Annotated in this window: 139 protein-coding genes and 4 tRNA genes (1 of these 143 cut by a window edge); 101 read left to right on the plus strand and 42 right to left on the minus strand. The window is 44.4% G+C overall.

Going from position 1 to position 109,451, the window contains the following annotated elements:
• Together fliS and fliD are read right to left on the minus strand one after the other, a co-directional pair.
• On the minus strand, nucleotides 1-325 hold the 5' portion of the coding sequence (fliS, locus tag WDV74_RS06875; RefSeq protein WP_338885265.1) for a flagellar export chaperone FliS. Its footprint begins 86 nt before the window's first position; the window shows 325 of its 411 coding nt (coding positions 1-325); the start codon lies at nucleotides 323-325; its stop codon lies beyond the left edge, outside the window.
• Nucleotides 326-337: 12 nt separating this feature from the next.
• Complete coding sequence (gene fliD / locus WDV74_RS06880) at nucleotides 338-1,792, minus strand: flagellar filament capping protein FliD (protein ID WP_338885266.1); 1,455 nt, start codon at nucleotides 1,790-1,792, stop codon at nucleotides 338-340.
• A gap of 277 nt (nucleotides 1,793-2,069) precedes the next feature.
• Between fliD and WDV74_RS06885 the strand changes: the two genes are divergently transcribed.
• From WDV74_RS06885 to fliZ, 3 genes are all read left to right on the plus strand, one after another.
• Nucleotides 2,070-3,173 carry a FliC/FljB family flagellin gene (locus WDV74_RS06885; protein WP_338885267.1) on the plus strand — a complete coding sequence of 368 codons (1,104 nt, stop codon included), beginning with the start codon at nucleotides 2,070-2,072 and terminating at the stop codon, nucleotides 3,171-3,173.
• Nucleotides 3,174-3,440: 267 nt separating this feature from the next.
• Nucleotides 3,441-4,163 carry an RNA polymerase sigma factor FliA gene (locus WDV74_RS06890; RefSeq protein ID WP_338885268.1) on the plus strand — a complete coding sequence of 241 codons (723 nt, stop codon included), beginning with the start codon at nucleotides 3,441-3,443 and terminating at the stop codon, nucleotides 4,161-4,163.
• Between the two features lie 53 nt (nucleotides 4,164-4,216).
• The gene (gene fliZ, locus WDV74_RS06895; RefSeq protein WP_338885269.1) at nucleotides 4,217-4,729 is read left to right on the plus strand and encodes a flagella biosynthesis regulatory protein FliZ; all 513 of its coding nucleotides are present in this window, start codon (nucleotides 4,217-4,219) and stop codon (nucleotides 4,727-4,729) included.
• 115 nt (nucleotides 4,730-4,844) lie between these two features.
• On the opposite strand, the gene putA is transcribed toward fliZ, so the two are convergent.
• Nucleotides 4,845-8,825 (minus strand): trifunctional transcriptional regulator/proline dehydrogenase/L-glutamate gamma-semialdehyde dehydrogenase, encoded by a 3,981-nt coding sequence (gene putA, locus WDV74_RS06900; protein ID WP_338885270.1) that lies wholly within the window; start codon nucleotides 8,823-8,825, stop codon nucleotides 4,845-4,847.
• 516 nt (nucleotides 8,826-9,341) lie between these two features.
• On the opposite strand from putA, the gene putP reads away from it, so the two are divergent.
• Nucleotides 9,342-10,826 carry a sodium/proline symporter PutP gene (putP, locus tag WDV74_RS06905; protein ID WP_338885271.1) on the plus strand — a complete coding sequence of 495 codons (1,485 nt, stop codon included), beginning with the start codon at nucleotides 9,342-9,344 and terminating at the stop codon, nucleotides 10,824-10,826.
• Nucleotides 10,827-10,963: 137 nt separating this feature from the next.
• Here the strand turns inward: putP and hcnC are convergent, their stop codons facing one another.
• Genes hcnC through WDV74_RS06920 form a run of 3 tightly spaced genes read right to left on the minus strand, consistent with a single transcriptional unit; the run spans nucleotide 10,964 to nucleotide 13,939 of the window.
• Nucleotides 10,964-12,190, minus strand: coding sequence for a cyanide-forming glycine dehydrogenase subunit HcnC (gene hcnC / locus WDV74_RS06910; RefSeq protein ID WP_338885272.1), 1,227 nt, complete (start codon nucleotides 12,188-12,190; stop codon nucleotides 10,964-10,966).
• On the minus strand, nucleotides 12,183-13,607 hold the full coding sequence (locus WDV74_RS06915) for an FAD/NAD(P)-binding oxidoreductase (protein ID WP_338885273.1): 1,425 nt from the start codon (nucleotides 13,605-13,607) through the stop codon (nucleotides 12,183-12,185). Before WDV74_RS06915 ends, hcnC begins: the two co-directional genes overlap by 8 nt.
• Nucleotides 13,604-13,939, minus strand: coding sequence for a (2Fe-2S)-binding protein (locus WDV74_RS06920; RefSeq protein WP_338885274.1), 336 nt, complete (start codon nucleotides 13,937-13,939; stop codon nucleotides 13,604-13,606). Before WDV74_RS06920 ends, WDV74_RS06915 begins: the two co-directional genes overlap by 4 nt.
• 1,373 nt (nucleotides 13,940-15,312) lie before the next feature.
• On the opposite strand from WDV74_RS06920, the gene WDV74_RS06925 reads away from it, so the two are divergent.
• Nucleotides 15,313-15,531 (plus strand): helix-turn-helix domain-containing protein, encoded by a 219-nt coding sequence (locus WDV74_RS06925; RefSeq protein ID WP_338885275.1) that lies wholly within the window; start codon nucleotides 15,313-15,315, stop codon nucleotides 15,529-15,531.
• Between the two features lie 108 nt (nucleotides 15,532-15,639).
• Here the strand turns inward: WDV74_RS06925 and WDV74_RS06930 are convergent.
• A tRNA-Lys gene (locus WDV74_RS06930) sits at nucleotides 15,640-15,715 on the minus strand.
• 232 nt (nucleotides 15,716-15,947) lie between these two features.
• On the opposite strand from WDV74_RS06930, the gene cycA reads away from it, so the two are divergent.
• Nucleotides 15,948-17,354 (plus strand): D-serine/D-alanine/glycine transporter, encoded by a 1,407-nt coding sequence (gene cycA, locus WDV74_RS06935; RefSeq protein WP_338885276.1) that lies wholly within the window; start codon nucleotides 15,948-15,950, stop codon nucleotides 17,352-17,354.
• Between the two features lie 56 nt (nucleotides 17,355-17,410).
• On the opposite strand, the gene WDV74_RS06940 is transcribed toward cycA, so the two are convergent.
• Nucleotides 17,411-17,797 carry a DUF4440 domain-containing protein gene (locus WDV74_RS06940; protein ID WP_338885277.1) on the minus strand — a complete coding sequence of 129 codons (387 nt, stop codon included), beginning with the start codon at nucleotides 17,795-17,797 and terminating at the stop codon, nucleotides 17,411-17,413.
• A 465-nt stretch (nucleotides 17,798-18,262) separates the two neighbouring features.
• The gene (locus WDV74_RS06945; RefSeq protein ID WP_338885278.1) at nucleotides 18,263-19,159 is read right to left on the minus strand and encodes a LysR family transcriptional regulator; all 897 of its coding nucleotides are present in this window, start codon (nucleotides 19,157-19,159) and stop codon (nucleotides 18,263-18,265) included.
• 125 nt (nucleotides 19,160-19,284) lie between these two features.
• On the opposite strand from WDV74_RS06945, the gene WDV74_RS06950 reads away from it, so the two are divergent.
• The 9 genes from WDV74_RS06950 (at nucleotide 19,285) to WDV74_RS06990 (ending at nucleotide 25,058) form a co-directional block, all read left to right on the plus strand.
• Entirely contained in the window at nucleotides 19,285-20,211 is a 927-nt protein-coding gene (locus tag WDV74_RS06950; protein WP_338885279.1) for a DMT family transporter, read from the plus strand.
• A gap of 43 nt (nucleotides 20,212-20,254) precedes the next feature.
• Nucleotides 20,255-20,617: a hypothetical protein gene (locus tag WDV74_RS06955; RefSeq protein ID WP_338885280.1), complete on the plus strand. Its 363-nt coding sequence runs from the start codon at nucleotides 20,255-20,257 to the stop codon at nucleotides 20,615-20,617.
• A gap of 180 nt (nucleotides 20,618-20,797) precedes the next feature.
• The gene (locus WDV74_RS06960; RefSeq protein WP_338885281.1) at nucleotides 20,798-21,199 is read left to right on the plus strand and encodes a GFA family protein; all 402 of its coding nucleotides are present in this window, start codon (nucleotides 20,798-20,800) and stop codon (nucleotides 21,197-21,199) included.
• Between the two features lie 349 nt (nucleotides 21,200-21,548).
• The gene (gene uvrY / locus WDV74_RS06965; protein WP_338885282.1) at nucleotides 21,549-22,208 is read left to right on the plus strand and encodes a UvrY/SirA/GacA family response regulator transcription factor; all 660 of its coding nucleotides are present in this window, start codon (nucleotides 21,549-21,551) and stop codon (nucleotides 22,206-22,208) included.
• Nucleotides 22,209-22,231: 23 nt separating this feature from the next.
• Nucleotides 22,232-24,064, plus strand: coding sequence for an excinuclease ABC subunit UvrC (gene uvrC / locus WDV74_RS06970; RefSeq protein WP_338885283.1), 1,833 nt, complete (start codon nucleotides 22,232-22,234; stop codon nucleotides 24,062-24,064).
• 55 nt (nucleotides 24,065-24,119) lie between these two features.
• A complete protein-coding gene (pgsA, locus tag WDV74_RS06975; protein ID WP_338885284.1) occupies nucleotides 24,120-24,668 on the plus strand; it encodes a CDP-diacylglycerol--glycerol-3-phosphate 3-phosphatidyltransferase in 549 nt (182 codons plus the stop codon).
• A gap of 142 nt (nucleotides 24,669-24,810) precedes the next feature.
• Nucleotides 24,811-24,886 (plus strand) — tRNA-Gly (locus WDV74_RS06980).
• Nucleotides 24,887-24,891: 5 nt separating this feature from the next.
• Nucleotides 24,892-24,965, plus strand: a tRNA-Cys gene (locus tag WDV74_RS06985).
• A 6-nt stretch (nucleotides 24,966-24,971) separates the two neighbouring features.
• Nucleotides 24,972-25,058: transfer RNA gene (locus tag WDV74_RS06990), tRNA-Leu, on the plus strand.
• 114 nt (nucleotides 25,059-25,172) lie between these two features.
• On the opposite strand, the gene WDV74_RS06995 is transcribed toward WDV74_RS06990, so the two are convergent.
• The 12 genes from WDV74_RS06995 to WDV74_RS07050 all read right to left on the minus strand — a co-directional run bounded on the left by WDV74_RS06995 (nucleotide 25,173) and on the right by WDV74_RS07050 (nucleotide 32,114).
• Nucleotides 25,173-26,195 carry a tyrosine-type recombinase/integrase gene (locus WDV74_RS06995; protein ID WP_273571048.1) on the minus strand — a complete coding sequence of 341 codons (1,023 nt, stop codon included), beginning with the start codon at nucleotides 26,193-26,195 and terminating at the stop codon, nucleotides 25,173-25,175.
• A gap of 2 nt (nucleotides 26,196-26,197) precedes the next feature.
• Nucleotides 26,198-26,416 carry a DUF4224 domain-containing protein gene (locus WDV74_RS07000; RefSeq protein WP_273571047.1) on the minus strand — a complete coding sequence of 73 codons (219 nt, stop codon included), beginning with the start codon at nucleotides 26,414-26,416 and terminating at the stop codon, nucleotides 26,198-26,200.
• A complete protein-coding gene (locus tag WDV74_RS07005; protein ID WP_273571046.1) occupies nucleotides 26,385-26,576 on the minus strand; it encodes a hypothetical protein in 192 nt (63 codons plus the stop codon). The genes WDV74_RS07000 and WDV74_RS07005 overlap by 32 nt, the downstream gene beginning before the upstream one ends.
• 66 nt (nucleotides 26,577-26,642) lie before the next feature.
• Nucleotides 26,643-26,834 carry a hypothetical protein gene (locus WDV74_RS07010; protein WP_273571045.1) on the minus strand — a complete coding sequence of 64 codons (192 nt, stop codon included), beginning with the start codon at nucleotides 26,832-26,834 and terminating at the stop codon, nucleotides 26,643-26,645.
• Nucleotides 26,827-27,417, minus strand: a complete 591-nt coding sequence (locus tag WDV74_RS07015; RefSeq protein WP_338885285.1) for an HNH endonuclease signature motif containing protein — start codon at nucleotides 27,415-27,417, stop codon at nucleotides 26,827-26,829. Before WDV74_RS07015 ends, WDV74_RS07010 begins: the two co-directional genes overlap by 8 nt.
• Nucleotides 27,417-27,644, minus strand: coding sequence for a hypothetical protein (locus WDV74_RS07020; RefSeq protein ID WP_338885286.1), 228 nt, complete (start codon nucleotides 27,642-27,644; stop codon nucleotides 27,417-27,419). The genes WDV74_RS07015 and WDV74_RS07020 overlap by 1 nt, the downstream gene beginning before the upstream one ends.
• A gap of 13 nt (nucleotides 27,645-27,657) precedes the next feature.
• Nucleotides 27,658-27,837 (minus strand): hypothetical protein, encoded by a 180-nt coding sequence (locus tag WDV74_RS07025; protein ID WP_338885287.1) that lies wholly within the window; start codon nucleotides 27,835-27,837, stop codon nucleotides 27,658-27,660.
• A 43-nt stretch (nucleotides 27,838-27,880) separates the two neighbouring features.
• Nucleotides 27,881-28,375 carry a siphovirus Gp157 family protein gene (locus WDV74_RS07030; RefSeq protein ID WP_273571041.1) on the minus strand — a complete coding sequence of 165 codons (495 nt, stop codon included), beginning with the start codon at nucleotides 28,373-28,375 and terminating at the stop codon, nucleotides 27,881-27,883.
• A complete protein-coding gene (locus WDV74_RS07035) occupies nucleotides 28,372-30,201 on the minus strand; it encodes a hypothetical protein (protein WP_338885288.1) in 1,830 nt (609 codons plus the stop codon). The genes WDV74_RS07030 and WDV74_RS07035 overlap by 4 nt, the downstream gene beginning before the upstream one ends.
• A gap of 15 nt (nucleotides 30,202-30,216) precedes the next feature.
• Nucleotides 30,217-30,465 (minus strand): hypothetical protein, encoded by a 249-nt coding sequence (locus tag WDV74_RS07040; protein ID WP_273571039.1) that lies wholly within the window; start codon nucleotides 30,463-30,465, stop codon nucleotides 30,217-30,219.
• Between the two features lie 13 nt (nucleotides 30,466-30,478).
• A complete protein-coding gene (locus WDV74_RS07045) occupies nucleotides 30,479-30,811 on the minus strand; it encodes a hypothetical protein (RefSeq protein ID WP_273571038.1) in 333 nt (110 codons plus the stop codon).
• Nucleotides 30,812-31,709: 898 nt separating this feature from the next.
• Nucleotides 31,710-32,114, minus strand: coding sequence for a helix-turn-helix domain-containing protein (locus WDV74_RS07050; RefSeq protein ID WP_273571037.1), 405 nt, complete (start codon nucleotides 32,112-32,114; stop codon nucleotides 31,710-31,712).
• Between the two features lie 111 nt (nucleotides 32,115-32,225).
• Here WDV74_RS07050 and WDV74_RS07055 point away from each other — a divergent pair, with 111 nt between their 5' ends.
• The 53 genes from WDV74_RS07055 (at nucleotide 32,226) to WDV74_RS07315 (ending at nucleotide 66,741) form a co-directional block, all read left to right on the plus strand.
• Nucleotides 32,226-32,474 carry a helix-turn-helix transcriptional regulator gene (locus WDV74_RS07055; protein ID WP_273571036.1) on the plus strand — a complete coding sequence of 83 codons (249 nt, stop codon included), beginning with the start codon at nucleotides 32,226-32,228 and terminating at the stop codon, nucleotides 32,472-32,474.
• Between the two features lie 37 nt (nucleotides 32,475-32,511).
• Complete coding sequence (locus WDV74_RS07060; RefSeq protein ID WP_338885289.1) at nucleotides 32,512-32,967, plus strand: toxin YdaT family protein; 456 nt, start codon at nucleotides 32,512-32,514, stop codon at nucleotides 32,965-32,967.
• A 19-nt stretch (nucleotides 32,968-32,986) separates the two neighbouring features.
• A complete protein-coding gene (locus tag WDV74_RS07065; protein WP_338885290.1) occupies nucleotides 32,987-33,196 on the plus strand; it encodes a hypothetical protein in 210 nt (69 codons plus the stop codon).
• 10 nt (nucleotides 33,197-33,206) lie between these two features.
• Nucleotides 33,207-33,491 carry a hypothetical protein gene (locus WDV74_RS07070; protein ID WP_074018647.1) on the plus strand — a complete coding sequence of 95 codons (285 nt, stop codon included), beginning with the start codon at nucleotides 33,207-33,209 and terminating at the stop codon, nucleotides 33,489-33,491.
• Complete coding sequence (locus tag WDV74_RS07075; RefSeq protein ID WP_338885291.1) at nucleotides 33,491-34,648, plus strand: conserved phage C-terminal domain-containing protein; 1,158 nt, start codon at nucleotides 33,491-33,493, stop codon at nucleotides 34,646-34,648. The genes WDV74_RS07070 and WDV74_RS07075 overlap by 1 nt, the downstream gene beginning before the upstream one ends.
• Nucleotides 34,649-34,699: 51 nt before the next feature.
• Nucleotides 34,700-35,131, plus strand: a complete 432-nt coding sequence (locus WDV74_RS07080; protein ID WP_273571032.1) for a hypothetical protein — start codon at nucleotides 34,700-34,702, stop codon at nucleotides 35,129-35,131.
• A 65-nt stretch (nucleotides 35,132-35,196) separates the two neighbouring features.
• A complete protein-coding gene (locus tag WDV74_RS07085) occupies nucleotides 35,197-35,958 on the plus strand; it encodes a phage antirepressor KilAC domain-containing protein (RefSeq protein ID WP_338885292.1) in 762 nt (253 codons plus the stop codon).
• 14 nt (nucleotides 35,959-35,972) lie between these two features.
• Nucleotides 35,973-36,152 (plus strand): hypothetical protein, encoded by a 180-nt coding sequence (locus WDV74_RS07090; protein WP_273571030.1) that lies wholly within the window; start codon nucleotides 35,973-35,975, stop codon nucleotides 36,150-36,152.
• Nucleotides 36,153-36,154: 2 nt separating this feature from the next.
• A complete protein-coding gene (locus WDV74_RS07095; RefSeq protein ID WP_338885293.1) occupies nucleotides 36,155-36,277 on the plus strand; it encodes a hypothetical protein in 123 nt (40 codons plus the stop codon).
• Nucleotides 36,264-36,404 carry a hypothetical protein gene (locus tag WDV74_RS07100; RefSeq protein ID WP_338885294.1) on the plus strand — a complete coding sequence of 47 codons (141 nt, stop codon included), beginning with the start codon at nucleotides 36,264-36,266 and terminating at the stop codon, nucleotides 36,402-36,404. Before WDV74_RS07095 ends, WDV74_RS07100 begins: the two co-directional genes overlap by 14 nt.
• On the plus strand, nucleotides 36,397-36,735 hold the full coding sequence (locus WDV74_RS07105; RefSeq protein WP_273571028.1) for a hypothetical protein: 339 nt from the start codon (nucleotides 36,397-36,399) through the stop codon (nucleotides 36,733-36,735). Before WDV74_RS07100 ends, WDV74_RS07105 begins: the two co-directional genes overlap by 8 nt.
• A 105-nt stretch (nucleotides 36,736-36,840) precedes the next feature.
• Complete coding sequence (locus WDV74_RS07110; protein WP_273571027.1) at nucleotides 36,841-37,305, plus strand: helix-turn-helix domain-containing protein; 465 nt, start codon at nucleotides 36,841-36,843, stop codon at nucleotides 37,303-37,305.
• A 3-nt stretch (nucleotides 37,306-37,308) separates the two neighbouring features.
• Complete coding sequence (locus WDV74_RS07115) at nucleotides 37,309-37,884, plus strand: PIN domain-containing protein (protein ID WP_273571026.1); 576 nt, start codon at nucleotides 37,309-37,311, stop codon at nucleotides 37,882-37,884.
• A gap of 50 nt (nucleotides 37,885-37,934) precedes the next feature.
• Nucleotides 37,935-38,222: a HigA family addiction module antitoxin gene (locus tag WDV74_RS07120; RefSeq protein WP_338885295.1), complete on the plus strand. Its 288-nt coding sequence runs from the start codon at nucleotides 37,935-37,937 to the stop codon at nucleotides 38,220-38,222.
• An 88-nt stretch (nucleotides 38,223-38,310) separates the two neighbouring features.
• On the plus strand, nucleotides 38,311-38,904 hold the full coding sequence (locus WDV74_RS07125) for a DUF1367 family protein (RefSeq protein WP_338885296.1): 594 nt from the start codon (nucleotides 38,311-38,313) through the stop codon (nucleotides 38,902-38,904).
• A gap of 16 nt (nucleotides 38,905-38,920) precedes the next feature.
• Nucleotides 38,921-39,220: a Ref family recombination enhancement nuclease gene (locus WDV74_RS07130; protein ID WP_338885297.1), complete on the plus strand. Its 300-nt coding sequence runs from the start codon at nucleotides 38,921-38,923 to the stop codon at nucleotides 39,218-39,220.
• A gap of 34 nt (nucleotides 39,221-39,254) precedes the next feature.
• Nucleotides 39,255-39,806: a DUF1133 family protein gene (locus tag WDV74_RS07135; protein WP_338885298.1), complete on the plus strand. Its 552-nt coding sequence runs from the start codon at nucleotides 39,255-39,257 to the stop codon at nucleotides 39,804-39,806.
• Nucleotides 39,807-40,007: 201 nt separating this feature from the next.
• Nucleotides 40,008-40,208 (plus strand): hypothetical protein, encoded by a 201-nt coding sequence (locus tag WDV74_RS07140; RefSeq protein ID WP_338885299.1) that lies wholly within the window; start codon nucleotides 40,008-40,010, stop codon nucleotides 40,206-40,208.
• Between the two features lie 105 nt (nucleotides 40,209-40,313).
• The gene (locus WDV74_RS07145) at nucleotides 40,314-41,354 is read left to right on the plus strand and encodes a site-specific DNA-methyltransferase (protein WP_338885300.1); all 1,041 of its coding nucleotides are present in this window, start codon (nucleotides 40,314-40,316) and stop codon (nucleotides 41,352-41,354) included.
• A 139-nt stretch (nucleotides 41,355-41,493) separates the two neighbouring features.
• Complete coding sequence (locus tag WDV74_RS07150; RefSeq protein ID WP_273559885.1) at nucleotides 41,494-42,261, plus strand: MW1434 family type I TA system toxin; 768 nt, start codon at nucleotides 41,494-41,496, stop codon at nucleotides 42,259-42,261.
• 259 nt (nucleotides 42,262-42,520) lie between these two features.
• The gene (locus WDV74_RS07155; protein WP_338885557.1) at nucleotides 42,521-42,835 is read left to right on the plus strand and encodes a phage holin, lambda family; all 315 of its coding nucleotides are present in this window, start codon (nucleotides 42,521-42,523) and stop codon (nucleotides 42,833-42,835) included.
• Nucleotides 42,835-43,230 (plus strand): structural protein, encoded by a 396-nt coding sequence (locus WDV74_RS07160; RefSeq protein WP_338885558.1) that lies wholly within the window; start codon nucleotides 42,835-42,837, stop codon nucleotides 43,228-43,230. Before WDV74_RS07155 ends, WDV74_RS07160 begins: the two co-directional genes overlap by 1 nt.
• Nucleotides 43,227-43,619, plus strand: a complete 393-nt coding sequence (locus WDV74_RS07165) for a hypothetical protein (RefSeq protein ID WP_338885301.1) — start codon at nucleotides 43,227-43,229, stop codon at nucleotides 43,617-43,619. Before WDV74_RS07160 ends, WDV74_RS07165 begins: the two co-directional genes overlap by 4 nt.
• Nucleotides 43,620-43,647: 28 nt before the next feature.
• Entirely contained in the window at nucleotides 43,648-43,770 is a 123-nt protein-coding gene (locus WDV74_RS07170) for a hypothetical protein (protein WP_338885302.1), read from the plus strand.
• Nucleotides 43,771-44,654: 884 nt separating this feature from the next.
• Nucleotides 44,655-44,810: a hypothetical protein gene (locus WDV74_RS07175; protein ID WP_338885303.1), complete on the plus strand. Its 156-nt coding sequence runs from the start codon at nucleotides 44,655-44,657 to the stop codon at nucleotides 44,808-44,810.
• Nucleotides 44,788-45,198 (plus strand): KilA-N domain-containing protein, encoded by a 411-nt coding sequence (locus WDV74_RS07180; protein WP_338885304.1) that lies wholly within the window; start codon nucleotides 44,788-44,790, stop codon nucleotides 45,196-45,198. Before WDV74_RS07175 ends, WDV74_RS07180 begins: the two co-directional genes overlap by 23 nt.
• A gap of 309 nt (nucleotides 45,199-45,507) precedes the next feature.
• The gene (locus WDV74_RS07185) at nucleotides 45,508-45,687 is read left to right on the plus strand and encodes a hypothetical protein (protein ID WP_273559872.1); all 180 of its coding nucleotides are present in this window, start codon (nucleotides 45,508-45,510) and stop codon (nucleotides 45,685-45,687) included.
• A 12-nt stretch (nucleotides 45,688-45,699) separates the two neighbouring features.
• Nucleotides 45,700-46,182, plus strand: a complete 483-nt coding sequence (locus tag WDV74_RS07190; RefSeq protein ID WP_338885305.1) for a DNA-packaging protein — start codon at nucleotides 45,700-45,702, stop codon at nucleotides 46,180-46,182.
• A complete protein-coding gene (locus tag WDV74_RS07195; protein ID WP_338885306.1) occupies nucleotides 46,163-47,389 on the plus strand; it encodes a PBSX family phage terminase large subunit in 1,227 nt (408 codons plus the stop codon). Before WDV74_RS07190 ends, WDV74_RS07195 begins: the two co-directional genes overlap by 20 nt.
• Nucleotides 47,390-47,393: 4 nt before the next feature.
• On the plus strand, nucleotides 47,394-48,881 hold the full coding sequence (locus tag WDV74_RS07200; protein ID WP_338885307.1) for a DUF1073 domain-containing protein: 1,488 nt from the start codon (nucleotides 47,394-47,396) through the stop codon (nucleotides 48,879-48,881).
• Nucleotides 48,882-48,918: 37 nt separating this feature from the next.
• Nucleotides 48,919-49,632, plus strand: a complete 714-nt coding sequence (locus WDV74_RS07205; protein WP_338885308.1) for a phage minor head protein — start codon at nucleotides 48,919-48,921, stop codon at nucleotides 49,630-49,632.
• Between the two features lies 1 nt (nucleotide 49,633).
• Nucleotides 49,634-50,911, plus strand: a complete 1,278-nt coding sequence (locus WDV74_RS07210) for a DUF2213 domain-containing protein (RefSeq protein ID WP_338885309.1) — start codon at nucleotides 49,634-49,636, stop codon at nucleotides 50,909-50,911.
• Nucleotides 50,912-50,913: 2 nt separating this feature from the next.
• Nucleotides 50,914-51,408 carry a hypothetical protein gene (locus WDV74_RS07215; protein ID WP_338885310.1) on the plus strand — a complete coding sequence of 165 codons (495 nt, stop codon included), beginning with the start codon at nucleotides 50,914-50,916 and terminating at the stop codon, nucleotides 51,406-51,408.
• Between the two features lie 2 nt (nucleotides 51,409-51,410).
• A complete protein-coding gene (locus WDV74_RS07220; RefSeq protein ID WP_338885311.1) occupies nucleotides 51,411-52,478 on the plus strand; it encodes a major capsid family protein in 1,068 nt (355 codons plus the stop codon).
• 54 nt (nucleotides 52,479-52,532) lie between these two features.
• Nucleotides 52,533-52,883, plus strand: coding sequence for a hypothetical protein (locus tag WDV74_RS07225; RefSeq protein WP_338885312.1), 351 nt, complete (start codon nucleotides 52,533-52,535; stop codon nucleotides 52,881-52,883).
• A 2-nt stretch (nucleotides 52,884-52,885) separates the two neighbouring features.
• Nucleotides 52,886-53,323 carry a DUF4054 domain-containing protein gene (locus tag WDV74_RS07230; protein ID WP_338885313.1) on the plus strand — a complete coding sequence of 146 codons (438 nt, stop codon included), beginning with the start codon at nucleotides 52,886-52,888 and terminating at the stop codon, nucleotides 53,321-53,323.
• Nucleotides 53,314-53,775 (plus strand): hypothetical protein, encoded by a 462-nt coding sequence (locus tag WDV74_RS07235; protein WP_338885314.1) that lies wholly within the window; start codon nucleotides 53,314-53,316, stop codon nucleotides 53,773-53,775. The genes WDV74_RS07230 and WDV74_RS07235 overlap by 10 nt, the downstream gene beginning before the upstream one ends.
• A 2-nt stretch (nucleotides 53,776-53,777) precedes the next feature.
• Nucleotides 53,778-54,146 carry a hypothetical protein gene (locus tag WDV74_RS07240; RefSeq protein ID WP_338885315.1) on the plus strand — a complete coding sequence of 123 codons (369 nt, stop codon included), beginning with the start codon at nucleotides 53,778-53,780 and terminating at the stop codon, nucleotides 54,144-54,146.
• Nucleotides 54,136-54,648 carry a hypothetical protein gene (locus WDV74_RS07245; RefSeq protein ID WP_338885316.1) on the plus strand — a complete coding sequence of 171 codons (513 nt, stop codon included), beginning with the start codon at nucleotides 54,136-54,138 and terminating at the stop codon, nucleotides 54,646-54,648. The genes WDV74_RS07240 and WDV74_RS07245 overlap by 11 nt, the downstream gene beginning before the upstream one ends.
• 9 nt (nucleotides 54,649-54,657) lie before the next feature.
• Complete coding sequence (locus WDV74_RS07250) at nucleotides 54,658-56,145, plus strand: DUF3383 domain-containing protein (protein WP_338885317.1); 1,488 nt, start codon at nucleotides 54,658-54,660, stop codon at nucleotides 56,143-56,145.
• A 10-nt stretch (nucleotides 56,146-56,155) separates the two neighbouring features.
• The gene (locus tag WDV74_RS07255) at nucleotides 56,156-56,608 is read left to right on the plus strand and encodes a hypothetical protein (protein WP_047961534.1); all 453 of its coding nucleotides are present in this window, start codon (nucleotides 56,156-56,158) and stop codon (nucleotides 56,606-56,608) included.
• 55 nt (nucleotides 56,609-56,663) lie between these two features.
• On the plus strand, nucleotides 56,664-57,122 hold the full coding sequence (locus WDV74_RS07260; protein WP_338885318.1) for a hypothetical protein: 459 nt from the start codon (nucleotides 56,664-56,666) through the stop codon (nucleotides 57,120-57,122).
• 94 nt (nucleotides 57,123-57,216) lie between these two features.
• A complete protein-coding gene (locus WDV74_RS07265; protein WP_338885319.1) occupies nucleotides 57,217-59,433 on the plus strand; it encodes a hypothetical protein in 2,217 nt (738 codons plus the stop codon).
• Complete coding sequence (locus WDV74_RS07270) at nucleotides 59,430-59,966, plus strand: phage baseplate protein (RefSeq protein WP_338885320.1); 537 nt, start codon at nucleotides 59,430-59,432, stop codon at nucleotides 59,964-59,966. The genes WDV74_RS07265 and WDV74_RS07270 overlap by 4 nt, the downstream gene beginning before the upstream one ends.
• The gene (locus tag WDV74_RS07275) at nucleotides 59,966-60,283 is read left to right on the plus strand and encodes a hypothetical protein (protein ID WP_338885321.1); all 318 of its coding nucleotides are present in this window, start codon (nucleotides 59,966-59,968) and stop codon (nucleotides 60,281-60,283) included. Before WDV74_RS07270 ends, WDV74_RS07275 begins: the two co-directional genes overlap by 1 nt.
• On the plus strand, nucleotides 60,249-61,064 hold the full coding sequence (locus WDV74_RS07280) for a hypothetical protein (protein WP_338885322.1): 816 nt from the start codon (nucleotides 60,249-60,251) through the stop codon (nucleotides 61,062-61,064). Before WDV74_RS07275 ends, WDV74_RS07280 begins: the two co-directional genes overlap by 35 nt.
• A gap of 2 nt (nucleotides 61,065-61,066) precedes the next feature.
• The gene (locus tag WDV74_RS07285) at nucleotides 61,067-61,762 is read left to right on the plus strand and encodes a Gp138 family membrane-puncturing spike protein (protein WP_338885323.1); all 696 of its coding nucleotides are present in this window, start codon (nucleotides 61,067-61,069) and stop codon (nucleotides 61,760-61,762) included.
• On the plus strand, nucleotides 61,759-62,103 hold the full coding sequence (locus WDV74_RS07290) for a hypothetical protein (protein WP_338885324.1): 345 nt from the start codon (nucleotides 61,759-61,761) through the stop codon (nucleotides 62,101-62,103). The genes WDV74_RS07285 and WDV74_RS07290 overlap by 4 nt, the downstream gene beginning before the upstream one ends.
• On the plus strand, nucleotides 62,096-63,283 hold the full coding sequence (locus tag WDV74_RS07295) for a baseplate J/gp47 family protein (protein ID WP_338885325.1): 1,188 nt from the start codon (nucleotides 62,096-62,098) through the stop codon (nucleotides 63,281-63,283). Before WDV74_RS07290 ends, WDV74_RS07295 begins: the two co-directional genes overlap by 8 nt.
• Nucleotides 63,280-63,933, plus strand: coding sequence for a DUF2612 domain-containing protein (locus WDV74_RS07300; RefSeq protein ID WP_338885326.1), 654 nt, complete (start codon nucleotides 63,280-63,282; stop codon nucleotides 63,931-63,933). Before WDV74_RS07295 ends, WDV74_RS07300 begins: the two co-directional genes overlap by 4 nt.
• 1 nt (nucleotide 63,934) lies before the next feature.
• Entirely contained in the window at nucleotides 63,935-65,140 is a 1,206-nt protein-coding gene (locus WDV74_RS07305; protein WP_338885327.1) for a hypothetical protein, read from the plus strand.
• Between the two features lie 316 nt (nucleotides 65,141-65,456).
• Nucleotides 65,457-65,633 carry a hypothetical protein gene (locus WDV74_RS07310; protein ID WP_338885328.1) on the plus strand — a complete coding sequence of 59 codons (177 nt, stop codon included), beginning with the start codon at nucleotides 65,457-65,459 and terminating at the stop codon, nucleotides 65,631-65,633.
• 4 nt (nucleotides 65,634-65,637) lie between these two features.
• Nucleotides 65,638-66,741 (plus strand): hypothetical protein, encoded by a 1,104-nt coding sequence (locus tag WDV74_RS07315; protein WP_338885329.1) that lies wholly within the window; start codon nucleotides 65,638-65,640, stop codon nucleotides 66,739-66,741.
• Between the two features lie 183 nt (nucleotides 66,742-66,924).
• Here WDV74_RS07315 and WDV74_RS07320 read toward each other — a convergent pair whose 3' ends face one another.
• Entirely contained in the window at nucleotides 66,925-67,911 is a 987-nt protein-coding gene (locus WDV74_RS07320) for a glycosyltransferase family 2 protein (RefSeq protein WP_338885330.1), read from the minus strand.
• Between the two features lie 532 nt (nucleotides 67,912-68,443).
• Here WDV74_RS07320 and WDV74_RS07325 point away from each other — a divergent pair.
• Nucleotides 68,444-69,706: an integrase arm-type DNA-binding domain-containing protein gene (locus tag WDV74_RS07325; RefSeq protein ID WP_338885331.1), complete on the plus strand. Its 1,263-nt coding sequence runs from the start codon at nucleotides 68,444-68,446 to the stop codon at nucleotides 69,704-69,706.
• 606 nt (nucleotides 69,707-70,312) lie between these two features.
• The gene (locus tag WDV74_RS07330) at nucleotides 70,313-70,519 is read left to right on the plus strand and encodes an AlpA family transcriptional regulator (RefSeq protein ID WP_047685675.1); all 207 of its coding nucleotides are present in this window, start codon (nucleotides 70,313-70,315) and stop codon (nucleotides 70,517-70,519) included.
• Nucleotides 70,520-70,662: 143 nt separating this feature from the next.
• Here WDV74_RS07330 and WDV74_RS07335 read toward each other — a convergent pair whose 3' ends face one another.
• A complete protein-coding gene (locus WDV74_RS07335) occupies nucleotides 70,663-70,836 on the minus strand; it encodes a hypothetical protein (RefSeq protein ID WP_197056425.1) in 174 nt (57 codons plus the stop codon).
• Between the two features lie 133 nt (nucleotides 70,837-70,969).
• On the opposite strand from WDV74_RS07335, the gene WDV74_RS07340 reads away from it, so the two are divergent.
• From WDV74_RS07340 to WDV74_RS07410, 15 genes are all read left to right on the plus strand, one after another.
• Nucleotides 70,970-73,408 (plus strand): DUF5906 domain-containing protein, encoded by a 2,439-nt coding sequence (locus WDV74_RS07340; RefSeq protein WP_338885332.1) that lies wholly within the window; start codon nucleotides 70,970-70,972, stop codon nucleotides 73,406-73,408.
• A 663-nt stretch (nucleotides 73,409-74,071) separates the two neighbouring features.
• Complete coding sequence (locus tag WDV74_RS07345) at nucleotides 74,072-75,859, plus strand: non-ribosomal peptide synthetase (protein WP_338885333.1); 1,788 nt, start codon at nucleotides 74,072-74,074, stop codon at nucleotides 75,857-75,859.
• Nucleotides 75,856-77,133 (plus strand): hypothetical protein, encoded by a 1,278-nt coding sequence (locus tag WDV74_RS07350; protein ID WP_338885334.1) that lies wholly within the window; start codon nucleotides 75,856-75,858, stop codon nucleotides 77,131-77,133. Before WDV74_RS07345 ends, WDV74_RS07350 begins: the two co-directional genes overlap by 4 nt.
• Complete coding sequence (locus tag WDV74_RS07355) at nucleotides 77,133-77,741, plus strand: thioesterase domain-containing protein (RefSeq protein WP_338805080.1); 609 nt, start codon at nucleotides 77,133-77,135, stop codon at nucleotides 77,739-77,741. The genes WDV74_RS07350 and WDV74_RS07355 overlap by 1 nt, the downstream gene beginning before the upstream one ends.
• Nucleotides 77,738-78,379, plus strand: a complete 642-nt coding sequence (locus tag WDV74_RS07360; protein ID WP_338805081.1) for a phytanoyl-CoA dioxygenase family protein — start codon at nucleotides 77,738-77,740, stop codon at nucleotides 78,377-78,379. The genes WDV74_RS07355 and WDV74_RS07360 overlap by 4 nt, the downstream gene beginning before the upstream one ends.
• Nucleotides 78,380-78,386: 7 nt before the next feature.
• Nucleotides 78,387-78,611 (plus strand): hypothetical protein, encoded by a 225-nt coding sequence (locus WDV74_RS07365; RefSeq protein ID WP_189760454.1) that lies wholly within the window; start codon nucleotides 78,387-78,389, stop codon nucleotides 78,609-78,611.
• On the plus strand, nucleotides 78,608-79,984 hold the full coding sequence (locus WDV74_RS07370) for a hypothetical protein (RefSeq protein ID WP_338885336.1): 1,377 nt from the start codon (nucleotides 78,608-78,610) through the stop codon (nucleotides 79,982-79,984). Before WDV74_RS07365 ends, WDV74_RS07370 begins: the two co-directional genes overlap by 4 nt.
• Nucleotides 79,981-80,727, plus strand: a complete 747-nt coding sequence (locus tag WDV74_RS07375) for a class I SAM-dependent methyltransferase (protein ID WP_338885338.1) — start codon at nucleotides 79,981-79,983, stop codon at nucleotides 80,725-80,727. The genes WDV74_RS07370 and WDV74_RS07375 overlap by 4 nt, the downstream gene beginning before the upstream one ends.
• Nucleotides 80,728-80,735: 8 nt before the next feature.
• Complete coding sequence (locus WDV74_RS07380) at nucleotides 80,736-82,214, plus strand: AMP-binding protein (protein WP_338885339.1); 1,479 nt, start codon at nucleotides 80,736-80,738, stop codon at nucleotides 82,212-82,214.
• Complete coding sequence (locus WDV74_RS07385; RefSeq protein WP_338885341.1) at nucleotides 82,214-83,809, plus strand: asparagine synthetase B; 1,596 nt, start codon at nucleotides 82,214-82,216, stop codon at nucleotides 83,807-83,809. Before WDV74_RS07380 ends, WDV74_RS07385 begins: the two co-directional genes overlap by 1 nt.
• Complete coding sequence (locus WDV74_RS07390; protein ID WP_273559846.1) at nucleotides 83,806-84,759, plus strand: TauD/TfdA family dioxygenase; 954 nt, start codon at nucleotides 83,806-83,808, stop codon at nucleotides 84,757-84,759. Before WDV74_RS07385 ends, WDV74_RS07390 begins: the two co-directional genes overlap by 4 nt.
• On the plus strand, nucleotides 84,728-86,005 hold the full coding sequence (locus tag WDV74_RS07395; RefSeq protein ID WP_338885343.1) for an MFS transporter: 1,278 nt from the start codon (nucleotides 84,728-84,730) through the stop codon (nucleotides 86,003-86,005). Before WDV74_RS07390 ends, WDV74_RS07395 begins: the two co-directional genes overlap by 32 nt.
• Nucleotides 86,002-86,628, plus strand: coding sequence for an alpha/beta hydrolase (locus WDV74_RS07400; RefSeq protein WP_338885344.1), 627 nt, complete (start codon nucleotides 86,002-86,004; stop codon nucleotides 86,626-86,628). The genes WDV74_RS07395 and WDV74_RS07400 overlap by 4 nt, the downstream gene beginning before the upstream one ends.
• A 963-nt stretch (nucleotides 86,629-87,591) precedes the next feature.
• Nucleotides 87,592-88,467 (plus strand): integrase domain-containing protein, encoded by an 876-nt coding sequence (locus tag WDV74_RS07405; protein ID WP_338885345.1) that lies wholly within the window; start codon nucleotides 87,592-87,594, stop codon nucleotides 88,465-88,467.
• A 251-nt stretch (nucleotides 88,468-88,718) separates the two neighbouring features.
• Nucleotides 88,719-88,979 (plus strand): helix-turn-helix transcriptional regulator, encoded by a 261-nt coding sequence (locus tag WDV74_RS07410; RefSeq protein ID WP_047683826.1) that lies wholly within the window; start codon nucleotides 88,719-88,721, stop codon nucleotides 88,977-88,979.
• Nucleotides 88,980-89,085: 106 nt separating this feature from the next.
• On the opposite strand, the gene WDV74_RS07415 is transcribed toward WDV74_RS07410, so the two are convergent.
• The 17 genes from WDV74_RS07415 to WDV74_RS07495 all read right to left on the minus strand — a co-directional run bounded on the left by WDV74_RS07415 (nucleotide 89,086) and on the right by WDV74_RS07495 (nucleotide 100,945).
• Complete coding sequence (locus WDV74_RS07415) at nucleotides 89,086-90,153, minus strand: SAVED domain-containing protein (RefSeq protein WP_338885346.1); 1,068 nt, start codon at nucleotides 90,151-90,153, stop codon at nucleotides 89,086-89,088.
• A 10-nt stretch (nucleotides 90,154-90,163) separates the two neighbouring features.
• Nucleotides 90,164-90,631: a Mov34/MPN/PAD-1 family protein gene (locus WDV74_RS07420; protein WP_338885347.1), complete on the minus strand. Its 468-nt coding sequence runs from the start codon at nucleotides 90,629-90,631 to the stop codon at nucleotides 90,164-90,166.
• Nucleotides 90,624-92,360 (minus strand): ThiF family adenylyltransferase, encoded by a 1,737-nt coding sequence (locus WDV74_RS07425; RefSeq protein ID WP_047683834.1) that lies wholly within the window; start codon nucleotides 92,358-92,360, stop codon nucleotides 90,624-90,626. The genes WDV74_RS07420 and WDV74_RS07425 overlap by 8 nt, the downstream gene beginning before the upstream one ends.
• The gene (locus WDV74_RS07430; RefSeq protein WP_047683837.1) at nucleotides 92,357-93,400 is read right to left on the minus strand and encodes a nucleotidyltransferase; all 1,044 of its coding nucleotides are present in this window, start codon (nucleotides 93,398-93,400) and stop codon (nucleotides 92,357-92,359) included. The genes WDV74_RS07425 and WDV74_RS07430 overlap by 4 nt, the downstream gene beginning before the upstream one ends.
• A 556-nt stretch (nucleotides 93,401-93,956) precedes the next feature.
• Complete coding sequence (locus WDV74_RS07435; protein ID WP_273571048.1) at nucleotides 93,957-94,979, minus strand: tyrosine-type recombinase/integrase; 1,023 nt, start codon at nucleotides 94,977-94,979, stop codon at nucleotides 93,957-93,959.
• 2 nt (nucleotides 94,980-94,981) lie between these two features.
• Entirely contained in the window at nucleotides 94,982-95,200 is a 219-nt protein-coding gene (locus WDV74_RS07440) for a DUF4224 domain-containing protein (protein WP_273571047.1), read from the minus strand.
• Entirely contained in the window at nucleotides 95,169-95,360 is a 192-nt protein-coding gene (locus WDV74_RS07445) for a hypothetical protein (RefSeq protein ID WP_338885350.1), read from the minus strand. Before WDV74_RS07445 ends, WDV74_RS07440 begins: the two co-directional genes overlap by 32 nt.
• A 66-nt stretch (nucleotides 95,361-95,426) precedes the next feature.
• A complete protein-coding gene (locus tag WDV74_RS07450; RefSeq protein ID WP_338885351.1) occupies nucleotides 95,427-95,618 on the minus strand; it encodes a hypothetical protein in 192 nt (63 codons plus the stop codon).
• Entirely contained in the window at nucleotides 95,611-96,201 is a 591-nt protein-coding gene (locus WDV74_RS07455) for an HNH endonuclease signature motif containing protein (RefSeq protein WP_338885352.1), read from the minus strand. The genes WDV74_RS07450 and WDV74_RS07455 overlap by 8 nt, the downstream gene beginning before the upstream one ends.
• Nucleotides 96,201-96,428, minus strand: a complete 228-nt coding sequence (locus WDV74_RS07460; protein ID WP_338885286.1) for a hypothetical protein — start codon at nucleotides 96,426-96,428, stop codon at nucleotides 96,201-96,203. The genes WDV74_RS07455 and WDV74_RS07460 overlap by 1 nt, the downstream gene beginning before the upstream one ends.
• A 13-nt stretch (nucleotides 96,429-96,441) precedes the next feature.
• The gene (locus WDV74_RS07465; RefSeq protein WP_338885287.1) at nucleotides 96,442-96,621 is read right to left on the minus strand and encodes a hypothetical protein; all 180 of its coding nucleotides are present in this window, start codon (nucleotides 96,619-96,621) and stop codon (nucleotides 96,442-96,444) included.
• A gap of 43 nt (nucleotides 96,622-96,664) precedes the next feature.
• Entirely contained in the window at nucleotides 96,665-97,159 is a 495-nt protein-coding gene (locus WDV74_RS07470; protein ID WP_338885353.1) for a siphovirus Gp157 family protein, read from the minus strand.
• Nucleotides 97,156-98,985, minus strand: coding sequence for a hypothetical protein (locus tag WDV74_RS07475; RefSeq protein ID WP_338885354.1), 1,830 nt, complete (start codon nucleotides 98,983-98,985; stop codon nucleotides 97,156-97,158). Before WDV74_RS07475 ends, WDV74_RS07470 begins: the two co-directional genes overlap by 4 nt.
• Nucleotides 98,986-99,000: 15 nt before the next feature.
• The gene (locus tag WDV74_RS07480; protein WP_338885355.1) at nucleotides 99,001-99,249 is read right to left on the minus strand and encodes a hypothetical protein; all 249 of its coding nucleotides are present in this window, start codon (nucleotides 99,247-99,249) and stop codon (nucleotides 99,001-99,003) included.
• A gap of 13 nt (nucleotides 99,250-99,262) precedes the next feature.
• Nucleotides 99,263-99,595, minus strand: a complete 333-nt coding sequence (locus WDV74_RS07485) for a hypothetical protein (RefSeq protein WP_338885356.1) — start codon at nucleotides 99,593-99,595, stop codon at nucleotides 99,263-99,265.
• A 137-nt stretch (nucleotides 99,596-99,732) separates the two neighbouring features.
• Nucleotides 99,733-99,909: a hypothetical protein gene (locus tag WDV74_RS07490; protein WP_338885357.1), complete on the minus strand. Its 177-nt coding sequence runs from the start codon at nucleotides 99,907-99,909 to the stop codon at nucleotides 99,733-99,735.
• Nucleotides 99,910-100,540: 631 nt separating this feature from the next.
• Nucleotides 100,541-100,945: a helix-turn-helix domain-containing protein gene (locus WDV74_RS07495; RefSeq protein ID WP_338885358.1), complete on the minus strand. Its 405-nt coding sequence runs from the start codon at nucleotides 100,943-100,945 to the stop codon at nucleotides 100,541-100,543.
• 107 nt (nucleotides 100,946-101,052) lie between these two features.
• Between WDV74_RS07495 and WDV74_RS07500 the strand changes: the two genes are divergently transcribed.
• From WDV74_RS07500 to WDV74_RS07575, 16 genes are all read left to right on the plus strand, one after another.
• A complete protein-coding gene (locus WDV74_RS07500; protein WP_338885359.1) occupies nucleotides 101,053-101,274 on the plus strand; it encodes a YdaS family helix-turn-helix protein in 222 nt (73 codons plus the stop codon).
• Between the two features lie 61 nt (nucleotides 101,275-101,335).
• The gene (locus tag WDV74_RS07505; RefSeq protein ID WP_273571035.1) at nucleotides 101,336-101,797 is read left to right on the plus strand and encodes a toxin YdaT family protein; all 462 of its coding nucleotides are present in this window, start codon (nucleotides 101,336-101,338) and stop codon (nucleotides 101,795-101,797) included.
• Nucleotides 101,798-101,812: 15 nt separating this feature from the next.
• On the plus strand, nucleotides 101,813-101,980 hold the full coding sequence (locus tag WDV74_RS07510) for a hypothetical protein (RefSeq protein ID WP_338885360.1): 168 nt from the start codon (nucleotides 101,813-101,815) through the stop codon (nucleotides 101,978-101,980).
• 9 nt (nucleotides 101,981-101,989) lie between these two features.
• Nucleotides 101,990-103,060, plus strand: coding sequence for a conserved phage C-terminal domain-containing protein (locus WDV74_RS07515; RefSeq protein ID WP_338885361.1), 1,071 nt, complete (start codon nucleotides 101,990-101,992; stop codon nucleotides 103,058-103,060).
• Nucleotides 103,061-103,111: 51 nt separating this feature from the next.
• The gene (locus tag WDV74_RS07520; protein ID WP_273571032.1) at nucleotides 103,112-103,543 is read left to right on the plus strand and encodes a hypothetical protein; all 432 of its coding nucleotides are present in this window, start codon (nucleotides 103,112-103,114) and stop codon (nucleotides 103,541-103,543) included.
• Between the two features lie 65 nt (nucleotides 103,544-103,608).
• Nucleotides 103,609-104,370 carry a phage antirepressor KilAC domain-containing protein gene (locus WDV74_RS07525; protein WP_338885362.1) on the plus strand — a complete coding sequence of 254 codons (762 nt, stop codon included), beginning with the start codon at nucleotides 103,609-103,611 and terminating at the stop codon, nucleotides 104,368-104,370.
• A 14-nt stretch (nucleotides 104,371-104,384) separates the two neighbouring features.
• Nucleotides 104,385-104,564 carry a hypothetical protein gene (locus WDV74_RS07530; RefSeq protein ID WP_273571030.1) on the plus strand — a complete coding sequence of 60 codons (180 nt, stop codon included), beginning with the start codon at nucleotides 104,385-104,387 and terminating at the stop codon, nucleotides 104,562-104,564.
• 2 nt (nucleotides 104,565-104,566) lie between these two features.
• The gene (locus WDV74_RS07535) at nucleotides 104,567-104,689 is read left to right on the plus strand and encodes a hypothetical protein (protein WP_338885293.1); all 123 of its coding nucleotides are present in this window, start codon (nucleotides 104,567-104,569) and stop codon (nucleotides 104,687-104,689) included.
• A complete protein-coding gene (locus WDV74_RS07540; RefSeq protein WP_338885294.1) occupies nucleotides 104,676-104,816 on the plus strand; it encodes a hypothetical protein in 141 nt (46 codons plus the stop codon). Before WDV74_RS07535 ends, WDV74_RS07540 begins: the two co-directional genes overlap by 14 nt.
• Complete coding sequence (locus tag WDV74_RS07545) at nucleotides 104,809-105,144, plus strand: hypothetical protein (protein WP_338885363.1); 336 nt, start codon at nucleotides 104,809-104,811, stop codon at nucleotides 105,142-105,144. The genes WDV74_RS07540 and WDV74_RS07545 overlap by 8 nt, the downstream gene beginning before the upstream one ends.
• A gap of 74 nt (nucleotides 105,145-105,218) precedes the next feature.
• Nucleotides 105,219-105,497 carry a type II toxin-antitoxin system RelE/ParE family toxin gene (locus WDV74_RS07550; protein WP_338885364.1) on the plus strand — a complete coding sequence of 93 codons (279 nt, stop codon included), beginning with the start codon at nucleotides 105,219-105,221 and terminating at the stop codon, nucleotides 105,495-105,497.
• Nucleotides 105,497-105,784 (plus strand): HigA family addiction module antitoxin, encoded by a 288-nt coding sequence (locus tag WDV74_RS07555; protein WP_338885295.1) that lies wholly within the window; start codon nucleotides 105,497-105,499, stop codon nucleotides 105,782-105,784. The genes WDV74_RS07550 and WDV74_RS07555 overlap by 1 nt, the downstream gene beginning before the upstream one ends.
• Before the next feature lie 88 nt (nucleotides 105,785-105,872).
• Entirely contained in the window at nucleotides 105,873-106,466 is a 594-nt protein-coding gene (locus tag WDV74_RS07560) for a DUF1367 family protein (protein WP_338885366.1), read from the plus strand.
• A 16-nt stretch (nucleotides 106,467-106,482) separates the two neighbouring features.
• Nucleotides 106,483-106,782, plus strand: a complete 300-nt coding sequence (locus WDV74_RS07565) for a Ref family recombination enhancement nuclease (protein ID WP_338885367.1) — start codon at nucleotides 106,483-106,485, stop codon at nucleotides 106,780-106,782.
• 34 nt (nucleotides 106,783-106,816) lie between these two features.
• Nucleotides 106,817-107,353, plus strand: a complete 537-nt coding sequence (locus WDV74_RS07570; protein WP_338885368.1) for a DUF1133 family protein — start codon at nucleotides 106,817-106,819, stop codon at nucleotides 107,351-107,353.
• Nucleotides 107,354-107,447: 94 nt separating this feature from the next.
• Nucleotides 107,448-108,347: an IS982 family transposase gene (locus WDV74_RS07575; RefSeq protein ID WP_338882223.1), complete on the plus strand. Its 900-nt coding sequence runs from the start codon at nucleotides 107,448-107,450 to the stop codon at nucleotides 108,345-108,347.
• A 195-nt stretch (nucleotides 108,348-108,542) separates the two neighbouring features.
• Here the strand turns inward: WDV74_RS07575 and WDV74_RS07580 are convergent, their stop codons facing one another.
• Together WDV74_RS07580 and WDV74_RS07585 are read right to left on the minus strand one after the other, a co-directional pair.
• On the minus strand, nucleotides 108,543-108,890 hold the full coding sequence (locus WDV74_RS07580) for a type II toxin-antitoxin system RelE/ParE family toxin (protein WP_273559887.1): 348 nt from the start codon (nucleotides 108,888-108,890) through the stop codon (nucleotides 108,543-108,545).
• A gap of 25 nt (nucleotides 108,891-108,915) precedes the next feature.
• Nucleotides 108,916-109,143, minus strand: coding sequence for a type II toxin-antitoxin system Phd/YefM family antitoxin (locus WDV74_RS07585; protein WP_273559886.1), 228 nt, complete (start codon nucleotides 109,141-109,143; stop codon nucleotides 108,916-108,918).
• Nucleotides 109,144-109,451 lie beyond the last annotated feature (308 nt).

Here is a 109,451-nt window from a genome sequence, read left to right on the forward strand (position 1 = left end):
TAATAGCCTTTTCATCATTGCGTAAATTAGCATGGAGTAAACGGCGACCCATATAATCATATAAAGCAAAAAGATTCTGGGCAATCTCGCCGCCTTTCTCGAAATCTAATCCCTCTTTGAGACCACTATCAATGATGTTAATCGCTTTTGAAATAGCTAAACCTTTTTCTGGAATATTCCCTTGTTGCATCAGAATGATTGCACGACGCAGGGCGCTTAGCGCCCCGTTGAACAATATCTGAATCAACTGATAGGGAGAGGCATTCATAATTTCGCTCTCAAGATCTACTTGAGCGTATAATTGGCTTGCCGAACGTTGATACATTAGTGTCCTTGATTATCTTAAAAGTTGGGCCAGGGATAACTCTGCTTGCTTCAGTGAACTGACAAGTTTATCTAGTGCGGTAAGTTGTTTTTTATAACGTTGCATTGTGGCATCAATGTTTCTGTTAGTCTGTTCTGCTTGTTTTTCCAGTTTTTTCAGACTTTTGTTGATACCTTCGGTAACTGTTGCGATGGTGCCTTCATGGCTATCCAGGGTTTTTTTCAAAAAATTATAACTCTCGGTGGCAAAACCGGTTTTTTTTCCATCACCCATAAAGAAAGCCTTAACATCGGCGGGTTTCTCTTTCAGTTTTTTTTCCAATTTTTCGTTGCTGATTTCCAGTGTACCATCCAATTTTTGTTTGATGCCCAATTTATTTAGGGTAGCAATATCGGCAACGGCTTGTGGTGCAACTAACTGGTGTTTTAGCTGGCTTTGAATACTTTTTAATGTATTATCACCAAGCAAAGGACCATTGTCTTTTGCAGCTGCTTCACCTTGTTCAACCTGTTTGAATTTGGTCAATGAACTAAACGTGTTTTGTAGCTCATTATAGGCATCAACCCACTTTTTAATCGCCTCTTTCATTGGCTCAATATCACGAGAAACTACCAGTGTTTCTGGCACCGGTCTTTTTTCAGTTTTGCCGTTGATTTCGACTTCTTCTTTTTCTGAAACCTTTTTCAGATTCAGGGTAATGCCTTCTGGTGCATCTTTTATTTCATTAGTCTGGCGCTCAATATTAATGCCATTGATTGTTAATTTTGCATTAGCAGGTTCCACTACTTGTTTCATTTTACCAGTGTCATTGCCTTCGTCGTCAGACGGGTAATTCAGCCACTTAAGCTCAGCATCACCTTCAACCTTAATCGTCATGACTGATTTTGTGCCGGTTTTTTTCGAAGTCAGAATCAAATAGTTTTTATCATCTTCTGCTTTGATAATGCTGGCATTAACATTGCCTTCTTGTTTATTAATCGCGTCACGAATTTCAACCAGAGAGGTTTCATTATCTTTCAGGGAAATGCACATTGGCTTTTCTTTTTCTTCACCGGCTTTTTTTTCACCTGGTTGAGTAATAGTAATGGTACGAGTACCTTTACCTTGTTTCCCTAATGCAGCTTTTACATCAGGAAATGCCTTAGATTGTAAAGACTGAGCCTTAGCAAGCTGTTGCACTTCAATAACATAGTTACCTGGGCTAGCTTTGGAATCTGTACTCGGAGTAAATGTTTTATGATCTTCACTAGTTTTAGTGGTATTGAGTTTATCGAATTTTTTGAGTTCTTCGGATGCACTCTTTAATTTTTCCAAACTCCCTTTTAACGTACCGAAACCGGTGAGTTTCGCTTTATAGCTGGTTTGTTGCTGGGTTATTGGTTGTAAACGTTTTCTTTCTTGTACTTCAATTTGGTTTAAGTAATCACTTGTCCCAGAGGCGGCTCCTACCGAGGAAATGCTAGCCATATTGACTCCTTTTTTAATAAAAAGCATCGCTGGACATGTTATCGGATTAATTTGTGAAAAGTTTACTGACAAAATGATTTTTTTGATGGACGGAATAGTTGGTGAGAACAGGCGTTGTTTGGGTTATCGGGGAAAAGTGAGAAAAAAATAAAAAAGTTTTTTCAAGAAATATTAAAGGTTCTTTTGTCGGAGCCGATAAAACTGTTGGCGGTGATGCACACCGTGAGCAAAAGGCTCAAACTTATTATATCGATTTGATTTTAAAAGGAACTCTACTATGGCATCAGTCATTAATACTAACTACTCCTCTCTGCTGGCGCAAAATAACCTGACAAAATCTAAAAGTGTTCTGGGTACGGCTATTGAGCGTTTGTCCTCTGGTTTACGTATTAACAGTGCGAAGGATGACGCTGCTGGTCAAGCGATCGCCAACCGTTTCAATGCTAACATTAAAGGCCTGAATCAGGCTTCCCGTAACGCTAACGACGGTATCTCCATTGCCCAGACTACCGAAGGTGCGTTGAACGAAATCAACAATAACCTGCAACGTATCCGTGAACTGGCTGTTCAATCAAAAAATGGCAGTAACTCTGAAAACGACCTGAAATCTATCCAGGAAGAAGTTACACAACGTTTAGACGAAATTGACCGTATCTCTAAACAAACTCAGTTCAACGGTGTAGAAGTATTGAGTAAAAATGCTAAAATAATCACTATTCAGGTTGGGGCGAAAGATGATGAGACTATCGATATTGGTTTGAAGCAGATTGATCGAGAAAAGTTGGGCTTGAAGGATTTCGATATAGCAACCAAAAAAGCACCTATTACAGAGGGTGCAGACCTGACCGGAAAAAAATTCGATGCTACTGGTGCTGTTAGTACCGCTAGTGGTGCTAAGGATTTTGATCTTACAAATTTGGGGCTAGCAGCAGGTGCGACGTTGTCTCAAGCTAAGGATGCGGATGGAAAAGATATAGCAGGTACATATGTGGTAACAGGTAAGAAGGACGGTCAGGAGAAGTCCTTCACGGTAACAGCAGCAAAAGTTGATGCCTCAGGTACTAGCGTTAAATTTACAGACGCTAAAGAAATAACGGCTACTATTGATCCTAAGTCACTGGACAAACTGGATAACGCACTTAAAGAAGTTGATAATCTGCGCAGTTCCCTAGGTGCAGTACAAAACCGCCTAGATTCTACAATTAACAATCTAGGCAACACCGTTAACAACCTGAGTGCAGCGAAAAGCCGCATCGAAGACGCTGATTACGCAACGGAAGTTTCCAATATGAGTCGTGGTAACATCCTGCAACAAGCGGGTACTTCTGTTCTGGCACAAGCGAACCAAATCCCACAAAGCGTTCTGTCTCTGCTGCGTTAATTTTTATTTTCCAGTTGGGCAATGAGTTAGCACAACCGGTGTAAATAACGCATATAAAATAAGGATCGGCGAGCCGATCCTTATTTTTTTATTGATTGTTTTTATAGATATCGTCAAGGACAGCCTGAAACTCGCTATCATTTAGGCGGACAGCGAAAATTTCGCATAGGTGAAAAAGAAGTGCTTTTACTTCATTGTTCAAACGATTGTACCGATTAGGGGACTGGATAATGGTATCCAGTCTCTTATCCAAAGGTGTCTGTTGTTGTGAGCGATTTGTATACCGCCGAAGGCGTGATGGACAAAAATAGCCTCTGGAAGCGCTATGTACCCCTAGTTCGCCATGAAGCATTGAGGCTACAGGTCAGGTTGCCAGCCAGCGTAGAACTCGATGACTTGCTTCAGGCCGGTGGCATAGGCTTACTGAATGCGGTGGAGCGGTTTGATTCTATGCAAGGAACGGCCTTTACCACCTATGCGGTACAGCGCATCAGAGGTGCAATGTTGGATGAGTTGAGGAGCCGTGATTGGGCTCCGCGTAGTGTGCGGCGTAACGCACGTGAAGTCACGCAGACCATCCGTAAACTTGAGCAAGAGTTAGGCCGTCCAGCCAGTGAGCAGGAAGTTGCTAAAGAATTAAAGATTAATCTGATAGAATATCGGCAAATACTGTTAGATACCAATAACAGTCAACTGTTTTCTTATGACGAATGGCACGAAATTCACGGTGAAAGCTGTGAGCCAGTAGTTGAGGAGGAGCATGAGACCAATCCTCTTCAACAATTATTGGAAGGTGATCTTCGCCGGCGGGTGATCGATGTCATTGAATCGTTGCCTGAACGAGAAAAGATTGTTCTTACTCTGTACTATCAGGAAGAGTTGAATCTTAAAGAGATTGGCGCAGTGCTTAATGTGGGCGAATCCCGCGTAAGCCAGCTTCACAGCCAGGCAATAAAAAGGCTAAGGGCGCGTTTGAATCCAGAAAAGTAACTTTTTGCTTGTTTGTTTTTTTTGTTAAGACTATACACAGGGCTTTATCTCTTATGTCTATTACAACACAAAAGAAACGGCCTCTTAGCCGTTATATCAAAGACTATAAACATAGCCAGACTCATTGTCTGCACTGTCATAAAACCCTTGACCGTATCTCGCTTGTTTTTAACGGTCAGGTCATCAATAAAGAAGCTATTTCTGAGATGACTGAATTGGTGGATGACAAAACCTGGAGTGAGTTGCAAGGTAAATTCGTGGCATTGTGCCGCTTTTGTAGTGAAATTTACTGCAATAGCCAGACTGATTATTTCGACATTATGTCATTTAAACAGTATTTGTTTGAGCAAACAGAGATGAGCCATAGTACCGTGCGTGAGTATGTGGTTCGTTTAAGGCGTTTGGATGAATTACTGACTTCAAGTAATTATCCGGCAAGTGATTTTACCCCAGAAAAGATCCAGGAAAAACTCAGCGAGGAATTATCTCAATCTGCTTTTAGCAATTACAACATTGCACTGCGCAAATACGAGCAATATCTGAGTTGGCAACAGAACGGTCATTGATTAATTATACCGATAGATAATGTTGTCAAATTGAACCGATTTCAGAGGGGAGTGCGGTTTTTACGTACTCCCCTCTATAAATTTAAACGAAAAAAGTTACATGAGCTGAATAATATTAACCAATTGTCATCAGGCTCGCATTACCGCCTGCTGCGGCCGTATTCACACTTAATGAACGTTCATGAAGTAAGCGTTCTAGCAGTAAATTGGTTTCACCACGGGCAAAACCCTGTACAGAGATAATCGGTCCTTTACGCTGGGCAATCACTTCACACACATGGCGTAATTGGTCACAATCGCCATGATAAATAACCGATCCCATCGCTGTTTCTTCATCCTGCCAATCGTTGGCCCAATAAATATGCTGACGAACCTCACTTGGTAACTGGCGATGTAATTCTTGATGCAGTTCATCTTTTTCCCAAATGGCCTGGCAGCCGACAGAAAGTACCGCGGCTAATTGCACCAACACGTCTTGTTCGTTGTCTGCAAGGCAAAGAACATGGCCACGCGGTAGCAGGGCATAAGTATTGCGCTCTCCAGTTGGTCCTGGTAATAAGCGTGTTGTCCCACCCTGTGCCAGTAAACTGTATTCCTGAATCACCTGATTCAATGTTTCATTGTTCTGCTTGGTTGCCCAATCTGCCAGTTTATAGAGAGGTGAGTACAGGTCAACACGGGTCCTGGCATCGAGCTCATATTCTGTATCCTGCCGTTCCAGGGTTTGGCTGGCGGCACTGAGAGGACGTTGTGACAGCAAACGATACAGATACAACGGTCCACCGGCTTTTGGTCCTGTACCTGACAAACCTTCACCCCCAAATGGCTGTACGCCGACGACTGCACCGACTATGTTGCGGTTGACATAAATGTTGCCGACTTGTGCTTTGCTTGTAACTTGGGCGATAGTCTCATCAATACGAGTATGGACTCCCAATGTTAAGCCATAACCCGTAGCGTTGATTTGATCGAGCAGTTTATCTAACTCATTATGTTTAAAACGAACCACATGCAGGACTGGCCCGAAAATTTCTTTCTTCAATTCATCGAAACTTTCCAATTCAATCAGTGTTGGTTTAACAAAAGTGCCTTGTGACCACTCCTGGCTATCGGTGGCATTTTCATATGCTGCCTGATAAATTGTTCGGCCTTTAGTACGCATGGTTTGGATATGACGTTCGATTCCCGCTTTGGCTTCTGCATCAATGACGGGGCCAATATCTGTGTATAAATGCTCAGTATTCCCCATCCGGCATTCCGCCATCGCGCCTTTTAACATAGAAATAGTTCTTTCTGCGACATCTTCCTGAACGCACAGGATACGCAGGGCAGAGCAACGTTGACCGGCACTGTCAAAAGCAGAAGCGATGACATCAGTAACAACTTGTTCGGTTAGCGCGGAGGAATCTATGATCATGGCATTTAGGCCACCGGTTTCTGCAATCAACGGTGTTGGGCGACCTTGTGCATCAAGGCGGCCAGCAATATTGCGTTGTAACAAGCTGGCAACTGCGGTTGAACCGGTAAACATCACACCGCGTACACGTTCATCACCAACCAGTAACGCTCCCACGGTTTCCCCTTGTCCGGGCAGTAATTGCAGTACATCGCGCGGAATACCCGCTTGGTGTAACATTTTTACTGCGACGGCGGCAATAAGCGGTGTCTGTTCTGCGGGTTTTGCCAGAACACTATTACCTGCTGCCAATGCAGCGGCAATTTGACCTGTGAAAATTGCCAGTGGGAAGTTCCACGGACTGATACACACAACAGGCCCCAGTGGGCGGTGGGTATCATTGGCGAAGTCTTGGCGAACTTGGCTTGCGTAATAGTGGAGAAAATCCACCGCTTCGCGCACTTCAGCAATCGCATTGTTGAATGTTTTACCCGATTCACGAACCAGAATACCAAGCAAGGATTGCAGGTTATTTTCCATCAACTCTGCTGCGCGCACTAAAATTGCGGCTCGCTCTGAGGGTGGGGTAGCAAACCAAATTGCGCCGGCATCGGTAGCTATCTCCAGCGCATGGCTGACTTCCTGTTCAGTGGCTTCACGAACATAACCCACGATATCAGAATTTTTGGCTGGATTGTTCACAGGCTTAGTTGCAGGCAATTCTCCTGTAGGTTGATAATCACCACCTAACAAGGGTTCGCTGTTCCACGTTTCCATTGAAGAACTGAGCAAGGCGCTGGAAAGAGAAGCTAAGCGATGTTCATTGGAGAGATCTAACCCCGATGAGTTGACCCGGTTTTTGCCGTATAAATCACGTGGCAGAGGGATCTTGGGATGCGGCAGGCCGATTAGCCCTTCGGTCTGGGCCAATTCTTGTACGATTTTTACCGGGTCAGCGACTAATTCATCAATCGGCAGTGAGGTATCTGCAATGCGATTGACAAATGAAGTATTGGCACCATTTTCCAGCAAACGGCGCACCAAATAAGCCAGTAATGTTTCGTGTGTCCCTACAGGTGCATAAATACGACATGGGCGATTAAGTTTGCCTTCTGAAATTTTACCAACGACTTGTTCATAAAGGGGTTCACCCATACCATGCAGGCATTGGAACTCATATTGTCCCGGATAATAGTTTTGCCCAGCCAGATGATAAATGGCAGACAACGTATGGGCATTGTGGGTAGCAAATTGCGGGTAGATCAAATTAGGGACAGCGAGCAGTTTGCGGGCACAGGCAAGGTAAGAAATATCAGTATAAACTTTGCGGGTATACACCGGGTAGTCTTCTAAGCCATCGATTTGGGCACGCTTAACTTCACTATCCCAGTAAGCACCTTTCACCAGACGGATCATCAACCTGTGACGGCTACGTTGTGCCAAATCAATAATGCTGTCGATGACAAAAGGACAGCGTTTCTGGTAAGCCTGAATGACAAAACCAATACCGTTCCAGCCTGCCAGTTTTGGCTCGAAACACAGTTTTTCCAACAAATCGAGGGAAATTTCCAGACGATCGGCTTCTTCTGCATCAATATTGATACCGATATCATATTGACGAGCCTGTAGGGTCAGGGAAAGCAGGCGAGGATAAAGTTCGTCAATAACACGTTCGTACTGGGCACGGCTATAACGTGGATGCAGGGCGGAAAGTTTGATAGAAATTCCTGGCCCTTCATAAATACCACGACCATTTGACGCCTTACCAATAGCATGGATAGCTTGTTGATAGGAAATCATATAGGCTTGTGCATCTTCTTCGGTTAATGCGGCTTCGCCGAGCATATCATAAGAATAGCGGAAGCCTTTTTCCTCCATTTTGCGGGCATTGGCAAGGGCTTGAGCGATGGTTTCTCCCGTTACAAATTGCTCACCCATCAGGCGCATTGCCATATCCACACCCTTGCGTACTAATGGCTCACCACTTTTACTAATAATACGGTTTAAGGATTTGGATAATTTGGCTTCATTATGGGTAGATACCAGCTTGCCAGTGAACAATAAACCCCACGTTGCCGCGTTGACAAACATGGAAGGACTTTGGCCTAAATGGGAATGCCAGTTGCCGTTACTGATTTTATCGCGGATCAGGGCATCACGGGTAGCTTTGTCAGGGATACGCAGCAAGGCTTCGGCGAGGCACATCAACGCCACACCTTCTTGTGAAGAAAGTGAAAACTCTTGTAATAACCCCTGAACTAAACCTGAGCGGCCAATGCCTTGTTTTTGTTGGCGTAGTTTTTCGGCAATGGAATAAGCCAGTTTATGAGTCGCCTTGGCTTGTTCTTCAGATAGCTGTGCACGTTGCAGCAGCATAGGAACCGCCTGGGTTTCGGGGAGACGATAGGCCGCAGTAATTGCAGAACGTTTCACCGATTGGGGTAAAATGTGTTCGGCAAAATCCAGAAATGGTTGATAAGGCACCTCAATCTGTGATTCTACTTCGGAAATCATTTCTTCTTTGTTATCCTGACCCGCTGATATTTCTGGGATCTTATCCTCATTTTCCAGACGTTCAAGATAGTTAAAAATGGCTTGCTTAATGAGCCAATGTGGTGTGCGTTCAATTCGTTGTGCTGCGGTTTTAATTCGATTACGCGTTGCTTCATCGAGCTTTACACCCATAGTGGTACTACCCATTTTCACTCCTTAATAGGTAAGACTAGAAAAAATTACATAACAATATCTTTCATGTTGCAACTTTGTGCAACTTTGTTACAAGCGTTCATTCTGAATTTGTGAAATTAATCTTGTTTTCATTATCTCTTCAGAGAAACTTATTATTGATTTTTGATTATGCTATTGATATTAATTAATTTTATTTTCATTTTGTAAATTTTAGGTATAACCCATTATTTAATTTCAGGTGCAACTTCTGGAGTGGTAAATGTGATTTAGCAAGCGTTTTTTATAAAAATACAGTTAATTTGTTGTTAAAAATGTTTTAGCTAAATTAGGATAGAATGTAATTTTAGAATAATTACAAGCATAAATAGTACATATGGAAACTAATGTCATCTTTAAGTACAACGGGGACATCCTGGTAAAAAAGGCAAGGTATCACTTGAGAGTACTTCCAGCACAGATGGCATGATTTACGCAAATAGCACATTTGCAGAGACATAATTTATAAAAACACTATGGAGAAGAACCTGCATGACAGTAAATTCACCAATGCTTATTACCTTCATTATCTACATCGCAGGGATGTTGTTGATAGGTTTTGCTGCTTATCGTTCCACCAAAAATTTTGATGATTACATATTGGGTGGACGGAGATTAGGCAGTGTGGTAACAGCATTATCTGCTGGCGCTTCTGATATGAGTGGCTGGTTATTGATGGGGTTACCAGGGGCTGTTTTTTTCTCTGGTATTTCAGAAAGTTGGATCGCATTAGGGTTGCTGTTGGGGGCATACCTGAATTGGCGATGGATTGCAGGTAGATTACGCGTACATACTGAAGTGAGTAATAACGCATTGACGCTACCGGATTATTTTACTAATCGCTTTGAAGATAAAAGCAAAATTCTGCGTATTATCTCTGCACTGGTTATCTTGATTTTCTTTACTATCTACTGTGCGTCGGGTGTTGTGGCTGGTGGTCTGTTGTTTGAAAACACGTTTGGTATCAGCTATGAAAAAGCGATTTGGCTGGGTGCATTGGCGACAATTGCTTATACCTTCCTCGGCGGTTTTCTTGCAGTAAGCTGGACGGATACAGTTCAGGCAACTTTAATGATTTTTGCTTTGATTTTGGTCCCTGTGCTGGTCTTGTTCAAAGTGGGAGGAGTTGACTCAGCCATCAATATTATTGAGGCAAAAAATCCAGCCTATTTAGATATGTTTAAGAATATGAATATTATTGCCATTGTTTCTTTGTTAGGATGGGGATTGGGCTATTTTGGTCAACCACACATTCTGGCTCGTTTCATGGCGGCAGACTCCCACCAGACTATTCATAAAGCCCGCCGCATCAGTATGACGTGGATGTTATTGTGCCTTGCAGGCACTGTGGCTGTTGGCTTTTTTGGTATCTCATATTTTGAAATATATCAAGAGCAGGCAGGGCCTGTATTGCAAAACCGTGAGCGTATCTTTATAGAATTAGGTGTGCTTTTGTTTAATCCGTGGATCACGGGAGTATTATTGTCTGCGGTATTGGCTGCGGTTATGAGTACATTGAGTTGTCAGTTGTTGGTTTGTTCCAGCGCATTGACAGAAGATTTCTATAAAGCATTTATACGTACTAAAGCCAGCCAGAGAGAATTGGTATGGGTTGGTCGTATGATGGTTTTGCTGGTGGCAATCATTGCCATCATGCTCGCAACTAACCCGAACAATAAGGTACTGGCTTTAGTCAGTAATGCTTGGGCTGGGTTTGGTGCGGCGTTTGGCCCAGTGGTTTTGATTTCGGTATTGTGGAAACGTATGACTCGTAATGGGGCGCTGGCAGGTATGCTTGTGGGGGCAATTACTGTACTGGTTTGGATGGAGTACCGTTGGTTTTCCCTGTATGAAATTATTCCCGGCTTTATCTTCGCGACGATAGCCATTATTGTGGTGAGCCTGCTAGGAAAAGCGCCGAGTCAAACAGTGCAACAGCGTTTTATTGATGCAGAAGCACACTATAAGACAAAATAATCCAATAAAATTATAAGCCCCTGAATACTCAGGGGCTTATTAGTTTATGCCCATCAATCACGAATGCCCGAATTTGTTGTGGCTGCAAATAGCAGCCACGTTCACATAGTAGTGTTATCGTTCTTTGGATATCTTTATTAACAATCAGTAAAGCGTTCAGCCAGAAAAGGGGTTATATCCAACGGAAGGGCTTCTTGTCGCACTAGTTTATCCAACAAAACTCCCGTGATCGCCGAGGTCAAAATTCCCGTTCGAAAATGGCCGCAGGCATTCAAATAACCGTCAATACCTGGCATCTTGCCCAGTATTGGCAGCTCATCAGGTGAGCCGGGACGTAATCCCGCCCAACAACGTTTGATATTAGCATTGGCCAGTTCGGGTATACAGCGAATTGCACCTTTGACCAAGCCTTTTACTTCTGGCAGTGTGGTTGCCACATCAAACCCTTTATCTTCTGTTGTGCTACCAATTAGGATTTCACCATTATCTTTTTGGGCAATGTAGCAATCACTGGTCGTTATGCATCCACGCAACAGCTTGGGCATTTTTTCTGTCAGTACAATCTGTCCTTTGACAGGGTGCACCGGAATACGTTGTCCCGTGGCCCATTCACTTAATTCTGCAGCCCACGACCCTGTTGCGTTGATCAATGTATCACAAGAAAATGTCCCTGCTTCCTGCGTTTTTACCCCGGTGATCCGAGATCCCTGCCGTAATACTCCGTTGATCGTTGTATTCGCATAGATATCTACGCCATTCTGGCGTGCGCTCTCGGCATAGGCATCGGTGAGGCGAAATGGATTAATCTGGTGATCGCACAAGAACTCCAGTGCTCCTTTAGCATGGTGATTGATATAAGGTTCACTATCACGCAATTGCTCCTGATCCAACCAGCGAATCTGACTGGAAAGATGTGGGATCTGTGCTGCGATATGTTCTGCATATTGGCGGTCTTCATCATCATAGATCACATATTTCAAACCGGTAGGTTCAAATTTGCAATCCATACCATGATTTTCCCACAATTCTTGTTGCAATTGGGGGTACAATGCATTGGATTCTAAAGCCAGGTTAAAAAAACTTTCGGGGAGAATATGCGGCATTGTGGCACTAACGGCTACTGCGTTGCCCGTCACTGTGCGTTTATTCAATGCTGATTGCATACGAAAGAAAATTACCCCGCATCCCAATCCTACCGATTCACCAATTGCCCATAACCCACCGGCAGAAGCGCGAGAAGCATTACCTGGTCGCTTAATGTCTATTATGGCAATACTCAGATCCCGTCGCTTAGAAAGCTGATAAGCACAAGAAGCCCCAATCACGCCGCCGCCTGCGATTATTACATCATAATGTTTACTCATGATTTGCCTTCTCTGGTGAGTTGATGACGATAAGATCGCTATTCAGCGCTGAAAAAGGCAACGGGTCTATCGGGAACCGTGGCCGAATCCATTTCACATCGTGCTTACCTGTATATTCCCGTAAACGATCACTGCAATAACCGACACACATTTTTCCTTGACAATCACCCATTCCCACACGAGTGCGGATTTTTAGACTGAGCATGTCCTGTATGCCCTGATCCAACGCTCTGTCGATGTCTTTCCGGGTAACGTTCTCACAGCGGCAAATTACCGTATCCGCCTGTTGCAATCCCAATTGCCCCATACCTGGCCGAATAAAGGCATCGATTCCCACACGAAAACGTAAAATAGCATTCAACTTGCGTTGATAGATCATTCGCTGATGTTCAGCCTGTGCTTCAGTAAGATCACCACGTTGGCGTAAGATGGAAAGCGCAGCAATTTTGCCACTGAGCATTGCGGCTTCGCTACCACGTAATCCAGAGATATCTCCTGCCAAGTGGATATGGGGTTGGCTGCTTTGTTGCCAATCATTGTGGCACGGTTGTAAATACCCGTCTTTGTGGTATTGATGTTGCAGATCCATCAGTTGGGTTAATTGAGTTCGAGGGATAAAACCATAACCTACCGCCAGAGTTTCAGCTGATATTTGTTGTTTTTGCAGGTAATCGATTTGCCAATTCTCGTCATACGGTGCAAGAGTGACCTGTTGAAGTTCTGACTGCCCTTCAGCAGAGACGATCCCCCAACCAAAATGCAATGGAATATGATGCCGTTTCAGATAGGCGATCATACTTAAACCATCAAGTAATAATTGGGGTTGGTTAAGTAACGACAGTGTACTTCTGGCAATGCGGTTGAAGGCACTAGCCTCGTACACACCAACAATCTCAGCGCCAGCTCGATGCAACTGACAAGCAACCAATGGTAACAACGGTCCTGTCCCAGCAATGACTGTTCGTCCTAACGGGTTCACTACTCCACTTTTTATTTGTAGTTGTAATCCTCCCAATAACATTACACCAGGTAGTGTCCAGCCAGGGAAAGGAACATTGCGTTCGTGGCAACCTGTCGATAACAACAAGTGCTGATAGTCAATACTGATCAACTGTTCTTTAGAATCAAGTACATGCAGTCGTTGATTGGCTTCAGTACCGAGTACTCGGGAATTAAGATGCACATCTACATTGTTGGCGATACGGGCAAAATCCTGGTGCAGCTTTTGCATGGCATTAATATAGCTCTGCCCAAGATAATCCATTACCACTCCTTGTCGTAGTGGGCCACGATAAACGACACCACCTAAGCGTGGTGCTTCATCCAGTAATATGCTGTTAACCCCATGTTTGGCGAGCTCGATTGCCGCCCCCATACCAGCAGGTCCTCCTCCCACAATGACTGGTCGCTGTTTCATGATAAATCTCCTGTCATTAAACGATTGGTCATCGTTTCCACTCGCATTCCCGGCTGAACCACGGTTTGGCAAGCTCTTCGTTTATAGCGGCCATCAATGTTAACTAAGCAACTATGACAAACCCCCATACCACAATAAGTTCCCATAATATTCTGACTGTCATTACATGAAATCTTGCGTAATCCCACCGCATTTAATACGGTCAATACCGTTTCACCCTCAGCTGCGGTTACTGATTGTCCATTGATATAAAGCGTAAAAAGAACTCCATTTAGTTCTTGGATATCGTATTTTCTATTCATCATAAAACCGAGTTCACTTTGATTTTTCATGGAAAAAATACAGATAAAAAATAATTACAACAGATAATGAACAACATATATTAAAAAATAATCGGTATATTAATTTATATATTTATTCTTTCGATGTTCAGCCGATGGATGACCACGGAACGGAACAAACAAGATGTATCCTCCCCAAATTTAACGAGATCAATAATTTCTCTTTGTTATTGTGGTGTGAGATTAGAATAATTCCTCCCACACAACCTTCTTTGCTCACAGTTTTCTGATAATTTCTTGACTGTTCCCACAATATTACTCTGCCCTTGTTCAAGGCCTCTAAAATTAAGTATCTTTTCAGCCAAATAAGGGAAAGCAAATTTTAAAGAAAGTGGGATTTCGTTATTCACCATTATTGAGTTTATTTTTACTCAATAAAATTAATTGTGAGAGCACTATGAGATAACTATTGGAATTTTAAAAGTTCTCTAGATATAGCATTCCTTTTTTTATGTAATAAACAGAAGTGCGATTAGTTGTTGGGTGTTTTTCAATATAATTTTTACTTAATAATATATTTTTGTTTTTATAACTCTCCTTGATTTTCAATATCAATATGGTTGATAAATTAGCGGAATAATCCATTGTTGGAAATTTTTGTAGGCACCATAGGTTGCGATATCGTAATTTATTTATCCATAACTTGTTGTTTTTTATGTTTATATTATGTGTTTTTTGTTTTTTGTTTTTGGTTAATAGCATTTTGATTTAGTGGCTTTACATTGGCAACAAAGAATAGATGAGGCCGTTAATTTCCCCGAAAATAGGGAGAATGTATATGCTAATAACAAAATGATTTTTTTTTAGGTTTCATTGTTATAATAATTTTTGAAGGTTGAATTTTTTTCAAGCGTAATACAGAAAGATATAAGGGTCAAGTAGCAATAATGAAAATATTTTTGATAAATATTAGGTTGTATGTTTTTGATGATTTCATCATAACAATTTTCAATTTTTAATAAACTTATTGTTATAATTCCTCAAAAAAAGACTCACGGAATTAACGTAATTATTTGATAAATTTGGTAGGGTGTTGGGGACTCGAACCCTGGACAAATTGATTAATAGTTTACTTATAATATATTAATTATTGTGGCTAACCTATGTCTTACCATTACAGGTGTTATAAATAATATGACATGTTTCTTCCGCCTCACCCGCCATTGAGAAATATACCAATGGTCAGGAGTTCGCAGCCTTGTAACCAACTCCACCGGGAAGAAATTTCTATCAGTGCGTCTGCTATCACCTTTTTCAATTGGCTTCAAATAGGGGAGAGATTTCGGCCTTGCTGGTTGTCCGGAACTACGAACCCTGTACGAATCGCCACCATTAATAATTAATTTGTGGAAGGGGTAGTAGGAATGAATAACGTTAAAAATGATTGGTATCAAGCCGATATTATCGCAGCATTGCGTAAGGGCGGCACAACCTTAGCGGTTGTTTCTCGTGAAACGGGACTCAGTTCATCTACACTGACAAATATTCTCAGTCGCCCGTGGCTTAAATTCTACGTATTCCATAAAACACATCCTTGCTCATCTATGAAAAATAGTTTATTCGTACCAAGTACGAAAATTTAATAAGCGTGGGAAAATATAGCCTAAAAATCTCTGTCGCAATTGGCTATAAAGCGCAAAAAAGCCACTTGTTTAAAAGCAGCTTAATATTCTGATTTAATTAATAAAATTTGGTGGGTCGTGGGAGGCTCGAACTCCCGACCAATTGATTAAGAGTCAACGGCTCTACCGACTGAGCTAACGACCCAACACGAATAATTATTCTCCAGTGTCAACTTGGCGTCAATGGCCTATATCCATTTTTTACTAATTGAATGAAATACGCACAGTAAACGTTTAACGAATTGGCCTAATTATAATCACTCTGTTTTTCATGTGAAATCCTTCTGTTAATCGCGCGGTTGTCTATGTCAAAATGTTCCATTAAACACAGCTTGAGGGTATTAAGGCCATGCTGTGAGAATAAATTGGATATAACTATGGAAGAAAAAATACAACCCACACACACCACTGAAACTGGAAGTTCGCACTTACAGCGAAGTCTCACCAACCGACATATACAGCTAATCGCAATTGGTGGTGCCATCGGTACTGGCCTGTTTATGGGCTCAGGAAAAACGATATCTCTTGCGGGGCCATCGATCATTTTTGTTTATATGATCATAGGCTTTATGCTGTTTTTTGTTATGCGGGCAATGGGAGAGTTATTGCTTTCTAATTTGCACTATAAGTCGTTTAGCGATTTTTCCGCGGATCTGCTAGGATCGTGGGCCGGTTTTTTTGTCGGCTGGACTTATTGGTTCTGCTGGGTAATTACTGGTATAGCAGATATTGTTGCCATCACTGCTTATGTTGGATATTGGGTACCTGGTTTTCCAGAATGGGGAACTTCGCTTTTGTGTGTTCTGGTATTGCTTACTCTGAATCTCGCGACTGTTAAGCTGTTTGGTGAACTGGAGTTTTGGTTTGCCATGATCAAAATTATTGCCATTGTTGCCTTGATTGTGACAGGAGGCATTTTAATTGGCATCAACTTTAAATCACCAGCAGGACATGTTGCAGCATTTTCTAATGTCTGGAATGACGGGGGGATGTTCCCTATGGGGTTAAGCGGATTTTTCGCCGGATTCCAGATTGCGATATTTGCTTTTGTTGGTATTGAGTTGGTGGGAACTGCCGCAGCGGAAACTAAAAACCCGATGAAATCTTTACCAAAAGCGATCAATGCTATTCCTATCCGTATTATCACGTTTTATGTATTGGCTTTGATTGTCATTATGTCAGTCACACCGTGGCGAGCCATTAGCGCGGATAAAAGTCCTTTTGTGGAATTGTTCGTTTTGATCGGATTACCCGCTGCTGCCAGCGTTGTTAACTTTGTGGTTTTGACTTCTGCGGCATCTTCGGCAAATAGTGGGGTTTTCTCCACTAGCCGGATGTTGTTCGGTCTAGCGAAAGAAGGAGATGCGCCAAAGCAGTTTAGCCGTCTTTCCCGCCGTTCGGTTCCGGCATCAGGGTTGATCTTTACTTGCCTGTGTCTCTCATTTGGGGTCATCTTGATCTATTTTATCCCCGATGTGATGCGGGTTTTTACTCTAGTGACAACCGTTTCTGCGATCCTGTTTATGTTTATTTGGAGCATGATCTTATGTTCCTATCTGGTTTATAGAAAGCGTCGCCCAGAACTCCATCAAGCTTCGGTCTATAAAATGCCATTTGGTATTGTCATGTCTTGGGTATGCCTGGTTTTCTTTGCTTTTGTTTTGGTATTGCTTTCCTTGCAGTCAGATACTCGCCAGGCGTTATTAGCCACACCAATTTGGTTTATTATTCTAATGATCGGGTTTCAGATTGTGAAAAAGCGTAAAATCCGTCTTGCTCATTAAATAAAAGAAGCCGGCTAATTAATCTGGATGGCCCAAATATTGGGCCATTTTTTCTCTTAAACAGGTATGATCGTACCTTGATGGAATCTAAGCTGCCATTGACCAGTTAAAGATGATAATTGCCAAATTGATGAGCGAAGTGCTTGATTGAAAAAGTTACCAGTTAGATCTATTTCGTAAGACTGATAAGTTAGTAATACAATATTCTTATCAAGATGGTTTATAGAAAAGTTTTTTGAGAAAAGCTGAAAATTAGTTTTTATTTCTGTAGTTAATGCATCAAAAACATCTTTTTTAGTATAAACATAACCTGATTTACTAATTTCTAGAAAATTATCATGTAATACTATATTTAACCAATCAGCATTATTTCTTTTTTTGCCTTGAAGGCTTACTTCAAAATTTTTGAGTAATTTAAAAGTATCTACATTTTCCTGAATCATATGAACTCCAAAAAATAAATGGGTATGAAATAACTTCAGTAGAAGACTAAATGCTTATTTTAAGCAAACACTTAACATGCTATTTACATTTTTTATCAGGCAGTTATAAAGAGAACAAGTTAAAAAAGAGGTGAGTATGGAAATTATAATAAGGGCAACTGAGCCAGAGGATGCTGAAAATTAAATTGTTTGGTTTATTTTTGAGATTTTTTGTTGGGGTATTTTTACTTCTATTTCAGTTAATTAATTTATTATCAGAAGATTTGTTAACTTGTTTTAACAAGAATCCCAGAATCGGATAGAAAAGATTTATTCATATTTAACATCTTAACATAATCTTAAACGGAAGCTTGGTCGATAGCAATTGATTAGACAGGATTCCAGATTGAAATTAGATGGCTATCTTATCGCTTATCCAATCAAGTATGCCGCTGTTGGTTATGTTGAATGTTATAGTATGCACTATTAGTGTGACCGTCCTGACAGTTTCTCCTGATTTTGAAAAACGATATCGGCCAAAAAATCTGCCACTTTCCGGATCCTGGGGGAATGGGACAAATCAGATTGAATAACAAGCCAGATGGGTTTATCTATGCCTAAATCAGGCGAAATACACGTAAGTCCTGCACCATTGGCTGCAATATGAGGCAGCACAACTAATCCCAGACCCGCAGTTGCTGCTGCAATTTGAGAACAAATCGAAGTTGTTGCGACTGAAAGAGAACGTCCTTGTAAGGCTTGTTTAAGCCAGTTAACGGAAGGAAATTGTGAGTATTCACTTGTCCAACCAATAAAATGAGCGTCGTTGTATTCACCTCTAAATATATCGGAAGTGCAGGTGGCTAAATAGGCTTCACTTCCATAAAGACCAAACCCCAGCGTTCCTAGTTGTCGGACATTGACATGGCCTTGTTCCGGTCTGATGATACGAAGAGCTAAATCAGCATCACGGCGGTGAAGGTTTACTGTGTAATTATCCGTTGTAATTTCTAATGTCAGGTTTGGATGATTTTTTTGTAAGGTCGGCAAGTTTGGCATAATTAAATAATTGGAGAGTGTTTCAAGTGTTGCAAGGCGTACATTGCCGGCAATAGTTGCCCGTAGATCGGCTTCAAACAGAAATGAATTTGCTGTCATTTCCATGACTTTGGCTTTTTCCAATAGTTCTGCGCCATCTTCTGTTAGTTGATAACCTGTTTGATGTCGCAAAAATAATGGCATTCCGAAAGTATTTTCCAGGCGTTCGATTTTTCGCGATACCGTTGCCACACCAATACCAAGAAGCTCAGCCGCTTTACTGATAGTTCCTGCTCGCGCTATTGCCAAGAATATTCGAATATCATCCCAAATAAGTGATTGCACGATTTATTTTCCATTTCTGAAAATTTGATTACCAATTCTGCCTAAATATTTCAATTTTAAAAGATGCCACAATGATTTTACCAAGAATTATTTTATTTAAGATCAATCAAGATAGGGTAATGAATATGAAAACAACTTCACAGTTAGCGATAGTGCTAACGTTAATTGCAACATTCTTTTGGGGATCAAATTTTCAGGTAACAAAATTTGCACTGACGAGTTTGCCACCGTGGACAGCTTCTGCTGAGCGTTTTTTCTATGCAGTTATCTGTATTTTTATTTTTTTTGCATGGAAAGAGGGGATTCACGGCAAGGTTTTGAAGCAAAACTGGTGGGCATTTATTGTTCTTGGGGCGATTGGTGTGGCGGGATTTAATGGGGCATTTTTTGTTGGTCTTCAAAGTTCCAACCCTGTCACGGCGGCTTTGATTGTGGCAACGACGCCTATCTCTGCCAACATTCTGGAAGCGATTATAAATCGTCGGTTACCTGGATTAATGAGAGTCATTGGTATGGCGATCAGTTTGTTGGGAGTTGCTTTAGTTATTACCAACGGTGAATTGATTTTGGGAGGTGTCTCTCAGATAGTAGCCGGCGATATAATCATTTTTATGGGAAGTCTTGGTTGGTCAATTTACACAGTGGGAATACGGGTATTTGTCAAAGATGCGACGCCATTGGCGACTACAAGCTGGACAATGCTTTTTGGTGCGATCATATTAGTGTTTATTGCGATTTTTGTGGAATCGCCAATAACTGCATTATCTTCAGGAACATTTGAAAGCCATTTGGCCTGTTTCTATATAGGTATTGGTGGTTCTACTATTGCCTATCTTTTTTGGAATATGGGGGTTGCTATTCGTGGAGCAGGAAAAACGGCGGTATTTTTTAACTTGGTTCCCATGTTTGCACTCATGATACAGCTAATAATGGGAAATATACCCAGCTTGCCACAATTAATTGGCGTTGTTGTCACTATTGTGGGAGTGCTCTTGGGGCAGGGAATATTGAGTAATATTCGGCTCATTAACATTGATAAAAATAAAAACTAGCATACAATCACCATGGTAACTAATTTATTAGTGGAGATCTGATATGGAAAAATTTACTGATAAATTAATTAGCTTTGACCGATTTATTTTAAGGATACTGCGCTTTCTTTTACATGCATTCATTATATTTCTGATCGGTATTATTCCTGGTGTACTGGGCTTTTTCTTGATAGAAAGCCATGCTATTCCTGATGCAATACTAAATTCAGTTTCAATGATTGGAACGCAAAACTTGCATATTGAACCCGTCAGTACCGTGGGAAAATATTTTGCGGCCATTTATGGACTGTTCCTTCAAGCTATATTTTTTATTGCAGTGGGTATGGTGGTGACGCCTTTTGTCCACCGAATACTGCACAGCTGGCATATTGATGATGAAGAGGATAATGAAGATATGAAAAAATAAATAACTTATTTTCCTGCTGTCTATCAAGCCATAATTTGAAGTTTCCAGAACTTATTTGTATGGCTAAAAATTAGAGAGTTATTGTAGTGAATAGGGTATTTTTAATGAAATATAGTGGTAGATTTATTCGATCTCAGACATAAAATTTCCCCCTATAAACTTATTATAGAGAGTTAAGTAATGAATAAAGGTCATTGTTTATGCGGTGCGGTAAGTGTGAACACCAATCAACGCATTGAAGATATTAACGTATGCCACTGTAAAACGTGTCAAAAATGGAATGGAGGTCCATTTTTATCTGTGGATTGTAAGGATGATCTAAAAATAGAAGGAGCTGAAAATATCTCAACATATCCGTCATCCGAATGGGCAGAACGCGCTTTCTGTAACAAATGCGGAACACATCTTTTTTACCACCTGCATCAACCAAGCGCTTATTATGTTCCAGTTGCTTTGTTTGAGAATAGTCATTCAGGTAAATTATCTCGCCAAATTTATGTGGAAAGTAAGCCAACATATTATAACTTTGTTGAAAAAACCCCTATGCTAACTAAAGCAGATGTCCTTAATTTATTTAAATAATTATTGCAATATGGGGAAAGTATTATCCTCATATTGTTCTGGATTAAAATGGATTACTCTAAATAATATAGAGATTAGAGATATGTTAATTAATAAAATAGCGAATAAAATCAATTGGTTATATATTTATTTTATTTCATTGATATGTAACAATTCTCTTTCTGTTTTGCCCTAATGTTAGTATAATCTGTTATCTCATCCAAAAGGTTTCTCTCTCACTCGTGAGAAAATGTTATTTTTTGTCAATTTATCTTATGAAAATCATAAAGATAGACTCAACGTGTCCGTTTTGTTTTGGAGTTTATTAATTTTATCATTATTGTGGATATTACGTTAGTGGAGATGTTGTTTGATTAATGTTTTATTAGTTGATGACCATGAACTGGTGCGCATTGGTGTGAAAGGCGTCCTTGATGATATAAAAGGGATAAAAGTTGTAGGAGAAGCCAGTAGTGGAGAAGATGCGGTCAGATGGTGTAGATCAAACAGCACGGATATTGTCATGATGGATATGGGAATGCCCGGTATAGGAGGGTTGGAGGCGGCTAAAAAAATCATCCGTTATTCACCTGATATACGAGTGATTATGCTGACTATCCATACTGAAAGCTCTTTACCCACAAAAGTGATGCAAGCAGGGATCAGGGGATATTTGAGCAAGGCTGCCGCTCCTCAGGATATGATCAATGCAATTCGGACTGTTTATGCAGGCCAGCGTTACATTTCCCCGGATATTGCCCAGCAGATGGCACTCAACCAGTTATCACCCGCAAAAGAAAATCCGCTGGATGAACTTTCGGAGCGGGAATTGCAGATCATGACAATGATAACTCAGGGTCGCAAAGTTAATGAGATTTCTGAATTGCTTAATCTGAGCCCAAAAACAGTGAATAGTTACCGCTATAGGATGTTCAGTAAACTAAATATCAAAGGTGATGTAGAATTGACCCATATGGCAATACGTTGTGGATTGCTTGATGCGCAAAATATGGTAACTCACGGTGGGTAATAAGATTTGATGGGTGATCAGTTATGGCGGAACTATTTAATTCAAAGGCATTTTTAAAAACAGTTACCAGTCAGCCGGGCGTCTACCGCATGTATGATATCACTGGCACAGTGATCTATGTTGGTAAAGCTAAGGATCTAAAAAAACGCTTATCTAGCTATTTTAGGGCACAAGTTAGTAGCCGTAAAACAGAGTCATTAGTGAAAAATATCGTTCAGATAGACGTCACCGTTACCCACACAGAGACAGAGGCGCTTCTGCTTGAACATAACTACATCAAGCTGTATCAGCCTCGCTACAATGTATTACTGAGAGATGATAAATCTTATCCTTATATTTTCTTGAGTAGTGATATCCACCCTCGTTTAACCTTATATCGTGGCGCCAGGCATACAAAAGGAGAATACTTCGGCCCATTCCCTAATTCTCATGCAATACGCGACACTTTGGCTTTATTGCAGAAACTATTTCCTATTCGCCAATGTGAAGACAATGTGTACCGCAATCGTTCAAGGCCTTGCTTGCAATATCAGATTGGGCGCTGCTTGGCTCCTTGTGTTAAGGGGTTTGTAACAGATGAAGAATATCAGCAGCAAGTTGAATACGTTCGCCTGTTTTTGGCGGGGAAAGATCAGCAAGTATTGGATGAACTGGTTGCAAAAATGGAAAAAGCGAGTCAACAGCTTAAATTTGAAGAAGCAGCCCGTTATCGCGATCAGATCCAAGCAGTACGGCAAGTTACGGAACGACAATTTGTTTCCGGAGAAGGCGATGATCTTGATGTTATTAGCGTCGCTTTTGAGGCAGGAATGGCCTGTGTGCATGTCTTATTTATCCGTCAGGGTAAGATATTGGGCAGCCGAAGTTATTACCCCAAAATTCCGGCTGATACGAAATTAGATGAAGTAGTGCAAACTTTCCTTGGTCAATTCTATCTCCAAGGAAGCCAAAACAGGACGTTGCCAACAGAAATTTTGTTGGATTTTGCATTGCCTGAGAAAGAACTATTAGAAAGATCACTTGCTGAAATATTGGGCAGGAAAATCTATATCCAGGCACGGCCAAGAGGCGATAGGGCGCGTTATTTAAAATTAGCACGCACTAATGCTGCGACAGCTTTGATAACCAAACTCTCCCAACAATCGACAATTCATCAGAGATTAGCGTCATTGGCTACATTTGTCGGCTCTGAAAAAATCCACCGTGTGGAATGTTTCGACATCAGTCACACGATGGGAGAACAAACTGTCGCATCATGTGTTGTTTTTGATGCTAATGGTCCAGTTCGTACAGAATACCGCCGCTATAATATTACAGGTATTACTCCAGGGGATGATTATGCTGCGATGAATCAAGTCTTGCGTCGTCGATATAGCAAGGCTATTGATAAGACAAAAATCCCTGACATCATTTTTATTGACGGTGGAAAAGGTCAGCTTGCGCGTGCGATTGAAGTTTTCGACTCTTTGGAAGTTGAATGGAATAAAAAGTATCCTAAGTTAATTGGCGTTGCGAAAGGCAGTGATCGTAAGGCTGGACTAGAAACCCTATTTTTTGAAGTGGAAGGAGAAGGGATTGCACTTCCTCCTGATTCACCTGCATTACACGTTATTCAGCATATTCGTGATGAATCTCACAACCATGCCATTACAGGGCATCGTCAGCGTCGGGAAAAAGTGAAAAAGACCAGTACATTGGAGTCGATTGATGGTATTGGGCCAAAACGTAGACAAATGTTACTTAAATATATGGGTGGATTACAGACTTTACGCAATGCAAGTGTAGAAGAGATCGCAAAAGTGCCTTCTATTTCTTATGCACTGGCAGAAAAAATCTATAATGCGTTGAAACACTAGAAGTATTGATGCACCATACTAATAAATTTAACCTAGCCAGATATTACTAAGCATTATGCAATTAAATATTCCAACATGGCTTACTCTATTTCGTATTGCCTTAATTCCATTCTTTGTTTTGGCATTCTACTTGCCATTCCAATGGGCACCGATGGTATGTGCCATTATCTTTATTATCGCTGCTGCAACAGATTGGTTTGATGGTTTTCTTGCCCGGTTGTGGAAACAGACGACGCGTTTTGGGGCATTTCTTGATCCGGTGGCGGATAAAGTGATGGTAGCTATTGCGTTGGTACTGATTGCAGAACATTACCATACGTGGTGGATCACGCTACCTGCTGCGACGATGATTGCTCGTGAGATTATCATATCTTCTCTGCGTGAGTGGATGGCGGAATTAGGAAAGCGCAGTAGTGTAGCTGTTTCCTGGATGGGAAAAATAAAAACTACGGCACAAATGGCGGCATTGGTTGCCTTATTATGGCGTCCTTGCATTGAACTTGAAGTAGGGGGATTCATCCTATTATACGTTGCTGCGGTCTTGACATTCTGGTCAATGTTTCAATATTTGAGCGCTGCATGGGACGATTTGCGTGAAAGTTGATCCGAATGACGCAAAAATCATCGAACGAACGAGTTTTATAAATAATTGTGTTGACTCATTTCGTGAAGTAAGTAGAATGCAACGCATCGAACGGCACATGAGATTTACGAAACAAGTTAAGTAAATCAAGCGGTTCGGAAAGGCGGGAATAGCTCAGTTGGTAGAGCACGACCTTGCCAAGGTCGGGGTCGCGAGTTCGAGTCTCGTTTCCCGCTCCAAGAAAGGCGCGTTGGCAGAGTGGCCATGCAGCGGATTGCAAATCCGTCTACCTCGGTTCGACTCCGGGACGCGCCTCCAAATTTAGCCCAGGTGGTGAAATCGGTAGACACAAGGGATTTAAAATCCCTCGGCCTTAAGGCTGTGCGGGTTCAAGTCCCGCCCTGGGCACCAAATTAAAACTTGATATAAAACATCAAGTTAGGGAACAGAAAAGCCACCTTTACGGTGGCTTTTTTCATGACACAAATCACATTCCTAATAAATTCCTAATATCCTTTCCTAATATTATCCCGTGTGTTGGCCGCCAACAACCGGAACCACTTCAATTTTTCTGTTGTATCTTGCGGTCTGGGTAATGTTTTTATGACCCGAAATTACCTGTTTTTCGGCCAGCGTACCTTCCAGATCGGAGATGCCTTTTGCCTTTAAGTCGTGAAAAGTGAAATTAAAATCCAGATGAGGAAATGCCTCTTTTGCGGCGGCTCTGGCTTTTTTCCAGCGGCTGTTAAAACCATCGCGGGTATATTTATGGCCTTTGGCCTGACAAATTACATACAGGCTGACAATACCGGGATCAGTTATGAGTGTGTTACTCAGCTTCACCACATTTTCTAAGCGTTTCGTCCAGGCTTTAATTTGTTTTTTGCCGGTTTTACCCTGGCGAATAAAGATCCCGTTTTCCATTAGCTGGGCGCGGGTGAGTGACAGAACATCGGCTTGCCGCGCACAGCACAAGTAAGCCAGCTCCATCGCTACTTTAACGACAGTAGGGGCAACGGAATAAAGTGCATGATATTCCGCATCCGTGATATACCGTTCCCGCGCTTTTTCCTTGTATTGCTGCACGCCTTTACACGGATTACCTTTGACCATTCCACGCTCATAGCCCCACTTGTAGACCCGGGACAAGAAAGTTTTTTCGCGGTTGGCCTGTGTCCTGCTCTTCAGCCCGCGTTTGTCCATATACTTTCTGACATGCTCAGGTTTCACATTGTCCGGTGCCATTCTCCCAAAAACAGGGATCAGCTTGTTGGCATATTTCCGATAGTCTTTTTTGGTGTCTGTCGCCAGATCCTGAAACGTGGCTGAAGCCAGGAATTGTTTGATTAATTTTGACACGGTGTTTTCCTCGCGTGACATGTCACAGATAATTTTTTCATACTCCGCCCAGATAACTGAAAGCGGGGCGTCCAGAGGGCAAAGGGAAATCGATCCCCCTCTGGCTGGATGAAATTCAAATTTGGTTTTTCCCCGATAGACCCGTTTGGGTAACTTGGCATCGGCGGCGTTCTTCCTTGTTCTGGCCATAATTACATGTTCTCGAAATCGGGCTCTTCGGCAGGCTTAGAGTAACGGGTGGCAATCATGGGGTGGTTAAAATGCTTCCAGGTTGTTCGGGGTTTACCGTCTTGGCGCGTAATAAAGAAAATGCCATGTTTGGCCAGTGCCTCGCATTGTTTGGAGGGAACTTGATACCCAGTCAATTCTTCCATTTCTTCATCGGTGATAATGTCGCAGTGGTTTTTCATGGTCTTGCCTCATCATTGATAAAATGAGCAGATCAGCGGTGTCACAAGCGCGGGTAATCTCTGCCTGATCACAGGGCGCATTTTTGATGCTGGCGGCTAATCGTCCCAGTTTGATATCGAAGTCAGTTAATAGTTGTTGTCCCGGTTGCCAGGGTTGCATGATGGTGCTCCGTTCGGTGGATGTCCCATCATGCTATGCATTACGTGACCAGATTTCTGATTAGGCTTAATCAGGTTTACGGGTGAGGAATAAACTGTCGGCCTCTGCCTTCTGGTGGTTGTCAACCGGCTCGATTTTGACTTCGGGCGGGAAGTCGTAGAAGACGGCGCAGCGGCGGTCAGTGATGACTTGGCCGCTGGTTCCATCAGGCAGGGTAAGTCTGATGGGCTGGTAACGTTTATGTTGATGTTTAAGCATGGGTCTTGCCTCTTGTTTTCTCTCTAATGGCCATCTTTATCCGTGCGAGCTGAACAGTGGTCGGTTTGTATTCAGCGGAGGCATTTGCATAGTACCGGTTAATGACCGCGTTCTCTTGTTGCGATATCAGCATCAGGTTTTCAATCGCACAGTTTTGTTTATCGTCATTGATAAATTTAATCACGCCGCCTTTGGGGATCTGGCCATGATGTTGTTCCCAAACTACCCGATGTTTCAGTTTCCATTTATTGGGTTCAGCCACTTTTATTTTGATATAACCGTCCTTGGTCACGGCTTCACTGTCAATAACCAGAGAGTTATGGGGACGGTTATTTTTCTTAAATGATCCTGAATTTGAACCGGTTAACCCTTTTGCGCCTTTGTTGGCCGGAGTGTGACCCTTCACAAAACAACCGCTGCGGCCTGTTTTTAATCCCAATCGCTTTCGCAGTGCATTAATGGCATCAGGGGAACGAATCACATTAAATTGCCGGTTAAAGGCGACGGTGAGATTACCCAGCCGTAATAGATAATGTTGCCGCATCCAGGCTTCCATTGCCGGGGTATAGACAAAATTCGCCATTATTTCACCTCCAGATATTTGGGCGCGGACTGAATTTCGTTATCACCCAACATCTTTTGCACCGTAAGTGCCAGTTTGCCGTTTTCCACAATTTGGTTGGCGACAGCCGAAACCGCCTTTGAACGGGCAATTTCGTTTTCGAGTTCTTCACCTTTCAGCGCTTCATCAGAAAGGCGTTCTAACTGTGCAAACAGATGATTATGCAGATCTTCCAGATTATTTTTCATCGTACTGTCCCTCTCAATGTAATTGACCATGACGGTGGACGGAATTCAGTTGGCCTACCAAGGCCGTTTTCAGTTGTTCCAGGGCGGCCTTTTCCATGGGGGCAAAATCTTCGGTTTTGTCCGCCGACCAGGTCACTTCGCACTGCCCGATTTCTTCGTTATAAAAGATACTGACTTCAAGTCTTGCTGCCATTATGTGCTCCTCAATGCCCGAATCATCGGGCATAAATTGATGGTTAACGAACCTGCAAACTTATTTCCCCAATTTCGAGATGTGCGCCCGGTATGGTTTCACCGCGTTCGATAGCCGCCTTAATCGCTTTTTTGTCCGGTGCGGTGATGGTCTGCACATCCACTAATTCATCGGGCAATAACATCTCATTATCGATAATGACTCTGGCGATACCCTGACGCGCACTGAAGGTATTTTTCGTGGTTCTCAGGCTGTTCAGTTCGGCTTTGAGCAAGCAATCCAGCACATATTTCTTGAGGTGTTTAACCTGACTTTCAAAGGATTTTTTGCGCTCAGTCAGTCGCCTGGCCTCATCGTCCAGCGTTCGGGCCTGCCCTTCAAGATTGCGGACATGGATCATGATGGTATCCAGTTTGTCACCTAACTCACCCTCAAGACCTTCAAGGGTATCGGCGATGGCTTCCGGTGAAAATTCACCGGCTGCTATCAATTTTTGCAACTGATCATAGTCGGCGGCTAATGCAATCGCAGTGGTCATGAGTTTGCCTCTTCCAGTTTAGATAAACAGTCTTTTTCGATTTCAGTTAAACGGCGTAAGCGGCCTGATAGATAGCGTTCATACTCTTTGTCACCGAGTGACTTCGCGTTCTTGAGATGCACGTCGATTTCACGGGTCAGTGTGGATGCAATGCCCCTCAGCTCATTTTTAGTGATCGCCGTTTTCATGGTTTCGGTGTTGCGTGCAAACTTCTCGTCCAGCTCCTTACGTAAACGGGTGAGATCTTCGGCTTTATCACTGGCGGCTTTGATACCGAATTCAATTTTGTTTTCAGCCAAGTATTCTGGGTTATCGTGCATCCCCATAAAGACATCGGCGCTAAACCCAAGCATGGATAAGGCTTTTTTGATGGCGTCTGTCAGGGATTTCTTAAGCACTTCACCGTCTGCTTTTGGTCCATAATTTGATTGGTAACGATAGGGTGTCGCGCCATAACTGATGAATGATGCACGTTCGCCATATTCATCTGCGTACCAGAATAAAATCTTGATAGAATGGTTCTGGGTAAAAATTAATGAGCCATCACCATCACGCAAAAAACGGGTGGCTATTTGTTTATTACGCTCATCCAGAACGGGTTCAGTCATGGGAATGCCGTCGATAGATTTTTCTTCCAGAATGTCATAGCCCCAGCCTTTACCAATTGGGCCAAATATTTCAGTGGCTCGCATCAGCATATAGTTACTGTTGATGCTGGTACCGCTATAACCCATCCCTTCCAGTGGCTTGGTAAAACGCGGATCGGTACGCTGAACCGCTTTCCAGATACGCAGATTGGCCTGCTGTTGATTACCCTGTGCCTTGATGGTTTCTTCGAGCAGATCGGCACGGTGCTGGAAATTATCATTACTGGCGTTCTGGCCACTGACTGGCAATAATGGAGTGATTTCATCATTGGCCGCCGTTTTGGGTGCGGTTTCCTCGGTTTTTGGTGCCGCTTTCTCAGTTTCTGGTGCAGCTTCCTCGATTTCTGGTGCGGCTTTCTCAGTTTCTGGCGCTACTTCTTCGGTTTCCGGTACAGTCTCCTTTTTGGCTGGTTTGGTCTTTCTGGTTTTACGGGGTTTAGTTTCGCTTTTTTCCGCTTTCATTTCGGGCGTTGTCTGGGTTTCAACTTCACTGACAGTGCCGTTCTCTGATGAGGTTTCTGGTATTGATGCCGGTTCGTCAGGCGCATCCTGTAATTCAGCGATGCGGGTATCACTTAAGGCGTGGTTCAAAAATGCCTTCATGTTGTTAAAGCTTCTCAAAAACTCAGGGCGCCGTTTACCTTCGCGAACTATCTTGAAAATTGTTTCGCGTGGGATAGATAAAGCATCCGTTCTGATACGAAACGCCATAGACCACCAACGCCATGTTTTATCGTTATCTGCAATGAGTTGTTTAGCGGCCGTCAAACTGTGTGACATAACCGCCCAGCAATGAAAATCCCCGTCCAGTAATGCCAGCGCGATTTCTAAATCCAGGGTGGCATAAGTATGAACAAAATCACGTTTGTTAATGGCTGGGGTTTGAGCCGGTTCGAGGCTTTTAGCCTGCCAGGTTGTGCCATTGAATTCATATTCAGTCGCAAACTTCTCATCAAATTTACCCACGGGTGGGCGAGGAGAGCCGACCCGATCTTCACAAATAATGGGATTATCGGTGTTAAATTTATCCATATCATCAGGATAGAATTCACCTAAATTCACAATGGCCATGGCTTTCGCCATTTTGATGGAGTTGGCTTCAAGCGCGATGGCTAAAGATATCGCACCGCCCTGTTGAGCCGCTGGAGTCGGCTCAAATACACAAACATAAGTTGTCATGGGTCTTGCCTCTTGTTAATTGCCTGTTTTAGCCAGTCTGATGGCTTTTCGAATGCCGGCTTTGGGAAGCCGAACAGCGGAATAAAGATCCTTGACAGGATTTGAGTAAACCATCCCCGTTGTCGGGTAATACTCCACCCGCCGCTTTCCACCAAGAATGGAAATATGGGTTACCCCTTTCACGGAATCACAGTTATTTTCATGCTCAACAGCCGCTAAGCCTGCATCCAGAATCATTTCAATCACGTCATTGATGTCTTGCATAATTCACCCGGGTTTAATAAGGAAGCTCCATATCGGAAGCAGAAACCGGTTTACCTTCAATGCATAAGAGCGACTGGATGTGGTCTTCAATCCGGTTCACTTCTACCTGCGCATGGGACAGTACTTTTTCTTTTTCAGCCTTAAGTGCGTTGATCTGCGCCTGGATGAGATCAGACTTATTAACTGACGGGAGCGTGATTTCCACGTCATGCTGAGAAACTAATGCCCCCCAAAAGGTAGTGTTCACAGGTTCATTGGTGAACGTGGTGAACTCAATCTGTCGGTCAAAACCTTCTTTGGCATACACATAGAGGGTAATTTTGAGAGTCTTGGGTTGTGCTTTCATAGCAACTCCTATATATTGTCGTGGATCGATGAGTTATCATTGGTCTTGCCTCTTTGAGCGGATTGGTCTCCGCTCTAAGAAACCCGGTAGCTTTGGTCGGCGACCCGGGGTAAAAGAACCCACTTCGGTGGGTTTTTTTACGTCTGTAATAAGTTGCCCGTCTTTCCGGGCTGTCAGGTTATTGATTGCCTCTTACGTATCATCATGTAGATGACGATGGTCTCCGAACTAAAAGGTGCTGGTTACGCTATCCAGCGTCGCTTTACCCTGGTCAAGGCTGACGACCGGTTTAGTTGCCTCTTTGGTGCATCACGCTAATGGTGATTGGTCTCTTTCTGACTGTATCCCCTGGTGTTGAGATAAAAGTCAGTTGTCATCGAGTGGTAATCATGGCAGGTCGCGATGAGTGCTGCGGTTCTCCTCCTCCATGACAACTGAAACTGCAAATTTGGTCTTGAACACTTAACCTAAACGGCTGCTGTGCCGTATTGTCTGAGCAAATCATCTACCTCTTCATATGCCGGTAGCGGCTACTTCGTGGGCGTCCTGCCTGTTTGCTGTTGATGTAATCATAATCACATAACGTGTTTTTGTTGTCAACACGAAATGTGATTTTTCTTGTTATGATTATCTATGTACATGATTAAGCTATTTATTTTAAATTTGGAAGGTGGATAAAAATCGAATTGGATTTATGAAATAATGAATAAAACCACCCTAGCGGGTGGTGTGTTGTGGTTAATAATGACCTTCTTTTAGAAAGTAATCCTTGCGAAAGCCATAGTCACATCAGTTAACGCTAAAATTTTCAGAAAAAATAAATTTTGATTTTCCATTTATTGAAATTATTTAAAATTTATATAATTTAATAGATTGATAATCAAGCAAACGATATGTGCTATGCTTTCTTTTGGTTTCTTTTATGTAATAATTCTTCTAGTAGCTGATTATAATGTTGTTTTTTCTCCTCAAGATTTTTTAAGAGCTGATCAGCTTCACTATCCGGTAGCTCATCAAATAACTCTAAGAGTATTTTTTGTCGCGGAGTGAGTTTGGTTTCTTCTGTTGTACAAGACATGGGCAAGTTCGCACAATCAGTTGGACCGAACATTAACTCGGCTGGAGTTACATTTAAGGCATTTGCCAGGATCACTGCATCGTCAGCGCTGACGTTGCGTGAGCCTGACTCATAATTACCTATCCTAGATTGGGATGACCAACCACAGCGTTCTGCCAGGGCTGCTTGACTCAATCCCAATTGCTCTCTAAAGCGCTTGATACGCGCACCAATTTGATTACTCATTTTCATGATCATTATTTAACACATACCGTGTTATTCCGCTTTCACGATTTGTGTTTACAAATAACACGATTTGTGTTTAACTGATTTTAAATTAAGTAAGTGGAGACAAACATGAACAAAATTGCGGACGCTAGACGACAAGTCGGAGCTACTCAATTTGCATTAGCTAAAAAACTTAAGTGGTCACAATCTAGAATTGGCAACTATGAATCTGGTATTAGAAAACCTGATTTAGACTCATGCCGGAAAATTGTGTTAGCACTAAATGAACTAGGTGGTGAATTTTCTCTTGATGATATTTTCCCTCCTGGAGAACGTTCGATAAGACGTAGCTTATCAACACAGTCTGTAGAAATCTGATTTTCAATAATCAACATTGCGACAGGAGACGCAAATCGTGGAGCAAGATATCAATACGCTCAGAGCCGAAGTTGAGGCTTGGGCCATGGAGAGAGGTCAGGAGCATGTAGCCATTGAAGTCAGTCGTATGTATTTCCTGCTGTATCGCGGTGGTTCTCAATCCCGGTTACACCGGATTGAAGACGCATTAGGGAATGCGGACTGGAAAGCCATCAATAATAACCGCCAACAGATCTTCCGGTGGTTACGCAGTGATACGACTGCGGCACAACGTAAGATCACGGAACTGTTGCCAGCGATAGAAGCAGCATTGCCGGTAGAGCGACGAGCGAGGTTGACTAATGAAGATAATTTGAATTATCTTGCATCAATTGCGATCAAAGAATTTGCTGCGGCAATGAGTGAAACGCTTTTAGGAGGCCGTGACATGTCACGACAAATAATGAATGCGATAACAGCATTAAATGCAATACCGCGTCTGACCAACGTTTAAAACATAAGAGGCAAGACCAATGATAATCGATACGATTACCTATCGTGACGGCTTTCGTCTGAACGGTAACCCCGCCACACGTGAAGAAATTTTACCCATCTATGAAAGCCGTAAGGAAGCGGCTCTCGCGATGCGAGTCAATGATGAAAAAAATAAATCAACACTGAGCACTGACAATCTGTCATCTGATGAAGATCAGAAGGCATGCTGTGCTATCGCTAAAAAATGAGGAGGCTGAGATGAGTATATTGGAAAAAATTAATCAGCTTTCATTTGAAAATCCTATTCATCGTTTGATATTGCTGAAAATTCTCAATAGCGGAAATATGGACGGTATTGGAGAAAGGATCATTTCTCATGAAGACATGGCACATTTTTGTTGTTGTCATTCCATGGTTATTTTTAGAGAAACTAAAAACCTTGAAAATCATGGTATTATAAAGGTAAGAAAAATATTTACCATCACTGATGGAAAAGTAAAAACAGAGCCTTTTCGTGCCTATGAATTACAGGAATTAGTGTAATGGATAAGCAGAACATTACTCCTGTAGTGAGTGAAATAGGTAAAATAAATATCACTGGTAACGTTATTCCGGCTGTTTGGTGGCAATTTATAAAATTCCCATCAGGAAAACCGGATAGCACAGCAATTATTTTGTTGTCTGAAATTGTGTATTGGTATCGACCAACCGAAATCAGAGATGAACTCACTGGTGAGCTTAAGGGATTTAGAAAGCGTTTTCATAGCGATAAATTACAGCGTTCTTATCAATCATTTTCGGATCAATTCGGTTTTACAAAGCGAGAAGTTACGGATGCACTAAAACGCCTTCGCGATCATGGATTCATTACACTGGAACTCAGAAAGATTAATACTGCTAATGGAATTGTTAACAATGTATTATTCATCGAACCGGTGGTGGATACACTAATAAATATAACCAACCCTAATGATTTGGGTGATTATCAAACAAAAGATGAGCCTGTTTCTTCCCCCCCTGTTACGTTGAAACGTAATAGGGGTTACGTTGAAACGGAAGAGGGGTTACGTCAAGACGTAATAGCCCCTACGTTGAAACGTAAGACAAATACAGAGATTACTACAGAGATTACTACAGAGACTAACTCTTCTTGTCAGGTTCCCACGGAACCCGACCACAACCCAGTTCAACAAGTCTTGGTTTATTTCAATCAGGTGACCGGTTCTAACTACCGTGATGGCAAAACCACGATGGGGTATATCCGTGCCCGACTGGGCGATGGTTATACAGTGGACGACCTGAAGCTCATCACTGACTACCTGACGACCAAATGGCGGGATGATGGCAAGATGCGGGATTACTTACGCCCGAAGACCCTGTTTGGCCCGGAGAACTGTACGGAGTATTTCGATAAAGCATGCAAGTGGGACAAAGCGGGGCGTCCTGCCTGTGTCAATGGCCGCTGGCTGAAAGCCGGAGAAACCGCCATCACCATCGATACTGTGGAGCGCGATGCCACGTTCCGACAACTGTTTTCAACCGGCTGGACACCGACGAACCGTATTCAGGAAATGGCAGCGCAACTTGCGCGTAAAGCGGGTTTAGGACGGATGAGTGAGGTACCGGCATTGGCTGCCTGGCGTGGGATCTGGAAACAGGCCGCGGAACAGGCGGCGAAAGAGCCGTGTTCTGACCAGTAACTAAAACACTTTCTGACCAAAAGCGGATAAACAAAAACGAGGTAAGACCCCATGAACAACGAAAACGATGTCAACAAACTGATCCTGGATAACCGTCATATTGTTGATGATGGCTGCGATCACACTGACCGTATTCTTGATGATTTAAATCAAGCAGCACGGGCACGTAGTCGCCAGCCTTACCAGCCTAAGCCGAAACTCATTCCAGTGGCAAAACCTGTGACAGCAGCAGAACCCAGCATCAACATTGGGAAGCGATTTAACTATGGCCAGAATATTGTCCGGGGCATGTATGAACTCACTCGGCTCGGCAGAACAGCAGAGTACATCGCCATTTTGCTCCGTATGCCACTGGGCGATGTCCAGCGGGTGTTATTACGTAAAACGCCCGTTCAAAAGACAGTCTACAAACAGGTGATGACAGCACCTAAACCGATTGAAAAAGAAGTTATCAAGCGACTTTCAGCGGAATCGAGGGAATAGCCGTTTTTTTAAACATGCCTGAATGACTGGCGTGATGTGATGTAAGACTCAACAAAGGAACCCGTATGTTAAATGTTATCGATAAGAAAACCTTGCCCGTAATCGCAGGCGTTGAAATCACCACCGATGCGGAAGGACGTTTTAATCTGAATGCGCTACATAAGGCAAGTGGCAGGGAAAAGAAACATGGCCCAAGTTATTGGCTAGCACTTGAGGGAACTATCCAATTAATTTCAGAATTGCAAAACCAAACTACCGAGATCACGGTAGTTAAAAAAGCAGGGCGCACGGGGGGGACTTTCGCTCACGAACTTTTAGCTATCGAATATGCTGGCTGGATTTCCCCAAAATTCCGTCTGCAGGTTAACCAAACCTTTATTGACTACCACTCAGGCAGGCTGACAACACCACAATCGGTTTTACCTAATGCTAAGCAACTGGCGCTGATGGTCATTCAGGCTGAAGAGGAGAAAGAGCGGCTTTCGCTGGCAGTGAACCAGTTAGAGCACCAGATCTTTGAAGATGCGCCGAAAGTTGAGTTTCATGACAAAGTCTCTGCGTCACATGGTTCCCTCAGCATTGTGCAGGCCGCTAAGGTTTTAGGTACAGGTCGAACCCGTTTGTTTGCATTCCTGCGACAAATCGGCTGGGTCACCCGTCGCAATGAACCGTATCAGGAAAAAATACAAGCAGGCTTGATGGATGTGAAATTAGGTCGTTGGGAACACCCGGAACGCGGCATTCAGGAATGTATCACGTCACTGGTGACGGGCAAGGGATTAATTAAATTACAAAAACTTTGGACATTGAGAAATCAGACTCACTGAGAGAGGCAAGACCAATGAAAACATCAAACAACTTTTTGCATTACCTAAAAGACGAAGTGATCGGTTACTGGGAAATTCTGACCGATGAAGAATTCTGGCTCCATATGCTCGCCTTGTTCCTGCTGCTGACCTTTCCGGTTTCACTGCCGGTGATGGCGTTGATCCGGTTTGTTTACGACTGGCTGGGAGAATAACGATGGATAAGCAATTAAACACGGAAAGCAAGGTATACACGGCGGAAATCGAGCTGACAGGGTTTATTCTCTACGGTAACGCTGATCTTCGGGCAAGTGGGCGCATTTACCATGATGTTAGTTAATCAATGCTGGTCTGATGGCACTGAAATCATTACGTCATTGGTTCAGAATATTCATTCCTTTAATGCTGATGGTTTTATCCGTACCCGCAATTCGGTTTATAAGCTCAGGAAATCCAATCATGGCTAAATCCCCCGCAGAACGTAAAGCCGCCCAACGTCAGCGCCAGCAGGAGGCTGGCGTTACCAAAATAGAATTGCTCCTTGATAATCAGGAATTGGCGATGCTGAAGCGCAATTGTGCACTGCGCAGACCGGGCAGGGAGCCTTACGACGTCAATGAATACCTCACGATGTTAATTCGAATGGATGACCGTTCATTAAAACAGCAGGTGGCCGAGCTACAGGAACAATGCTGTGGAAAATGTGGTGAGTCTTTACCGGTGGCTGAATGCTGTTTTTCGGGTGAAGCCGCGTGTTGGAATACATTGGGCTGGCATGAACTGAAATTAACACTATAAAGAGTTGTTAATGGGTACAAGACGCGGTTATCTGTTTCGTTTATTGCGATTTTCGTTTGTTTCGATTACACTCGTTATAATGACTAACATACCAGGTATACACATATGAGTAATGCAACCTTAGCCGGCTTGAATCTTCCGGCAAAGCATGAGATTGAAATCGCAATGCGCAGCCAACGAGAGCTGGCTGCGTTTCTTTCCACCCAATTAGAAACTCAACAGATCACTATCAAAGGTGCAGATAACACATTTCACTCAATTGAATTACCGACCTCAGCATTAACCATGTTGATGAATATACTGGGTGAATTAGCAGTAGGTAATGCTGTGCAAATTGTACCGGTGCACGCTGAACTGACGACACAAGAAGCGGCAAATATACTGAATGTATCTCGCCCTCATTTGGTGAAGCTATTGGAAGAAGGGAAATTACCTCACCATAAAACGGGAAGACATCGTCGAGTGTTATTTTCTGATTTGATGAAATACAAAAAGCAACGTGATGCTGACAGTTTGGCTGCGATGCAAGAACTTGCAGCTCAGGCACAAAAACTTGAACTGGGTTATTAAAGGATGAAATATTCTCCTTATCCTGTGGTACTTGATGCCTGTGTTCTGTATCCGGCAAGATTGCGTGACTTACTGATGCATTTAGGTCTGGCTGGCCTGTATCAACCAAAATGGTCAGCCACTATTCAGGGAGAATGGAAGAGAAATTTACTGAAACAGCGCCCTGATATCAAGCCTGAAATGCTGGAACACACAACAGCGCTAATGAATAAAGCCTTGCCAGATGCCAATGTCACAGGTTTTGAGTCATTAATTGAAGGATTAAGACTCCCTGATAAAGACGATCGCCATGTATTGGCAACGGCCATATGTGCAAATGCAGAAGTCATCGTTACTATGAACCTGAAAGATTTTCCTGCCGATATTTTAAAGGAATTCAATGTCGAAGCACTTCATCCGGACGAATTTATTTCAGACCTTTTTGACTTAAATCACGCCATTGCGCTGGAAGCTGTCAGACAACAACGCATAGCACTAAAAAATCCACCGATGTCGACAAGTGAATTCTTAGATATGTTGCTAAAACAAGGGTTACCAATGACGGTCAAGGCGCTGGATGCTTACAAGTTTATTATTTAGTTTTACTCGTAGTAGACACATGGTTTGTTGATTCTTGAGGATCATCACTGATGAGTACGATGTATAATCCGCCCCATCCGGGCGAGCTAATCAAAGAAACGATGGAAACCTTAAACATGAGTGCCAGGGCATTAGCGAAGGCACTGGAGGTTGCCCCTTCTACGGTACAACGGCTGATTAGCTGTCAGTCGCATGTTTCCCCAGAAATGGCGGTTCGTCTTTCTGTGGTTATCGGCAGTGCCCCGCATGTGTGGCTGGGAATGCAGAATGCCTATGATATCTGGCATATTAAGCAAAATCTGGATACGTCCCGCTTGCAGAAATTGTCGGTAGCATAACGGATTGTAACCCGCTAAAATTATTCCATCGGCCTGAACACCCGAACCTAAACCGAAGCTGCTGTGCCATGACCTCAAAGGATCAAGAATGGCGCAGCATAGTTTTATCAAAATTTCCGACGACACGCTGAAACCGGCTACCCCAGCGGCCAGAGACTACCTGCATTTCAAAGTGAAATGTGGCGATGTGCTGTATGCGGATTTCAAGAAAGCCCGTAACCCGCGTTTCCACCGCAAATATTTTGCCCTGTTGAATCTTGGGTTCGAATACTGGGAACCCACGGGCGGCACGATCTCCCCCGAAGAAAAAGCCCTTGTGCGCGGCTATGTCCAGTTTCTGGCCCACTTCGCTGGCAGTCAGGATGCCTTACAATCGGCGGCTGATGAATACCTGTCTGGCCTGTCGAAAAACCGTGCTCATAACATCACCGCCACCAAATCCTTTGATGCCTTCCGGCGCTGGGTCACGGTGGAAGCCGGGCATTACGACACCTATGAAATGCCTAATGGCAGCCTGCACCGGGAACCCCGCTCTGTCAGTTTTGCCAAAATGGATGATCTGGAATTTCAGGCACTCTATAAAGCCACACTGAATGTGCTGTGGAACTTCATCTTGTACCGCAACTTCCCGACCCGTGATGCCGCCGAAAATGCCGCTGCACAGTTGTTTGATTTTGCGTGAGGAGGAGGCAAGACCAATGACCAACAGTGAAAAACAGTGGCTGTCGGATGTGGCTTCGCTCGGTTGTATTTGTTGCCGTAATCTGGGGTTGGGGGCGTCGCCGGCGGAAATCCATCATGTACGAGCCGGGCAGGGGATGGCACAGCGAGCCGATCACTTCTCCGTGCTGCCGTTATGTCCCCGCCACCATCGGGCCTGTTATCCCACAGGATTCCATGCGGCACCGAAAACATGGCAGACGACTCATGGGACAGAAATTGAATTATTAGCACAGGTTAAAAGGGAAGTAGAAGAGGTACGGCTATGTCGGGTGTGAATATATCAAGCAAGATGAAGGCAAGGGGCGCAGAATGATTTATCCGGTAACATGTGGAAAAGGTGACGAATATCTGAGGTTGCGTACCCTTGAAAGTGTTTGGATACGTGGACAGTTAAGTGTATGGGGGAACTGGTCTGCCATTCGCAAAGTACCCCAAGCGGCAGGTATTTTTTCCCGATTATTGGCTGAGCCGGTGATAAGTAAAAAAGCCTTGCGCATGGCGATGAAAAGAATGAAACAGGCCGGTCTGACAGAAGAAGAACTGCTGCGGATTTTTGGCCGGATGAAAGACAAAAAATCGATCAGTAGCTTATGGTTTTGTACGGATGCGGAAGGACTAAGAATAGATGCGGTGATCGCCAGAGTCATGGAGGATGATCCCGGTTTACTGAATGTCCTTAAAGAGCATTATGTGTATAAAAAATCTTATTATTGCATTGCCGCTGAAATGCATGAACGTCATCCTGAAACTTCGTTGTCAACCTGTCGCCGTCGGGTTGAAAACTGGTTAAGGGTGGCGGAATTTATGTTATATCGGCCTGTGTGTGATGAATTGGAAATACAAGACCATTACGTTGATTAAAAAAGTTTGACTTTTTGAACAATAAAGTTAATATTTTCCTATACGCTTCGCGAAGCTATACCCGCAAGCAGCGAAATTCAAAGAAAACCTGCCCTGTGCAGGTTTTTTTATACCTGAAATAAACATAAGGCTTGCTGTTTTGCCTGGTCAGAGTTACATGTGTATTCACGCCGACTTACTGACCAAAAGGTTAAATTTATCATGCTAAAACATGAAGATATGACAACAACAGCCGCCTGTGTTTTAGAAACTCTTTCCCATGATAGTTGGGTGACTGTTTCTGATGTTTACAAATTAACGGGGCTACCTGAACCCCGTTGCCAATTATTATTAACGCAATTTCGTCTGGCTGGATTAATGGAAAGCCGGAACGATGACACGTTTTTCAAACGTTGCCCCTGATAGGGGCAATGCTTTAAGCGGTAAAAATCAAAGGTGGGTGGATAACCTGCCTTTTACGCCGTGGCTTTCCAGAGAGTCCGTCAGCGCCGATATATGGAATAGCCAGTGAATTTAAGTAGTATCACATTAGTCAACGACGACTCTCTGAGATTTATCAAAACCCTGCCGGATAACTGCATTGACCTGATCGCCACTGACCCGCCGTACTTTCGCGTGAAAGACTGTAGCTGGGATAATCAGTGGCAAGATGTGACGGCCTACCTTGTGTGGCTGGATGAACTGTTGGCCGAGTTCTGGCGGGTACTGAAACCGAACGGCAGCTTGTATATATTTTGTGGTTCGCGTCTGGCGGCTGATACGGAACTGCTGGTGCGGGAACGGTTTAACGTGTTGAACCATATTATTTGGGCGAAACCGTCTGGCCCGTGGCGCAGGCACAATAAAGAAAGCCAGCGGATGTATTTTCCCGCCACTGAGCGGATCATCTTTGCTGAACATTATCATGGCCCCTATCACCCGAAAGGCGATGGCTATTTCAAACAGTGCAGGGAACTAAAACAGGCGGTATTTAAACCGCTGGTGGATTACTTTCGCAACGCACGAAAAGCATTAGGTGTCACGGCAAAAGACATTCACGCCGCCACGGGTAAGCAGATGGCCGGTCACTGGTTTAGCGATAGCCAGTGGCAGTTACCCAATGAAGGGGATTATCAAAAGCTACAGGCATTGTTCGACCGTATCGCTAATGAAAAGCACCAGCGTGGTGAACTGAACACGCCTTATTCTGAGCTGGTAGAGTCCCATTTAACCCTGTCACGCCAGTATGACGAATTGCGGCAGGAATACGGCTTAATGCGTCGCCCGTTTACAGTCACCGCTGCTGTGCCCTATACCGATGTCTGGCAGTTTGCATCGGTGCAATATTATCCGGGTAAGCATCCGTGCGAAAAGCCGGCTGACCTGATGGCACATATTATCCAGTCCAGCAGCCGTGAAGGGGATATGGTCGCCGATTTCTTTATGGGTTCTGGGGCAACACTGAAAGCGGCTTTGAAGTTGAATCGTCGCGTGTTGGGTGTTGAACTGGAAAAAGCGCGGTTTAAGCAGACGGAGCAAGAGATCAACTTAGAGTTGACCACTCAATAAGGCACCATCGTCTATCAAATTTTATGCCTATCGATAGGGAAGATATCGTTGAGATAAAAATTTGGCTTAAATAAAATTTCTGGTTATTTAGCAGCGGAATGAAATGGCCTTTATTAATTCATCGTTAAATGAGGTGCTTATGTCTGAAGTTAATAATCCAGAAAAGCAGTGCAAAATTATTCCCGCACAATACAAGATTAACACAGTAACCGCGCCTGTCGGCTCTTGTCCGTGGGCGATCATACAGGTGTACCTGGGAAATAAATTACACCGCAGTGATTGGGATGCGCCGGGTGAACACATGCGTCTGACGTCTCAATCATCAGTTGATGAACCTGTTTATATAGAAAAGAGCAATAAGCATGGTGAATGGTTTCCTTGGCAGCCCACCCCCGATGACCTGATGGCATGTGACTGGCATCTGGTGAACTCAGGGGTAAAACCACAGCCTGCTGATTGTATGCTGAGCTTTGATCTTGCAGTGGATACGGGATCTTTTTCTAACAAAGATCAAATGTGGGGATACCTGGCTGACGCTGAATTTGAACCTGCTGGTGAACATCTAGGTCCTTTCGGTACATTGATTAACCTCCAAAATAAAACAATTATCACAAAATTCTCGTTGTTCGTATGGGATGGGTTAAACCAGAAAATCTTTATCCGAGTTTCTTCGGATAATAATCAAGACGGTTATCAGAAGCTGGTGGATTTATTTAAGAAAAGCCTCACGATAACGGTGGACGGCGTCGCTTATCAATTGGGTGGCAGTATCGACAGCCATTTATTTGGTAAGCACGAATACGAGTTTATTGGCGAGTATGATAACAGTGATGCCAAAAAGTTAGGTAGTCTATTGCAACAACCAAATGCAGGCAATCCGCTTCCTTACTGTTTCAACTGGAAATAACTCGCCTCAATTTACACGTTGAGTTTTGGGCTGCGCTTCATTTGGCGTAGCTTTTTTATCGCCACTTTCCGTTTTTGCTCCCTCATTTGAGGGGGGAAATAAGAAGTGGCCATCAATTCATTAATCGAATTTGCCACCGCAATCACTCACAGAACCTCAGTATCGCTATTGCGGCTGGCAACCCACTTACTACAACTCACAGGGGCGAACCTATTTCACCCCACGGACGCCCATTATTCTAATGGGGTGGAATATGAAGATGAAAGAAAATCCTGATTTATGGGCTGACATGTTAAATGGCCTAAAAAACTCGTGGCCGCAAATATCCGGCTCAGTGTTGGCAATAGCCATTTGTTACGGCCGACTAATTTACGACGGTGTGGAACGTAAGAACCGCTGGGTAGAGGCGCTGCTTTGTGGGGCCTTATCATGGAGTGTATCCAGTGGTCTGGAGATGTTTGGCATTCCTATCAATTTTGCACCGGCTATCGGGGGCGCCGTTGGTTTTATTGGCGTTGAGAAAATACGCGAGTTTGCTGTTCGTGCGATTAACAAACGGTTGGGGGATAAATGATGCCCAGAGGCATTGGCAATAACAATCCGGGCAATATCCGCCACGGTGACCAATGGCAGGGACTGTGCAGCAGGCAGACTGATCAGTCATTCTGTCAGTTTATTGCACCAGAGTACGGTATTCGGGCGATGATCAAGATCCTGCGCAATTACGTGAAACTCTATGATGACAGGACCATCCGCCAATTTATTTCCCGTTGGGCGCCACCGAGTGAGAATGATACCGAGAGTTACATCACCTATGTGAGCCGCTCAGTCGGTATCGATAGTTGTGCAGTGATTGATGTTAACGATCAGCGTGTTATGACAGTATTAGTCAAGGCGATGATCCAGATGGAGAACGGCCAGCAACCCTATTCACCGGAGACGTTCGAACGGGCGTTTGAGTTGCTATGAAATGGCAATTGAAATTTGGCGTTGTGATTATAGGTATCGCGCTGATTGGTTATGCTGCACACTCCGTCTATTCGGTATATGCAGAAAACGGTCGGCTGGCGAGTGAAAATGAATCACTGACCCAGCAGAACCAGCGCCAGCAGTCCATCACCGATAACGCCTACCACTCTATCAGGTTATTCAATGACATCTCACGCATTAATAGCGAAAACCGACAGCGGTCAGCCGTGGATTCTGAGAAAACGCAGGCTGCCATCAAAACGGTTGTTGTCAATCATGATTGTGCCCATCGTACTATTCCTGATGGGGTTGTTAGCCGGTTGCAGCAGCACACGAACCGAATACGTTCAGATTCCGCCAATACCGATCCCGGCGCATCTGCTCGCTGACTGTCAGCCGCCTGCAATACCGGACAAAATGACATGGGGTGACAGCCTGATTTTAAATGAACGGTTATTGACGGTGATTGAACAGTGCAATCTGGATAAACGGGCGATACGGGAAATTGAAGAGAGCACCCCACCACCTCAGAGCAAATAATACTGAGGTGGTGGGGTGCATTCAGATACAGTGTCAAGTTAGTTGTGATTAAATTATCGGGTTGGGGGATATCCATGCATTACCCAATTTAATACACTTTGTTCTACTAAGGTGTTTTTAGTTGGATAGTCAAGGCTATTAATTGCAGCACCATATATTTGTTCAGTATGCGCACGCTGGGTATAATCAGCTAGCTGCTTAACCCTCTCACAAAAGCGTGAACTGTTAAACGCTGTGGTGGACATGTATGGAAGTACATCTTGTCGGTATCTATTAATAGTTATATTTATGGTGTGTGGACATTGTGGACATAAAACATATTTAGCCATGGCACCAGTAGCTCCGCGACCATGCTCCGACATGAATCCCAAGCAAGCAAGATAGGATCTTATAAAAGTATAAGAGCAAGAAGTGCCCCATGCGTCGTTAATTGTTTGATTTACACGTGTGGCGATTTCACACCGCAGAGAAATAACTCCATTGCGTCGGTATTCTGATACAAATCCATGCGCGACTAATCTTTCAAAAAATTCGCGACAGTTCATAAGAAAAGGCTCCCTAAGAAATCTTTGCATTCAAAAATATCTACCCATCCTCAACCAATAACAAGCGAATAATGCTTAACAATTAGTTACTCACTGAAACTAAACCCAATATTTCTCTATCCATTCCCTGAGTGACTACAGAAATAACCCATGCTGCCACCCGTTCCTATCGCGTACGGCTGGTGGCATTTTTTATATCTGAATTTCACCGCGCATTCGTACGCGCACATCTAATCCGAGAACCTTCCAGAAAGTGAGCCTGAGAAAACCGCTAATAGCGTAGTTGTCTCGGGGCGGCCTTTCTGTACGAACAGGTTCACTTTCTATAAGGAACTACGCATGAAAACACTGACTTTGTTTAATACCCCTGTCCGCATCAATGATGATGGAATGGTTTGTTTAACTGACATGTGGCGTATAGCTAAAGCCAGAGTCGAAGCGGGTGATAATGATTTCTTGGGTGGCAGGGATATTGAAAAACCTTCGCCCAAGTAAATTCAAACGACTGGAATCAACTCAATTATTTATCAAGGAGTTATCTAAATGGGATTCAAAAGCCCATTTAGAAACTATACAAGGAAAGCATGGCGGTACATTCGGAAGTCGATTTGTTGCTTATGAGTTTGCTGGTCATATTGATCCGGCATTCAAAGTTGGTGTGTATACCGTTCTTGATAAATATTTCTCTGGTGAATTGATTTCAGTAGCGAGTTACATGGCAGAGGCAAATATGGCTGCGTACACCTACAACCAAGAAGCTACAATTGTCAGCGATTGCGCCCGCACTCTTAATTATTGGGGAAGAGGTGGACGTAAGGCTCATTTGCTCGATAACAAGAAACAAGCGGAAAACAGATTACAGCTCGCCATGCAATATAAATAACAGGCAGGCTCTAAAATTGGAGCCTCCTCAAAATTGAGTGGACTGATTTCATTAGTGAAAATGGGAATGCTGTCGAGGTCCTCAGTTTGGTGACCTCGGGGTATATCGATATCGATACTCCTTTGTGTCGGGGTATTGCTTGCCCGTATTAGCAATGCAGCCAGACCAAAGTCCAATTATCGGATATTGGACGATAAATCACTTTCTGAACATTTTCTCAGCATTTTATATCACCACAGTGCAAAAATTGTCGGGGTTATATCAACCGAGGCAGTTGTTTATTCTGAATTCAGCAACAGAGAGGTAAATATGCCTGAGCACCAGATACGGACACGTATTACTGCACCAGGACTAATACGGGACCTTGCATCCAAGGAAGAACGAAAAGCCAGGATGTTGCTGGGTATCGTCAAACTAAAGCGATATCACGGACTCAATAATGAAGAACTCGAGCAAGTGATGAAAATAGCTTGTGAATTATCGAAGTAAAAGGAAACGAAAATGGCCGCGCCAAAGGGCAATCGGTTTTGGGAGGTCCGAAGCAGTCATGGGCGGAACCCGAAGTTTGGTTCGCCTGAGGAACTGTGGAAGGCATGTTGTGAATACTTTGCATGGGTAGAAGAAAATCCGCTGTATGAGACAAAGGCGTTTCATAATCAGGGTGAAATCGTCTACGCGAAGATGGCAAAAATGCGGGCGATGACCTTATCCGGTCTGTGTATTTTTCTGGATATTTCACGCTCAACATGGACGGAATATACCAAGCGCGAAGATTTTTCGAATATCACTACGCGCGTGGAACAAATTATCTACGACCAGAAGTTTTCAGGTGCAGCCGCGGATTTACTCAATGCGAATATCATTGCGCGGGATTTGGGGCTGAAAGAGCAAACGGTGAATGATCACCTTTCCACTGACGGCTCAATGTCTCCCGCCAAAATCATTCTGGTTGCCGGAGGCCAGCATGACGACAGCACGGATTGAACTGCCACCGAAATTGATCCCGGTATTCAGTGGTAATTATCGTTATCGTGGTTCATACGGTGGACGTGGTTCGGCAAAGACGCGAACTTTTGCATTAATGACAGCCATCCGTGGCTACATGGCTGCACAGAATGGACAATCAGGCGTGATACTCTGCGCTCGTGAATACATGAACTCTCTTGAAGAATCCTCAATGGAGGAAGTGAAACAAGCAATACGCTCTGTTCCGTGGCTGGCTAGCTTCTACGATATTGGCGAGAAGTACATTCGGACAAAGTGCAGGTCAGTCAGCTATGTCTTTGCCGGCTTACGTCACAATCTCGACAGTATCAAATCAAAGGCCCGAATCTTAATCGCATGGGTCGATGAGGCGGAGTCAGTCTCTGAAATAGCCTGGACAAAACTCACTCCAACCGTGCGTGAAGAAGACTCTGAGATTTGGGTGACATGGAACCCCGAAAGAGACGGCAGTGCTACCGATAAACGGTTCAGAAAGAACCCGCCGAAAAATTCAATCATTGTTGAAATGAACTATGGCGATAATCCGTGGTTCCCGTCTGTGTTGGAAGAGGAGCGACTGAGTGATCAGTCACGTCTTGACCCGAATGCTTATGCTTGGGTTTGGGAAGGTGCGTATCTGGAGAACTCAGATAAACAGGTACTGGCGAACAAATACCAAATTAAGGATTTTCCGGATGAGCTGTGGCAGCAGGCTGACCGCTTGTTATTCGGGGGCGACTTCGGTTTTGCCAAAGACCCCAGCACACTGATCCGCATGTTTACGCTAAATGATTGCCTGTATATCGACTATGAGGCTTATGGTGTTGGCGTAGAGCTGGACCACATGCCTGCGTTTTATGATCAAGTGCCGGAGTCACGTAAATGGCCTATTAAAGCCGATTCTGCCCGACCGGAAACCATCAGCTATCTGCGCCGACAGGGGTTTAATATCTCCGCCGCTAAAAAGTGGCAAGGTAGCGTTGAAGATGGTATCAGCTATTTACGCGGCTTTAAGCAAATCATCATTCACCCGCGCTGTAAGCACACAGCAAAAGAAGCCCGGCTCTATGCCTACAAGACAGACCGTATTACCGGCGAAGTGCTGCCGGTGATTGAGGATGCGAACAACCATTGTTGGGATGCGAGCCGTTACGGGTTGGATGGCTATATCAAGAAAAAAGGCAGTTTCTTTACAACCAAGAGGTAATGTTATGTGGCCATTCTCAAAACGAAAGCCTATGGCACCCCCTGTCCAGCGTTCAGCATTTTCCACCGATTTATACCCAGCGCTTGTTAAAGATAATGGCTTTAAGGGGCTGGAATTGCCACAACCCACAATGGCAGGCGTGGCGATGGATTCCGTGGATGGCTCGATCCCCTCATTTAAAGCAGGCAGCTTATACGGTGTGCCGGAAGCACAAGCCGCGTGGTATAGCAATCAGCTCTTTATCGGTAATAACTTGTGTGCGGTGATTGCCAAGCACTGGCTGGTGGATAAAGCTTGCAATATGCCTGCCCGTGATGCTATTCGACAGAGCTACGACATTGACTGTGAAGACAGCGCCATTATCGACAGACTGAAAAAGCGCGATAAAAAGTACCGTATCAACAATGCCATGAAAGAGTTGGTGCATTTCGGGCGCGTATACGGCGGACGCATTGCGCTGTTTGTGGTGGAAACCTCTAACCCGAAGGAATTCTACGAAAACCCGTTCAATCCTGATGGTATCCAGAAAGGGGCATACAAAGGTATCAAACAGATTGATCCCCAATGGGTGACACCGGAACTGACCGCCGATAATGTGCAAGACCCAGCGTCGCTGAACTTCTACGAACCGACTTATTATCGCATTGGCGGGCGGCGTTATCACAAATCCCATCTGGTGAAGTTTGTCCCGTTCCCCGTGCCGAATGTCTTAAAGCCGATGTACAACTATTTTGGCGTTTCTGTACCGGAGCGGGTCTACGAACGGGTCTATGCCTCCGAACGCACCGCCAACGAAGCCCCGCAACTGGCGATGACTAAACGCTTACTAACACTGGGGATGGCCGATGCAGAAAATGCTGATAAGGGCGTGATTGCGGAGAATATCGAGTATTTCGCCTTGATGCGGGATAACTATGGGGTACAGGTCACGAGCAATCAAGACACCGTTCAGCAGTTTGATACGTCACTGGCCGATTTGGACGCCACCATTATGACGCAATATCAGCTTGTCGCGGCTGCCGCTAACGTGCCTGCCACCAAATTATTGGGTACCACGCCCAAAGGCTTTAATTCCAGTGGCGAGTATGAAGAAGCGGCCTACCGCGAAGAACTGGAGAGCATTCAGGCTAACGATTTGGAAGACCTGCTCCAACGTCATTATGAAATCCTGTTACGCAGTGAGGGGTTGCCGGTTGTCGATATCAGTATCTCATGGCGACCGCTAGACAGCCCAACCGGCGCCGAATATGCCGATATCGAGCTGAAGAACTCCCAGACGGCCGTCAACTACGCCAATATTGGTGCGGTGGATGGTCATGATATCCGTCAGAAACTGGCAGCGGATAAAGAATCCAGTTACTTCGGTTTAGACATGAGCGAGGATGATGATGTTGAAGCAGATCCGCCTGAAGAAGAGCCGGGCACAATGGGCCACGGCGCGGCAGGCGGTTATGAAGGGCAAGCCGCTGCACTATTCGGCGGCGGCAACTGACCGTTACCAGCGTGACCTGTCACGATTAATCAAACGGATGCTCAGGGATTATGAGCAGACGTTAACCCGGTTACAGGATGATGTCGAACCGATGGCGATGGATGCCAGCATTGCCAGCCAAACCCGTATTTGGCTCAACAAGTTAAAACGCCGCTGGGACGGTATTTTTAACCGTAAGGCCACAGAGATGGCAAATAGATTGGTCAGCCAGACCGATTTAAACGCCAAACGCAATCTGGATGATTCGCTCAAACAACTCTCTGGGGGTTTAACCATTAAAACTCTGGTCATGCCAGCCGCCATGAAAGACCGACTCACCGCCGCCACCGCTGAAAATGTCGCCCTGATCAAATCCATTCCACAACAGTTTCACTTTCGTATTGAAAGTGCGGCGCTGCGTTCAATTAGTCAGGCGGGTGAGGGGGCAAAAACCTTGCTGGAGGAAATCAAAGCCATTGGCGGCGTGACCGAGAAACGGGCGCAGTTTATCGCCGTTGACCAGACCCGCAAGATCACCACGGCGGCGAACTATGAGCGCATGAAATCAGCAGGCATTAAAAAGGCGGTCTGGCATCACTCCGGCGGCAGTGCTGAACCGCGCAAACTGCATCAAAAGCTGGATGGTCAGGTTTTTGACCTGGATAACCCGCCAATTATCGACGAACGAACCGGTCAACGCGGTTTACCGGGCGAATTACCGAACTGCAAATGCTTCTGGACGCCCATCATTGATTTTGGAGACAACGGATGACATGAGTAAACGCACTTACGACCTGAACGGCTGGCTGGAAGTCAAAGACAACCCCATCTCAAAAGTGGGGGTTTTTGATTATTTGGGGGCGGAAATTGGCGCACCGGTCGCCGATAAAATTTACAAGGTATTGCGCCCGCAAGAAGAACTGGAAAACCTCGCAACCATTAACTCTTTCAAACTGATGCCCTTTGTGAATGAGCACGAGATGTTAGGCCGGGAAGCTACACCCGCCGAACAGAAAGGCATTGAGGGCGTGATCGGCGAGAACGTTTATTTTGAGTACCCGTACCTCAAAGGCAATATCAAGATCTTATCCAACTCAGCGTTAAGCCAAATCAACAGCGGAAAGATTGAACTCTCACCGGGTTATCGTTGCCGCTATGACTTTACGCCCGGCACCTTTAACGGCGAGCACTATGACGCCATTCAGCGCGACATCCGCGCCAATCATCTTGCCCTGGTGGACGAGGGACGAACCGGCCACGATGTCGCCGTGCAGGATCAACGCATTATCACTATCGATACCAAGGAGTTAGTCACTATGGCTACCGAAGAAGACAAAGACAAAAAAGACACCATCGACGATAACGGTTTCACCCCGGAGCAACTCGAACAGTTGAAGGCACTGATTACTCAGACAATCGCCGGACAACAAGCCCCTGCAACGGATGACGACCCGGAGAAGAAAGAGACCAGTGATAATGATCCTGACCCCGATAAGACCTCACAGGATGAAGAAGAGAAAGCTGAAGACGCGGTAGAAGAAGCGGAATCCGCCGCCGAAACTGCCGAATCTGGTGACCCGGAAGCCGTGGAGAATGCCGAAGTTGCCATTGAAGCGGCAGAGCAGGCGATTGAGGAAGCGAAAGAACATTTGGATCAGGCTACGACCGACAGCCTGAACCGCCGCCTTAAGCGTCTGCGCCGTGGCATGCAGGCAATGGATGATATTTCCCGCCTGAAACGCAAGGTGAATAAGCTGGAGAAAGCCAAACCGACTTATGACACGGGTGATTTGATCAAACAATTGGCAGGCCGTGACACGCTGGCGCACAAATTGACCCCGTTTGTGGGGGTATTTGACCATAGCAGCCTGACCAAGCAGGGCGTGGCGGAATACGGCGTCAAACAACTTGGTATTCCCTGCCAGAAAGGGCAAGAATTGGTCGCACTCGATGCCTGGATGCACGGGCGTGTACCGGACTCGCAAAAACCGACCAGTACGATGGACAGCATTACCCCCCAACAATCCATCAAAGACAAGTGGAGTAACTAATCATGGCAATACCCAACAGCATTCTTAACGGGCTGGTTAGTGGCGTAGTCGGGGAACTTTCCCATACTGGGCCAATCCGTGTCACCAGCGCCGTACTGGCCTCCGATGACGAAACCCAAAATCTATTTGGACGGGCTTACACCTACCATGATTTTGGCGTGGAATCGGTGCAGGTCGGTGGCACAGGTGCATTTGCAGGCATCATGATTAACCCCAAAGCCTACCGTATTGGTGCCCTGTATGCCGAAAACGGCAGCACGGGTGAATTTCTTACGATGGGCGAAGTAAACGTGCAACTGGAAGCTGGCATCAAGCGCATTAACGCGCCCGTGGTGTTTGATGTTTCCGGCAAACTGTCTGCCAAAGACAGCATTAGTGACGGGGACAGAGTCATTGGTTTTGTTTCCCGTCATCTGGAGTCAGCCGAAAACCCACACCTGTGTGTCATACGTTTGACCGAAATCCCTTATACCTCAACCCGCAAGGACGGTAACTAATTATGGCTGTCAGCAAAGAAAAGTTTTATCAGTCAGGCCGCGAAATTCGCCAGCGCGGCGCACTCAATATCAAGCCTGACCAGAAGTGGACGTATGGCGAACTGGCGCAAATCGGTTTCGGCGGATTGCAGGCAATGGATAGCGCGCTAACCGGTCCGGCAGGCGCGGGCGGTTTTATTCAGCGTCATATGCTGCAGCATGTGTTGCCGGGGCTGGTACGCACTGCCACTCGTATTCGCATTCTGGATGAAATCACTGGCGTGATGACGGCGGGCGAATGGCATCATGAAGAAATTGTGCTCAATGTCGCCACACCCTCAGCGAAAGCCGAGCTGTACGGTGATTATACCAATATTCCGCTGGCCAGCTATGAGAATGATATCGAACGTCGGGGAATTGTGCGTTACGAACAGGGTTTTCAGGTCGGTAAACTAGAAGAGGCGCGCCAAAATGCTGCCGGGTTCGAAGCCGCTGCTGAAAAACGCAACGCGGCGACCGAATCGTTGGAAATGTCCCGAGAGCGCACCGGCTACTTTGGCTTTAACAGCGCGGATACGCGGGTGTTTGGTCTGCTCAACGATCCGAACTTGCCTGCCTATGAAACCAGCCAGAAAAAATGGCAGGATGCCACCTTTGCTGAGATCACGCGTGATATTACCGCGATGTTCTCACGCATTGAGCTGTCGTCCGGCGGGCGTATTAAAGACGACACGCCAATGACCCAAGTGTTACCGCTAGGCTTTCGTTCGGTACTGAATATCGCTAACCCGGTGGCACGCGGGGAAACCGTCATGCAGTGGGTGAAGGAGAACTACCCGAATCTGCGCTTTGTCTTCTCGCCGGAGTTCCGTGAGGCCAATGGCGGGGCCAATATCACATACTTGTTTGCTGATAGCGTAGACGATGGCTCTACTGCCACCAATGCTACGCTGTTGCAGGTCGTGCCAGTCAAATATCAACTGCTGGGTTCCGACAATGGCATCAAGGGCTATCTGGAAGATGCGACCAATGCCACTGCTGGTATTTTTGTGACACGCCCGTGGGCGATCACCCGCTTAACCGGTATTTAATCTCAGCCCTCGGCTGAGGGCATTTTGTTTATTCTTTAAGGCAGGAGTTTCTTCATGTCTCAATCTCTCTACGTCTATTGCACGCTGTCCAACGACCAGAACTATGCCGTGCGTAATGGTGCGGTGTTTATCCACGGGCAGGCCAATATTCTGACCAAAGCGCTGCATACCCCACGTGGGCGCGTGACCGAAGTCAGTGCTGAGCAGTATGCGCAACTGAAAGACAACCACGTCTTTAAGCTGCACAAAGAAAACGGCTTTATTTTGGTCGAAAGTTGCAAAACCGAACCGGAAAAAGTGGCCACCAATATGGAAGCCAGCGATCAGTCTGCACCCGATACGCCGGAATCACTGGAAGCGGAAGGTAAAGACACCCCGAAAACCAATAAAGGTAAGGGCAAATAATTATGGAGGCGAGCACATTTCCGCTTAAATCATTCCGTGTGCTCCGCCCACAATTCAATGCGGTGCCCGATGATGACGTATTAATTATTGCCCAATCCGCCTTGAATTATTTTTCCCCTTGTCGTGGTGTCTGCACCAATGAGCTGTGGCAATTGGTCGTGGCCCATATGCTGGACTTAGGCCGGTTAATGGCTCAGGGTGAATCGCCCACCGGTGTTGTCACTGCGGCAACCATCGGCAGTGTGAATGTGTCGTTTACTGCACCGCCGGTGGGTTCCAATACCTCTCACTGGTTCAACCTGACCCCCTTTGGTCAGCAATACCTGGCGCTGCTCAACCGTTGTGGCCGGGCACCGATGTATGTGGGTGGTAGAGGCGAACGGTCGGCCTTTCGCAGCGTCGGGGGGCGTTTTCCCAATGGGGGGCGGGTATGGCGATAAAGCTGGCACACCTTAAGCAGATCTATGACGAGCTGGGTAAAAAGCAAATCAAGGTCGGCTTCTTTGAACACAGTCAATATCCCGATGGCACACCGATGGCGTATGTCGCCGCCATTCAGGAGCTGGGCTATCCGGCCGGCAATATTCCCCCGCGTCCCTTTATGCGCCCGGCAATACGGGATAATCAGGCCAAATATGCGGATCTGATGTTTCGTGCGGCTAAAGCGGCGATTAACGGCAATATCACCGTATCGGAGGGCCTGACCCAAATTGGCGATGTGGCAGCAGGCGATATCAAGATCGCTATTCAATCTGTCACGACACCGCCACTGAAAGACAGCACCGTAAAAGCGCGGGCAAATCGTCACAGTAAAGGTAAAGCAACCAATAAGCCTCTGGTCGACAGCGGGTTGATGTTGCAATCCGTCAATTCCAGCGTGGAGGATAAATAACCATGTTTGGCAATTTACAGCGCATTGCATCGCGTTATATTCCGCAACAAACCGTGCTCTGGTATCGCTTTAAGGCGCGTGAGTTGGACGAGCTAGGCCGATGGCAAAATACTTATCACTACCCCATTCCCATCAGAGGAAGCTGGCAGGCGGTCGATACGCAGGATGTGCAGGAGATGGGGCTGGATACGACGAAAGTCTACCGTAAGCTCTACACCACGCATGATATTCGCCATATTCAGCGGGGTACATCACCGGATTTTCTGGTCTTCGCTGAACGTCGCTACGATGTAATGGGTGATGCCGACTGGTATGCCCAAGATGGCTGGTTGTCGATTGTCTGCATTGAGGCCGGTGTGTATGACGGATAATCAGGTTTATGCTGCAATCCGGGCGCAACTGCTGAAACAGCTAGCCGAAGCCGGGATCTCAGTTCCCGTGGTGGCGGGTTTTCAGTCCACCAAACAGGGGCGGGAAGACAGCTTTGTGATGTTTTTTCCCATTACTGAAAACGCCTATGGCTGGCAGGGGCGCAATTATCACATCGTTGGTCGTGATGCGAATCACAGCGAAACCCAACTTGTGGAGAAAACGCTACAGGTACAGGGCATCGGTGGGTTCGAACAGTTCACGGCGGGGGATATTACCGCCACTGTGCGTATGATTATGAACTCATTGCCTTTTGTGGAAGCCTTACGCAAGCAGGGGATCGGCATTCAACGTGCAGGGAACTTAAGGATGCCGTTCTTTATTAACGATCAGGGCAATTATGAGCTGTCACCTTCGTTTGACATCAACATCACCCATTCACGTGGCATCAAACCCAACACAGCCACCGTCAGTGTGCTGTTTCCCGATATTTATCGAATTTAAGGTCATTTTATGCCGATAAAACAAACCCGATACGTCGATATCGCCAGTGCGGTGATCGGCGCATCCAGCGTTCCCATGCGTAAACTCACGGGGCGCATCTTTTCCACGAACCCCAAAATTCCGGCGGGCAAGGTATTAGAATTTGCATCCGGTCAGGTCGATGATTTGCTCGGTTCTGACTCTCTGGAAGCCAAATTCGCTCGCCAGTATTTCAGTTATGTGAGTCCCGCGCCCGTCAGCAAACCGAAAGAGTTGCAGATTGCGGCCTATGAGCCAATAGGCCGTGCACCCGCGATTTATGGCACGAAAGCTGCCGTATTGGATGAACTGAAAGCGTTAGTGGATGGCACCATCACGGTGACGATTGGCGGGGTGACGAAAACCTTCCCCGATATCGATTTATCGAAAGCGACGTCATACGCGGATATTGCTTCCGTCGTGCAGGCCAAACTGAACGCCGAGAAGACACCGCAATTTTCCAATGCCTATCTGACATTTAACGCGATGGACAGCGCCTTTGTCTTAAGCGGCGGGGTACAGGAGAAAGCCGAGATCAACGTGGCCTATTCGGTGCTGGCTGATGCCATGGGACTCTCTTCCGGTAGCTGTTCGGCAGGTAATGCCGCGCAATCGCCATTGGATGCCTTTATTGCGGCTGAAAAAATCTCGGATTCGTTTGGCAGTGCCACGTTCCTAACGGATATCGCGTTAACGCAGGCGGCTGAACTGGCACAGTACGTGGCAGGCGAAAATGTCAAATACCAGTTACATCTGGCCGTGACGCCAGAAAACGCCGAAGACTGGAGCGCCGCGCTAATGGGAACGGCTTCAACAGGCTTAAACCTGAAAACTGAGGACGACCATTTTGTCCAGGCATTGCCGATGGCGATTATGGCCGCAACCGATTATGACCGCACCAATGCGACTACCAACTATATGTATCGCCAGTTTGGTGTGACTTTCCCGTCACAAATCAGTACTGATCTGGATGCGGACCGGTTCGATAAGTTGCGCGTCAACTATTACGGCGAAACAGCCGTTGCGGGTTCACAAATTCGCTTCTATCAGCGCGGCTTCCTGTGCGGTTCATCGTTGAATCCGCTGGATATGAGCGTTCACGCTAACGAACAGTGGTTAAAAGCCCATATTACCCAGCAATGGTTCAGTTTAATGATGAGTACACGTGGACTGCCGGGAAATAAAGACGGTGCAGCCCGTGCAATGACCGTGATTGCAGGTGCGGTCACGAAGGCCCTCAATAACGGCACGATTTTACCGGGCAAAACCTTAACCGAAGTGCAAAAACTTGCCGTAGCGGATGCCGCCGGGGACGATTTAGCCTGGCATGATGTGCAGGACAAGGGTTATTGGTATAACACGCAGATCGTAGAACAGACAGGCCCATCGGGGTTGCCCGAATACGTGATGAAATACGTGTTGATTTACAGCAAGGGCGACTGGGTACGTAAAGTCGATGGCTCACATAATCTGGTTTAAGGAGTAGACAATGTACGATGTTTCCGCCACCGGCTTAAGTCTGGTAATTCAGGCCAGTACCACTTTCCCATCAGGGATTACCATTACCCAATTTGCCGATGATGCCGATCCGCTGGACTTACCCGCTGTCGATATTGCTCAGACCGGCATGGATATCAACGGCAACCTGAACTATTGGTCAACACCGACGCCGCAAACCATCACCATTAACGTGCTGGCCGGCAGTGAAGAAGATGAAAACCTCGCCATTTTGTTAGAGGCTAACATAGCTAAGCGCGGTCGCCGTCATGCCGGCGATATTATCACGCTGGTGGCCTCTTATGGGGATGGTTCAACCACCACCGCGCGTAACGGCAAGATCACCAATGGCAGCCGGGGTAACTCTGCCGCCAGTGCCGGGCGCCTGAAATCCAAGCAGTACACCTTTGTATTCCAGGATTTTGACCGTACCCGAGCACGTTAATACTTTTTTATCAACAGACTGGCGGTTTGTCCGCCTTTTTTGATCTGAGGCCATGATGTTAATCAAACCCAAAACCATCACGATCACCGATGCTGACCGTGAAGCGCATACTTTTATTATCAGCCGCTTGCCTGCTACGGTCGGGCGCGAAATTCTGGCGAAATACCCGCTGTCCAATGCGCCCAAAATCGGCGATTACGCTGTCAGCCATGAAGCCATGCTGAAGATGCTGCGTTATGTTGCCGTTGAACGAGACGGCGACGAAATTCTGCTGAAAACCCAGACCCTGATTGATAACCATGTGCCGGACGGCGAAGCCCTGATCCGCCTTGAACTCGAAATGCTGCGGTATAACACCAGTTTTTTCGGGGCCGACGGGAGCCGCGGTTTCCTCCAATTCCTGCTGGACAAAATCAGCGGTTCACTCCCGTCGATTATCAAAACGCTGATGGGTTCATTGCCGTTATCGTCAGCGCAGGCTACGCCACCCTCACCGAACTCAAAACGTCGATAGATTTGGAAGAGGCATTCGACCTGTGGGAGATCGCCATCACCAACCGCTATAACGAAGCGTTAGCGGCATCCATGGACAGAACGAGGTAACACACATGTCACTGCTCGATACCTTTGTTCAGGTATTTGAATTTGATACCCGGCAGGCGGACGCGGCGTTTGAACAATTCCGCCGCGCCACCGATGACATGATCGCCGACATGAAAAAAGCGCAGCAGGCCGCCGAAGCAGGTTCAGCCGGGGTTGGTCAGTTTGTGCAGGAACTGGCCGCCTCCTTGCAGGAAATATCAGGCGGCGGGGGCGTCGATATTGATGTTGATCTGCATGACACGCAGGAAAAACTGACATCCGTGCGGGAAAAAATCCGTGAGCTGGAAACCGCGCTTGCCACACTGGACAGCCAGCGCGAACAGGCCAGTCTTGGCTTGCAGGACAGCGGCGCAACCGTCAGCGAACTGACAGCACAGTATGACCAGCTCCAAGGGGAACTCAGTATTCTCAATGGCGAGCTGGCCAGTCTGACGGAAGCCGAGCAAAAGAACGCCAAAGCGAAAGAGGCGGTTAACGCGATTGTCGAGGCATTACAGGCCGATTACGCCAAGTTTGTCGCCACCATGCGCACGCAAGGCATTCAGGCCGCCATTGAGGAAACCAAAGCCCAGACCCAGTTGCAACGTGCGTTAACCGACACGGAGGGCAAATATCAGGCGGCGGGGGAATCGGTCGCGGGTTTTGCTACCAAAGCCCTCGGTGCAGTCGGTATTGTCATGAGCATTGGCGGGATTTTTACCGATGCCGTATCACGCTCACAGGAAATCGAGGCACTGGATAAACTGGGTAAGAAAATCGGGATTGCCACGGAAGATGTCGATGCGTTTGGTGGGGCACTGGCAGAACTGGGCGGCTCACGGGATGCTGCGCAAGCTGACCTTGAGGCGATGTCACAGGCGTTCGGCAAGACTACGAATAAGATGGAAAAAATCCTCGCTACCGCCGACAAAGTGCAGGGCATGAAATTTGACAAGGCAAAGGCCACACTTGCTGATCTTGGTGTGTCTGATGACAAGACCGTCGAACTGATGATGAAAGGCCGTAAAGAGCTGGAACGGGTGATGGGGATTCAGAAAGAGTACTCTGGTATCACCAAGGAAAGCATCGAAAAGTCTGTCAAGTTTAATGCTGCCATGAATAAGTTTCAGCAATCTTCCGGCCTGCTCAAAAACAGCTTTCTGGAGATGGTGATCCCCATTTTGTCCAAAGGGATGGACTGGCTTTCCCTATTTATTGGCTTCTGCAAAGAAAACAAGAACCTGATTATTGGTTTCTTTCTTGCCATTGGTCTTGCGGTGGCCGCGTTTTACGTGCCGCCGATGTTAGCCGCCGCCGCGGCTACTTTAGCCGCGACATGGCCAATATTGGCGATTATCGCCATCATTGCATTATTGGCCGCCGCGTTCGCGATTGTTTACGACGATATTATGAACTTTATCGACGGCAATGATTCGATGATCGGTCGCATCCTGGATAAGTACCCGCTGCTCAAAAAAGTGGTGCTGATGCTGTGGAATGCATGGCAAACCCTGTTTGGCTATCTTAAAACAGCAGTGAAGTTTGTCACCGATATCGTCATCGCCGCCTTTAACACCATGGATCAGAAGATCACGGCATTTATCAACTGGCTGCTGGGTTCGGTTGCTTCTCTGGCTAAATGGGGCGGCCAGTTCAGTGGCGTGTTTGATACCGTCTCTGATGCCGTGGTCGGTGCGTTTAAATGGATGTGGGAGCAAGTGCAGAAAGTGATTGGCTGGATAAGCAACGGGCTGGATGTGGTTTCTAAAGGCATCAGTACGGTCAAAGGCTGGTTTGGCTTTGGGGGGGATAAACAAGTCAACCTGGAGCAGAACGTGGATCAACAAGTTACGACCCAAGACGCGGAACAATACCTGGATGTGCTGGCTGACAAACGTAAAAGCGCACAAGAGTCGGGCATCGATACGGGGGAGTTGGATAAAGAGATCCGGTTACTGCGTCAGCAATTGGCAGACGGGAACAATGCGGCTGACGTGGTAGCGGGCATTGAGGCGGCGAATAAAAAACTGACGATGGCGGCGCAAAACCCGTTAAATCCGGTCACCAGCCAGGCTATCAGCAACCAGTCACACCAGACCCATGAAACCAATACGCAGATCGGCGAAGTCAATATCACGACGCAGGCCACGGATGCGCAGGGCGTCGCCCAGGATATGAAAGGTGAATTGAATAACCAACTGAAAGATTTAGGCCAGCAAACGTCAACGGGAGTCGCTAAATGATCACTGAGGTGAAAATTTTCAATGTGAATACCTTTGCCACTGTGTTTGAAAGTGCCAGTCCGATACAACTCAGTATCCGGGATGAACATAAGGTCACGAAGTTTCAGGTGGAGAACGGCGAAACCCGCAGCGATCATGTGGTCGTTGAAGCCGTTGAGATTGGCATGGAATTGTTGCTGACCGGCGAATTGAAAAACAGTTTCTCGGCTATGCAGCAAGCCTACGATACCCATCAGTTAGTTGGCATACAGACACGGGTGAAAACTTACCAGCCGATGCTTCTCGTCAACTTCTACCATGATGAAATCGCGGAGATGGCGGACGCGATCAAGTTGTCTCTACGGTTCAGTGAGTGGCGCACGGTTGAGCCAGAATACGGTGAACTGCCGCCCCGGAAAGTGGCGAAAAAAAGCCAATCTGGCACGGTCAACCGGGGCAATGTCCAGACCAGGGACGTTGAGGGCAAGAAAAAATCTGTTGCCACCAAAATCATGGATGGCGAGAGTCTATTTGGAAAAAGTGGAGGCCAATAATGCGCGAAATCCCGTTACGGGCTATTCCTAATCAGCGACTGGCGGTGACATTAGATGATGCCAATTGGGTGATCACCCTCAAAGCCGCCAGAAACATGATGCTATGCGATATCCAGCGCGATGAGGTGATAGTGGTTCAGGGTAGCCGCTTAGTGCCTAATACGCGGTTAATTCCTTATGCCTATCTTAGCACCGGCAATTTTGTTTTGTTGACCGAAAATCACGAATTGCCCTGGTGGGAAAAGTTCGAATCCACCCAAACGTTAATTTACTGGAGTCCCGATGATAGATCTGCGACGCATCCGGCTGGGGATTGAAGTCAGCGGGCGGCTGAACTGGTACGAAGGCATGCGTATCTCGGCTTCCGGCACCAAGTACGCCAATCCCCTGCAAAATGAATGCACCGTGAATATTGATGGCTTAAGCAGCGACACCCGCGATTTTCTCCTTACCCAAACCAGCCCTTACACCAAAAGCAAGCAACCGCGCCGCCTGATACTGGAAGCGGGGCGGGTGAATACGGGGCTGTTTCGGGTGTTTGTTGGCGATATTGTCAGCGCTGAAATTGCCTCGCCACCGGATGTCACACTGACACTGAAAGCCAAAACGGGTAACAGCCGCAGTGGCGATATTGTTTCCTCCTCTGGCGGGGCACTGAAAAAACTGTCCGAGATAGCACAGGGCATTGCCAATGACTGTAAGGTCAAACTGGATTTTCAGGCCACCGATAAGCAGATTGCCAATTGGTATTACTGCGGGGCGGCCTTGTCGCAAATTACCCGCTTACAGGAAGCAGGCGGCGTCAAAGTCTTTATTGATGATGAGGTGCTGTACGTCAAAGACAGCGATAAGGCGTTGAAAAATCGCTTGCGTATTCTGAACATGAAGTCCGGCATGGTGGGTATTCCCAAAGCCACCGAAAAGGGTTTAGATGTCAGTTTTCTGATTGACGGTGAATCTTTTCTGGGCGGCCTGTTGCGGCTGGACAGCAAACTGAATAAGTCGCTGAACGGCGATTACATTATCGAGCAACTGAAGTTCGATATTGCCTCTCATGATGATGCCTTTTTCTACACCGCCACTTGCAAACGAGCCTAACGATGAACAATCAACCCAATAGCGATATGGCGAGCGAAGGCAGTCTCGCCGGGCAGTTTATGGCGGCATTCCGTAACCTACTGCTCAATGTCGAAGATATGCTGCCTGCCACCGTCGTCAGTTATGACGAGGCGACCAACCGTGCCGTCATCAAACCGCTGGTGATGATGGCGACCACGGAGGGCCAAACGATATCTCGTGCGCCGGTGCATAACATTCCGGTGTTTCGTTTTGGCGGGGGCGGTTTCTTTCTACGTGTGCCGCTTAAACCTGGGGATTTTGGCTGGCTGAAAGCCAATGACCGTGATATCAGCCTGATATTCCAGCGCGGTGGACAGGAAGATCAGCCCAACACCGCCCGGCTCCATTCGTTCAGCGATGCGATGTTTTTTCCTGACACGATAAAAGGCTGGGTCATTGATGGCAAAAATCTGGATGCGCTGGTTATCCAGTCGCTGGACGGCCGCGTTTGCCTTTCTCTTCACAGCGATAAAGCCGTACTGGACACGCCGAAATTCGAGATCAACGCGCCTGAAACGATATTCACTGGCAATGTCACCATCAATGGTAACCATGCGGTCAACGGTAACAGCGATTCTTATGGCGGCACAATGCGGCATAACGGCCACAATATCGGGGATACCCATCAACACAGCGGGGTACGAACCGGTGATGGCAATACGGGGACGCCACTATGATCACGTTTTCTGTGGATGACAATAACGATTTAATGCTGGGCGATGACGGCAATCTGTCGCTTTGCCAAGGTGAACAGGCGGTTAAAAACCTGTGTATCCACTATGCCCGTGCATTACGGGGCGAGATGCTGCACAAGGTGGATAAGGGCATCCCTTACTGGAAAACCACCTTCGGGCGTCACGCGGATATTCCGATGTTTGAAGCGGCGTTCCGTGAGCGGATGCGTGAGGTGGACGGGGTAGATGAGGTTGTTTCCTTTCAGGCTGAAATGGCGGATGACGAACTGCGTTACGTTGCCGTGATCCGCTCAACTTACGGGAGTTTTACCCTCAATGGCTGATTATCACTATATTACCCGACAGGGCGTGATTGTGCCGGATACGGCAGACTTGCGCGACGCCGTGGAAGCCGATTTTCGCGCAGCGTTCGGGCAGGACATCGATCTGTCACCGGAAACCCCACAGGGTGTACTGGTGACGATGGAAACCGAAAACCGTGACGCGATGGTGCGTAACAATGCCGAGCTGGCCAACCAGATTAACCCCGATATCGCGGGCGGAATATTTCTGGATGCGATTTGGGCGTTGATGGGTGGCAGTCGCTTTGCGGCCACCCGTTCTTACCTGTCCAATGTTGAATTTGGTGGTGTGCCCGATACTGTTATCCCCAAAGGGGCGCAGGCGGAATCAGTCACCGGTGTACGGTTTGAAACCATCAGTACCCTGATTATCGGTAAAGAGGGTAAAACCACCGGCGATATGCGGGCGGTCTTGTTCGGCGCAATTGAATGTAAGGCCGGCCACCTTGAACGGGTGGTCAGTTCTATTCTGGGTTGGGAAACCGTCAGCAATCCTACCCATGCGGTGGTGGGGCGGGAAGCTGAATCCGATATCAGCGCGCGACAGCGGCGCAAACAGACGCTGGCAAAAAATACCGTCAGCGTGGGTGAGGCGATCACCTCGTCGCTGTACGAACTGGAGGGGGTGAATTCGTTGTCATTTCGTGAAAACTATTCCCCTCAAATCATCACGGTTGATGGCATTAAATTGTTGCCTCATAGCGTCTATGTCTGCGTGGAAGGGGGTGACCGTGAAGAAATTGCCCGGGCCTTATTGCGGACCAAAACCATCGGTGCAGCCTATAACGGCAAGGAAATCGTCACCGTGACCGAACGCGTGAGTGGTCAGGAGTATGAGATCCGCTTTGACCGTCCAACGGAAAAAATTACCTTCTGTCGTGTTACCGTGAAAAAATCCACGATGGATGCACAAAGTATTATTCCTGCCGCTATTGAGCGGTGGGTACGGGGAGAGCTGGAAGGTGATAGCGGGCTGGTGGTCGGGCGTGAAGTGTCGCCGTTTGAAATCTCTGCCGCGATCAACAGCATTGAACCCCGGCTCTTTATCACCAAGGTGGAGCTGTCAACCGAGGGTCAGAACTGGTTGATAGGGACGATCCCCATCAAACTCAATGAAGTAGCACGGCTGCATCGGGGCTCAGTACAGGTGGTGATCGTATGAAGATACAACAATTGGATTTTCATTCTGACCTGCTGCGCGCCATCCTCTGGCAATACGAAAATGCGCCGAAACTCAACACACTGGCACACCGCAAAGCCGCGTATTTTGAGCAGAGTAATGTCGCGTTCTGGCGCAACTGGTATCGCAATGTCTTCAATATCGACACCGCTAACGATTTCGGGTTGGCCGTCTGGGCGCGTATCCTGGATGTATCTTTGGGTATTGATGTGGCACCCAGTGACAAAACCAAAATCGGCTTGGGTTTCGGCAAGAAACGCAACTTTAAGGGGAATTTCCGGCGTAATGCCGATTACACCCTGATGCTAACCACCAGCCAGAAGCGCCTAATCATTCGTATGCGTTATTTTAACCTGACGCAAAGCCCTACGGTTGTCAATATCAACACGTTTCTGGCGCGTTTTTTCTGGCGTGATGACAGTAAAGTGTTTGTACTCGATCCGCTCGACATGACCTATATGTATTACGTCTTCAACTTCAACCCTGATGAAAACTTGCGGGTGTTGTTGGAAAACTTTGACCTGATGCCACGTCCTTCTGGCGTGGGTGTCAAATACCGCGTTGTCACCAAAAAAGCCTTTGGCTTTGGCAAAAAACACACCAACTACTTAAGCAGTAACTTCGGAGCTTAATATGACAAAAATCTTTAAAACTCCCTTTGCGGCGCAAGGGGACAAGGTTGCTATTCCTAATGAAGTCCAGCCAGACGGCGCAGTTTCTTATACACAAGGTTACGGCTACGATTACGAACGTGATCAGAATACCGATCCAGCAGCGAAAGATATCGAACGCGAGAAAATGAATGGCATTTTCCACGATATCACCGAAGCGGTGGGAGAGATGCAGACCTTTGGCGCGGCGCAATGGACAGTAGAGGCACAGCCTTACCCGTTACGTGGGCTGGTCTACCATAAGCAAAAGCTGTGGCAGTCACGGATTGAGAATAACAAGGAAGAGCCAACTGCTGGTAATGCCTGGATTGAGTTAAAAGCCGATTTGACTGCAGGTGAAGTGGGGGCGTACAACAAAGAAGAGGCTAATCAGCGCTTCCAGCCATTGGGGAACTATACACCTGCAGGGCACAGCTATAGCAAGGAAGAGTCCGATACCCGTTTTCAGCCGAAAGGCAACTACCAACCTACAGGTAATTACTCGCTGAAAGGGGAGAGTTATCTTAAGTCAGAATCAGATGTGAAATACCAGCCGATGGGGAATTATCTGACTGCCGGGTATAGCTATTCGAAAGATGAGAGTGATGGACGTTTCCAGCCAAAAGGCAACTATGCCCCTACCGGGAACTACGCCATGAAAGGGGAAAGTTACACCAGACCGGAATCGGACAATAAGTACCAACCTAAAGGTAGTTATCAGCCTGCAGGTAATTACGCCGTTCGCGGGGAAAGTTATACCAAAGGTGAGGCGGATGCGAAGTACCAACCGCGTGGTAATTATCAACCAGCTGGTAACTACCAACCAACCGGAAGTTATCAGCCTGCGGGGAATTATGCGATCAGGGGGGAGTGTTATACAAAGGGAGAATCTGATAGTCGGTACTTGCAAAAAGATTCAGGGACTCGCCGAACTCAAGAACGAGTAGTTTGGAATGGTAGAGTACAAGATCGAGGGAATATGGCATGTTCAGAAAGTATAGCGGGTTGCTTAGTTTATGTCAGAACTACGTCGGGTCAATGGTTAGCGTTAGAAGTTCCTGTTAATCAAAGAGTGTTCTCCACTCAATGGCCGGGAGGTTGGTGGGGACGAATTGAATTTATACCACCTTCTACCTTGAAGTGGCAGGATGGTGCGCAAATAATGGATCAAGTGGTTTTGTCAAAATAAAGCTATGCCCTCTTTAGGGTTGTCTTTTAAAGAGGGACATATGAATTGTATTGGTAAGTTACTTACCTAAAAACTTTTTATCATCTTTTATTAATTATTGTTCGCTAAATAAACTTTATTAATTCTTTTCTTAGTCTAACGTATCGTTCTCATGATATAAAAAATGACGTAATAAATCTCTAAGCTATTCATTGAAAAGTGTCCAAATAGACTTTTCCGTATTGATAAACCTAATTACTGATGTTTATAGGCGGAGATGACCTACCGCCTTCATATTACTTAGCAATGTATTTTGTTGATTAAATGAGGGTTATACATGAATATTCAAAATAATAAATCGGATAAGACGACGAAAGAAGATGATGTACTTCCTGATACCACAATCAGGGAAGAATATACTGCCACATTAAATCAAGTTGAAAATGGTGTCAGTAATATCTTTGGCTTTGGCTATTCACATGCCAATTTTTTCAACAGTCACTTCGGAGCTTAACCTCATGACAAAAACATTTAAAGTTCCTTTTGCAGCACAGGGAGATAGAGTTTCTATTCCTGATGAAGCTCAGGCAGATGGTGCTGTTTCGTATGTACAAGGTTATGGTAGTGGATACGGGCTTGATCCAAACGAAGATCCCACCGCAATGAATATTGAACGTGAAAAGATGAATGGCATTTTTCACGATATTACGGAAGCGGTGGGGGAGATGCAGACTTTCGGTGCAGCGCAATGGAACAGTGATGCTCAACCTTATCCTCTACGCGGGTTGGTTTACCATAAGCAAAAGCTCTGGCAATCCTGCATTGAGAATAACAAAGAAGAACCAAAAGCGGGAAATGCCTGGGTAGAATTAAAAGCTGATCTGACTGCCGCTGATGTGGATGCCTATAGTAAAGAGGAGTCAGATACTCGTTTTCAGCCGAAAGGTAATTATGCCCCTGCTGGAAATTATGCGGTGAAAGGTGAGAGTTACACGAAAGGAGAATCTGACAGCCGGTATCAACCAAAAGGGAGTTATCAGGCAGGGGGCTATAGCTATTCAAAGAACGAAAGTGATGGCAAGTACCAACCGAGAGGCAATTATGCGCCTGCGGGCAGCTACGCCCCGGAAGGCGAAAGTTATACGAAATCGGAATCAGATTATCGGTATCAGTTAAAAGGGAATTATGCCCCAGCAGGTAATTACGCCATTCGTGGAGAGAGTTACACGAAAGGGGAATCTGACAGAAGATATCAACCCCATGGAAACTACCAACCAGTTGGTAATTATGCACTGAGGGGAGAAAGTTATACCAAAGGAGAGAGTGATGGTAGGTATCTACAAAAAGATGTTGGCACTCGTCGAACTCAAGAAAAAACGGTTTGGTATGGTTGGGTACAAGACAGCGGAGATATGGTATGTTCTGAAAATATAGCAGGTTGTTTAGTTTATATTAAACTTGATAATGGTCAATGGATGCCATTAGAAGTACCTGTTAATCAGAGAGTGTTTATTACACAATGGCCGGCTGGATGGTGGGGGAGAATTGAATTTATACCACCTTCGACATTAAGATGGCAAGATGGGGCACAAATAATGGTCGAAGTGGTATTGTCAAAATAGGATAACTTACGACCACACAGATTAAGTGGCTGTAGTATATTAGTTTACTCTATTTGTGAAAATGACAAAATAGGTTCTGAAAGTAATGAATCAGGTGATGAAATCGTTTTGAATCATAATGTAATGGCCTGTTTGTTCAGGCCTTATATATTATTGATTATTTTGAAATTTATAAGATTTTACTTAGTTAGATATGGTGTTTTTTCTCTGAGTTAATAACATCCTTGAAATAGACCAAATAAATCTATTTTTTGATAAAATTAATTTTAATCTAAATCTCATTTTTTTTGGTTTTTTTGTTAAAATTAGAACATCTTTCTCATAACTGAACTCAGAGGAATAATTTTTTAGTTCGTTATACATTCCCGATGCTAGTAGCTTCCACATAAATTGTATCTGTAGACTTAACATCTTTGCTTTGGTTTTTTTTAAAACATCAAGTTTGTCTTTATGACTATACAGGTCATTTAGGGTTATATTTATTTTTTCCCATGCCTCTATTTCTTTTAAGTAATCATTAGTTACCCATTTTTTGTTCATTATGGATTCATTTCTATATATATAGTTATATAAATGCATTGGTACATAAGAATAAGAACCATGGCAAATACATTCCAGAATAAAAAGGACATCTTCTCCAATAGGGAGCTTTTCATCAAAAGTTATTCTTTTTTCCTTTAGGAAATTATTTCTTATCAATAAGCAACATATATCAAAATAATCAAAATTTAAAAAATCTAATGTAATGTTATGGGAGTTTTGGTATGATTTTGATGCCTCTAATTTTCGGTCTTTATGTAGTTTGTTAAATAAACAATAAGAGAAATCACTGTTATTTAATTCCATTTTCTCTATTAATCTTTCTATGAAAGAAGGTTCATACGTATCATCACTATCAAGAAAACAAATATAATAACCAGTGGATAAATAAAGACCTTTATTTCTGGCTGAGGATACCCCTTTATTTTCCTGTGATACGTATTTAATATTTTTGTAATTTTTAGCATAATCCTTACAAATATCTATTGTCTTATCCATTGATCCATCATTAATGATGATGATTTCGATATTTTTATAGGTTTGATTTATCACACTATTAATTGCTCTACTTATACAAGTTTGAGCGTTGTATGCTGGAATTATAATCGAAACCAATTTATTATTGTCCATATATGCTCCGTTTACTATACATGTCACTACTTGTATAAATATGTTTATTTGAATTTTCTGTATTCAGCTCTATTTAGTAAAATACTAGTAGGTTTTTTCAACTATATATCCTAAATTATTGAGATCTTCGTCCCACTAATAAGAAATAGAAATGATTAGTAGTAATTAGGGCACAATGTTTATTTTATGCTCTATTTATTCCTAATTATCAATAGTGATTATATGTAACTGTTTGGTTTTTAAAGGGATTAACAATGATTTATATTAGGCAAAAATAATTTAATTTATTGATTTAATTGTAAATAACAATGAATTTAAAATCCCTCGGCCTTAAGGCTGTGCGGGTTCAAGTCCCGCCCTGGGCACCAAACATAAGTTTACTAACGTATATACTAGTAAACCAACTCTTAGAAAGTCCTGATAAATCAATCAGGTCTTTTCTTTTTATGTCTACTCTAGTCTATTGCAATCAACATGCACGGCGGGGCATAATCAGGGGCACCTACACTTCTATTTTAAATATGCCCCTATAATGAAACTAAACGCACGACTCATCGAAACAGCAAAACCTAAAGAAAAAACCTACAAACTCGCTGATGGTGGCGGCCTCTATTTAGAAGTCACTGCTCGCGGCTCAAAATACTGGCGTATGAAATATTACCGCCCTACCGATAAAAAAGAAGATCGTCTGGCTTTCGGTGTCTATCCTACCATTTCTCTGTCTGATGCCCGTACTAAACGTGATGAAGCCAAGAGATTAATTGCTCAGGGGATTGATCCTAAAGCAGAGAAAAAAGAAGCGCACGCAACATCAAAGGGAAAATATACCTTTGAAAAAGTCGCCCGTGACTGGCACGCCAGCAATAAACGTTGGAGTGAAGATCACGGCAACCGCATTCTACGCAGCCTTGAACATTATATATTCCCGCATATTGGCAAGCTTGATATTTCCTCTTTACGGACAAGCCAACTTTTAGCGCCGATCAAAACCGTTGATGCTGATGGAAAACATGATATTGCCCAGCGATTACAGCAACGTGTCACTTCCATCATGCGTTATGCCGTTCAGAATGATATCCTTGATTCCAATCCGGCTAATGATATGGCTGGCGCACTTTCCACCGTCAAGGCCAAACATCATCCCGCCCTGCCTCATGAACATTTACCCGAATTTTTGAACCGACTTTCGCACTATCACGGGCGTTTAATCACACGTATTGCGGTAGAACTGACATTATTAACCTTTGTCCGTTCCAGTGAACTAAGATTTGCCCGTTGGGAAGAACTCGACCTTGAAAATGCTGTCTGGAAAATCCCTGCCACAAGAAAAGCCATTGAAGGCGTTAAATTCTCCGAACGGGGCATGAAAATGAAAACGGAGCATATTGTGCCTTTGAGTCGTCAGGCTGTCATTTTGTTCAAATCATTACGCGAACTGAGCGGTGACTGTGAAGTCATGTTCCCTAACGATCACGATCCACAAAAGGTCATGAGTGAAAGCACGGTTAATAATGCCCTTCGTGGCATGGGATACGATACCAAAACCGATGTTTGCGGGCATGGATTCCGAACAATGGCACGTGGTGCAATGGGAGAATCAGGATTATGGAATGATGATGCCATTGAACGCCAGTTAAGTCATGTGGAAAGAAAAAATGTCAGAGCCGCCTATATTCACACCTCTAAACATCTGGATGAACGGAGACTGATGGTGCAATGGTGGGCGGATTATCTGGATGCAAACCGGGAAAAACATATCACACCGTATGATTTTGCGAAAAAACGCCGGAAATAACATGGATTAATGTTCAGAACGTATTGAGTTCATGATGATTTTTTAGACTTTGTTGGCAGTGCCAACAAAGTCTACTTTTCACACAATATATAGCCAGCTAAAAACTCCGCATCCTACCCTTTGTTATGGCAATCATCATATGATGTTTTTTTAACCTTTGCTGGCAGTGCCAGCATAGACTGTTTTTTATGCAGTGCATAAGCAGGTAAGAATTCCATATTCTACCTTGTCAATGAGTTATATTATCTTTCTTTTGATTAACCTTTATACAAAAGGTGTTTTTTTAAACTTTGTTGCCCAGGACAACAAAGACTATTTTTAATACAGTGTGTAATCCACTAAAAATCCTATACCCTGACCCATCATACATTTTCCTTATTTTTCATTTGGTTAAATTTACCCTCACAGCTATATACATGGTGTTTTTTTAGGCTGCTGTGCCCGTGGCACACAAGGTTGCTTTTTATACAGTCAATAGACAACAATTAATTTTACGAATTGGTTAAAGAGTTTACGCTTTCAATTAATCTGAATTTTTAAATAATCCCTCTGTCGTCAAATAACGTCCACTAGGGCATTTCAAGGGCTCGATTACAGGGGGTATACATGCCAACAATGACAACATCTAAAGAAAGTCTCATTCGCCTGCCAGAAGTTCAGCGCAGAACGGGCTACAGCAAGGCATGGATCTACAGGCTCATTAAAGAAGATAAATTTCCGAAGCAAGTCAAAATTGGCCCTCGTTCGGTTGCATTTATTGAATCAGAAATTGATGGTTGGGTTGATCAGCGTATTGCTGAATCCCGTTCCTGATAGCGTACTGACTGAATTTTGGTGCATCAGTTCACGATGCGGGTAATCCATTCATTGAGAGATAGACAAATCTTGCAATTGTTATTTAAACGAAAAAAGGATAGCGGTATGGGAGCTATCCTCCTGACTAACTGTCGGTTGGTTCAACCTTTGGGTTCAATACCACGCGATTGGAGTTCTTTACGGAGTATGCGCTTGATCCATGTAGCAAGGGAAGCATCACCATCGGTTTTTGCTTGTTTTTCAAGTTGTTGTCTGAATTCTTCCGTTAATCTCATTTGGTATTGTGGAGATCGTTTTTCTTTTTGTGTTGACATGGTAATTACCCAAAGATATTTTAAATTACATGGTAATGACCATTTTAATTTTAGTAACCAAATAAAACAACGCCCCGTAGTGCTCGCAACACATACAGGGCGTCTGACCAATAACCGTTGAGAGATAACGATAATGGCTGATACACAGCATAACCAAACTCACCCTAAATTTACATCTTCAGATAAAACAGATGGACAAAAATCGCTCGTTCTGATTCAGACCGTGAAAAGCTCAGCCATGTACCATTGGGAAAATCTGCTGCCTGCATGCGGCATCGACATTCCTGCAAAGGGGAAACATGGCGCTTGCCCTGTCTGCGGTGGTACTGACCGTTTTCACTTTATTGACGACCATCATCATGGCAACTGGCATTGTCGCCAATGTGACACCCCAAACTATGGTGATGGGCTGGATTTAGTGGCAAAAACCAAAGGGATCTCGATTCTTGAAGCAGCAAAAATTATTGCGGATACGCTGGCATTACCTTTGCCAGAACCCAAGCCAACTAGGGAAAGCATTCAAACAACACAGTCGATTGCTGAAAGAGTGACGGGACTGATGGCGCAAACTGTCGCCGGGCAATCTCCCTACCTGACCGCAAAAGGGTTGCATTGCCCTGATCAGCGGCTGCTGTCCGATAATTCGATAGTGTTGACACTGACAAAATTGGATAAAAAAGTAACAGGCGCACAGATCATTAAGCCTAATGGCGAGAAAAAATTACTCTCTGGTAGCCAGAAGAAAGGTGCATTTATTGCCTTAGCAAAGCTAGAAGAGTATTCCGATACAGTAATCATTACCGAAGGTTATGCCACTGCGCTCACAGTTAACCAACTCTATAAAGGTACTGTTCTGGCGGCACTGGATACAGGTAATTTGCTCTCTGTCGCTCAATCAGTTCGGGAACGATGGTTTGACACGAAAATCATTTTTGCTGCTGATAATGACTGGCACAGCCTCGGCGAACTGAATAAGAACGGTAAACCAAAAGTGAATATCGGCAAGATCTCGGCAGAAAAAGCTGCCCTTGTGGTTAATGGTTGGGTCACATTGCCACCTACAGAGTATAAAGCTGATTGGGACGATTATCGCCAGCAACACGGTGTGGAAATGGCAAAGCTGGCCTTTTCTCAGGGACTTTATCAACCAATATCAACCAAGAAAAAAGCAACTACTCAGCCCAATGATGCCGAGCCTTCAAAGTTGATATTATGCCAGATGGGAGCCAGTCAGCGTGGGGAAGTGTTACTGGCACGTTATGACGGCAATTTGGCACTGGATGGCGCTTCGGAAAGCGTTCATCACTATGATGGTATTGTCTGGCGTCCGGTCAGTGACCGTGATTTAAAGCGGGAAATGGTGGCGGCCTTTATGGAAGAAAAGCAGCCGTACTCACCGCATGGTATTAGCTCTGCCGTGGATGCCCTGAAATTACAGCTTCCCATGATGCAACCGCCAAAGCGCCACTTAATCGGGTTCAATAATGGCGTGTTTGACCTGAAAACCTGCCAGTTCCGGTCGCATCGTAAAAGTGACTGGCTGCTACTTGCTAATGACGTTGAATTCAATTCCCCCATTTCAGGGGAAACCCTGAAAAACCATGCGCCACAGTTCTGGCACTGGCTGAATCGGGCAACAGCCCATTGTGAAAACAAATTTAATCGTGTATTGGCAGCACTGTTTATGGTGCTGGCGAATCGCTACGATTGGCAGCTTTTTCTGGAAGTCACTGGTGCCGGAGGCAGTGGCAAAAGCATCTTTGCTGAAATTTGCGCTATGCTGGCAGGCAAAGGCAATGCCGTTTCTGCGAGTATGGCCGCACTGGAAAACCCACGGGAACGGGCGTTGATTGTTGGCTATTCGTTGATTATCCTGCCAGACCAGACTCGCTATGTCGGTGATGGCTCCGGTATCAAGGCCATTACAGGTGGCGATGAAGTTGCCATTGACCCGAAGCACAAACAACCCTATTCAACTCGTATTCCTGCTGTCGTGCTGGCAGTGAACAATAACGCCATGAGTTTCAGTGATCGCAGTGGTGGTGTGTCGCGGCGTCGGGTAATCTTCAACTTTTCCGAAGTCGTACCGGAAAATGAACGCGATCCACTCCTGCGGGATAAAATTTCGGCAGAATTGCCTGTGATTATCCGACATTTGCTGCATCGGTTCGCTGACCCACAAACCGCAAGGCATTTACTGACAGAGCAACAAAAATCAGAAGAAGCGCTGGATATCAAACGCGGCACCGATCCACTGGTCGATTTCTGCGGCCATCTGATTGCGTCCGATGAAGCTGATGGCCTGTTAATCGGCAATGCGGAAATTATGCCGTTCAATCCTCGCAAATACCTTTATCATGCCTACCTTGCTTATATGAAAGGCAATAACCTGAATAAACCTGTTTCCGTCACGCGTTTTGGCATGGATATGCCGGGCGCACTGGCAGAGTATGGGCTGCATTACCTGCGCAAGAAAAGCAAATACGGTATTCGCAGCAATATGAACCTCAATGTCGACACAGCTAATGAATGGCTGCCAAAACTGACAAGGAATGACCAGCCAGAAGAATAGTTTTTTCTTATACAGACATTTTTCAAAGAAATATAAAAAAGTGTTCACCATTATTCACTCTGTCATTTAAACCAGATATATCAATCTATTATAGGGTTGATAGTTATTTTAAAACTGTTCGCAAGTATTCAACCCTGTTCACCATTTTTTCAAGTTTGAGGTGAAGGGGGAGTTGAAGAGTAATGATGAGTTTGATTTCAGGTTATCACCATTTAACATTATGAATTTAAATAAAAATATTTAAAGGTGAATAGGTGAACAGTTTTATCACTAATTCTTTAATAGGGTGGGTTAAATAAGAATTTTTTCTGGCAGGTGTTTTTCAGCTCTCCGAGTTACCGGGTTAATGTATTAGCCCGGTAACTCGGAGAAGACAAGCGCAGCGCGTCAGTGACGTCATCAGTCAAAATGGTTATTACCCGATTAAGCGAGAAACTTTTTCTGGCTGGTCATTAGTTTTGTGCCACTGCAGTTCCAAATATGCAGTTCATGGCATTCTCTATGCACGTATAAAATCATTTAAATAACATGTTATTAACAAAAATAATAACATTTATTTAAAATTTGTTTAATTAACCAGCTCTTATTATATGGATTGTCTCTTTAGTTTTAATTAAGATTTTTTCCGGGCTAAAAAGATTAAACTATATTGTCACTGAGAAAATGGATAATTATAAATCAATAAATTTTATAATACCCCATATTGTTGATCTTTATGGGAATTCACCGGCTGTTATTGATGAAACAGAATCCTTAAGCTATTTGCAGTTATATGCTGCGGCAAGCCAGCTCTGCGTGCATTTGGCGAATATCCAGCGAGGTAGAGGGGGGTGCATTGCTGTTGCAGGTCCTCATAACGTCAGAACTGTTGTTGCTTTATTGGCAATCGTACTTTCCGGAAATTACTATGTTTATGTTGATTTAAATCAACCAAAAACTTGGATTGAACAGCAACTTAGCCGACTAGATTGCCATATAATGCTCTATTCTACAGGCAATTACCCTACAAATATACCTAACGGTATTACATTGTTTCCTGTGAGGATTAAGAGTGATAGTTACTTTGTTCCGAGTACTTTTCCCAATGTACTAACTCATCAGGCGGCTTATGTTAATTTTTCATCCGGTAGTACGGGTGAACCAAAAGCAATTGTTTGTGCTCATGCGGGTATTATCCGTCTTTGTCGCCAACAAAAATTTCTCGACTTTGATTCTCGTCCAATATTTCTCTTTCATTCCCCTTTATCTTTCGATGCTGCTACTCTGGAAATCTGGGGAGCATTGCTCAATGGTGGCACTTGTATCGTCCATCAAGAAAAAATACTGACCCCACAGGCTCTACAAAAAGCTATACATTATTATGGCGTCAATACTTTGTGGCTGACTACAGCCCTTTTTAATACTCTCGTTGATACTGATATTCAATGTCTACATGGGTTACATACTGTACTAACTGGGGGAGATATTTTATCAATTTCTCATGTACGTAAGGCATTTAATGCTCACCCAAAAATCAATTTTGTAAATGGCTATGGTCCAACTGAGAATACCACGTTTACTTGTTGCCACATAATTCGGGCTAAGGATTTAACGGGGCATGATATCCCTATCGGACAGGCAATCAACGGCACGCAGGTATTACTTTGCGATTTGCAAGGTGAACATATAACTGCACCCAGTGTCAGTGGTGAAATATATGCTATTGGGGAAGGATTAGCATTGGGATATTTCGGTGATCCAGAACGTACAGCACAAGCCTTTGTTACTATTACTTGGCAGGGAATATCCCAACGAGCTTATCGTACAGGTGATCTTGCATATTATGATGAAGAGGGAAATCTACATTTTATTGGTCGAGCGGACAGTCAAATAAAAATTAATGGCTACCGCATTAATTTAAGTGAAATAGAAAATAGACTGCGCAATATTCCGGGAGTAGAAGATTGTTCATTATTGGTGCAGCAATATCATGGTAGTAAACAGCTGATAGCCGCACTACAAGCAGAAGATGATCGTCCAGCTCGTCAAGCTATGCTGAAATTTCCTTCTTGGGAACGTCCGTCCTTTTGGTTTTGTGTCCGTTCACTACCTTTGACTCAGCATGGAAAAGTGGATCGTCGAGCGCTTTTTTCGCAATGGCAAGCATTACAATCACAATCATCAGCTATGGAAATGAGCCAGCAAGAAGCAGCTTGTGCCATTTGGTGGTCAGAATTGCTGGGCTACCCAATTATCTCTCCAACACACAATTTTTTTGAATCAGGCGGTAATTCATTACATGCTTTGCGCTTACTGGCTACTTGTTATCAATACTATTCTGATGTGGCACTTTCCCTCCAGGAGCTTTATCAGCATGCGACTCTTGCTGATTTTGCTTCCCTGTTAACCCACAAGGGAATTGATGTCAATACATTACAGAATCCTATTCCTGAGGGGGTTCTGGTACTATGAATGAAATCTTTGAGAAGTTCTCTCAGCGGCAAATTTATTGCTTACCATTTGGTAATCGGCTGATTATTTATGGTCAGTGGCAACAGTTAGATCAAGAGGAACGTTCCTGGCTACAGCAAGAAAAAGAACAGCTGCTTACCTCTTATAGTGATAGTTCCTGCATTTTGTCACTTCCTTGCTGGCTTAATGCAATGGTACTGAGTGAGATTATTTCCGGAGACTGTTCACAATTCGGATTGTTCTACCTGGCACCAGACTCTGTCCCTTCAGAACCTTCCAAACTAAAAAATTTGATCGAAGGTCTATATAGAACTTTTCCACTTCTCAATAGTGCGGTGGAGTGGGGAGATAGTGGACTCGAATTACGCCTTTTTACCTCACCATATAATGCTGAACCTGAATATCAGGAATCTGTGCAGTATGCAGATGCTCAGGCTTTTATTCGCGAACAATTACAGTACCCTCACTCTGTGTTTAAAAGAGGAATGCTGAGGGTCGTATATGCACGTTGTGGTAAGGATATGCGGTGGGGAATATGGCTGCATCACCTGATTGCGGATGTTGACTTTGTTCAGACATTACTTTCTCGGGTACATGTTTGGTTAAAGACCGCAGCATGGCCAGAGCCGGACCTGGATTTTATTCAACAAATTTGGGTCTTAGAACAACAAATCATAGTACACCGAGAACGGCTACAAACTTTCTGGTGTAATCAAAAAGCGCTTTTCAGCACACTGGTCATGCCTCCGACATGGGAGTTGTTACCCGATAGCTCATTGATGAGCTTTACATTACACGATGAGCCACAAATGTTTACCCGTATGATTCTGTCCCTATCACGGACATTGGCTAAGCTGAATATTAATGGTCCTCAATTAGCAATAACCCCGGTTACTTTGCGCCGTATAGGGCGGCGAAATACGGGCAGTGGATGTTATGTCAATCTGTTACCGATACTGCTGGATGCTCGCTATGAAGTCACAGAGTTTGACCAGCTACGTTTGTCGTGGCTAGAGCACGCACAGCTACCCCAGGAGGAAATTACTTCTCTGTGTGAGCTTAATTATCGTGATGCTATCGTGATGATCAACTTCATAGATACACCAATAGTAATGGAAGGATTTCAGCATCATCCTGAATTTCGTAGCAGGAAACCTATCACCATAACTGTCACTCATGGAGAACCAGGATTCTGGCACGTTAAGCTGACAACCCGCTGGGGAGAAACATTTAGCAATGCTTTACACAGTACCTTGGTGGAGGAGCTGACCTGATGATACTTTTGCTTCCTGATTTCATCGGACATCCCAGTTGTTTTCAGTCCCTGCTTTCCCATCTGCCTGAACAGGTGGAAAGCGTTAATTATCACACATTAGCTATGAAAGAAGATCTTTCTGAACTGGCTGATCTTATCGCTGATGGATTGAAATATAAGCCGACTTGGATTATTGGCTATTCGTTCGGTGGTGCTCTGGGATATGAACTCTGCCAACGCAATTTCCCTACTGCCCGCTTAGTTATGGTGGACAGCCATTTGCCTTCGTCTTCGTTACGTGAAATGCCTATCGACGAACAGTACCAGCACTGGCTAACAACAGATATACAAGACTGGCTTTCCTTGATGCAGGAGCTTAATGAAATAAAGTTACCTGTCATTCTAAATAACATTAGCCTATTCAGCCAATGGCAACCAAAACCAGCCTTGCAACAAGCATGGTGGATACGTTGCACTCGAAATAATATCAACGTAAACATTGACTGGCATTTGTTGATCCAGAATATCCATCAATTCGATGCCTCCGTATGTCACCATGAGGTGATGAAAGAGAGTAACGTGATTTCTTACCTTATCCAACTAACTCAAGAGGTTACCTTTTCATGATATTTCATAAGCAGGCAATTTCACCCGATTTTCAAAAACTGGCGCTGGACTGGATTCTTGCACAATCCGATTCTCCGTCTGCAGGGCTAGAGCCAGAGTTTGATATTGGTGATGATAAACTGCGTTATGCAAAAAAAATCCGTAACATCTCTAATCATGACCCGCAATTCTGGCAGGCATGGTGTTATGATTCCGGGCTGACGAAAATCGTAAGTCAGTACCTTGATAACCCTCGTTTGTTACGTCATGCAGCTTTTATTAAACGTCATGCTGATGAATCGTTTATTCCTCTACATCAGGACATTGCATTGTGGGAAAAACCCTTTAATACCGCTTGGACGTTCTGGGTAGCTTTGACCCCGGCATTTAAAGAGAACGGAGGTATGTTTTATCTGCCCGATACTGATGTGGTTTATCCGCATGAGTTCGATCTAAATTATCCCATGTTTAAGTGTATAGACCTCGAAAAAAACCGAATTTCTCAGGAAGAACTAAAGGATGTATCACTTCAAGCAGGAGATATCTCGGTATGGCCTGCAAAAACCCCGCATGGGAGTTACATGAATATCAGCGGTCAATTGCGTATAGGCATGCCAATAGTGTTTGTTGAAGAGAACGAATATCAAAGACTAATGTGAGGCAAATATGAAAGTATGGGTAATTGATAATCTAAAAATTATTTTCCCTGATAGAGAGATTTCAGAAGCCAATATTGATGAATCCCTCAAGGAACTATTAAATCATTCAATGAAAATGGTGACTTTTCTAGCACGCTTTGCTCGACAATTTAATCATGCACCAAAAATTATGGATTTTCAGGCTGCACCTTGTTTTGAAACCTTGGTCAGAAGTATGGAGCACCCTACATGATACGTATTATTGATTGCACCTTGAGAGAAGGCATGCAAACTCGCCAGTGTTGTTTTACTACTGAACAGTCGGTATTACTTTCCCGAGAAATAGCAGCATTAGGGGTAGATACGATTGAGTGTGGACATCCTTTTATTTCGTCGAAAGAAGCAGAACGTGTTCAAGCTGTGGTAGCAACCTCACCTGTGCCAGTGTTAGCTCACGCCAGAGCTCGTTTGGAAGATATCGATGCCGTGTTACAAACTGGGGCTCATTGGGTTGGATTGTTCGCCTCTATTAATGAAATTTCAATGGCAACGAAGTTTAAAGGTAAGAGCCGCGCAGAGTTGTTAGCCATGTTTGGTTCTTCTATCCGATATGCCCGTGAACAAGGGTTGTTAGTTAGGGCAACCATTGAAGATGCCGGGCGTACTGCAGTCCCTGACTTGGTCAGTATGATTATAACTGCTCGTGAAGCAGGTGCTAATCGTATTTGTTTCGCTGATAGTGTAGGTATTCTACTACCTGATGAAACTTTTGATGTGTTATCGCTATTACGCTATGAGTTTCCTGATATTGTTCTTGAATATCATGTTCATAACGATAGAGGACTCGCGCTAGCTAACACGTTAAAAGCGATTGAAGCGGGAGTTGAATGGATCTCTACGAGTTGCAATGGCATAGGTGAACGTGCAGGTATCACTGATACTTTCCAATTGATTACGCTGCTTGCTACACGTTTTGAACAAAATCGTTTTGATATTTCCCGAATTTTGGCGCTTTCTGAATTAGTAGAAGCGTATAGCCGAATACCCATGTCTCCAATGCAACCGGTTGTAGGTAAAAATGCGTTTGTACATGTTGCCCGCTTGCACCAACTTGCTATGCAGAAAGACAGTGCTGCTTACAGCATTTTTGATCCAAAACTCATCAAGGGACACATCTCTCTGGAGCATTTTACTCCCTTACAAGAACAAGACCTTTTTCTGGTTCCGTTGGAAAAATCTTCAACAGAACTTAAGTATCACCGCCACGGTCCAGGAAAACGTTTTGTGATGTTGGATAAACGGTTGATAGATGGGTCTCCCTACTATTTTATTGCCCGCCAATTTTCGATGATAGGCGCTGATGAGTCTGCAGAGATAGGTCATGTTGATAGCCACACTCATAATTGTGACTCCGTATTCTTGTTCTTAGGAGATGGTCAGGACTATATCGGCCTAGAGGTGGAAGTCGATCTTGGGGGTGATATTCGTCATATACATAGCCCAGCCAGTGTTTTTATCCCAGCGGGTGTGGCTCACTCCTATCGCTTTATTCGCGGTTGTGGCACCTATATTAACTTTGTTCATAAAGGCGATTACCATGAAAGTTTATTGGAGATAACACAGTGAAACAATTTAATAAAAATGCAGGATCTTATGATGTCGTAAGAGGAAAGATCACCTACCCCGATGAGTTATATCGTTCACTCTCTGTCCGAGCACCTTCAAATGAAGCTGCATTGGATATTGGCTGCGGTAATGGGGTTTCTACCATTCGTCTGAAAGAGTATTTTGTTTATGTTCAAGGATGTGATCTTGGTGATGCTCTTATTGAGCGAGCGTGTCATAGCTATCCTGATATAACGTTTAGCGTATCTCCAGCAGAAACTTTTTCTCCGCCACGCAATTATGACCTGATAACCAGTGCAACCTCATTTTACTGGATGGATCGTCAAGTAGTGTTAATGAATTTACAAAAGTGGTTAAAATCCGGAGGGCTTTTTTGCGCCTATAAATATGATTTTCCAATGGTTTATGGGCCATTGCGCGATTATATCGAAAAAGAGTTGATCTCGCGCTGGGCAAAACACCGAGATCCCCGTCTGACACAATATGATGATACGTTCGAACTGATGCGTAACTGTCCACACCTGCATAACGCACAACGTGAGGTGTTTGCCAATATTATTTTCCTTTCTGCGGAAGAAATAGCCTTGTTTTTTTTGTCAACTAGCTACGTGACTCGCTATATTGAACTGGAAGGTGGGAAGGCTTACGCTCATGAATTTATGGAAAATGTCATGACAATTGGCGGTGTCAATCCGATTGCTGTTAACTTTGATATCCATGCTTTTACTGCGGTAAAGCGCTAGGAGGACAGATGGAATATCTGCCTATCACGCTGGATACTACACTCCGTAAGAAAGCCCTTAGTTCGCCACAGCAATCTCTGTTGATTGATGCCTTAAAACCCGAATCAGCTATTGAATATCGATGGAAAGAAACCAATATGCTTGTCGATGCTTTGGCTTGGCAGTTTGCGGATTTACCTGGCAAAGGCATTGGTGTGATACTGGACAACAGCTATAACTGCCTGTGTATGATTTATGGCGTTATCCGTTCAGGAAAAGATTTGGTCCTAATCGATCCTGAATGGGGTATTACAGCAAAACAGGCAATTATTGATGAGATGGTGCTACAGATATTGGTAAGTGCTGTCCCTATTCAGGATGAGTTTGCCACATTGCAATTTATTCCTGACTTTTCATCCGATTCTGTTGAGATGTTTGATGAGCACGCAGCCGCAAATAGCAGAATGATTATTTTTACCTCAGGAACTACAGGTAAACCTAAAGGTATCGTTCTCAGTCAGCAAGCTATGGTGAGCGCTTATGCCATTGGTCAGCGCTGCTTAAAGATAGGAGAACATACTCGTGCCGGCTGCTTTTATCGAGTTAGCGGATTAGGGATACTTGGTATCAACTTCCTGTTTCCCTTACTATATGGTGGCAGTGTAGTACTACTTCCGCAACATTGCTGGTCTGACTGCATACAATTTTGGTCGCTAGTAGAACGATTCAATATCAGTTTTCTCTATATGGTTCCACCCATTGTCAATTTTATGGTTAAGGAAGGGGTTCCGCTCACGGTTCCTTTTCCATTATCCCGCTTATTGTGCGTGTCTGGTTCAGCTCGCTTGGATGCTGGTTTACAAGATGAATTTCAGCGTAATTTTGCTCCGCTAGCGAACATTTATGGATTGAGTGAGTGTGGCTTTGCCTTTTTATTTGGTCGCTTAAATAGAAATAGATTTGACAATACGGTAGGACCTGCTGTTGGCCTGACACTACGTTTGACTGATGAACAGGGCCATGAAATTACCCAACCTGGTTTTCGCGGGCGATTATGGGTGAAAACACCCAGTCTGTTTTCAGGATATGTAAATCAGCCTGAGCTAACGGCACAAATGGTACATGATGGCTGGTTGGATACCCAAGATATAGCCTATTTCGATGAGCAGGGTGGGTTTTATGTGCTGGGTCGCGTGGATGGAACGGTAAATAAAGGGGGAAATCTGTTCCACCTTAACGAATGTGAACAATTGTTAAATACCCGTAGTGATGTGATAGATGTATGTTGTCTGAAAGTGCACTGTGATATTTATGGTGAAGATTACATCGCGGTTATTCAAGGAGAACTTGGGCAAGAAAGTGTTCTGCTAATTTGGTTACAGCAGCATTTAGGTATATCCCGTGCCCCGCGTTCTGTTTTTTGCCTCAATAAAAAACTCCCACTAAATGGTGCCGGTAAACACGACCGATGCGCTATTACTGAACTTATTACCCAGGGAGTATCATAATGTGTGGCATTTTGGGTGATATTGGACCAGGGTTTGATGGTGCTCGTTTTCGTCAAGCACTTCAGGATCTTCATCATCGAGGTCCTTATGGTAATGGATTTGTTGACTTGCCTGCAGGTGCATTAGGAATGACACGCCTGCCAATGTCTAGTGCAGCCTCACTACCAATACCAGTGAAATATGGAGAAACTTATGCCGCATATAATGGTGAAGTTTACTCTCCAAATGTGGGAATTGTGGATGAAGTTCGCTTGCTTTGTGAGGGAATAAAAAAAGGAATACTGCCAGATGGAATGTTTGCGCTGGCATTATGGCAACCGCATAGTGCTTCATTGACACTACAACGTGATAGTTACGGCATCAAACCTCTCTACTATTTTTATCAAGCAGATCGTGGACGGCTGATATTTTCATCCGAGCTTACACCGATACTGACTTTGTTGGGTGAGTGTGCACCAAATATCGCTGCGATAGCTCAGGCTGTGGCAACAGGGGTTACTTTAGAAGGCGAAAGTTTATTTTCCGGTATACGCCTTGTCGCCCCCGGGGAGCAGTTAAGATTTACGCTTAGCAAAGGGCAAGCACAGTTGATTCAACGCCAGCATTTTTCTCCTCAAACTGAACCATCATCGCATTCAATTGAAGAAACATTAGGTGAGGCTATCAGCCATTGTAAAGCGACATTTCGTCCATCAGCACTGTTACTCAGTGGAGGGATAGACTCAACTCTGCTTAATACCTGGATGAAGCCTGATATAGCTAAATTCACTTTGGCCTTAGAAAGTGCCGAGGAGTCAGTGCACCAACAACCCAATTTGCATCGGATTTATCTGGAACAAGCCGCTTTTATGCCTGTGTTGCGAAAGGCGGTAAAAAACTTTGGTACAGCAACCCGTATGTCTAGCCTGATGATGTATCAACAATTAGCGGATGCAGTCGGGGATGCAGGATACCACTGTGTATTGTTGGGGGAGGGTGCTGACGAGTTGTTCTGGGGCTATCCTCGCCACCTTGACCTACAACAATCAAAGATACATGATGCAGGCAGCTTTGCTCGCATTTGGTTCGGCGACTACCAAAACAAAGCAAAGTTATTTTCTTCTAAAATTGCTTCTGAATTGAATGATCAAATTGAAGAAATTTCTCATTCAGCCCTAAAGAAAGGGTATGAAGCAGCTATTGACTATTTCGATCTGCATTACTCTTTGGAGCCTCTGCTGCGTCGAGCTGATCATCTCCTGATGTCACGCACAATTGAAGCTCGGACACCTTATTTACATGCTGGACTCGGTATGCTGGCAAGTCGTTCTACACGCCTTGTGGATGGTATAACTAAAGCCCCACTATGTAATTTACTCAAGAAACGGCTACCAAACTGGCAATGGAAACCTAAGCAGCACTTCCGATTACCCTTCGCCTATTGGCCTAAAGCAGTACAGGAAATGCGTCATTATCTGCAGGAACACTGCGAGACATTACGCAATATCGGTCTGGTGAATTTAACGCCTGCATATATAGAAACGGCGGATAATACTCAACTTTTTACTCTAACTACGCTTTCCCTTTGGCAACAAGAATATGAGGTGAATTTATGAGTTTTTCTTCCTACCCGCGCCCGATTGCCTGGCGAGGAAATATCGTGTTTGAACGTTCGGCTCGTTTTAATCAGTCGCTGGAAGCTCTGCTTAGCGCAATGGCGGAAGGCTATCAACCTGATAAAAGCGATGATATATTGCGTCGTAATTTGCATCGAGAACTTGAGTTGGAAAGTGGTGTAGTAGTGCATGATTCCCCAATGCTCAAATCTCTATCGGCTGAGCCATTTCGAGCATTGTTTAATAAGTTTTGCCTTTGGTTTGGTATTCCAGTTTCAATTAACAAACAAGGACATTACTTAAAAGAAGTTCGTGATCATGGTGTACGCGATAGTCTTAATATGCCACAACGTGGACACTTAACTAATCAAGAGCTCGCTTTTCATTCTGATAGGGCAGATATCACTGTGCTGGGTTGTTGGAGCCCTGCTGCTCGCGGAGGTGCTTTTCGCATTCGTTCTTCTGCCGATGTAGTATTGCAAGCAGAACAACGCCAGTTTACTTGGCTTTCTCACCTAAAAAAGCCCATTCCTCATGATTTGCGTGATGAAGGTGATCAATCTTGGATTGCTTTGCCGCTATTGAGTGAAAATCATGATCAATTCGTTTTACGTTATATACGTAAATTTAACGACTCAGTAGTTCGCCATGGCATAGAGCAGTCACAAGAAATCAAACAGATGTTAACAGATATGGATTCAATTGTTGAACAGCCTGGTCATTACGCTGAACTGAACTTCAGTAAAGGAATGTTGGTAATGGTCAATAACCACATTACATTACATGCTCGCACTTGTTTTGAAAATGATGAAAAACATGATCGTTGCTTGTTGCGTTGTTGGCTTAGCAGTGAATTTACTCGTCCATTACCCACAAGTTTTTTGCCTTTGTTTCATAGTGTAGACGCAGGAACTTTGCGTGGTGGCGTCCTGGCAGATAAGACATGGTGATCCGATGCAGAGTAAAACCTTTACCTTGGCACGTTTTCGTGCTCTACCTGCAGAAATTCATTTGATGTTGGTAGGCACCCTGCTAACGCGGGGAGCCTATTTTATGATCTGGCCTTTTTTAGCAGTGATCTTGTACCGCCAGTTCAACTTCTCTGCAACTACCATTGGTGCCTTACTCTCCATAGCTATCATCTTTGGTGCAATCAGCGGCGTCTATACTGGTTGGTTATCAGATCGTTTTGGTCGCAAACGCCTTATACTTTGTGGAACCACATTGAGTGCACTGGCTTTTGTCTTGCTAAGCTATGGTAATAACCCCGCACTGTATGGCATTGGTATTGCTGGTGTCAGTATCGGTTGTGCTCTACTTGAATCCAGCTGCAAGGCATTGATAGGAGATCGTATTAATGATAAGGCTTCGCGTGAGCTGGCACTCTATTGCCGTTATTACGCTATCAATGCCGGCGCTGCGGTAGGCCCATTATTTGGGGTGACCTTAGGTGTTGACAAACAAGGCTTAACCTTTTTAATCACTGCCTCAATCTATTTTATTTATGGTCTGTTACTATGGCGCTCACTGCACTATACCGTATGGCGAAGTACTACACCAAAGCAAACTAGTACCACATCTTCTACGTTTTTTGCCGCCTGCGGACAAATGATCCGTCATCGACTTTTTGCTTTGTTGATGCTTTGTAATATGTTAGCAGCCTTAGTATATGCCAGCTTTGATTCCACATTGGTCCAATATCTCACTCGTAGTCATGTACCAAATGTTATGTCGTTGATTGCTACCCTGATTGCGATTAATGCTCTGACTATTATTATCGCTCAGTTTCCCTTATTACGTCTGTTACAACGTTATTCGACTGGAGTTAGGCTAATAACAGGACTATTAATGATGTTACTGGCACAGCTGTTATTCGCTTTTGCTCCTGTTACACAATTTTATATGCTCGCTATAGCAACGATTATCCTTAGTCTGGGGGAATTGGTAGTATTCCCTACCTTCAGTGTTGAAGTGGATCAGATAACCCCAAATGCGTTACGTGGGAGCTATTTTGGTGCCGCTAACCTCTACCTACTGGGTAGTGCCGTTGCTCCATTGTATGGTGGTTTAATGTTGGATCTTGGCAACCACCAGATACTTTTTCTTAGTCTGGCTGGGCTTTGTTTGCTCACCATGATACTACAACGTACTGTAAATGCGATGAAACGGACACAAAGTGGGGTAACTACACTATGACTGCACGTATTCTGATTTCAGGTTTTTTTTTACGTCGTGGTGTTTGGTCTCCAAATTTGATTGGGGAAGATGTAGATGATATTAGAGACCAATCAGAGTGTGACCTCCAATATTGGTTAGATGAAGCAGAAATGCTTGCCTCGACTTTTAATAAACCAATAGAAATTATTGGTCACAGTTTCGGAGGATATCTAGCACAATGCCTGGCAGCACGATTGGGAGAAAAGGTTAGCCATTTATGGTTATTGAGTGCGCTGACTAGCCAAGGTGGCAGTGCTTTTGAAAGCTATCAAGAGAGTGGACAAGAGGCGTTATCAGAAATTTGTAGGTTGGATATAAGTAGTGGTCGTATCCACTTACATAAACCTGAACGCTTCCTCACACTTTTAGGCCAATCTGTTCCTTTAGCACCAAGTGAGCCAGTGCAGTTATTACTTGCTCCGCCACCACCACGTATAACTAACTTGAGCTGTCCAGTTAGCTATGTAATAACACAGAAAGATTTGCTAACACCTCCCTTAATACAACATACTTTTGCCAGCCGACTAAATGCACGGTTAATTAATTGGATAGGAGGACATATGTCTCCTTTAATGGAGAACGAATGGCTGCATAGCAGATAAGTATAAGGGAATCACAGACCTCAAACAGACCTCAATAAGAAAATTTACTTTGAAAGCGGTAGGAAGAGCTGTTACCTAGATTATCCCTATCGTTTTTTCTCAATTTCATATCAAATAAAAATTTGCCCCTACTCGTTACAACCGATAAAGTATTTAATTGTTATCAAAGATCCATCGCCTGTCAGGATCGCCTTAGGGTGGCGAAACAAAATTCCCGTAGCCTGAAAGGGAGAGCAAGATTGCGGTACATCTGCCCACCTTTGGAAGCAGATATTGTCAGACATAAACCCCTTGTCTGGTGATGAAGGTTTCTTGAACTGAAAAATACACCCAATAGGTGTTTTTATCTTGTTACCGAAGTGTGTTGGATGTTAGCTTATGCACTTACTTTTCATATCAGTACCAGATCACATTTTCATTGATCTTCAATAAACAACCGGATGTCTTTCACGCATCCCGTTCATGCTTCTATTATCCCTGTTTGAAATATTCAGCAGATTACTTTCTACACCTAAACAATTAACTCATCGCTACCGATTGATACTTAACCTTGCGGCGTTTTGCTGTGCTTGCTGGCATTTCAACGCTTGCACGACTTTTGCTGACCGTTTGCGGATTTAAGGCGTCACTTTTTGCCGGTTTACCGCTGAAAGTGACGCCGCAACTAAAGGGAAACACAACTCTGCCAGGCTCAGGCCTGCTTCACCACTCAGTGAATCTGACACTGCATTTTTAGATTGAAAAAGGAGAACTTGACGATATCGAGGCTGGTTTTTAGCCGGTGGGGATGACCTGCACACACAGGCGGCAGTACCGCGTACTCAACCGATACCCCGCAATACCTCAACCTGCGTTCACTCTGGCGCACAGATATTCGTCAAGGGCAAAACCGGTGCTTTTTGTTTTGCCGCACTGACGCGCGCCAGAGATCGTAGATTGTCGGATATCAGTGGAGAAAAATGGATGAGTCGATTGATGAAAGAATTAAAATTTTTTGCCCGACAAGGCGGCGGTAGCCATAAAACTTGTCATGATCGCATTCGGATCGCCGGGCGTTTGGGTGCTTTGTTATTGAGCCTGAATATTCAGGTGAAAAGCCTTAATAATTTGAAAGCCAAGCATGTGGAACAGTATGTTGATGCCCGTTTGTCTCAGGGGATTGCTAAACGAACAGTGCAAAATGAAATGGCGGCACTGCGTAATATCTTTCGCATGGCTGGCAGGGAAAAACTGGAAACTTCGCCAAGATTGAGCAATCAGGCATTGGGATTAAGCGGCACTAGCCGCGCTGGAACGAAACAGGCGATTCCAGATACTACGTTTCAGATGATTTATCAAAAAGCCCTTGAACGTGATGCCGGATTTGCCGTCACACTGAAACTCGCCCGATTGCTGGGGTTACGTTCTCAGGAAGCGGTACAATGCAGTGCATCATTGAAAAGCTGGCGTAAACAGTTAGAGCAACCAGAGCCGAAACTGCATGTTGTTTTCGGTACAAAAGGCGGCCGGCCAAGGCAAACCCGCGTACTGGATATTGCAGCGGTGAAAGAGGCTGTCGAGCAAGCCATTGCTGTTGCAGAACAACGCGGCGGTAGGTTGATTGATAAGCCCGATCTCAAACAGGCCATGAATTACTGGCGGACACATACCACAAAGATTGGTTTAACCGGTTGCTATTCTCCTCACAGTCTGCGCTATGCGTGGGCGCAGGATGCACTGAGATTTTATCAACAAAATGGTTTTAGCCGTCAGGAAACACGAGCACTGGTTTCAATGGATTTGGGGCATGGTGATGGCCGAGGGCGTTATGTTGAACGGGTTTATAGTCGTTCAACTTAGTGATTCGGTTATTGTGTTAGGTAAAACAATCCGTTAAAGTATTTCTGCCATTAGCAAAATCTAGTGGTCAAGGTTTAGCAGCCTTGAGTCAAGAACACTGGTAGGATGTTTCTACCAGTGCGCCTGCGCTCACCCTTTCAATGGTGGTTCAGGTAGGGGAGACTCACGTCTCGCCGGAATCTTGACCCGGTCTGCTAACCCTACCTTGAATCACCACCATCAATGATTAATTAATGGAAGGGGTAGCAGGAATGAATAACAACATTAGAACTGACTGGCATCAGGCCGATATCATCGCTGCATTACGTAAACGTGGAACAACCTTAGCGGCTGTTTCTCGTGAAGCGGGACTCAGTTCATCAACACTGGCAAATGCTTTCAGCAGACCGTGGCCGAAAGGTGAATGGATAATTGCTGATTATCTCGGTGTCCATCCTTCAGAAATCTGGCCTAGTCGGTATTTTGATCAGCGTGGTCAACTTATTGAGCGTAAATTTCGCAATAAGTCATAAGAATAACCAAGCTTAAATTTTAAAGTTATTGAGAAGATAAGCATATATAGATATCTTCTCAATAAGAACTATAATAAAATAGCTTAACTAACTATAGCTATACATTTCAATCAACTTTATTACCATTAATAGATAAACTCCATTCATAACTTTTGCTTGATGGATTCCAGTGCCAGACTGTCACAACACCATGTAAACCTTCCTGATATAAAGTTCCTAATCGTAATATGAAGGATGCTTGAGCAGAAATAAATAGATCAACTCTGCTCGTACGCTGTTTTAGCTCCGATATAATATAACTTAACTCTTTAGTAATTTTTCCTTGTTCTTCTTCTGCTGGGAGATTATCGAATCGAAATCCCGTACTTAGTTCGACATGTAATGTATGATCAATGATGCTTTCAGGCAATTCACTATCTTGAATTTCCATGGTAAATGAGATTGCTAATCCAATAACTCCCTCATCGTTTGGTTGAATTGAGGAGATTTTTTGGACTTCGGCACCGCGATACTTTTTTAACAAGATCGCTCCTGTAGGAAATTCATCCAATGGGTGAAAATAGTTTTTAGTGCGGTCAAAATCAAAAATCTTTAAAGGTAGATGTCCATCACGCATAAAACTTCCGATCATAAAAAGATATGGGACACTACCCAAAGAGATTATATATGCCTGACTCGCATCAGAATGTTGTGTTCTTTCAAGAATACTTTGCTTTAAAAAAGCAGCCTTATGTATAATGTTTTCTTTATTCCTCGAATCAAAAGGAGGAAACTTCAATGGCAATATTTTTGCTTTCTCTCTATATGAAAGACCACTAATCGAGGAGTTAGGATCTATATTTTCAAAACCAAAGGCACTGATTAAAACTATATCTTTTCGATTCATATCTTTCATTGCAATCCATGCCGCATAACACCATAGTCCCAATCCAAATAGACAAGCCAAACTTCCAAAGCAATAAGCAATATCTGTATACTTTTGATATCCAACATTTATATCTTCAATTATTTTTAAATTTTTTTCCAGAAACTCTTTTGTAAACTTAATACTTATTCCCCAACCACCTAATAATGATAGCAATCCCAATTTGAACAGACCTAATGCTAATCGTGTAAGTTGATCCTTCGGTTTGAATATTAATTTTGCTATATGGATTAGTAGTTCTTTATTCATCGTAATAACCTCAAAACTCGTATCGGTTAAAAATTTCCCCATCAAAATAATAAAGTGCTTTTTTTTCGGTACCTACTATTATAAAAAAAAGCTGGCGATCTTTATTACGCTTTAAGCATGCTTTCCAGTCTTTGATATCAATCGACGAGGCGTGGGGGTTAGGTTCTGGATGTGTATGCCACGTACCAAGATAAACAAGCTGACCACCGGAACTTTCAAATAACGCATTAACAATCGCCTGATGTCCTGGATCTTTCAAAGTGAAACTTCTTCTTGAGTGGATATCTTGTTCCTTTGGTTCAGTGATTTCTGATATATGATAGTATGCAAAATCAATACACTTAGAACCTATCAACACCCCGAAAGCTTCATGAGCATCTGGGTCTATTTGTCGATACTTCTCCCACATACTTATCACTCCTTTCCGAATAAGTACCTGAAGCTCAGAAGAAACCACTTCAATTGATAAATCATCCATTGCAAATATCGCATTCATTGTTATATAATGATAAAATTTCAAGTGAGCGCGTAAACGCATAATATCTATCACTAACTAAGAAGCCATTATCAATAGCCTCATCAGCTTGTCCTTTCCAGCTCACTTTTGAAGATTCGTTCACTCTTTCCAGTAGATATTTAACTGCCAAATCCGCAGCAATTAATGATGTTTGTGTTGAGGCTATATATGTATAGGGTAGAAAAGCATCACCACAACCGGCGTGATTTTTTGTTATATCTTGGTTATGCTTTAAAAAGTTAAGATTAGATGCAAGCCCTCTTGAAAGATCTTTTGGGTTTACATATGCACAACGTAGACAACCAAGTTTACTCGGTATATCTAATGTAGCATGTCCTCCGATTCCGTAACCTTCAACCCATGAGTTAATCATCGGTACCTTAATTTTTTCTTTTAACAAGTAATCATGGAAAAGTCGCTCATGTGTTGGTGAACCGATTGCGATTATAATGAGATCATATTTCGTAAGAAAATCTCGTGATCTCAATTGTAATAGCGTTAAGTTTTTCGCATTGATACTTAACCAAGGATATTTGTGAGTCAGACTTGCCGACAATGAACTAACTTTAAGATAAGATACAAAATTAATTGGTAGAATATGTCGATATAAGTTTTCCAAAGTAAAATAATCTATATCACATAATGTGATATGACCAAGACCTGATGCTGCAAGTTTATCAGCGATATCCCCCCCTACAGATCCACACCCTACTAATAGCACTTTTTTGTCTTGTAGGCGTTGCTCAGCCCCACTTCGGGGCATAAGTCTCTCTTTGTTAAATAACGAAACTTTTATTGCTTTAAGTTTCCAATCCTGCAAATTAGCACCAGTCAAAGGTAAATGTTTTTTTCCGTTGACAGAGCTTTTTAGGGAAAAATGAATTCCGAACCATGTTCTTCCTGATGAGGTATAACCATTAAAAATAACCCAAATTTCACGGACACGCTGTTGTCTATATTGATTTTTGAGTTTGAACAAAACATCTGCATGTAAGGATGACAACACTGATAAGTACCATTCACCAAGTTCATTTTCCGTCCATGGAGCTGGTATAAGTTCATTCAGTGGTATGATATAACCCAATCCATCTGCCTGATTCCTTTTTTTCAATTGGTTAGCAAGCAAAGAAATTGTATTCTCTGAAGACCAATTTACCGGATGTCCCAAATAGTATGTAGCAAGCCCCATTTGGACTCCCGCCCGTGGCTTTAAAACTTTTAGTATTTCTAATTCACTACTTTCAGATAGGCATATGAAATTACTTTCTGTATTGCCAATAATACTCAGCCAACCAGCCTGAAATTCTCTCAGTAATTCTTGTTTATTCCATTCAGGTTCCATTAACGCACGTGTTAATAATCTAATATGCCTATTAAGAGATTCGATAAAAGCCAACTCAGGTTTTTCATAATTCACAGACACAGAATCTGGCACATTGACACAGATAGTTGCAAGATCAACATCCTGAAAAACAGTAGTATGGGCTAATCGATCAAAATGTGAAGGTTTGTTGAGCAAGAATTCTGGCATTTGATAAAGCTCTCTCACATAAAAATGGAGTAACTCTACCTTATGATCCCCAATTTTTTGCTCAACTTTAAGTGCATTGATTTCATCGGAGTTGTAAGCAACTGCGGATACACAGTACCCGCAGTTAGTTAAACATTCCTTAATAAATGAGTAGTTCATGCGCCTTGTGATGTCCCTACCGCTCCAGCGGTTGCAAAAACAGTTTTTGCACTCGAAGATCCTGTAGAATTTGAGGATGTAGATTCTGGAAAGTCTTCGCCAAATACACTACGAAGCAGATCACACTGTTTTGATTCATTTTCTTCATTTGCAGTTTTATCAAGAATATTCAGTAGTGATCTCAGTTTGTTACGGAATTGTGTCCCAGTATTAGTACTGCTTTTATAAAAAATATCTCGCCGAGGACTGACTGGCAGTAATACTTTGACTTTATATATATCCTCCTCCACTTCGGTGAAATAGCCACCATAGTTTAGTATGCCATATAACGTTGTCCTAAGTGCTAATAAATCATCAGGAAAACCCTCCGTATTGACTGAAGATTGAAATTGTTCCTTCACCATAACTGCGATACCAATGGAGAAAATTTTCTGACGTACTTCTTCTTTAAATTTGAAATTTCTCCAGCGCTTCAAATAACGAACAATACGGCGGTACTGAGCAATTTTTTCAGATTCATAAAATCCATATTTGTCGGAACGATTAATCCAGTCGATTAATTCATGAGGTGCTGCTGTGGACCATTCCCTATTGTTTTCATCGGAATGCCTCTTACCAATAGCAAGTTCATACTGCTCATTTTCATATCGACGATAAACAGGTATATCGATATGCAAGTTTTCTGTTTTATAATCAGCTGTCACACAAGGCTTTTTAATTTTTGCATTCTTAAATTTCCTGTTTTCTAGCACTTCTAGTACAGCTTCCTTCGGTATGATTGGGTTATCAGGAGCCAAACTTACTTCGATGACTATTGCTCGATCTATATCGAAATCCTGGCCTTTTTCTTTAATAGCAGTATGAGTTGCTAGTGATCCCTGAATGAAATCTTCGATGATAGGATAACCGTCTTCCTTAAAACGAGCTTTAATATCTTCTGTGATACTATCATCCTTTGAACGAGCATTTTTATATTCTGGATCCTTACGACCTAATTTGATTGCTTTATGGAATGTATTAAACTTGCTTTGAATACTCATTGTAGCTCCGCATTTGTTGTGAACGATTGTCATATTGGGCAGACTCGTTTACTTTTCAATGGGAAAGCAACAAAAAAATAAATCCAACCTTATTGGTATTTAAAATATTGTGATTTGCATCTTAAAATTATTAGAAATATTATTTTCTGAATGTTATTTATGTGCCACATGATACCAACGTGTTTATGCTGTTCATTGATACAGGTGAATAATGCTCTCATAAGCATTAATAGGTATCCTGTGATTGAGTATTAAAGATTAAGCTTTACCATATATATAGCCTGTATGTATAGTCATGATTTTTATTAAATCAATTAGTTAGATAAATAAACAAGCACAAACAAACGAGGGGCATTAATAGGGGCATAAAAATAAATTACAAAAATAATTTTTAATATATTCAATTAATTACATTTATTTACTAGTCCCGCCCTGGCACCAAATTAAAACTTGATGTAAAACATCAAGTTAGGGAACAGAAAAGCCACCGTAAAGGTGGCTTTTTTTCATGACACAAATCACATTCCTAATAAATTCCTAATATCCTTTCCTAATATTATCCCGTGTGTTGGCCGCCAACAACCGGAACCACTTCAATTTTTCTGTTGTATCTTGCGGTCTGGGTAATGTTTTTATGACCCGAAATTACCTGTTTTTCGGCCAGCGTACCTTCCAGATCGGAGATGCCTTTTGCCTTTAAGTCGTGAAAAGTGAAATTAAAATCCAGATGAGGAAATGCCTCTTTTGCGGCGGCTCTGGCTTTTTTCCAGCGGCTGTTAAAACCATCGCGGGTATATTTATGGCCTTTGGCCTGACAAATTACATACAGGCTGACAATACCGGGATCAGTTATGAGTGTGTTACTCAGCTTCACCACATTTTCTAAGCGTTTCGTCCAGGCTTTAATTTGTTTTTTGCCGGTTTTACCCTGGCGAATAAAGATCCCGTTTTCCATTAGCTGGGCGCGGGTGAGTGACAGAACATCGGCTTGCCGCGCACAGCACAAGTAAGCCAGCTCCATCGCTACTTTAACGACAGTAGGGGCAACGGAATAAAGTGCATGATATTCCGCATCCGTGATATACCGTTCCCGCGCTTTTTCCTTGTATTGCTGCACGCCTTTACACGGATTACCTTTGACCATTCCACGCTCATAGCCCCACTTGTAGACCCGGGACAAGAAAGTTTTTTCGCGGTTGGCCTGTGTCCTGCTCTTCAGCCCGCGTTTGTCCATATACTTTCTGACATGCTCAGGTTTCACATTGTCCGGTGCCATTCTCCCAAAAACAGGGATCAGCTTGTTGGCATATTTCCGATAGTCTTTTTTGGTGTCTGTCGCCAGATCCTGAAACGTGGCTGAAGCCAGGAATTGTTTGATTAATTTTGACACGGTGTTTTCCTCGCGTGACATGTCACAGATAATTTTTTCATACTCCGCCCAGATAACTGAAAGCGGGGCGTCCAGAGGGCAAAGGGAAATCGATCCCCCTCTGGCTGGATGAAATTCAAATTTGGTTTTTCCCCGATAGACCCGTTTGGGTAACTTGGCATCGGCGGCGTTCTTCCTTGTTCTGGCCATAATTACATGTTCTCGAAATCGGGCTCTTCGGCAGGCTTAGAGTAACGGGTGGCAATCATGGGGTGGTTAAAATGCTTCCAGGTTGTTCGGGGTTTACCGTCTTGGCGCGTAATAAAGAAAATGCCATGTTTGGCCAGTGCCTCGCATTGTTTGGAGGGAACTTGATACCCAGTCAATTCTTCCATTTCTTCATCGGTGATAATGTCGCAGTGGTTTTTCATGGTCTTGCCTCATCATTGATAAAATGAGCAGATCAGCGGTGTCACAAGCGCGGGTAATCTCTGCCTGATCACAGGGCGCATTTTTGACGCTGGCGGCTAATCGTCCCAGTTTGATATCGAAGTCAGTTAATAGTTGTTGTCCCGGTTGCCAGGGTTGCATGATGGTGCTCCTTTCGGTGGATGTCCCATCATGCTATGCATTACGTGACCAGATTTCTGATTAGGCTTAATCAGGTTTACGGGTGAGGAATAAACTGTCGGCCTCTGCCTTCTGGTGGTTGTCAAGCGGCTCGATTTTGACTTCGGGCGGGAAGTCATAAAAGACGGCGCAGCGGCGGTCAGTGATGACTTGGCCGCTTGTTCCATCAGGCAGGGTAAGTCTGATGGGCTGGTAACGTTTATGTTGATGTTTAAGCATGGGTCTTGCCTCTTGTTTTCTCTCTAATGGCCATCTTTATCCGTGCGAGCTGAACAGTGGTTGGTTTGTATTCAGCGGGGGCATTTGCATAGTACCGGTTAATGACCGCATTCTCTTGTTGCGATATCAGCATCAGGTTTTCAATCGCACAGTTTTGTTTATCGTCATCGATAAATTTAATCACGCCGCCTTTGGGGATCTGGCCATGATGTTGTTCCCAAACTACCCGATGTTTCAGTTTCCATTTATTGGGTTCAGCCACTTTTATTTTGATATAACCGTCCTTAGTCACGGCTTCACTGCCAATAGCCAGAGAGTTATGGGGACGGTTATTTTTCTTAAATGATCCTGAATTTGAACCGGTTAACCCTTTTGCGCCTTTGTTGGCCGGAGTGTGACCTTTCACAAAACAACCGCTGCGGCCTGTTTTTAATCCCAATCGCTTTCGCAGTGCATTAATGGCATCAGGGGAACGAATCACATTAAATTGCCGGTTAAAGGCGACGGTGAGATTACCCAGCCGTAATAGATAATGTTGCCGCATCCAGGCTTCCATTGCCGGGGTATAGACAAAATTCGCCATTATTTCACCTCCAGATATTTGGGCGCGGACTGAATTTCGTTATCACCCAACATCTTTTGCACCGTAAGTGCCAGTTTGCCGTTTTCCACAATTTGGTTGGCGACAGCCGAAACCGCCTTTGAACGGGCAATTTCGTTTTCGAGTTCTTCACCTTTCAGCGCTTCATCAGAAAGGCGTTCTAACTGTGCAAACAGATGATTATGCAGATCTTCCAGATTATTTTTCATCGTACTGTCCCTCTCAATGTAATTGACCATGACGGTGGACGGAATTCAGTTGGCCTACCAAGGCCGTTTTCAGTTGTTCCAGGGCGGCCTTTTCCATGGGGGCAAAATCTTCGGTTTTGTCCGCCGACCAGGTCACTTCGCACTGCCCGATTTCTTCGTTATAAAAGATACTGACTTCAAGTCTTGCTGCCATTATGTGCTCCTCAATGCCCGAATCATCGGGCATAAATTGATGGTTAACGAACCTGCAAACTTCTTTCCCCGATTTCGAGATGTGCGCCCGGTACGGTTTCACCGCGTTCGATAGCCGCCTTAATCGCTTTCTTGTCCGGTGCGGTGATGGTCTGCACATCCACTAATTCATCGGGCAATAACATCTCATTATCGATAATGACTCTGGCGATACCCTGACGCGCACTGAAGGTATTTTTCGTGGTCATCAGGCTGTTCAGTTCGGCTTTGAGCAAGCAATCCAGCACATATTTCTTGAGGTGTTTGACCTGACTTTCAAAGGATTTTTTGCGCTCAGTGAGTCGCCTGGCCTCATCGTCCAGCGTTCGGGCCTGCCCTTCAAGATTGCGGACATGGATCATGATGGTATCCAGTTTGTCACCTAACTCACCCTCAAGACCTTCAAGGGTATCGGCGATGGCTTCCGGTGAAAATTCACCGGCTGCTATCAATTTTTGCAACTGATCATAGTCGGCGGCTAATGCAATCGCAGTGGTCATGAGTTTGCCTCTTCCAGTTTAGATAAACAGTCTTTTTCGATTTCAGTTAAACGGCGTAAGCGGCCTGATAGATAGCGTTCATACTCTTTGTCACCGAGTGACTTCGCGTTCTTGAGATGCACGTCGATTTCACGGGTCAGTGTGGATGCAATGCCCCTCAGCTCATTTTTAGTGATCGCCGTTTTCATGGTTTCGGTGTTGCGTGCAAACTTCTCGTCCAGCTCCTTACGTAAACGGGTGAGATCTTCGGCTTTATCACTGGCGGCTTTGATACCGAATTCAATTTTGTTTTCAGCCAAGTATTCTGGGTTATCGTGCATCCCCATAAAGACATCGGCGCTAAACCCAAGCATGGATAAGGCTTTTTTGATGGCGTCTGTCAGGGATTTCTTAAGCACTTCACCGTCTGCTTTTGGTCCATAATTTGATTGGTAACGATAGGGTGTCGCGCCATAACTGATGAATGATGCACGTTCGCCATATTCATCTGCGTACCAGAATAAAATCTTGATAGAATGGTTCTGGGTAAAAATTAATGAGCCATCACCATCACGCAAAAAACGGGTGGCTATTTGTTTATTACGCTCATCCAGAACGGGTTCAGTCATGGGAATGCCGTCGATAGATTTTTCTTCCAGAATGTCATAGCCCCAGCCTTTACCAATTGGGCCAAATATTTCAGTGGCTCGCATCAGCATATAGTTACTGTTGATGCTGGTACCGCTATAACCCATCCCTTCCAGTGGCTTGGTAAAACGCGGATCGGTACGCTGAACCGCTTTCCAGATACGCAGATTGGCCTGCTGTTGATTACCCTGTGCCTTGATGGTTTCTTCGAGCAGATCGGCACGGTGCTGGAAATTATCATTACTGGCGTTCTGGCCACTGACTGGCAATAATGGAGTGATTTCATCATTGGCCGCCGTTTTGGGTGCGGTTTCCTCGGTTTTTGGTGCCGCTTTCTCAGTTTCTGGTGCAGCTTCCTCGATTTCTGGTGCGGCTTTCTCAGTTTCTGGCGCTATTTCTTCGGTTTCCGGTACAGTCTCCTTTTTGGCTGGTTTGGTCTTTCTGGTTTTACGGGGTTTAGTTTCGCTTTTTTCTGCTTTCATTTCGGGTGTTGTCTGGGTTTCAACTTCACTGACAGTGCCGTTCTCTGCTGAGGTTTCTGGTATTGATGCCGGCTCGTCAGGCGCATCCTGTAATTCAGCGATGCGGGTATCACTTAAGGCGTGGTTCAAAAATGCCTTCATGGTGTTAAAGCTTCTCAAAAACTCAGGGCGCCGTTTACCTTCGCGAACTATCTTGAAAATTGTTTCGCGTGGGATAGATAAAGCATCCGTTCTGATACGAAATGTCATAGACCACCAACGCCATGTTTTATCGTTGTCTGCAATGAGTTGTTTAGCGGCCGTCAAACTGTGTGACATAACCGCCCAGCAATGAAAATCCCCGTCCAGTAATGCCAGCGCGATTTCTAAATCCAGGGTGGCATAAGTATGAACAAAATCACGTTTGTTAATGGCTGGGGTTTGAGCCGGTTCGAGGCTTTTAGCCTGCCAGGTTGTGCCATTGAATTCATATTCAGTCGCAAACTTCTCATCAAATTTACCCACGGGGGGGCGAGGGGAGCCGACCCGATCTTCACAAATAATGGGATTATCGGTGTTAAATTTATCCATATCATCAGGATAGAATTCACCTAAATTCACAATGGCCATGGCTTTCGCCATTTTGATGGAATTGGCTTCAAGCGCGATGGCTAAAGATATCGCACCGCCCTGTTGAGCCGCTGGAGTCGGCTCAAATACACAAACGTAAGTTGTCATGGGTCTTGCCTCTTGTTAATTGCCTTTTTTAGCTAGTTTGATGGCTCTTCGAATGCCGGCTTTGGGAAGCCGAACAGTGGAATAAAGATCCTTGACAGGATTTGAGTAAACCATCCCCGTTGTCGGGTAATATTCCACCCGCCGTTTTCCGCCAAGAATAGAAATATGGGTTACCCCTTTCATAGAATCACTGTTATTTTCATGCTCAACGGCCGCTAAGCCTGCATCCAGAATCATTTCAATCACGTCATTGATGTCTTGCATACTTCACCCAGGTTTAATAAGGAAGCTCCATATCGGAAGCGGAAACCGGTTTACCTTCAATGCATAAGAGCGACTGGATGTGGTCTTCAATCCGGTTCACTTCTACCTGCGCATGGGACAGTACTTTTTCTTTTTCAGCCTTAAGTGCGTCGATCTGCGCCTGGATGAGATTAGACTTATTAACTGACGGGAGCGTGATTTCCACGTCATGCTGAGAAACTAATGCCCCCCAAAAGGTAGTGTTCACAGGTTCATTGGTGAACGTGGTGAACTCAATCTGTCGGTCAAAACCTTCTTTGGCATACACATAGAGGGTAATTTTGAGAGTCTTGGGTTGTGCTTTCATAGCAACTCCTATATATTGTCGTGGATCGATGAGTTATCATTGGTCTTGCCTCTTTGAGCGGATTGGTCTCCGCTCTAAGAAACCCGGTAGCTTTGGTCGGCGACCCGGGGTAAAAGAACCCACTTCGGTGGGTTTTTTTACGTCTGTTGTGAGTAATTTAATGTTTGGTGCAATTTTATTTCTTGCTTAAAATTTATGATTTGCTCCATAGCATCTTTGGCTGTGCTATTAGGTGATACAGCACATGTCAAATATTCAATAAGATCGTCAAGAACAGCATCAGATTGTAATTTTGCCACTTCATCAGCTTTCATTTTTTAATTCTCCTAACGGTTTTGAGTCTGAACTAAAAGGTGCTGGTTACGCTATCCAGCGTCGCTTTACCCTGGTCAAGGCTGACGACCGGTTTAGTTGCCTCTTTGGTGCATCACGCTAATGGTGATTGGTCTCTTTCTGACTGTATCCCCTGGTGTTGAGATAAAAGTCAGTTGTCATCGAGTGGTAATCATGGCAGGTCGCGATGAGTGCTGCGGTTCTCCTCCTCCATGACAACTGAAACTGCAAATTTGGTCTTGAACACTTAACCTAAACGGCTGCTGTGCCGTATTGTCTGAGCAAATCATCTACCTCTTCATATGCCGGTAGCGGCTACTTCGTGGGCGTCCTGCCTGTTTGCTGTTGATGGTTTGAATTAAACAATAAGTTGATGAATGTGTCAACATAATTATCAACTAAAAGTTTATGCGTCGGTTTTTTAGGTTTTCTAATAGGAAAAATTTAAAGCGGTTATTTGCTAAAAAGGCAGGCAACAAGGCCACTAATTAGGAGGCCTTGTTAATACGAGAATATTTTGTGGAACGATTAATAATTTTGGTGAGGTGATGATATCAACTATCTGAAAGGCAATTTTTTAGGAAAGTAAAAAATATTATTAAATACAATAAATTATGCTTTTTTATTTTGCCTTTTATGTAATAATTCATCTAGTAAGGTATCATAATACCGTTTTTTCTCTTCAAGAGTTTTTAGGAGTTGATCGGCTTCACTATCAGGTAACTCATTAAAGAGTTCTAATAGAATTTTTTCTCGTGGAGAAAGTGGTCGCTCTGGTGTGTCATTTGGTCCGTCTACATCGCTATCCCCTAATATCCAATCTACTGAAACCCCAGCGTGTTGAGCTAATTTTTGAGCTGAACGTTTACCTATATCACCTCTGTTGAACCAATTATTAACCGCTTGTGGGCTAACACCAGCGATACGGGCCATATCTGCTTTAGATATACCCTGTTGATCCATAAGTTCGTTAAGTCTCGCCAGTACGGCGGCATTGTTTTTTAAATTGTCTTTCATCTTGACATTATAAACATAATGTTTATATATATAAATAAACAAACAGTTGACAATTGGTATCAACTAATTGTTTAATAAATGCACGTAAGCAGATTAGGAGAAAAATAGTGACTGCATTAAAACGCGCAATTGAAATTGCTGGTTCAGCGAAAGCTTTAGCTGAAAAGCTAAATGTTTCTCAAATGACTATTAGTTATTGGATACATCGTTCACATGGGATTGTTCCTCCGCAAAGAGTTATACCCATTTATAAAGTAACTGGAGTAACACCACATGAGTTACGTCCAGATTTATACCCTAATCCTAAAGATGGATTACTTGAAGTGTAGCTGATAACAAAGATCAAAAACTGATTTTCAATAATCAACATTGCGACAGGAGACGCAAATCGTGGAGCAAGATATCAATACGCTCAGAGCCGAAGTTGAGGCTTGGGCCATGGAGCGAGGGCAGGAGCATGTAGCCATTGAAGTCAGTCGTATGTATTTCCTACTAGGTGCGGGTTGTTCTCACCATCGGTTACGTCAGATTGAGGACGCAACAGGAAATGCTGACTGGAAAGCGATAAACAATAACCGGCAACAAATTTTTCGCTGGTTGCGCAGTGATTCGAACGCAGCACAACGCAAGATCACGGAACTGTTACCGGCCATTGAAGCGGCATTGCCGGCAGAACGGCGGGCGAAGTTAATGAACGAAGAGAGCCTGAATTATCTCGCGTCTGTTGCGATCAGGGAATTTGCTGCCGCCATAAGTGAAACCCTGCTTGGAGGGCGTGACATGTCACACCGTATAGCCATCGCGGTATCTGCGTTAAATGCCATTGAACCCCGTTTGACCAACGTGCATTAACGAGAGGCAAGACCAATGATGAAACCCATCGATAAGATCACTTATCGCAATGGCTTTCGCCGGAACGGTAAGCCTGCCACTTTTGAGGAAGTGTCAGAAATTTATGAAGGCCGCAGGGAAGCGGCGCTGACAGCTTGGGAACAGGGCAAAAGACAGAAAAATGGCAGAGCCAAAAATAAGTAAGGGCGTGATATGAATTTGTTATTGTTAAAAAGCCGCCCACTAGTGGTTATCCCTGAGTTGGCCATGCGCCTGGGATTGAATGAGGCCATTATTTTGCAGCAGATCCAATACTGGCTGACAGAAACGTCGTCGGGTATTGAGGTCAATGGCTGCCGCTGGATCTACAACACGGTCGAAAAATGGCAAGCGCAATTCCCGTTTTTTTCCGAATCCACCATTAAACGAGCGCTGGCAAATTTGAAAAAGCTGGGTGTGTTGCGGATTGAGCAAATTAATAAATCCAGCCATGACCGGACGAATTATTACGCAATCAATTATGAGCACCTATTGTTAGCCGATAAGGTCAAAATGCCCCCATCGAACAACGCAAAAGAAGACCATCGAGCGGGTCAAAATGACCTTATCGACAGGGGCAATTTGGCACATTCCAACGGGTCAGAATGCGCCGTTCTGAATGGGTCAAATTGGCCTGATCTTACAGAGACTACAACAGAGATTACTACAGAGAGTACAACAGAGACTAACGTTTCTTGTCAGGTTCCGGTGGAACCCGACCACGATCCAGCCCGACAGGTCTTGGTTTATTTCAATCAGGTGACCGACTCTAACTACCGTGATGGCAAAACCACGATGGGGTATATCCGAGCGCGATTGAGTGACGGTTATACGGTGGAAGACCTGAAACTTATTACGGATTACCTGACTACCAAGTGGCGGGAAGATGGCAAGATGCGCGATTACCTGCGCCCGAAGACCCTGTTTGGCCCGGAGAATTGCACGGAGTATTTCGATAAAGCGTGCAAGTGGGACAAAGCGGGGCGTCCTGCCTGTGTCAATGGCCGTTGGCTGAAAGCCGGAGAAACCGCCATCACCATCGATACTGTGGAGCGCGATGCCACGTTCCAACAACTGTTTTCAACCGGCTGGACACCGACGAACCGTATTCAGGAACTGGCAGCGCAACTTGCGCGTAAAGCGGGTTTGGGGCGGATGAGTGAGGTACCGGCATTGGCTGCCTGGCGTGGGATCTGGAAACAGGCCGCGGAACAGGCGGCGAAAGAGCCGTGTTCTGACCAGTAACTAAAACACTTTCTGACCAAAAGCGGATAAACAAAAACGAGGTAAGACCCCATGAACAACGAAAACGATGTCAACAAACTGATCCTGGATAACCGTCATATTGTTGATGATGGCTGCGATCACACTGACCGTATTCTTGATGATTTAAATCAAGCAGCACGGGCACGTAGTCGCCAGCCTTACCAGCCTAAGCCGAAACTCATTCCAGTGGCAAAACCTGTGACAGCAGCAGAACCCAGCATCAACATTGGGAAGCGATTTAACTATGGCCAGAATATTGTCCGGGGCATGTATGAACTCACTCGGCTCGGCAGAACAGCAGAGTACATCGCCATTTTGCTCCGTATGCCACTGGGCGATGTCCAGCGGGTGTTATTACGTAAAACGCCCGTTCAAAAGACAGTCTACAAACAGGTGATGACAGCACCTAAACCGATTGAAAAAGAAGTTATCAAGCGACTTTCAGCGGAATCGAGGGAATAGCCGTTTTTTTAAACATGCCTGAATGACTGGCGTGATGTGATGTAAGACTCAACAAAGGAACCCGTATGTTAAATGTTATCGATAAGAAAACCTTGCCCGTAATCGCAGGCGTTGAAATCACCACCGATGCGGAAGGACGTTTTAATCTGAATGCGCTACATAAGGCAAGTGGCAGGGAAAAGAAACATGGCCCAAGTTATTGGCTAGCACTTGAGGGAACTATCCAATTAATTTCAGAATTGCAAAACCAAACTACCGAGATCACGGTAGTTAAAAAAGCAGGGCGCACAGGGGGGACTTTCGCTCACGAACTTTTAGCTATCGAATATGCTGGCTGGATTTCCCCAAAATTCCGTCTGCAGGTTAACCAAACCTTTATCGACTACCACTCAGGCAGGCTGACAACACCACAATCGGTTTTACCCAATGCTAAACAACTGGCGCTGATGGTCATTCAGGCTGAAGAGGAGAAAGAGCGGCTTTCGCTGGCGGTGAACCAGTTAGAGCACCAGATCTTTGAAGATGCGCCGAAAGTTGAATTTCATGACAAAATCTCTGCGTCACATGGTTCCCTCAGCATTGCGCAGGTTGCTAAGGTTTTAGGTACAGGTCGAACCCGTTTGTTTGCATTCCTGCGACAAATCGGCTGGGTCACCCGTCGCAATGAACCGTATCAGGAAAAAATACAAGCAGGCTTGATGGATGTGAAATTAGGTCGTTGGGAACACCCGGAACGCGGCATTCAGGAATGTATCACGTCACTGGTGACGGGCAAGGGATTAATTAAATTACAAAAACTTTGGACATTGAGAAATCAGACTCACTGAGAGAGGCAAGACCAATGAAAACATCAAACAACTTTTTGCATTACCTAAAAGACGAAGTGATCGGTTACTGGGAAATTCTGACCGATGAAGAATTCTGGCTCCATATGCTCGCCTTGTTCCTGCTGCTGACCTTTCCGGTTTCACTGCCGGTGATGGCGTTGATCCGGTTTGTTTACGACTGGCTGGGAGAATAACGATGGATAAGCAATTAAACACGGAAAGCAAGGTATACACGGCGGAAATCGAGCTGACAGGGTTTATTCTCTACGGTAACGCTGATCTTCGGGCAAGTGGGCGCATTTACCATGATGTTAGTTAATCAATGCTGGTCTGATGGCACTGAAATCATTACGTCATTGGTTCAGAATATTCATTCCTTTAATGCTGATGGTTTTATCCGTACCCGCAATTCGGTTTATAAGCTCAGGAAATCCAATCATGGCTAAATCCCCCGCAGAACGTAAAGCCGCCCAACGTCAGCGCCAGCAGGAGGCTGGCGTTACCAAAATAGAATTGCTCCTTGATAATCAGGAATTGGCGATGCTGAAGCGTAATTGTGTGTTACGTAGACCGGGCAGGGAGCCTTACGATGTCAATGAATACCTCACGATGTTAATTCGAATAGATGACCGTTCATTAAAACAGCAGATGGCTGAGCTACAGGAACAATGCTGTGGAAAATGTGGTGAGTCTTTACCGGTGGCTGAATGCTGTTTTTCGGGTGAAGCCGCGTGTTGGAATACATTGGGCTGGCATACGCTGAAACTGGTATGATAAATTTAGTGTTGCGTATCACGCGGCATTTTGTATAATGCGTTACACGCAACACCCCAAAGGCATAAAATGACATGATAAAAAGTTTTAAGCATAAAGGGCTGAAGAAATTCTTTGATACCGGCTCGACTGCAGGTATTGATGCTAAACAAGCAAAGAAGATCAGTTTGCGTTTAAGTGTTCTCGATTTAGCCAAAGACATAAAAGACATCGATGTGCCGGGTTTCTTTTTGCATCCGTTAACCGGTGATAAAAAAGGGCAGTGGTCAATCACCGTCACCGGAAACTGGCGCATCACTTTTGAATTTATTAACGGTGATGTTTATGTCGTCAACTATGAGGATTATCACTGATGAGTACGATGTATAATCCGCCCCATCCGGGCGAGCTAATCAAAGAAACGATGGAAACCTTAAACATGAGTGCCAGGGCATTAGCGAAGGCACTGGAGGTTGCCCCTTCTACGGTACAACGGCTGATTAGCTGTCAGTCGCATGTTTCCCCAGAAATGGCGGTTCGTCTTTCTGTGGTTATCGGCAGTGCCCCGCATGTGTGGCTGGGAATGCAGAATGCCTATGATATCTGGCATATTAAGCAAAATCTGGATACGTCCCGCTTGCAGAAATTGTCGGTAGCATAACGGATTGTAACCCGCTAAAATTATTCCATCGGCCTGAACACCCGAACCTAAACCGAAGCTGCTGTGCCATGACCTCAAAGGATCAAGAATGGCGCAGCATAGTTTTATCAAAATTTCCGACGACACGCTGAAACCGGCTACCCCAGCGGCCAGAGACTACCTGCATTTCAAAGTGAAATGTGGCGATGTGCTGTATGCGGATTTCAAGAAAGCCCGTAACCCGCGTTTCCACCGCAAATATTTTGCCCTGTTGAATCTTGGGTTCGAATACTGGGAACCCACGGGCGGCACGATCTCCCCCGAAGAAAAAGCCCTTGTGCGCGGCTATGTCCAGTTTCTGGCCCACTTCGCTGGCAGTCAGGATGCCTTACAATCGGCGGCTGATGAATACCTGTCTGGCCTGTCGAAAAACCGTGCTCATAACATCACCGCCACCAAATCCTTTGATGCCTTCCGGCGCTGGGTCACGGTGGAAGCCGGGCATTACGACACCTATGAAATGCCTAATGGCAGCCTGCACCGGGAACCCCGCTCTGTCAGTTTCGCCAAAATGGATGATCTGGAATTTCAGGCACTCTATAAAGCCACACTGAATGTGCTGTGGAACTTCATCTTGTACCGCAACTTCCCGATCCGTGATGCCGCCGAAAATGCGGCTGCACAGTTGTTTGATTTTGCGTGAGGAAGAGGCAAGACCAATGACCAACAGTGAAAAACAGTGGCTGTCGGATGTGGCCTCTTTAGGTTGTATTTGTTGCCGTAATCTGGGGTTGGGGGCGTCGCCGGCGGAAATCCATCATGTGCGAACAGGGCAGGGGATGGCACAGCGAGCCGATCACTTCTCCGTGCTGCCGTTATGTCCCCGCCACCATCGGGCCTGTTATCCCACAGGATTCCATGCGGCACCGAAAACATGGCAGACGACTCATGGGACAGAAATTGAATTATTAGCACAGGTTAAAAGGGAAGTAGAAGAGGTACGGCTATGTCGGGTGTGAATATATCAAGCAAGATGAAGGCAAGGGGCGCAGAATGATTTATCCGGTAACATGTGGAAAAGGTGACGAATATCTGAGGTTGCGTACCCTTGAAAGTGTTTGGATTCAAGGACGGTTGAAAATGTGGGGACGTTGGTCTGTATTTAGTCAGTCACCTCAAGCAGCAGGTATATTTTCCCGATTACTGGCTGATACTGTTATCACCAAAAGATCTCTTCAAGCAGCCCTTAAAAAAATAGAACAGGCAGGAATATCTAAACAAGATCTCTTATTATTTTTTGAAGAAATGAAAGAAAAGCAAGCAATCAGCAGTCTGATGTTCTGTACAGACACGGAAGGTTTAAAAATGAATTATGTTATTGGACAAGTATTTAAAAATGACAAAGGGCTTTTGAATATTATTAAGGAACGGTATTGCTATAAGAAATCAAAATATAAGATAGCGGTTGAAATGAATAAAAGGCATCCTGAAATATCATTAAGAACTTGCCAAAACCGTGTTAATGCTTGGTTAGGGGTAGCTGAGTTTATGCTTTACCGGCCAATGTGTGATGAATTCGAAAGAAATTAACGCGATGCTCGACTTTTATGGTGAGTTGAAATGACATAGCCGCTCCTTTATAACTTTAAGTCGCCAAACTGAGAGAAATAAAGGAACAAAGGCTATGTCACAGCAAGATTTTATCATTTGGGTGTTTTGTTGGGTAGACGATAATTTAACGGCGTTACAGCAAAGCTCTCGATTCAGAAGCCGGGGATACCCACCTAAGCTGAGCGATGCGGAAGCCATCACGATGGAAGTGGTGGGTGAATTCTTAGGCTTTTCAACGGATAAAGGAATTTGGACGTACTTTCGTGATCACTGGTGCGAGTGGTTTCCGGGACTGGGTTCACGCGCCAATTTTGCTAAACAGGTTGCGAATCTTTGGGCTGTTAAACAAAAGCTGCAAGAAAAGCTGGCGAGGTTATTGGGTGCGTTCGATAGGCCGGTACATATTGTCGACGGATTTCCGTTGCCCATCTGTGGATTCAAAAGAGCGAAAGGCAGTGCCAGCTTTAAAGGACAAGCTGATTATGGGTACTGCGCCGCCAAAAACGAAACTTACTACGGCTTTAAAGGGCATCTCATGATAGATGAAATTGGCGTAGTAACGGGATTCACATTGACGCCCGCCAATGTCAGTGAGCGTGAAGCGGTCTGGGACTTGACTAGCCCAATAAAAGGCTGTTTGCTCGGCGATAAAGGTTATTTAGGTTTTGAATTTCAAGAGGAAATGAAGCAGTCGGGTATTGAAATGATAGCCCCGGTGCGTGCCAATATGGATGACCCAGTCCCCAGAGAAACAAGAAAGCGCATTAATGCCAAACGGCGCTTAATTGAAACCGTCATTGGTCAACTCGCTGGGCAATTTGCTATCGAGAAGTGCTGGGCACGGGATTTGTGGCATTTGAGTAATCGAATAGCCAGAAAACTGCTTTCTCATACACTGGGTATTTTTGCCAATTTTAAACAAGGTAAAAGTCAACGCGACTGGCTTCAACAAGCCCATGTTATAGGGAGCTAAAGTTGAGCATCGCGTGAAATTATCATTACTCGAATAAAGTTTGACTTTTTTGCCGAAGAAGTTAATATTTTCATATACGCTTCGCGAAGCTATACCCGCAAGCAGCGAAATGCAGAAAAGAACCCGCCTAAGATGCGGGTTTTTTGATATGTAATATCATGTTTTACTTTTAATAGTATTAGCATCTAATCCGATTTAAATGTGGTACTCAATCATGCGTTTTAGAAGTAATGCCTGTATATCTTGTCTTTGATGCAGAACGACGTGTACTACTACATCAGTTTCTGAATCGACTGTGTAAAGGATTCTATATCCGTTTTTTGTACTACATTCACGATATTCCATCACACCGACTTTACTTAACTGAAGAGAAATCGGGCAAGATAATGGAAAAATGCTGACTTTACTTTCGAATTCTGAAATCAGATCGTTAACTATAGGTAAGGGATCAATATCTTTAGACCGTAAAAAATTTGCAATATCTTTAAGGCTATATTTTGCGGTATCAGTGTATTTTATTGTTACAGTTGTATCTTCAGGCACTTTTCCTCCTAGTTATTGATAAGTATCAAATACTTTCCAACAACTGGTCACGCGAGTGTAGCTTTCCTGACTGTTTGTCTTTTTGAGATATCGCCAGCAATTTTAGTAACGCGATAGCATCGTCTCGCTGTTTGCGATCCTCAAATGATTCAATAACGTAAGCAGGTAGGCCATTCTGGGTAACCAGTATTGGCTCCGATAGTTCAAGCATAGCGGCATGCTTTTTTATATAACTTATTGTTTCTATTTTCATTTAATTACTCCTATTGTAAGAAAGAATCTTACAAAGTTATTGACGAAGAGTTACCGCTTTTACGTTTGCATTGGCTAATAACGATAGGCTTCATTCAAACTCATTGACGAAGAGTCGCCGTTTTTGCATTTGCTGACAGTAAGCTTCGTGCTGACATTAAGAAGATGTCAGATACGTTCGGCACTTAAGCCGCTTTGTGATTTCAAATATTGTCTAATTTTAATTCCAAATTCCGCTTTGGAGTCCGTTAGTAACGGATGAAGACTAAATTTAGACTATATTTAGTTCTTTTGCAAGGTGTTAGTAAA

Origin of the sequence: Xenorhabdus sp. TH1 (genome assembly GCF_037260955.1) — a bacterium.
GTDB lineage: Bacteria > Pseudomonadota > Gammaproteobacteria > Enterobacterales > Enterobacteriaceae > Xenorhabdus > Xenorhabdus griffiniae.

Bases quoted from the DNA above. Each gene is read 5' to 3' on its own strand.
- fliD (WP_338885266.1), bottom strand. From the start codon at position 1,792: ATGGCTAGCATTTCCTCGGTAGGAGCCGCCTCTGGGACAAGTGATTAC.
- WDV74_RS06885 (WP_338885267.1), top strand. From the start codon at position 2,070: ATGGCATCAGTCATTAATACTAACTACTCCTCTCTGCTGGCGCAAAAT.
- fliZ (WP_338885269.1), top strand. From the start codon at position 4,217: ATGTCTATTACAACACAAAAGAAACGGCCTCTTAGCCGTTATATCAAA.
- putA (WP_338885270.1), bottom strand. From the start codon at position 8,825: ATGGGTAGTACCACTATGGGTGTAAAGCTCGATGAAGCAACGCGTAAT.
- putP (WP_338885271.1), top strand. From the start codon at position 9,342: ATGACAGTAAATTCACCAATGCTTATTACCTTCATTATCTACATCGCA.
- hcnC (WP_338885272.1), bottom strand. From the start codon at position 12,190: ATGAGTAAACATTATGATGTAATAATCGCAGGCGGCGGCGTGATTGGG.
- WDV74_RS06915 (WP_338885273.1), bottom strand. From the start codon at position 13,607: ATGAAACAGCGACCAGTCATTGTGGGAGGAGGACCTGCTGGTATGGGG.
- WDV74_RS06920 (WP_338885274.1), bottom strand. From the start codon at position 13,939: ATGAAAAATCAAAGTGAACTCGGTTTTATGATGAATAGAAAATACGAT.
- WDV74_RS06925 (WP_338885275.1), top strand. From the start codon at position 15,313: ATGAATAACGTTAAAAATGATTGGTATCAAGCCGATATTATCGCAGCA.
- cycA (WP_338885276.1), top strand. From the start codon at position 15,948: ATGGAAGAAAAAATACAACCCACACACACCACTGAAACTGGAAGTTCG.
- WDV74_RS06940 (WP_338885277.1), bottom strand. From the start codon at position 17,797: ATGATTCAGGAAAATGTAGATACTTTTAAATTACTCAAAAATTTTGAA.
- WDV74_RS06950 (WP_338885279.1), top strand. From the start codon at position 19,285: ATGAAAACAACTTCACAGTTAGCGATAGTGCTAACGTTAATTGCAACA.
- WDV74_RS06955 (WP_338885280.1), top strand. From the start codon at position 20,255: ATGGAAAAATTTACTGATAAATTAATTAGCTTTGACCGATTTATTTTA.
- WDV74_RS06960 (WP_338885281.1), top strand. From the start codon at position 20,798: ATGAATAAAGGTCATTGTTTATGCGGTGCGGTAAGTGTGAACACCAAT.
- uvrC (WP_338885283.1), top strand. From the start codon at position 22,232: ATGGCGGAACTATTTAATTCAAAGGCATTTTTAAAAACAGTTACCAGT.
- pgsA (WP_338885284.1), top strand. From the start codon at position 24,120: ATGCAATTAAATATTCCAACATGGCTTACTCTATTTCGTATTGCCTTA.
- WDV74_RS06995 (WP_273571048.1), bottom strand. From the start codon at position 26,195: ATGGCCAGAACAAGGAAGAACGCCGCCGATGCCAAGTTACCCAAACGG.
- WDV74_RS07000 (WP_273571047.1), bottom strand. From the start codon at position 26,416: ATGAAAAACCACTGCGACATTATCACCGATGAAGAAATGGAAGAATTG.
- WDV74_RS07005 (WP_273571046.1), bottom strand. From the start codon at position 26,576: ATGCAACCCTGGCAACCGGGACAACAACTATTAACTGACTTCGATATC.
- WDV74_RS07010 (WP_273571045.1), bottom strand. From the start codon at position 26,834: ATGCTTAAACATCAACATAAACGTTACCAGCCCATCAGACTTACCCTG.
- WDV74_RS07015 (WP_338885285.1), bottom strand. From the start codon at position 27,417: ATGGCGAATTTTGTCTATACCCCGGCAATGGAAGCCTGGATGCGGCAA.
- WDV74_RS07020 (WP_338885286.1), bottom strand. From the start codon at position 27,644: ATGAAAAATAATCTGGAAGATCTGCATAATCATCTGTTTGCACAGTTA.
- WDV74_RS07025 (WP_338885287.1), bottom strand. From the start codon at position 27,837: ATGGCAGCAAGACTTGAAGTCAGTATCTTTTATAACGAAGAAATCGGG.
- WDV74_RS07030 (WP_273571041.1), bottom strand. From the start codon at position 28,375: ATGACCACTGCGATTGCATTAGCCGCCGACTATGATCAGTTGCAAAAA.
- WDV74_RS07035 (WP_338885288.1), bottom strand. From the start codon at position 30,201: ATGACAACTTATGTTTGTGTATTTGAGCCGACTCCAGCGGCTCAACAG.
- WDV74_RS07040 (WP_273571039.1), bottom strand. From the start codon at position 30,465: ATGCAAGACATCAATGACGTGATTGAAATGATTCTGGATGCAGGCTTA.
- WDV74_RS07045 (WP_273571038.1), bottom strand. From the start codon at position 30,811: ATGAAAGCACAACCCAAGACTCTCAAAATTACCCTCTATGTGTATGCC.
- WDV74_RS07050 (WP_273571037.1), bottom strand. From the start codon at position 32,114: ATGAGTAATCAAATTGGTGCGCGTATCAAGCGCTTTAGAGAGCAATTG.
- WDV74_RS07055 (WP_273571036.1), top strand. From the start codon at position 32,226: ATGAACAAAATTGCGGACGCTAGACGACAAGTCGGAGCTACTCAATTT.
- WDV74_RS07065 (WP_338885290.1), top strand. From the start codon at position 32,987: ATGATAATCGATACGATTACCTATCGTGACGGCTTTCGTCTGAACGGT.
- WDV74_RS07070 (WP_074018647.1), top strand. From the start codon at position 33,207: ATGAGTATATTGGAAAAAATTAATCAGCTTTCATTTGAAAATCCTATT.
- WDV74_RS07075 (WP_338885291.1), top strand. From the start codon at position 33,491: ATGGATAAGCAGAACATTACTCCTGTAGTGAGTGAAATAGGTAAAATA.
- WDV74_RS07080 (WP_273571032.1), top strand. From the start codon at position 34,700: ATGAACAACGAAAACGATGTCAACAAACTGATCCTGGATAACCGTCAT.
- WDV74_RS07085 (WP_338885292.1), top strand. From the start codon at position 35,197: ATGTTAAATGTTATCGATAAGAAAACCTTGCCCGTAATCGCAGGCGTT.
- WDV74_RS07090 (WP_273571030.1), top strand. From the start codon at position 35,973: ATGAAAACATCAAACAACTTTTTGCATTACCTAAAAGACGAAGTGATC.
- WDV74_RS07095 (WP_338885293.1), top strand. From the start codon at position 36,155: ATGGATAAGCAATTAAACACGGAAAGCAAGGTATACACGGCGGAAATC.
- WDV74_RS07100 (WP_338885294.1), top strand. From the start codon at position 36,264: ATGATGTTAGTTAATCAATGCTGGTCTGATGGCACTGAAATCATTACG.
- WDV74_RS07105 (WP_273571028.1), top strand. From the start codon at position 36,397: ATGGCTAAATCCCCCGCAGAACGTAAAGCCGCCCAACGTCAGCGCCAG.
- WDV74_RS07110 (WP_273571027.1), top strand. From the start codon at position 36,841: ATGAGTAATGCAACCTTAGCCGGCTTGAATCTTCCGGCAAAGCATGAG.
- WDV74_RS07115 (WP_273571026.1), top strand. From the start codon at position 37,309: ATGAAATATTCTCCTTATCCTGTGGTACTTGATGCCTGTGTTCTGTAT.
- WDV74_RS07120 (WP_338885295.1), top strand. From the start codon at position 37,935: ATGAGTACGATGTATAATCCGCCCCATCCGGGCGAGCTAATCAAAGAA.
- WDV74_RS07125 (WP_338885296.1), top strand. From the start codon at position 38,311: ATGGCGCAGCATAGTTTTATCAAAATTTCCGACGACACGCTGAAACCG.
- WDV74_RS07130 (WP_338885297.1), top strand. From the start codon at position 38,921: ATGACCAACAGTGAAAAACAGTGGCTGTCGGATGTGGCTTCGCTCGGT.
- WDV74_RS07135 (WP_338885298.1), top strand. From the start codon at position 39,255: ATGATTTATCCGGTAACATGTGGAAAAGGTGACGAATATCTGAGGTTG.
- WDV74_RS07140 (WP_338885299.1), top strand. From the start codon at position 40,008: ATGCTAAAACATGAAGATATGACAACAACAGCCGCCTGTGTTTTAGAA.
- WDV74_RS07150 (WP_273559885.1), top strand. From the start codon at position 41,494: ATGTCTGAAGTTAATAATCCAGAAAAGCAGTGCAAAATTATTCCCGCA.
- WDV74_RS07155 (WP_338885557.1), top strand. From the start codon at position 42,521: ATGAAAGAAAATCCTGATTTATGGGCTGACATGTTAAATGGCCTAAAA.
- WDV74_RS07160 (WP_338885558.1), top strand. From the start codon at position 42,835: ATGCCCAGAGGCATTGGCAATAACAATCCGGGCAATATCCGCCACGGT.
- WDV74_RS07165 (WP_338885301.1), top strand. From the start codon at position 43,227: ATGAAATGGCAATTGAAATTTGGCGTTGTGATTATAGGTATCGCGCTG.
- WDV74_RS07170 (WP_338885302.1), top strand. From the start codon at position 43,648: ATGACATGGGGTGACAGCCTGATTTTAAATGAACGGTTATTGACGGTG.
- WDV74_RS07175 (WP_338885303.1), top strand. From the start codon at position 44,655: ATGAAAACACTGACTTTGTTTAATACCCCTGTCCGCATCAATGATGAT.
- WDV74_RS07185 (WP_273559872.1), top strand. From the start codon at position 45,508: ATGCCTGAGCACCAGATACGGACACGTATTACTGCACCAGGACTAATA.
- WDV74_RS07190 (WP_338885305.1), top strand. From the start codon at position 45,700: ATGGCCGCGCCAAAGGGCAATCGGTTTTGGGAGGTCCGAAGCAGTCAT.
- WDV74_RS07195 (WP_338885306.1), top strand. From the start codon at position 46,163: ATGACGACAGCACGGATTGAACTGCCACCGAAATTGATCCCGGTATTC.
- WDV74_RS07200 (WP_338885307.1), top strand. From the start codon at position 47,394: ATGTGGCCATTCTCAAAACGAAAGCCTATGGCACCCCCTGTCCAGCGT.
- WDV74_RS07205 (WP_338885308.1), top strand. From the start codon at position 48,919: ATGCTCAGGGATTATGAGCAGACGTTAACCCGGTTACAGGATGATGTC.
- WDV74_RS07210 (WP_338885309.1), top strand. From the start codon at position 49,634: ATGAGTAAACGCACTTACGACCTGAACGGCTGGCTGGAAGTCAAAGAC.
- WDV74_RS07215 (WP_338885310.1), top strand. From the start codon at position 50,914: ATGGCAATACCCAACAGCATTCTTAACGGGCTGGTTAGTGGCGTAGTC.
- WDV74_RS07220 (WP_338885311.1), top strand. From the start codon at position 51,411: ATGGCTGTCAGCAAAGAAAAGTTTTATCAGTCAGGCCGCGAAATTCGC.
- WDV74_RS07225 (WP_338885312.1), top strand. From the start codon at position 52,533: ATGTCTCAATCTCTCTACGTCTATTGCACGCTGTCCAACGACCAGAAC.
- WDV74_RS07230 (WP_338885313.1), top strand. From the start codon at position 52,886: ATGGAGGCGAGCACATTTCCGCTTAAATCATTCCGTGTGCTCCGCCCA.
- WDV74_RS07235 (WP_338885314.1), top strand. From the start codon at position 53,314: ATGGCGATAAAGCTGGCACACCTTAAGCAGATCTATGACGAGCTGGGT.
- WDV74_RS07240 (WP_338885315.1), top strand. From the start codon at position 53,778: ATGTTTGGCAATTTACAGCGCATTGCATCGCGTTATATTCCGCAACAA.
- WDV74_RS07245 (WP_338885316.1), top strand. From the start codon at position 54,136: ATGACGGATAATCAGGTTTATGCTGCAATCCGGGCGCAACTGCTGAAA.
- WDV74_RS07250 (WP_338885317.1), top strand. From the start codon at position 54,658: ATGCCGATAAAACAAACCCGATACGTCGATATCGCCAGTGCGGTGATC.
- WDV74_RS07255 (WP_047961534.1), top strand. From the start codon at position 56,156: ATGTACGATGTTTCCGCCACCGGCTTAAGTCTGGTAATTCAGGCCAGT.
- WDV74_RS07260 (WP_338885318.1), top strand. From the start codon at position 56,664: ATGTTAATCAAACCCAAAACCATCACGATCACCGATGCTGACCGTGAA.
- WDV74_RS07265 (WP_338885319.1), top strand. From the start codon at position 57,217: ATGTCACTGCTCGATACCTTTGTTCAGGTATTTGAATTTGATACCCGG.
- WDV74_RS07270 (WP_338885320.1), top strand. From the start codon at position 59,430: ATGATCACTGAGGTGAAAATTTTCAATGTGAATACCTTTGCCACTGTG.
- WDV74_RS07275 (WP_338885321.1), top strand. From the start codon at position 59,966: ATGCGCGAAATCCCGTTACGGGCTATTCCTAATCAGCGACTGGCGGTG.
- WDV74_RS07280 (WP_338885322.1), top strand. From the start codon at position 60,249: ATGATAGATCTGCGACGCATCCGGCTGGGGATTGAAGTCAGCGGGCGG.
- WDV74_RS07285 (WP_338885323.1), top strand. From the start codon at position 61,067: ATGAACAATCAACCCAATAGCGATATGGCGAGCGAAGGCAGTCTCGCC.
- WDV74_RS07290 (WP_338885324.1), top strand. From the start codon at position 61,759: ATGATCACGTTTTCTGTGGATGACAATAACGATTTAATGCTGGGCGAT.
- WDV74_RS07295 (WP_338885325.1), top strand. From the start codon at position 62,096: ATGGCTGATTATCACTATATTACCCGACAGGGCGTGATTGTGCCGGAT.
- WDV74_RS07300 (WP_338885326.1), top strand. From the start codon at position 63,280: ATGAAGATACAACAATTGGATTTTCATTCTGACCTGCTGCGCGCCATC.
- WDV74_RS07305 (WP_338885327.1), top strand. From the start codon at position 63,935: ATGACAAAAATCTTTAAAACTCCCTTTGCGGCGCAAGGGGACAAGGTT.
- WDV74_RS07310 (WP_338885328.1), top strand. From the start codon at position 65,457: ATGAATATTCAAAATAATAAATCGGATAAGACGACGAAAGAAGATGAT.
- WDV74_RS07315 (WP_338885329.1), top strand. From the start codon at position 65,638: ATGACAAAAACATTTAAAGTTCCTTTTGCAGCACAGGGAGATAGAGTT.
- WDV74_RS07320 (WP_338885330.1), bottom strand. From the start codon at position 67,911: ATGGACAATAATAAATTGGTTTCGATTATAATTCCAGCATACAACGCT.
- WDV74_RS07325 (WP_338885331.1), top strand. From the start codon at position 68,444: ATGAAACTAAACGCACGACTCATCGAAACAGCAAAACCTAAAGAAAAA.
- WDV74_RS07330 (WP_047685675.1), top strand. From the start codon at position 70,313: ATGCCAACAATGACAACATCTAAAGAAAGTCTCATTCGCCTGCCAGAA.
- WDV74_RS07335 (WP_197056425.1), bottom strand. From the start codon at position 70,836: ATGTCAACACAAAAAGAAAAACGATCTCCACAATACCAAATGAGATTA.
- WDV74_RS07340 (WP_338885332.1), top strand. From the start codon at position 70,970: ATGGCTGATACACAGCATAACCAAACTCACCCTAAATTTACATCTTCA.
- WDV74_RS07345 (WP_338885333.1), top strand. From the start codon at position 74,072: ATGGATAATTATAAATCAATAAATTTTATAATACCCCATATTGTTGAT.
- WDV74_RS07350 (WP_338885334.1), top strand. From the start codon at position 75,856: ATGAATGAAATCTTTGAGAAGTTCTCTCAGCGGCAAATTTATTGCTTA.
- WDV74_RS07355 (WP_338805080.1), top strand. From the start codon at position 77,133: ATGATACTTTTGCTTCCTGATTTCATCGGACATCCCAGTTGTTTTCAG.
- WDV74_RS07360 (WP_338805081.1), top strand. From the start codon at position 77,738: ATGATATTTCATAAGCAGGCAATTTCACCCGATTTTCAAAAACTGGCG.
- WDV74_RS07365 (WP_189760454.1), top strand. From the start codon at position 78,387: ATGAAAGTATGGGTAATTGATAATCTAAAAATTATTTTCCCTGATAGA.
- WDV74_RS07370 (WP_338885336.1), top strand. From the start codon at position 78,608: ATGATACGTATTATTGATTGCACCTTGAGAGAAGGCATGCAAACTCGC.
- WDV74_RS07380 (WP_338885339.1), top strand. From the start codon at position 80,736: ATGGAATATCTGCCTATCACGCTGGATACTACACTCCGTAAGAAAGCC.
- WDV74_RS07385 (WP_338885341.1), top strand. From the start codon at position 82,214: ATGTGTGGCATTTTGGGTGATATTGGACCAGGGTTTGATGGTGCTCGT.
- WDV74_RS07390 (WP_273559846.1), top strand. From the start codon at position 83,806: ATGAGTTTTTCTTCCTACCCGCGCCCGATTGCCTGGCGAGGAAATATC.
- WDV74_RS07400 (WP_338885344.1), top strand. From the start codon at position 86,002: ATGACTGCACGTATTCTGATTTCAGGTTTTTTTTTACGTCGTGGTGTT.
- WDV74_RS07405 (WP_338885345.1), top strand. From the start codon at position 87,592: ATGAGTCGATTGATGAAAGAATTAAAATTTTTTGCCCGACAAGGCGGC.
- WDV74_RS07410 (WP_047683826.1), top strand. From the start codon at position 88,719: ATGAATAACAACATTAGAACTGACTGGCATCAGGCCGATATCATCGCT.
- WDV74_RS07415 (WP_338885346.1), bottom strand. From the start codon at position 90,153: ATGAATAAAGAACTACTAATCCATATAGCAAAATTAATATTCAAACCG.
- WDV74_RS07420 (WP_338885347.1), bottom strand. From the start codon at position 90,631: ATGGATGATTTATCAATTGAAGTGGTTTCTTCTGAGCTTCAGGTACTT.
- WDV74_RS07425 (WP_047683834.1), bottom strand. From the start codon at position 92,360: ATGAACTACTCATTTATTAAGGAATGTTTAACTAACTGCGGGTACTGT.
- WDV74_RS07430 (WP_047683837.1), bottom strand. From the start codon at position 93,400: ATGAGTATTCAAAGCAAGTTTAATACATTCCATAAAGCAATCAAATTA.
- WDV74_RS07435 (WP_273571048.1), bottom strand. From the start codon at position 94,979: ATGGCCAGAACAAGGAAGAACGCCGCCGATGCCAAGTTACCCAAACGG.
- WDV74_RS07440 (WP_273571047.1), bottom strand. From the start codon at position 95,200: ATGAAAAACCACTGCGACATTATCACCGATGAAGAAATGGAAGAATTG.
- WDV74_RS07445 (WP_338885350.1), bottom strand. From the start codon at position 95,360: ATGCAACCCTGGCAACCGGGACAACAACTATTAACTGACTTCGATATC.
- WDV74_RS07450 (WP_338885351.1), bottom strand. From the start codon at position 95,618: ATGCTTAAACATCAACATAAACGTTACCAGCCCATCAGACTTACCCTG.
- WDV74_RS07455 (WP_338885352.1), bottom strand. From the start codon at position 96,201: ATGGCGAATTTTGTCTATACCCCGGCAATGGAAGCCTGGATGCGGCAA.
- WDV74_RS07460 (WP_338885286.1), bottom strand. From the start codon at position 96,428: ATGAAAAATAATCTGGAAGATCTGCATAATCATCTGTTTGCACAGTTA.
- WDV74_RS07465 (WP_338885287.1), bottom strand. From the start codon at position 96,621: ATGGCAGCAAGACTTGAAGTCAGTATCTTTTATAACGAAGAAATCGGG.
- WDV74_RS07470 (WP_338885353.1), bottom strand. From the start codon at position 97,159: ATGACCACTGCGATTGCATTAGCCGCCGACTATGATCAGTTGCAAAAA.
- WDV74_RS07475 (WP_338885354.1), bottom strand. From the start codon at position 98,985: ATGACAACTTACGTTTGTGTATTTGAGCCGACTCCAGCGGCTCAACAG.
- WDV74_RS07480 (WP_338885355.1), bottom strand. From the start codon at position 99,249: ATGCAAGACATCAATGACGTGATTGAAATGATTCTGGATGCAGGCTTA.
- WDV74_RS07485 (WP_338885356.1), bottom strand. From the start codon at position 99,595: ATGAAAGCACAACCCAAGACTCTCAAAATTACCCTCTATGTGTATGCC.
- WDV74_RS07490 (WP_338885357.1), bottom strand. From the start codon at position 99,909: ATGAAAGCTGATGAAGTGGCAAAATTACAATCTGATGCTGTTCTTGAC.
- WDV74_RS07495 (WP_338885358.1), bottom strand. From the start codon at position 100,945: ATGAAAGACAATTTAAAAAACAATGCCGCCGTACTGGCGAGACTTAAC.
- WDV74_RS07510 (WP_338885360.1), top strand. From the start codon at position 101,813: ATGATGAAACCCATCGATAAGATCACTTATCGCAATGGCTTTCGCCGG.
- WDV74_RS07515 (WP_338885361.1), top strand. From the start codon at position 101,990: ATGAATTTGTTATTGTTAAAAAGCCGCCCACTAGTGGTTATCCCTGAG.
- WDV74_RS07520 (WP_273571032.1), top strand. From the start codon at position 103,112: ATGAACAACGAAAACGATGTCAACAAACTGATCCTGGATAACCGTCAT.
- WDV74_RS07525 (WP_338885362.1), top strand. From the start codon at position 103,609: ATGTTAAATGTTATCGATAAGAAAACCTTGCCCGTAATCGCAGGCGTT.
- WDV74_RS07530 (WP_273571030.1), top strand. From the start codon at position 104,385: ATGAAAACATCAAACAACTTTTTGCATTACCTAAAAGACGAAGTGATC.
- WDV74_RS07535 (WP_338885293.1), top strand. From the start codon at position 104,567: ATGGATAAGCAATTAAACACGGAAAGCAAGGTATACACGGCGGAAATC.
- WDV74_RS07540 (WP_338885294.1), top strand. From the start codon at position 104,676: ATGATGTTAGTTAATCAATGCTGGTCTGATGGCACTGAAATCATTACG.
- WDV74_RS07545 (WP_338885363.1), top strand. From the start codon at position 104,809: ATGGCTAAATCCCCCGCAGAACGTAAAGCCGCCCAACGTCAGCGCCAG.
- WDV74_RS07550 (WP_338885364.1), top strand. From the start codon at position 105,219: ATGATAAAAAGTTTTAAGCATAAAGGGCTGAAGAAATTCTTTGATACC.
- WDV74_RS07555 (WP_338885295.1), top strand. From the start codon at position 105,497: ATGAGTACGATGTATAATCCGCCCCATCCGGGCGAGCTAATCAAAGAA.
- WDV74_RS07560 (WP_338885366.1), top strand. From the start codon at position 105,873: ATGGCGCAGCATAGTTTTATCAAAATTTCCGACGACACGCTGAAACCG.
- WDV74_RS07565 (WP_338885367.1), top strand. From the start codon at position 106,483: ATGACCAACAGTGAAAAACAGTGGCTGTCGGATGTGGCCTCTTTAGGT.
- WDV74_RS07570 (WP_338885368.1), top strand. From the start codon at position 106,817: ATGATTTATCCGGTAACATGTGGAAAAGGTGACGAATATCTGAGGTTG.
- WDV74_RS07575 (WP_338882223.1), top strand. From the start codon at position 107,448: ATGTCACAGCAAGATTTTATCATTTGGGTGTTTTGTTGGGTAGACGAT.
- WDV74_RS07585 (WP_273559886.1), bottom strand. From the start codon at position 109,143: ATGAAAATAGAAACAATAAGTTATATAAAAAAGCATGCCGCTATGCTT.